Origin of the sequence: Asticcacaulis sp. YBE204, from assembly GCF_000495855.1 — a bacterium.
GTDB lineage: Bacteria > Pseudomonadota > Alphaproteobacteria > Caulobacterales > Caulobacteraceae > Asticcacaulis.
Genome location: NZ_AWGF01000014.1, coordinates 1 through 109,900, shown reverse-complemented (window position 1 = coordinate 109,900; position 109,900 = coordinate 1). Strand labels below are relative to the sequence as shown.

The 109,900-nt window shown below is 61.2% G+C and carries 112 protein-coding genes and 2 tRNA genes (1 of these 114 cut by a window edge); 61 read left to right on the top strand and 53 right to left on the bottom strand.

What is annotated here, in order from left to right; genetic code table 11:
• The 11 genes from AEYBE204_RS36105 to AEYBE204_RS36055 form a co-directional block, all read left to right on the top strand.
• Positions 1 to 54, top strand: the 3' portion of a protein-coding gene (locus tag AEYBE204_RS36105) for a biopolymer transporter ExbD (protein WP_023463517.1). The gene continues 384 nt to the left of window position 1, outside the view; only the last 54 of its 438 coding nucleotides appear in the window; the start codon falls outside the window, past its left edge; the stop codon is at positions 52 to 54.
• 12 nt (positions 55 to 66) lie between these two features.
• Positions 67 to 783 carry a TonB family protein gene (locus tag AEYBE204_RS41045; RefSeq protein WP_023463516.1) on the top strand — a complete coding sequence of 239 codons (717 nt, stop codon included), beginning with the start codon at positions 67 to 69 and terminating at the stop codon, positions 781 to 783.
• Between the two features lie 317 nt (positions 784 to 1,100).
• Entirely contained in the window at positions 1,101 to 1,817 is a 717-nt protein-coding gene (locus tag AEYBE204_RS36095) for a hypothetical protein (RefSeq protein ID WP_023463515.1), read from the top strand.
• A gap of 156 nt (positions 1,818 to 1,973) precedes the next feature.
• Entirely contained in the window at positions 1,974 to 2,741 is a 768-nt protein-coding gene (locus AEYBE204_RS36090; RefSeq protein WP_023463514.1) for a M48 family metallopeptidase, read from the top strand.
• 51 nt (positions 2,742 to 2,792) lie between these two features.
• Positions 2,793 to 3,119: a hypothetical protein gene (locus tag AEYBE204_RS36085; protein WP_023463513.1), complete on the top strand. Its 327-nt coding sequence runs from the start codon at positions 2,793 to 2,795 to the stop codon at positions 3,117 to 3,119.
• An 82-nt stretch (positions 3,120 to 3,201) separates the two neighbouring features.
• Positions 3,202 to 3,570: a TonB family protein gene (locus AEYBE204_RS39685; RefSeq protein ID WP_023463512.1), complete on the top strand. Its 369-nt coding sequence runs from the start codon at positions 3,202 to 3,204 to the stop codon at positions 3,568 to 3,570.
• Positions 3,570 to 3,938 carry a hypothetical protein gene (locus AEYBE204_RS36075; protein WP_023463511.1) on the top strand — a complete coding sequence of 123 codons (369 nt, stop codon included), beginning with the start codon at positions 3,570 to 3,572 and terminating at the stop codon, positions 3,936 to 3,938. The genes AEYBE204_RS39685 and AEYBE204_RS36075 overlap by 1 nt, the downstream gene beginning before the upstream one ends.
• A gap of 92 nt (positions 3,939 to 4,030) precedes the next feature.
• Positions 4,031 to 4,106: transfer RNA gene (locus AEYBE204_RS36070), tRNA-His, on the top strand.
• A gap of 114 nt (positions 4,107 to 4,220) precedes the next feature.
• Positions 4,221 to 5,312, top strand: coding sequence for an FAD-binding oxidoreductase (locus tag AEYBE204_RS36065; RefSeq protein WP_023463510.1), 1,092 nt, complete (start codon positions 4,221 to 4,223; stop codon positions 5,310 to 5,312).
• Positions 5,313 to 5,399: 87 nt separating this feature from the next.
• Positions 5,400 to 6,203, top strand: coding sequence for a transglycosylase SLT domain-containing protein (locus AEYBE204_RS36060; protein WP_023463509.1), 804 nt, complete (start codon positions 5,400 to 5,402; stop codon positions 6,201 to 6,203).
• On the top strand, positions 6,191 to 6,820 hold the full coding sequence (locus tag AEYBE204_RS36055) for a hypothetical protein (protein ID WP_235068249.1): 630 nt from the start codon (positions 6,191 to 6,193) through the stop codon (positions 6,818 to 6,820). The genes AEYBE204_RS36060 and AEYBE204_RS36055 overlap by 13 nt, the downstream gene beginning before the upstream one ends.
• Here AEYBE204_RS36055 and AEYBE204_RS36050 read toward each other — a convergent pair.
• The gene (locus AEYBE204_RS36050) at positions 6,807 to 8,603 is read right to left on the bottom strand and encodes a hybrid sensor histidine kinase/response regulator (protein WP_023463507.1); all 1,797 of its coding nucleotides are present in this window, start codon (positions 8,601 to 8,603) and stop codon (positions 6,807 to 6,809) included. The genes AEYBE204_RS36055 and AEYBE204_RS36050 overlap by 14 nt on opposite strands.
• A gap of 183 nt (positions 8,604 to 8,786) precedes the next feature.
• Between AEYBE204_RS36050 and AEYBE204_RS36045 the strand changes: the two genes are divergently transcribed.
• On the top strand, positions 8,787 to 9,956 hold the full coding sequence (locus AEYBE204_RS36045; protein ID WP_023463506.1) for a DUF2336 domain-containing protein: 1,170 nt from the start codon (positions 8,787 to 8,789) through the stop codon (positions 9,954 to 9,956).
• A gap of 62 nt (positions 9,957 to 10,018) precedes the next feature.
• On the opposite strand, the gene AEYBE204_RS36040 is transcribed toward AEYBE204_RS36045, so the two are convergent.
• The 3 genes from AEYBE204_RS36040 to AEYBE204_RS36030 all read right to left on the bottom strand — a co-directional run bounded on the left by AEYBE204_RS36040 (position 10,019) and on the right by AEYBE204_RS36030 (position 12,467).
• On the bottom strand, positions 10,019 to 10,507 hold the full coding sequence (locus AEYBE204_RS36040; RefSeq protein WP_023463505.1) for a hypothetical protein: 489 nt from the start codon (positions 10,505 to 10,507) through the stop codon (positions 10,019 to 10,021).
• A 105-nt stretch (positions 10,508 to 10,612) separates the two neighbouring features.
• On the bottom strand, positions 10,613 to 11,371 hold the full coding sequence (locus AEYBE204_RS36035; RefSeq protein WP_023463504.1) for an NAD kinase: 759 nt from the start codon (positions 11,369 to 11,371) through the stop codon (positions 10,613 to 10,615).
• A 46-nt stretch (positions 11,372 to 11,417) separates the two neighbouring features.
• Positions 11,418 to 12,467, bottom strand: coding sequence for a DUF2336 domain-containing protein (locus AEYBE204_RS36030; RefSeq protein WP_023463503.1), 1,050 nt, complete (start codon positions 12,465 to 12,467; stop codon positions 11,418 to 11,420).
• 243 nt (positions 12,468 to 12,710) lie between these two features.
• On the opposite strand from AEYBE204_RS36030, the gene AEYBE204_RS36025 reads away from it, so the two are divergent.
• Complete coding sequence (locus AEYBE204_RS36025; RefSeq protein ID WP_023463502.1) at positions 12,711 to 14,090, top strand: hypothetical protein; 1,380 nt, start codon at positions 12,711 to 12,713, stop codon at positions 14,088 to 14,090.
• Between the two features lie 35 nt (positions 14,091 to 14,125).
• Here AEYBE204_RS36025 and AEYBE204_RS36020 read toward each other — a convergent pair whose 3' ends face one another.
• Complete coding sequence (locus tag AEYBE204_RS36020) at positions 14,126 to 14,965, bottom strand: neutral zinc metallopeptidase (RefSeq protein ID WP_031231331.1); 840 nt, start codon at positions 14,963 to 14,965, stop codon at positions 14,126 to 14,128.
• Positions 14,966 to 15,161: 196 nt separating this feature from the next.
• Here AEYBE204_RS36020 and AEYBE204_RS36015 point away from each other — a divergent pair, with 196 nt between their 5' ends.
• Both AEYBE204_RS36015 and AEYBE204_RS36010 read left to right on the top strand, forming a co-directional pair.
• Positions 15,162 to 16,328 (top strand): efflux RND transporter periplasmic adaptor subunit, encoded by a 1,167-nt coding sequence (locus AEYBE204_RS36015; RefSeq protein WP_023463500.1) that lies wholly within the window; start codon positions 15,162 to 15,164, stop codon positions 16,326 to 16,328.
• Positions 16,329 to 16,330: 2 nt separating this feature from the next.
• The gene (locus AEYBE204_RS36010) at positions 16,331 to 19,468 is read left to right on the top strand and encodes an efflux RND transporter permease subunit (RefSeq protein ID WP_023463499.1); all 3,138 of its coding nucleotides are present in this window, start codon (positions 16,331 to 16,333) and stop codon (positions 19,466 to 19,468) included.
• Between the two features lie 35 nt (positions 19,469 to 19,503).
• Here AEYBE204_RS36010 and AEYBE204_RS36005 read toward each other — a convergent pair whose 3' ends face one another.
• The 3 genes from AEYBE204_RS36005 to tadA form a co-directional block, all read right to left on the bottom strand.
• Positions 19,504 to 20,388, bottom strand: a complete 885-nt coding sequence (locus AEYBE204_RS36005; protein WP_162148415.1) for a mechanosensitive ion channel family protein — start codon at positions 20,386 to 20,388, stop codon at positions 19,504 to 19,506.
• Positions 20,389 to 20,469: 81 nt separating this feature from the next.
• Positions 20,470 to 21,657: a hypothetical protein gene (locus AEYBE204_RS36000; protein ID WP_023463497.1), complete on the bottom strand. Its 1,188-nt coding sequence runs from the start codon at positions 21,655 to 21,657 to the stop codon at positions 20,470 to 20,472.
• Positions 21,658 to 21,660: 3 nt separating this feature from the next.
• Positions 21,661 to 22,131 (bottom strand): tRNA adenosine(34) deaminase TadA, encoded by a 471-nt coding sequence (tadA, locus tag AEYBE204_RS35995; protein WP_023463496.1) that lies wholly within the window; start codon positions 22,129 to 22,131, stop codon positions 21,661 to 21,663.
• An 81-nt stretch (positions 22,132 to 22,212) separates the two neighbouring features.
• Between tadA and AEYBE204_RS35990 the strand changes: the two genes are divergently transcribed.
• The 3 genes from AEYBE204_RS35990 (at position 22,213) to AEYBE204_RS40740 (ending at position 25,107) form a co-directional block, all read left to right on the top strand.
• Positions 22,213 to 24,198, top strand: coding sequence for a pseudouridine synthase (locus AEYBE204_RS35990; RefSeq protein WP_023463495.1), 1,986 nt, complete (start codon positions 22,213 to 22,215; stop codon positions 24,196 to 24,198).
• 3 nt (positions 24,199 to 24,201) lie between these two features.
• A complete protein-coding gene (rsmD, locus tag AEYBE204_RS35985; protein WP_023463494.1) occupies positions 24,202 to 24,780 on the top strand; it encodes a 16S rRNA (guanine(966)-N(2))-methyltransferase RsmD in 579 nt (192 codons plus the stop codon).
• Positions 24,781 to 24,969: 189 nt separating this feature from the next.
• The gene (locus AEYBE204_RS40740) at positions 24,970 to 25,107 is read left to right on the top strand and encodes a hypothetical protein (RefSeq protein ID WP_200862199.1); all 138 of its coding nucleotides are present in this window, start codon (positions 24,970 to 24,972) and stop codon (positions 25,105 to 25,107) included.
• A gap of 324 nt (positions 25,108 to 25,431) precedes the next feature.
• Here AEYBE204_RS40740 and mutL read toward each other — a convergent pair whose 3' ends face one another.
• The 5 genes from mutL to ileS all read right to left on the bottom strand — a co-directional run bounded on the left by mutL (position 25,432) and on the right by ileS (position 32,482).
• Positions 25,432 to 27,339, bottom strand: coding sequence for a DNA mismatch repair endonuclease MutL (gene mutL / locus AEYBE204_RS35980; protein ID WP_023463492.1), 1,908 nt, complete (start codon positions 27,337 to 27,339; stop codon positions 25,432 to 25,434).
• A 150-nt stretch (positions 27,340 to 27,489) separates the two neighbouring features.
• Complete coding sequence (locus tag AEYBE204_RS35975) at positions 27,490 to 28,239, bottom strand: class I SAM-dependent methyltransferase (RefSeq protein ID WP_023463491.1); 750 nt, start codon at positions 28,237 to 28,239, stop codon at positions 27,490 to 27,492.
• A gap of 209 nt (positions 28,240 to 28,448) precedes the next feature.
• Complete coding sequence (locus tag AEYBE204_RS35970) at positions 28,449 to 29,012, bottom strand: DUF3035 domain-containing protein (RefSeq protein WP_031231319.1); 564 nt, start codon at positions 29,010 to 29,012, stop codon at positions 28,449 to 28,451.
• A gap of 79 nt (positions 29,013 to 29,091) precedes the next feature.
• Positions 29,092 to 29,622: a signal peptidase II gene (gene lspA / locus AEYBE204_RS35965; RefSeq protein WP_023463489.1), complete on the bottom strand. Its 531-nt coding sequence runs from the start codon at positions 29,620 to 29,622 to the stop codon at positions 29,092 to 29,094.
• A complete protein-coding gene (ileS, locus tag AEYBE204_RS35960; protein ID WP_023463488.1) occupies positions 29,615 to 32,482 on the bottom strand; it encodes an isoleucine--tRNA ligase in 2,868 nt (955 codons plus the stop codon). Before ileS ends, lspA begins: the two co-directional genes overlap by 8 nt.
• Before the next feature lie 216 nt (positions 32,483 to 32,698).
• Here ileS and AEYBE204_RS35955 point away from each other — a divergent pair, with 216 nt between their 5' ends.
• Genes AEYBE204_RS35955 through AEYBE204_RS0120680 form a run of 3 tightly spaced genes read left to right on the top strand, consistent with a single transcriptional unit; the run spans position 32,699 to position 34,273 of the window.
• Positions 32,699 to 33,118: a hypothetical protein gene (locus tag AEYBE204_RS35955; protein ID WP_023463487.1), complete on the top strand. Its 420-nt coding sequence runs from the start codon at positions 32,699 to 32,701 to the stop codon at positions 33,116 to 33,118.
• A gap of 10 nt (positions 33,119 to 33,128) precedes the next feature.
• Positions 33,129 to 33,677, top strand: coding sequence for a hypothetical protein (locus AEYBE204_RS39680; RefSeq protein WP_023463486.1), 549 nt, complete (start codon positions 33,129 to 33,131; stop codon positions 33,675 to 33,677).
• The gene (locus AEYBE204_RS0120680; RefSeq protein ID WP_023463485.1) at positions 33,674 to 34,273 is read left to right on the top strand and encodes a hypothetical protein; all 600 of its coding nucleotides are present in this window, start codon (positions 33,674 to 33,676) and stop codon (positions 34,271 to 34,273) included. Before AEYBE204_RS39680 ends, AEYBE204_RS0120680 begins: the two co-directional genes overlap by 4 nt.
• A gap of 128 nt (positions 34,274 to 34,401) precedes the next feature.
• On the opposite strand, the gene ribF is transcribed toward AEYBE204_RS0120680, so the two are convergent.
• Together ribF and AEYBE204_RS35940 are read right to left on the bottom strand one after the other, a co-directional pair.
• Positions 34,402 to 35,388: a riboflavin biosynthesis protein RibF gene (gene ribF, locus AEYBE204_RS35945; RefSeq protein ID WP_023463484.1), complete on the bottom strand. Its 987-nt coding sequence runs from the start codon at positions 35,386 to 35,388 to the stop codon at positions 34,402 to 34,404.
• Positions 35,381 to 35,818, bottom strand: coding sequence for a MaoC family dehydratase (locus AEYBE204_RS35940; protein ID WP_023463483.1), 438 nt, complete (start codon positions 35,816 to 35,818; stop codon positions 35,381 to 35,383). The genes ribF and AEYBE204_RS35940 overlap by 8 nt, the downstream gene beginning before the upstream one ends.
• Before the next feature lie 431 nt (positions 35,819 to 36,249).
• On the opposite strand from AEYBE204_RS35940, the gene AEYBE204_RS35935 reads away from it, so the two are divergent.
• The 3 genes from AEYBE204_RS35935 to AEYBE204_RS35925 all read left to right on the top strand — a co-directional run bounded on the left by AEYBE204_RS35935 (position 36,250) and on the right by AEYBE204_RS35925 (position 38,956).
• On the top strand, positions 36,250 to 36,618 hold the full coding sequence (locus tag AEYBE204_RS35935; protein ID WP_368407107.1) for a response regulator: 369 nt from the start codon (positions 36,250 to 36,252) through the stop codon (positions 36,616 to 36,618).
• Positions 36,619 to 36,646: 28 nt separating this feature from the next.
• Positions 36,647 to 37,573, top strand: a complete 927-nt coding sequence (locus AEYBE204_RS35930; protein ID WP_031231311.1) for a protein phosphatase CheZ — start codon at positions 36,647 to 36,649, stop codon at positions 37,571 to 37,573.
• Positions 37,574 to 37,741: 168 nt separating this feature from the next.
• Positions 37,742 to 38,956: a glycosyl hydrolase 53 family protein gene (locus tag AEYBE204_RS35925; protein WP_031231310.1), complete on the top strand. Its 1,215-nt coding sequence runs from the start codon at positions 37,742 to 37,744 to the stop codon at positions 38,954 to 38,956.
• A 59-nt stretch (positions 38,957 to 39,015) separates the two neighbouring features.
• On the opposite strand, the gene AEYBE204_RS35920 is transcribed toward AEYBE204_RS35925, so the two are convergent.
• The 5 genes from AEYBE204_RS35920 to AEYBE204_RS0120675 all read right to left on the bottom strand — a co-directional run bounded on the left by AEYBE204_RS35920 (position 39,016) and on the right by AEYBE204_RS0120675 (position 43,176).
• Complete coding sequence (locus AEYBE204_RS35920) at positions 39,016 to 39,885, bottom strand: TIGR01459 family HAD-type hydrolase (RefSeq protein ID WP_023463479.1); 870 nt, start codon at positions 39,883 to 39,885, stop codon at positions 39,016 to 39,018.
• Positions 39,886 to 39,958: 73 nt separating this feature from the next.
• Positions 39,959 to 41,239: an EAL domain-containing protein gene (locus tag AEYBE204_RS35915; RefSeq protein WP_023463478.1), complete on the bottom strand. Its 1,281-nt coding sequence runs from the start codon at positions 41,237 to 41,239 to the stop codon at positions 39,959 to 39,961.
• A gap of 97 nt (positions 41,240 to 41,336) precedes the next feature.
• Complete coding sequence (locus AEYBE204_RS35910) at positions 41,337 to 41,831, bottom strand: PleD family two-component system response regulator (protein WP_031231309.1); 495 nt, start codon at positions 41,829 to 41,831, stop codon at positions 41,337 to 41,339.
• A gap of 293 nt (positions 41,832 to 42,124) precedes the next feature.
• Positions 42,125 to 42,928: a M23 family metallopeptidase gene (locus AEYBE204_RS35905; RefSeq protein WP_023463476.1), complete on the bottom strand. Its 804-nt coding sequence runs from the start codon at positions 42,926 to 42,928 to the stop codon at positions 42,125 to 42,127.
• Between the two features lie 32 nt (positions 42,929 to 42,960).
• Complete coding sequence (locus AEYBE204_RS0120675) at positions 42,961 to 43,176, bottom strand: DUF2093 domain-containing protein (RefSeq protein WP_155908469.1); 216 nt, start codon at positions 43,174 to 43,176, stop codon at positions 42,961 to 42,963.
• Between the two features lie 109 nt (positions 43,177 to 43,285).
• On the opposite strand from AEYBE204_RS0120675, the gene AEYBE204_RS35900 reads away from it, so the two are divergent.
• Positions 43,286 to 44,374 (top strand): esterase family protein, encoded by a 1,089-nt coding sequence (locus AEYBE204_RS35900; protein WP_023463474.1) that lies wholly within the window; start codon positions 43,286 to 43,288, stop codon positions 44,372 to 44,374.
• On the opposite strand, the gene xseA is transcribed toward AEYBE204_RS35900, so the two are convergent.
• The gene (xseA, locus tag AEYBE204_RS35895; protein ID WP_023463473.1) at positions 44,366 to 46,030 is read right to left on the bottom strand and encodes an exodeoxyribonuclease VII large subunit; all 1,665 of its coding nucleotides are present in this window, start codon (positions 46,028 to 46,030) and stop codon (positions 44,366 to 44,368) included. The genes AEYBE204_RS35900 and xseA overlap by 9 nt on opposite strands.
• A 109-nt stretch (positions 46,031 to 46,139) precedes the next feature.
• On the opposite strand from xseA, the gene AEYBE204_RS0120670 reads away from it, so the two are divergent.
• Together AEYBE204_RS0120670 and AEYBE204_RS35890 are read left to right on the top strand one after the other, a co-directional pair.
• On the top strand, positions 46,140 to 48,206 hold the full coding sequence (locus AEYBE204_RS0120670; RefSeq protein ID WP_023463472.1) for a GAF domain-containing hybrid sensor histidine kinase/response regulator: 2,067 nt from the start codon (positions 46,140 to 46,142) through the stop codon (positions 48,204 to 48,206).
• Positions 48,194 to 48,622, top strand: coding sequence for a response regulator (locus tag AEYBE204_RS35890; protein WP_023463471.1), 429 nt, complete (start codon positions 48,194 to 48,196; stop codon positions 48,620 to 48,622). The genes AEYBE204_RS0120670 and AEYBE204_RS35890 overlap by 13 nt, the downstream gene beginning before the upstream one ends.
• 317 nt (positions 48,623 to 48,939) lie before the next feature.
• On the opposite strand, the gene AEYBE204_RS35880 is transcribed toward AEYBE204_RS35890, so the two are convergent.
• Positions 48,940 to 50,265: a glycoside hydrolase family 27 protein gene (locus AEYBE204_RS35880; protein WP_023463469.1), complete on the bottom strand. Its 1,326-nt coding sequence runs from the start codon at positions 50,263 to 50,265 to the stop codon at positions 48,940 to 48,942.
• A gap of 289 nt (positions 50,266 to 50,554) precedes the next feature.
• Positions 50,555 to 50,908, bottom strand: coding sequence for a DUF2200 domain-containing protein (locus AEYBE204_RS35875; RefSeq protein WP_023463468.1), 354 nt, complete (start codon positions 50,906 to 50,908; stop codon positions 50,555 to 50,557).
• Between the two features lie 300 nt (positions 50,909 to 51,208).
• On the opposite strand from AEYBE204_RS35875, the gene purD reads away from it, so the two are divergent.
• Positions 51,209 to 52,474, top strand: coding sequence for a phosphoribosylamine--glycine ligase (gene purD, locus AEYBE204_RS35870; protein WP_023463467.1), 1,266 nt, complete (start codon positions 51,209 to 51,211; stop codon positions 52,472 to 52,474).
• Between the two features lie 110 nt (positions 52,475 to 52,584).
• Here purD and AEYBE204_RS35865 read toward each other — a convergent pair whose 3' ends face one another.
• From AEYBE204_RS35865 to AEYBE204_RS35845, 5 genes are all read right to left on the bottom strand, one after another.
• Positions 52,585 to 54,612 carry a TonB-dependent siderophore receptor gene (locus AEYBE204_RS35865; protein WP_023463466.1) on the bottom strand — a complete coding sequence of 676 codons (2,028 nt, stop codon included), beginning with the start codon at positions 54,610 to 54,612 and terminating at the stop codon, positions 52,585 to 52,587.
• A gap of 129 nt (positions 54,613 to 54,741) precedes the next feature.
• On the bottom strand, positions 54,742 to 55,752 hold the full coding sequence (gene lpxK / locus AEYBE204_RS35860) for a tetraacyldisaccharide 4'-kinase (RefSeq protein ID WP_023463465.1): 1,011 nt from the start codon (positions 55,750 to 55,752) through the stop codon (positions 54,742 to 54,744).
• The gene (locus AEYBE204_RS35855; protein ID WP_023463464.1) at positions 55,742 to 57,016 is read right to left on the bottom strand and encodes a 3-deoxy-D-manno-octulosonic acid transferase; all 1,275 of its coding nucleotides are present in this window, start codon (positions 57,014 to 57,016) and stop codon (positions 55,742 to 55,744) included. Before AEYBE204_RS35855 ends, lpxK begins: the two co-directional genes overlap by 11 nt.
• The gene (locus AEYBE204_RS35850) at positions 57,013 to 57,717 is read right to left on the bottom strand and encodes a lysophospholipid acyltransferase family protein (RefSeq protein ID WP_023463463.1); all 705 of its coding nucleotides are present in this window, start codon (positions 57,715 to 57,717) and stop codon (positions 57,013 to 57,015) included. Before AEYBE204_RS35850 ends, AEYBE204_RS35855 begins: the two co-directional genes overlap by 4 nt.
• Positions 57,714 to 59,477, bottom strand: a complete 1,764-nt coding sequence (locus AEYBE204_RS35845; RefSeq protein ID WP_023463462.1) for an ABC transporter ATP-binding protein — start codon at positions 59,475 to 59,477, stop codon at positions 57,714 to 57,716. The genes AEYBE204_RS35850 and AEYBE204_RS35845 overlap by 4 nt, the downstream gene beginning before the upstream one ends.
• A 386-nt stretch (positions 59,478 to 59,863) precedes the next feature.
• Here AEYBE204_RS35845 and AEYBE204_RS35840 point away from each other — a divergent pair, with 386 nt between their 5' ends.
• Together AEYBE204_RS35840 and AEYBE204_RS35835 are read left to right on the top strand one after the other, a co-directional pair.
• Positions 59,864 to 60,556, top strand: coding sequence for a protein-tyrosine-phosphatase (locus tag AEYBE204_RS35840; RefSeq protein WP_023463461.1), 693 nt, complete (start codon positions 59,864 to 59,866; stop codon positions 60,554 to 60,556).
• Between the two features lie 55 nt (positions 60,557 to 60,611).
• Complete coding sequence (locus AEYBE204_RS35835; protein WP_023463460.1) at positions 60,612 to 60,941, top strand: hypothetical protein; 330 nt, start codon at positions 60,612 to 60,614, stop codon at positions 60,939 to 60,941.
• Positions 60,942 to 61,061: 120 nt separating this feature from the next.
• Here AEYBE204_RS35835 and AEYBE204_RS35830 read toward each other — a convergent pair whose 3' ends face one another.
• Genes AEYBE204_RS35830 through AEYBE204_RS35820 form a run of 3 tightly spaced genes read right to left on the bottom strand, consistent with a single transcriptional unit; the run spans position 61,062 to position 63,472 of the window.
• The gene (locus AEYBE204_RS35830; protein WP_023463459.1) at positions 61,062 to 61,289 is read right to left on the bottom strand and encodes a DUF4170 domain-containing protein; all 228 of its coding nucleotides are present in this window, start codon (positions 61,287 to 61,289) and stop codon (positions 61,062 to 61,064) included.
• 9 nt (positions 61,290 to 61,298) lie between these two features.
• Positions 61,299 to 62,105 (bottom strand): 3'(2'),5'-bisphosphate nucleotidase CysQ, encoded by an 807-nt coding sequence (locus AEYBE204_RS35825; protein WP_023463458.1) that lies wholly within the window; start codon positions 62,103 to 62,105, stop codon positions 61,299 to 61,301.
• A complete protein-coding gene (locus AEYBE204_RS35820; protein ID WP_023463457.1) occupies positions 62,105 to 63,472 on the bottom strand; it encodes a TldD/PmbA family protein in 1,368 nt (455 codons plus the stop codon). Before AEYBE204_RS35820 ends, AEYBE204_RS35825 begins: the two co-directional genes overlap by 1 nt.
• 217 nt (positions 63,473 to 63,689) lie before the next feature.
• Here AEYBE204_RS35820 and AEYBE204_RS35815 point away from each other — a divergent pair, with 217 nt between their 5' ends.
• Together AEYBE204_RS35815 and AEYBE204_RS35810 are read left to right on the top strand one after the other, a co-directional pair.
• On the top strand, positions 63,690 to 65,666 hold the full coding sequence (locus tag AEYBE204_RS35815; protein ID WP_023463456.1) for a bifunctional diguanylate cyclase/phosphodiesterase: 1,977 nt from the start codon (positions 63,690 to 63,692) through the stop codon (positions 65,664 to 65,666).
• A 117-nt stretch (positions 65,667 to 65,783) separates the two neighbouring features.
• The gene (locus tag AEYBE204_RS35810; protein WP_023463455.1) at positions 65,784 to 66,200 is read left to right on the top strand and encodes a hypothetical protein; all 417 of its coding nucleotides are present in this window, start codon (positions 65,784 to 65,786) and stop codon (positions 66,198 to 66,200) included.
• Between the two features lie 16 nt (positions 66,201 to 66,216).
• Here AEYBE204_RS35810 and AEYBE204_RS35805 read toward each other — a convergent pair whose 3' ends face one another.
• Positions 66,217 to 66,636 carry a hypothetical protein gene (locus AEYBE204_RS35805; RefSeq protein WP_023463454.1) on the bottom strand — a complete coding sequence of 140 codons (420 nt, stop codon included), beginning with the start codon at positions 66,634 to 66,636 and terminating at the stop codon, positions 66,217 to 66,219.
• A gap of 66 nt (positions 66,637 to 66,702) precedes the next feature.
• Here AEYBE204_RS35805 and AEYBE204_RS40435 point away from each other — a divergent pair, with 66 nt between their 5' ends.
• A complete protein-coding gene (locus tag AEYBE204_RS40435) occupies positions 66,703 to 66,840 on the top strand; it encodes a hypothetical protein (RefSeq protein WP_023463453.1) in 138 nt (45 codons plus the stop codon).
• Position 66,841: 1 nt separating this feature from the next.
• Here the strand turns inward: AEYBE204_RS40435 and AEYBE204_RS35800 are convergent, their stop codons facing one another.
• Positions 66,842 to 68,377 (bottom strand): UbiD family decarboxylase, encoded by a 1,536-nt coding sequence (locus AEYBE204_RS35800; RefSeq protein ID WP_023463452.1) that lies wholly within the window; start codon positions 68,375 to 68,377, stop codon positions 66,842 to 66,844.
• A 260-nt stretch (positions 68,378 to 68,637) separates the two neighbouring features.
• Here AEYBE204_RS35800 and AEYBE204_RS35795 point away from each other — a divergent pair, with 260 nt between their 5' ends.
• A complete protein-coding gene (locus tag AEYBE204_RS35795) occupies positions 68,638 to 69,477 on the top strand; it encodes an SDR family oxidoreductase (protein ID WP_023463451.1) in 840 nt (279 codons plus the stop codon).
• Here AEYBE204_RS35795 and AEYBE204_RS35790 read toward each other — a convergent pair.
• Together AEYBE204_RS35790 and AEYBE204_RS35785 are read right to left on the bottom strand one after the other, a co-directional pair.
• The gene (locus tag AEYBE204_RS35790) at positions 69,474 to 69,797 is read right to left on the bottom strand and encodes a low molecular weight protein tyrosine phosphatase family protein (RefSeq protein ID WP_023463450.1); all 324 of its coding nucleotides are present in this window, start codon (positions 69,795 to 69,797) and stop codon (positions 69,474 to 69,476) included. The two genes, AEYBE204_RS35795 and AEYBE204_RS35790, sit on opposite strands and share 4 nt — an antisense overlap.
• Before the next feature lie 2 nt (positions 69,798 to 69,799).
• Entirely contained in the window at positions 69,800 to 70,984 is a 1,185-nt protein-coding gene (locus AEYBE204_RS35785; RefSeq protein ID WP_031231295.1) for a TIGR03862 family flavoprotein, read from the bottom strand.
• A gap of 133 nt (positions 70,985 to 71,117) precedes the next feature.
• Here AEYBE204_RS35785 and AEYBE204_RS35780 point away from each other — a divergent pair, with 133 nt between their 5' ends.
• The 9 genes from AEYBE204_RS35780 (at position 71,118) to AEYBE204_RS35740 (ending at position 76,191) form a co-directional block, all read left to right on the top strand.
• A complete protein-coding gene (locus tag AEYBE204_RS35780) occupies positions 71,118 to 71,324 on the top strand; it encodes a DUF2061 domain-containing protein (RefSeq protein WP_023463448.1) in 207 nt (68 codons plus the stop codon).
• A gap of 75 nt (positions 71,325 to 71,399) precedes the next feature.
• Positions 71,400 to 71,603 carry a DUF2061 domain-containing protein gene (locus AEYBE204_RS35775; RefSeq protein WP_023463447.1) on the top strand — a complete coding sequence of 68 codons (204 nt, stop codon included), beginning with the start codon at positions 71,400 to 71,402 and terminating at the stop codon, positions 71,601 to 71,603.
• A gap of 114 nt (positions 71,604 to 71,717) precedes the next feature.
• Positions 71,718 to 71,843 carry an entericidin A/B family lipoprotein gene (locus tag AEYBE204_RS35770; protein WP_023463446.1) on the top strand — a complete coding sequence of 42 codons (126 nt, stop codon included), beginning with the start codon at positions 71,718 to 71,720 and terminating at the stop codon, positions 71,841 to 71,843.
• A 19-nt stretch (positions 71,844 to 71,862) separates the two neighbouring features.
• Positions 71,863 to 72,453 (top strand): DUF1287 domain-containing protein, encoded by a 591-nt coding sequence (locus AEYBE204_RS35765; protein WP_023463445.1) that lies wholly within the window; start codon positions 71,863 to 71,865, stop codon positions 72,451 to 72,453.
• Positions 72,419 to 73,021, top strand: coding sequence for a hypothetical protein (locus tag AEYBE204_RS35760; RefSeq protein WP_023463444.1), 603 nt, complete (start codon positions 72,419 to 72,421; stop codon positions 73,019 to 73,021). Before AEYBE204_RS35765 ends, AEYBE204_RS35760 begins: the two co-directional genes overlap by 35 nt.
• A 10-nt stretch (positions 73,022 to 73,031) precedes the next feature.
• Positions 73,032 to 73,673, top strand: coding sequence for a glutathione S-transferase family protein (locus tag AEYBE204_RS35755; RefSeq protein ID WP_023463443.1), 642 nt, complete (start codon positions 73,032 to 73,034; stop codon positions 73,671 to 73,673).
• 30 nt (positions 73,674 to 73,703) lie between these two features.
• Positions 73,704 to 74,606 carry a transglutaminase family protein gene (locus AEYBE204_RS35750; protein ID WP_023463442.1) on the top strand — a complete coding sequence of 301 codons (903 nt, stop codon included), beginning with the start codon at positions 73,704 to 73,706 and terminating at the stop codon, positions 74,604 to 74,606.
• A gap of 2 nt (positions 74,607 to 74,608) precedes the next feature.
• Positions 74,609 to 75,430, top strand: coding sequence for a transglutaminase family protein (locus tag AEYBE204_RS35745; protein ID WP_023463441.1), 822 nt, complete (start codon positions 74,609 to 74,611; stop codon positions 75,428 to 75,430).
• On the top strand, positions 75,427 to 76,191 hold the full coding sequence (locus AEYBE204_RS35740) for an N-formylglutamate amidohydrolase (RefSeq protein ID WP_023463440.1): 765 nt from the start codon (positions 75,427 to 75,429) through the stop codon (positions 76,189 to 76,191). Before AEYBE204_RS35745 ends, AEYBE204_RS35740 begins: the two co-directional genes overlap by 4 nt.
• Here AEYBE204_RS35740 and AEYBE204_RS35735 read toward each other — a convergent pair.
• Complete coding sequence (locus AEYBE204_RS35735) at positions 76,139 to 76,684, bottom strand: NADPH-dependent FMN reductase (protein ID WP_023463439.1); 546 nt, start codon at positions 76,682 to 76,684, stop codon at positions 76,139 to 76,141. The two genes, AEYBE204_RS35740 and AEYBE204_RS35735, sit on opposite strands and share 53 nt — an antisense overlap.
• A gap of 142 nt (positions 76,685 to 76,826) precedes the next feature.
• On the opposite strand from AEYBE204_RS35735, the gene AEYBE204_RS35730 reads away from it, so the two are divergent.
• Positions 76,827 to 77,504 (top strand): cation transporter, encoded by a 678-nt coding sequence (locus tag AEYBE204_RS35730; RefSeq protein WP_023463438.1) that lies wholly within the window; start codon positions 76,827 to 76,829, stop codon positions 77,502 to 77,504.
• Here AEYBE204_RS35730 and AEYBE204_RS35725 read toward each other — a convergent pair.
• The 3 genes from AEYBE204_RS35725 to AEYBE204_RS35715 are packed head-to-tail and all read right to left on the bottom strand — an operon-like array spanning position 77,478 to position 79,612.
• Complete coding sequence (locus AEYBE204_RS35725) at positions 77,478 to 78,032, bottom strand: uracil-DNA glycosylase family protein (RefSeq protein ID WP_023463437.1); 555 nt, start codon at positions 78,030 to 78,032, stop codon at positions 77,478 to 77,480. The two genes, AEYBE204_RS35730 and AEYBE204_RS35725, sit on opposite strands and share 27 nt — an antisense overlap.
• Positions 78,029 to 78,616, bottom strand: a complete 588-nt coding sequence (locus tag AEYBE204_RS35720) for an SOS response-associated peptidase (RefSeq protein WP_023463436.1) — start codon at positions 78,614 to 78,616, stop codon at positions 78,029 to 78,031. The genes AEYBE204_RS35725 and AEYBE204_RS35720 overlap by 4 nt, the downstream gene beginning before the upstream one ends.
• Positions 78,617 to 79,612: an endonuclease/exonuclease/phosphatase family protein gene (locus AEYBE204_RS35715; RefSeq protein WP_023463435.1), complete on the bottom strand. Its 996-nt coding sequence runs from the start codon at positions 79,610 to 79,612 to the stop codon at positions 78,617 to 78,619.
• A 96-nt stretch (positions 79,613 to 79,708) separates the two neighbouring features.
• On the opposite strand from AEYBE204_RS35715, the gene AEYBE204_RS35710 reads away from it, so the two are divergent.
• The 3 genes from AEYBE204_RS35710 to AEYBE204_RS35700 are packed head-to-tail and all read left to right on the top strand — an operon-like array spanning position 79,709 to position 81,292.
• Positions 79,709 to 80,194: a hypothetical protein gene (locus AEYBE204_RS35710; protein ID WP_023463434.1), complete on the top strand. Its 486-nt coding sequence runs from the start codon at positions 79,709 to 79,711 to the stop codon at positions 80,192 to 80,194.
• 40 nt (positions 80,195 to 80,234) lie between these two features.
• The gene (locus tag AEYBE204_RS35705) at positions 80,235 to 80,999 is read left to right on the top strand and encodes a pseudouridine synthase (RefSeq protein WP_023463433.1); all 765 of its coding nucleotides are present in this window, start codon (positions 80,235 to 80,237) and stop codon (positions 80,997 to 80,999) included.
• Positions 80,999 to 81,292, top strand: coding sequence for a DUF3144 domain-containing protein (locus AEYBE204_RS35700; protein WP_023463432.1), 294 nt, complete (start codon positions 80,999 to 81,001; stop codon positions 81,290 to 81,292). Before AEYBE204_RS35705 ends, AEYBE204_RS35700 begins: the two co-directional genes overlap by 1 nt.
• A gap of 37 nt (positions 81,293 to 81,329) precedes the next feature.
• On the opposite strand, the gene AEYBE204_RS35695 is transcribed toward AEYBE204_RS35700, so the two are convergent.
• A complete protein-coding gene (locus tag AEYBE204_RS35695) occupies positions 81,330 to 81,899 on the bottom strand; it encodes a DNA-3-methyladenine glycosylase I (protein WP_023463431.1) in 570 nt (189 codons plus the stop codon).
• A gap of 546 nt (positions 81,900 to 82,445) precedes the next feature.
• Here AEYBE204_RS35695 and AEYBE204_RS35690 point away from each other — a divergent pair.
• Both AEYBE204_RS35690 and AEYBE204_RS35685 read left to right on the top strand, forming a co-directional pair.
• Positions 82,446 to 82,913: a hypothetical protein gene (locus AEYBE204_RS35690; protein WP_023463430.1), complete on the top strand. Its 468-nt coding sequence runs from the start codon at positions 82,446 to 82,448 to the stop codon at positions 82,911 to 82,913.
• A 186-nt stretch (positions 82,914 to 83,099) separates the two neighbouring features.
• Positions 83,100 to 83,429: a hypothetical protein gene (locus AEYBE204_RS35685; protein ID WP_023463429.1), complete on the top strand. Its 330-nt coding sequence runs from the start codon at positions 83,100 to 83,102 to the stop codon at positions 83,427 to 83,429.
• A gap of 46 nt (positions 83,430 to 83,475) precedes the next feature.
• On the opposite strand, the gene AEYBE204_RS39670 is transcribed toward AEYBE204_RS35685, so the two are convergent.
• The gene (locus AEYBE204_RS39670; protein WP_023463428.1) at positions 83,476 to 85,404 is read right to left on the bottom strand and encodes a PAS domain-containing hybrid sensor histidine kinase/response regulator; all 1,929 of its coding nucleotides are present in this window, start codon (positions 85,402 to 85,404) and stop codon (positions 83,476 to 83,478) included.
• Positions 85,405 to 85,522: 118 nt separating this feature from the next.
• Between AEYBE204_RS39670 and AEYBE204_RS35680 the strand changes: the two genes are divergently transcribed.
• Positions 85,523 to 87,112, top strand: a complete 1,590-nt coding sequence (locus AEYBE204_RS35680) for an alpha-N-arabinofuranosidase (protein ID WP_023463427.1) — start codon at positions 85,523 to 85,525, stop codon at positions 87,110 to 87,112.
• Positions 87,113 to 87,153: 41 nt separating this feature from the next.
• Positions 87,154 to 87,432 (top strand): YrhB domain-containing protein, encoded by a 279-nt coding sequence (locus AEYBE204_RS0120660; RefSeq protein ID WP_023463426.1) that lies wholly within the window; start codon positions 87,154 to 87,156, stop codon positions 87,430 to 87,432.
• Here AEYBE204_RS0120660 and AEYBE204_RS35675 read toward each other — a convergent pair.
• Together AEYBE204_RS35675 and AEYBE204_RS35670 are read right to left on the bottom strand one after the other, a co-directional pair.
• A complete protein-coding gene (locus AEYBE204_RS35675) occupies positions 87,429 to 88,778 on the bottom strand; it encodes an anti-phage deoxyguanosine triphosphatase (protein ID WP_023463425.1) in 1,350 nt (449 codons plus the stop codon). The two genes, AEYBE204_RS0120660 and AEYBE204_RS35675, sit on opposite strands and share 4 nt — an antisense overlap.
• A 56-nt stretch (positions 88,779 to 88,834) precedes the next feature.
• The gene (locus AEYBE204_RS35670) at positions 88,835 to 89,410 is read right to left on the bottom strand and encodes a TetR/AcrR family transcriptional regulator (protein ID WP_023463424.1); all 576 of its coding nucleotides are present in this window, start codon (positions 89,408 to 89,410) and stop codon (positions 88,835 to 88,837) included.
• Positions 89,411 to 89,495: 85 nt separating this feature from the next.
• Here AEYBE204_RS35670 and AEYBE204_RS35665 point away from each other — a divergent pair, with 85 nt between their 5' ends.
• Entirely contained in the window at positions 89,496 to 90,755 is a 1,260-nt protein-coding gene (locus tag AEYBE204_RS35665; RefSeq protein WP_023463423.1) for an MFS transporter, read from the top strand.
• Positions 90,756 to 90,815: 60 nt separating this feature from the next.
• Here the strand turns inward: AEYBE204_RS35665 and AEYBE204_RS35660 are convergent.
• Positions 90,816 to 90,905: transfer RNA gene (locus tag AEYBE204_RS35660), tRNA-Ser, on the bottom strand.
• A gap of 167 nt (positions 90,906 to 91,072) precedes the next feature.
• Here AEYBE204_RS35660 and msrA point away from each other — a divergent pair.
• A complete protein-coding gene (gene msrA, locus AEYBE204_RS35655; RefSeq protein ID WP_023463422.1) occupies positions 91,073 to 91,711 on the top strand; it encodes a peptide-methionine (S)-S-oxide reductase MsrA in 639 nt (212 codons plus the stop codon).
• Here msrA and AEYBE204_RS35650 read toward each other — a convergent pair.
• A complete protein-coding gene (locus AEYBE204_RS35650; protein ID WP_023463421.1) occupies positions 91,695 to 92,552 on the bottom strand; it encodes an NAD(P)H-hydrate dehydratase in 858 nt (285 codons plus the stop codon). The genes msrA and AEYBE204_RS35650 overlap by 17 nt on opposite strands.
• 161 nt (positions 92,553 to 92,713) lie before the next feature.
• Between AEYBE204_RS35650 and AEYBE204_RS35645 the strand changes: the two genes are divergently transcribed.
• From AEYBE204_RS35645 to AEYBE204_RS35635, 3 genes are all read left to right on the top strand, one after another.
• Positions 92,714 to 93,466 (top strand): LuxR family transcriptional regulator, encoded by a 753-nt coding sequence (locus AEYBE204_RS35645; RefSeq protein ID WP_023463420.1) that lies wholly within the window; start codon positions 92,714 to 92,716, stop codon positions 93,464 to 93,466.
• A 96-nt stretch (positions 93,467 to 93,562) separates the two neighbouring features.
• A complete protein-coding gene (locus AEYBE204_RS35640) occupies positions 93,563 to 93,802 on the top strand; it encodes a hypothetical protein (protein ID WP_023463419.1) in 240 nt (79 codons plus the stop codon).
• A gap of 285 nt (positions 93,803 to 94,087) precedes the next feature.
• The gene (locus AEYBE204_RS35635; RefSeq protein ID WP_023463418.1) at positions 94,088 to 95,938 is read left to right on the top strand and encodes a DUF885 family protein; all 1,851 of its coding nucleotides are present in this window, start codon (positions 94,088 to 94,090) and stop codon (positions 95,936 to 95,938) included.
• Between the two features lie 31 nt (positions 95,939 to 95,969).
• Here the strand turns inward: AEYBE204_RS35635 and AEYBE204_RS35630 are convergent, their stop codons facing one another.
• On the bottom strand, positions 95,970 to 96,572 hold the full coding sequence (locus AEYBE204_RS35630) for a hypothetical protein (RefSeq protein WP_023463417.1): 603 nt from the start codon (positions 96,570 to 96,572) through the stop codon (positions 95,970 to 95,972).
• Positions 96,562 to 97,056 carry an RNA polymerase sigma factor gene (locus AEYBE204_RS35625; protein ID WP_023463416.1) on the bottom strand — a complete coding sequence of 165 codons (495 nt, stop codon included), beginning with the start codon at positions 97,054 to 97,056 and terminating at the stop codon, positions 96,562 to 96,564. The genes AEYBE204_RS35630 and AEYBE204_RS35625 overlap by 11 nt, the downstream gene beginning before the upstream one ends.
• Before the next feature lie 258 nt (positions 97,057 to 97,314).
• Between AEYBE204_RS35625 and AEYBE204_RS35620 the strand changes: the two genes are divergently transcribed.
• The 3 genes from AEYBE204_RS35620 (at position 97,315) to alaS (ending at position 101,668) form a co-directional block, all read left to right on the top strand.
• Positions 97,315 to 97,632, top strand: coding sequence for a transcriptional regulator (locus tag AEYBE204_RS35620; protein ID WP_023463415.1), 318 nt, complete (start codon positions 97,315 to 97,317; stop codon positions 97,630 to 97,632).
• 141 nt (positions 97,633 to 97,773) lie between these two features.
• The gene (gene recA / locus AEYBE204_RS35615; RefSeq protein ID WP_023463414.1) at positions 97,774 to 98,847 is read left to right on the top strand and encodes a recombinase RecA; all 1,074 of its coding nucleotides are present in this window, start codon (positions 97,774 to 97,776) and stop codon (positions 98,845 to 98,847) included.
• A 184-nt stretch (positions 98,848 to 99,031) separates the two neighbouring features.
• Positions 99,032 to 101,668, top strand: a complete 2,637-nt coding sequence (gene alaS, locus AEYBE204_RS35610) for an alanine--tRNA ligase (RefSeq protein ID WP_023463413.1) — start codon at positions 99,032 to 99,034, stop codon at positions 101,666 to 101,668.
• A gap of 52 nt (positions 101,669 to 101,720) precedes the next feature.
• Here the strand turns inward: alaS and AEYBE204_RS35605 are convergent, their stop codons facing one another.
• The 3 genes from AEYBE204_RS35605 to AEYBE204_RS35595 all read right to left on the bottom strand — a co-directional run bounded on the left by AEYBE204_RS35605 (position 101,721) and on the right by AEYBE204_RS35595 (position 104,087).
• Entirely contained in the window at positions 101,721 to 102,290 is a 570-nt protein-coding gene (locus tag AEYBE204_RS35605) for a TMEM165/GDT1 family protein (protein ID WP_023463412.1), read from the bottom strand.
• 221 nt (positions 102,291 to 102,511) lie between these two features.
• Positions 102,512 to 103,435: an AEC family transporter gene (locus AEYBE204_RS35600; RefSeq protein ID WP_023463411.1), complete on the bottom strand. Its 924-nt coding sequence runs from the start codon at positions 103,433 to 103,435 to the stop codon at positions 102,512 to 102,514.
• Between the two features lie 37 nt (positions 103,436 to 103,472).
• Positions 103,473 to 104,087, bottom strand: coding sequence for a DUF2939 domain-containing protein (locus tag AEYBE204_RS35595; RefSeq protein WP_023463410.1), 615 nt, complete (start codon positions 104,085 to 104,087; stop codon positions 103,473 to 103,475).
• Between the two features lie 151 nt (positions 104,088 to 104,238).
• On the opposite strand from AEYBE204_RS35595, the gene AEYBE204_RS35590 reads away from it, so the two are divergent.
• Positions 104,239 to 104,778, top strand: a complete 540-nt coding sequence (locus AEYBE204_RS35590) for a tetratricopeptide repeat protein (protein ID WP_023463409.1) — start codon at positions 104,239 to 104,241, stop codon at positions 104,776 to 104,778.
• A gap of 2 nt (positions 104,779 to 104,780) precedes the next feature.
• Here AEYBE204_RS35590 and AEYBE204_RS35585 read toward each other — a convergent pair whose 3' ends face one another.
• From AEYBE204_RS35585 to AEYBE204_RS35575, 3 genes are all read right to left on the bottom strand, one after another.
• The gene (locus AEYBE204_RS35585) at positions 104,781 to 105,842 is read right to left on the bottom strand and encodes a putative zinc-binding metallopeptidase (RefSeq protein WP_023463408.1); all 1,062 of its coding nucleotides are present in this window, start codon (positions 105,840 to 105,842) and stop codon (positions 104,781 to 104,783) included.
• Positions 105,843 to 105,936: 94 nt separating this feature from the next.
• The gene (locus AEYBE204_RS35580) at positions 105,937 to 107,007 is read right to left on the bottom strand and encodes an SGNH/GDSL hydrolase family protein (RefSeq protein ID WP_023463407.1); all 1,071 of its coding nucleotides are present in this window, start codon (positions 107,005 to 107,007) and stop codon (positions 105,937 to 105,939) included.
• 112 nt (positions 107,008 to 107,119) lie between these two features.
• The gene (locus AEYBE204_RS35575; RefSeq protein WP_023463406.1) at positions 107,120 to 108,334 is read right to left on the bottom strand and encodes an NADP-dependent isocitrate dehydrogenase; all 1,215 of its coding nucleotides are present in this window, start codon (positions 108,332 to 108,334) and stop codon (positions 107,120 to 107,122) included.
• 220 nt (positions 108,335 to 108,554) lie between these two features.
• On the opposite strand from AEYBE204_RS35575, the gene AEYBE204_RS35570 reads away from it, so the two are divergent.
• Entirely contained in the window at positions 108,555 to 109,382 is an 828-nt protein-coding gene (locus AEYBE204_RS35570) for an RNA methyltransferase (protein WP_023463405.1), read from the top strand.
• Positions 109,383 to 109,900: the final 518 nt, after the last annotated feature.

Sequence of the window (109,900 nt, the reverse complement as noted above, 5' to 3'; positions counted from 1 at the left end):
CAGGACAACGGGTTCTACAGTGTGGCTCTGGTCGGTGAAGACGGTAACAGTTAAGAGGATTAAGAGATGGAAGAGACCCCCCACAGGCGTCGAGATCCTATTCTTGATCCGCCGTTAAACAAAGACAAGACGCCGATCTTCATCGGCATAGGCGTAGCGGCCGTCGCGCACATTGCGCTCGGCTACTACATCTACAAGGAAAAGTTTGAGATCAAGGAAGTCGTCTACGAGGACACCAAGATCGATACTGAACTTGTCGATTTGCCGCCCCCGCCACCGCCGCCACCCCCACCTCCGCCGCCGCCGGACATGCCGCCGCCGCCGCCGAAGTTGCAGGTACGCGAACCGGTGATCAATACCGAAGCGCCGCCTCCGCCGACTCCGATCCAGATCGAGCCGACGAAGAAGGAAGAACGCGTCGAGTATAAGGGGCCGCCGCAAATCGTCCCGGGACCGCCCCCGCCGCCGGCACCGCCGGCACCTGCGGGTCCGCGTTACGTAGATGCGCAATGGACCTACCCGTCCAACGACCGCATGTACGACCTGTACCCCCCGCGGGCACAGGACGCGGAAATGGAAGGCGAAGTCGTTATCGACTGCGCCCTCAACTCGCAAGGCCGCGTGACGGGCTGCGACATCATAAGCGAAAAGCCTGCGGGCTATGGCTTCGGTGCCGCGACTGTCAAGGGTTTCATGCGTTTCGCCAAGGCCAGCCCTGGTGGTGACGGTGCAATCCGCGACGGCGACCGTAAGAAGTTCCGCTATAAGTGGACCCTCGAATAGGTCACTGCACTTTGCAAAATACAGGAACCCTCCGGCTTCGCGGCCGGAGGGTTTTTGATTGTCCTGAGCGTACCCGATGTCTTTGTACGAGGGCGACGGACCCGATCCGCACATTGGTGTGATCACGAAAAATAACGCTGTACACTTAGCGTTGCTAAGTTTACATTATAACAAGATCATGGACGGGCGAACCGGTGAGGGGCTTTTGAACACGGGGGTTCAGAGGGGCCGGAAATTAAGGTTTCATGCATTCAAAAGGCGAACCCGCAATCCATTCGCCAAATGCCCTCACAGGGCTCCCAGGAAAGGACACGCTTATGGCGTCTGCCGTCAATCATCCGTCGCGTAATCCGCTTTTCGACCGCCTTCCGCAGAAGCGCCTGTCACCGACCGTGGCCAGCGGGGTGGCGATCGCCATCCTGATCCATGCCGGGTTGGCGGCCTACATCATCCACGAACGGTTCCAAATCGCCGTGCCGGAGGAGGTCGATGTCCCGCCACCGTTCACGGGCGCTATCCTCAATATGGAAAAGCCAAAGCCCAAACCGGAGCCGACAGAACAAAAAGAGGTGCGTCAGACGACGACCGTCATTCACACCCCCGCCGATCCGGTCATCAGCGACGTGACGCCTTTAGAGGTTGCGCCGACGCCGCCGGTCGATGTCCAGCCCGGTTCAGGCCCGGTGGTCACCCTTACCGGTACGCCGGGGCCGACGACGGTGAGTGACGCGCCCGTGGGGCCGTTTTACGTCAAGGCCGTGTGGAGCAAATTCCCGGACGCCAATGCGATGATGCAGTATTACCCCGCCCGCGCTACGGACGCCGAGGTCGAGGGTTCGGCGACGCTTGCCTGCACCGTCACCGACACCAAGGGCCGCGTCCGCTGTGACATCCTCGGCGAAACGCCCAAGGGCTACGGCTTTGGCGACGCAGCGGTGCGCGCGGTCGAAGCCAAGGGCCGCGCCGACACCAGCGCCGGTGCGGTACAGGTCGGTTCGGTGATGAAGGTGCGTATGGGCTTTGCGCTCGAATAAGCGGATCGTTGTGGCGTAGCAACGATGGCCTCCGGTGACCTCCCGGAGGTCTTTTTTATGCCGGCCTTATCGGAATACTGCCTTCAACGATTGACCCTGACCGGTGAACTGAGCAGTATCGCCGAAATTTCACCGCTGACATATTAGGGATGCGCCATGACCCTTCGCTCGATCAAGCCGAAACATTTGCTGCTGGGGGCGGCCGCCCTGATTGCCGTCACGCTGGTGGCCTGTGAGACCAACGAGACCCTCGGACGCAGTCAGTTCCTGCTGGTCGACAACAAGGATCTGGAGCCGACCGCCTTGCAGGGCTGGGCCGAGATGATGAAGACGGCCAAGCTGTCGAACGATGCCGCCCTGATCCGTCGGGTGCGCACCGTGGGCGCCAAGATCGTCACGGCAGCGGGATATAATGCGGCGGAATGGGAATATGTCGTCTTCCAGAACGATCAGCCGAACGCTTTTGTTATCCCCGGTAACAAGGTCGGCGTGAACAGCGGCCTGTTCAAGGTCGTAAAGAACGATGACCAGTTGGCGGCGGTACTGGGGCATGAAACGGCTCACGTGATCGGCAAGCACGCCGCCGAACGCGCGTCGCAGCAGCAGGCCGCGGCGATCGGCTTGACGGTAGCACAGGGCGCGACGTCGGGTCGGGCGCAGCAGGTCATCGCCAATTACGGCGGCATGGGCGCGCAACTGGGGCTGCTGCTGCCCTATTCGCGCAAGCACGAGCTTGAGGCCGACCGGATCGGCGTCGATATCATGGCCAAGGCTGGCTACAAGCCGTCGGAAGCGGTGGCTCTGTGGCGCAACATGCAGGCTCAGGGCGGAGCAGGGACGCCTGAATTCATGTCCACCCACCCATCGGATACGACGCGCATCAATCAGCTCGACGCCTATATCAAATCGAAGGGGTATCTGTAGCGCCGGGGAAGGGGGATGACATACAGGGGGTGGGGATTAGGTGTAATAGCGATGTTGCTGTTGCCGGTTACGGTTGCGGCGTCTGCGGGTACGGTCAAGCCGGAACTGATGATCTCGCCGCGCGCCTCGCAGGTGCTGAATCTCGTCCCTAAAGAGGTGCTGAACGAACATAGTCGCGGCGAGGTCTGGCTTCGGTGCGGATGGACGCTCAAACGGCGGCTGGTCAATTGCCGCGTCACGAAAGAAGTCCCCGCAGGCTTTGGGTTCGGGGCGGCGGCGATCCAGGGCTTTGAAACCTATGCCTATCTGAAAAAAGTCGACGCCGCGTCTCGCGAGGGTGAAGACATGGAATTTCGTTTCGTTTGGGAGGTCAAGTAGACGGAGACAAACGCCTTAGGCGGAGCGCGCTTGACGCCCTGCTCAACCCAAGCGATAACGGTTCTAAAGAGGGGGATTTGAAATGCTTGTATTCAGGATAACGACATCGGTGATGGCCTGTTTGGCCCTGGTCAGTGTTGCGCAGGCGCAGGACGCCGCATTGCCGCCCGTTCCCAGTTTCAAAACTTTGCCGGTCGGACAAGCTATGGCGTCACTTTACCCTAAGGCTGCCGCAAAGGCTCGTATTGAGGGCGATGTGGTTATCGCTTGTGGCTGGACGGCTAAAGGTCATCTCAGAAATTGCCGTGTTATCAAGGAAACGCCGGAAGGTTATGGCTTTGCCGAAGCAACGGTGAAGGGCTTTGAAACCTATGCCGAACTCAAGGACGTCGCGGGAGAGTCGGCACTGGGTGAGGAAAAGAAAGTCCGTTACAAATGGACCATCAGGTAATGCGTAAATTCTCGTATCGATTTGCCATCGGTCTGGTCGGGCTGCTGCTGAGTGTGTCTGTGACCGCCTCTGCCGCGCAAGAGGCTACGGGCCGCTACCACTATAAAAGCTTGCCGTCGCCTCAGGAACTGCCCACGCCGACAGGGCCGAATATGAAGAAAAGCGGTGGCGAAGTTAGCTTTACCTGCGACGTTACCGCTGAGGGGCGGCTGCAAAATTGTGTGGTTCTTACAGAAGATCCGGCGGGTGCCGGGGAGCAGATCGTCAAGGTCTATGTCCGTAGAACGCTTGTCGACATGAAAAAGTCGCAAGCCGCTTTTGAGGCCGGTGAAAAGGTCAAGCTGAGACACCAGTGGACGGTCGATTAGCCGGGTTTTACACGGCTTATATGTCTTTGTCTGAAATTACCCCTTGATCGGCGGGCCGCTGCACGTTAGAGACACGGCCTTCGCGATGACGTGCTGCCTTAGCTCAATTGGTAGAGCGCCAGATTGTGGCTCTGGAGGTAGCTGGTTCGAAACCAGCAGGCAGTACCATCGCGGTGAATTTCCCTACATAGTGATTTTACACGGACCGATTGACGCAATTGTCATGCGGGGTCTGGCTATGCGCGTAAATGACGCTATATACCCGCCATAAAGGATGGTTTTATGGTCTCAGCCTACAGTCTCATCGTTATCGGCGGCGGAATCGTCGGTCTGAGCGTCGGTCTGCGGGCGCTGGATCATGGCCTGTCGGTCAGGATCGTAGCGAAGGACGCGGTGGAGGCTTCGACCTCGGCCCTGTCGGCGGGGATGATCGCGCCGGCGATGGAGGCCCTGACCGAGGCCGATCCCAGGCTGTCCTATGCCCGCTATATCGAGGCGCAGAAGCACTGGCCGTCGTTTGCCGAAGACCTCGGCCTGTCGGAAATCCTCGAACTGGCCCAGCCCGCCGTCTGGCTGTGGTCGGGCGACAACGGCCCGTCGCCCGACGAGATGATGCAACGCTTCACCGACATGGGTGCCAAAGGTCAGGTGATGCGCGAGGAAGATCTGGCGAAGCTGGGCTATCACGCCCCGTTTCAGGCGATCGAAATCGTCGGCGAGTGGCTGATGGCTGCGGAACCGGTGCTGAGTTATATGAAATCGGTCTTTGTCGAGCGCGGCGGGCAGTGGATCGAGAGCGAAGCCGCGCAGGTCACGCCTCAATCGGTGACGCTGAGCGACGGTCAGCGTCTTGAAGCCGGCCATGTCGTGGTGTGCGCCGGGTTCGATTCGGCGGCGTTTGCCGAGGCCGTGCCATCTCTGGCCGCGCTGAAACCGATCAAGGGGCATCTGCTTGATCAGGCACAAAAGGCCGATCCGGCGCTCGCCGGGCGGATGATCCGCTCGCCGTGGGGGTACTGGGTGTTCCTCGACGGTCTGGCCAAATTCGGTGCGACCATGCAGACGGGCAAGGCCGATTACGAGGTCGAACCGGGTGTCGTGACGTCGCTCAGTGAAAAAGCCGCCAAATTCATGCCCGACTCGGTTGGCGGGCTTGCGGATGCCGTGCCGCGCGTCGGTGTGCGGGCGGCGACGCCGGATAGCTGGCCGATGATCGGACGCGACGTCAGTGGCGTCTATGTGGCGACCGGGATGCGGCGCAACGGCTGGATCTACGGTCCCTTTGCGGCGGACGTGCTGATGGCGCAGATCGGCGGGCAGGGGGCACCGGAAGGCTCGGAAGCCTACGATCCGCAGCGATTCACACCCCATTAACCATAATGCGGCAAAATTTGCCGCATGACCTCGTATGCGTCCCCTTATCCCACGTCTGATGGCGTCTCCTCTCGCAAGGGCGGGGTGGTGGCCTCGATCACGCGCGCCGCGCAGCGGACGGGGGTCGACTTCACCTATCTGCTGAAGACGGCGCAGCGCGAAAGCTCGCTCAATCCGACGGCCAAGGCCCCGACCTCTTCGGCGGCGGGCCTGTTTCAGTTCATCGAGCAGACCTGGCTGGCGACCGTCAAGCAGCACGGCGCCAAGCACGGCTACGGTACCTATGCCGACGCGATCCAACAGGGCAGCAACGGGCAATATTACGTCTCCAACCCTCAGGCGCGCCGTCAGGTGCTGGGCCTGCGCTACGATCAGGACGCGGCGGCGACCATGGCGGCGGAAATGACGGCGGGCAATGCCGCCTATCTGAAAGGTCGGACGGGGCGTACACCGACGGCGGGGCAACTCTATGCCGCGCATTTTCTCGGACCGGCGGGGGCGGCGAACCTGATCAAAACGGCGGAGCAGCGGCCCAATGCCTCGGCGGCCTCGCTGTTCCCGGCGGCGGCGGGGGCCAACAAATCGATCTTTTATCGCAACGGTGCACCGGTGACGGTGACGCAACTGATGGCCAATCTCGATTCCAGGGCGGGCGGCACGGGCGAGATGCAGATGCCGGACGCCGAGGACGCGACCTCGGACCTGTTCAACAGCCGCGACGGCTTTATCGTCGCGCGCGCTCAGCGCCTGCAATCGGACGCGCAACTGCTGAATATGGTGTTCGGCGGCGGGGCAGGCGATCAGAGCCTGCTGGTCGCCACACAACTTCTGTCGGCTTTCGGTCCCGGCAAGGACGACAGCGCCGACAAAGACAAATCGTGGTTCGGGTGACCTTCGACCGGCACTGGCAGGCATTATCCCAGCGGCTGGGATTGGCGGATGATACCCGCGAAACGGTACGATACTGGTTGATTGAATGCTACTCGGAGCCCCATCGCTATTATCATCGTCTCAGTCACATCGAAGCCATGCTGGAGGGATTCGTCCGACTGCCGGATTGGACCGATCACGATGCGGTCGAGTTGGCCATTATATTTCATGATGCCATTTACGATCCGTCGCGCAGCGATAACGAAGCGTGCAGCGCCGACGCCATGCGGGCGCGGCTTTCCGAAATCGATGCGATGACGCTCAATCGCGCTTCGGCCATGATCGAAGCGACCAAATCGCACAAGGCGACGGGCGACGCGGATGCCGATAGATTGCTCGATCTCGACATGGCCATCCTCGGTGCGCCGTGGGCGGCCTATACGGCCTATGCCGAAGGCGTCCGGCGGGAATATGAACCCGTCTACGGGGCGGACGCGTATCGGGCAGGGCGCCTGAGCCTGTTCATCGAACCTGCATTGCAGGCGGATCGTATTTTCCTGACGCCTGAGTTCGCAAGTCGGGAGGCGCAGGCTCGTCTCAATCTGAAGCGTGAAGCCGAAACGCTCAGACCGGCATAAGGGCGCGGCGCAGGGCGTCCTCGGACTGCGGCATCAGCAGCGGTTTGATGCCCAGTTCATTCAGGGTTTCGGCCTGATGACCGTCCGGCAGCAGAGCAAGAACGTTCAGCGCCTCATGCGATTGCGTCGAGCGCAGACGCTCCAGCCACGCCGACAAGGCCGTGCGGTTGCCGTCGTCGCTCAGGTCTTCGAATACGCCGGTCGCCACCAGCAAGGCATCGACCTCGCCCTTGGCGGCCAGCGACAGGGCGCGATGGCGCGTCGTGGCGGTCAGACATTTGTGGCCCATCGTTTCCAGCGTGTCGCGCAGTTGCGCCGAGCGCAGGGAATCGTTGGACAGCAATAGGACGCGCAGTCCCGTCGTATCGGCGACGACCGCTGCCGGTGCTTCGACGGCCGGACGCGGGACGGCGATGTTCGCATCGAACGGCAGATCGAGCCAGAACTTCGAGCCGACATCGGGGGTGCTTTGGGCATCGATATCGCCGCCCATCAGTTCAGCGAGGGTCTTCGACAGGTTGAGCCCCAGACCGGCGCCGGAATGACCGGCCGAGGTGCGGGCGATGCGTTCGTGCGGCGCGAAGGCCCGGATCAGTTCGTCGGCGTCGAGGCCGGGGCCGGAATCGACGATTTCCAGCCGGACATGGTTGCCTGACGGCGGCAGAAGCTTCACCTCGACCTTGCCCTTGGGCGTGTACTGGATGGCATTCGACAGCAGGTGCGACAGGATTTGCTCGACGCGCGCGGCGTCGCCGATGGCGGCACCTTGCGTGGGCAAGGCACCCGAAACCGTCAGTTCGAGGCCTTTTAATTGCGCCATCTGACGGAAGCCGTCGGCGATCTCGCGGACGAGGCCGTCGAGATCGAGGGGGCCGGTGACGACCGTCATCTGGCCCGATCGCGCCGTATCGTCGTCGAGCGTGGTGGTGATCAGGCCGAGCAGGTGTTCGACGCCCACCCGGGCGTTTTCGACATAGTGGCGCGGGGCCGGGGCGCGGCTGAGGAGCGTCAGGCCCTGCGACAAATTCTGTTCCAGTCCGCGCAGACCGGTGGTCACTTCGCGCGACAGGGTCTGCATCAGGGCCATCTGGCTGTGGGTCAGGGCATCGCGCGCCGACAGGGCCGCTTCGCGGTCCTGCACCAGTCGCAACTGATTGAATTCAAGGCGGTAATGTTCCTGAAGGTGACGATTGAGGATCAGACCGAACGCCAGGGCCAAGGCCAGGGCCGCGCTGACCAGATTGGCCAGTTCGGTCTGTTCCGGCATCAGGTGCAGGGCGATGATGGGCCCGATCATGGCCAGGGGCGCCAGAGTCAGCAGGTAGAGCAGGACCGGCGCGCTGAAGAAGATGATGCCGACCGCGGCACCGGCGCAGATCAGGACGAAAATATGGGCCTGATCGCCGCCGGTCAGGGCGGTCAGCGACAGGCTGAGCAGGCTGATGGCCCACAGGCCGCCGCACAGCCACTGCCGACGGGTGCGCACCCGAAGGTCGCGCCGCGTCGGGCGGTCGGTGCCTTTCAGCGCAGGCTTGATGAGGAAAAACGCCGCCCAGACGCAGACGAACAGCAGGAGGTTGAGCCCGATCTGCCAGCCGCTGAGGAAGAACTGCGCCGCCCAGACATAGACCGGCAGGCCGATGCCGAAAAAGCCCAGCGCATAGGGCAGCAGGCGCACCTGCGCCCTGAGGCCGTAATCCAGGACGATCTGCGGATCGGTCAGGTCGGGGGGGGCCGGTTCTGAAAAGGTCGGGGCGGGGATGCGGGAAGGATGCGGGAACATGGGGTAATCCTATCAGCAAGACCTTGCGCGAGCGTTACCGATTGCAAATTTAGCGCGAAAATTAACAAATTTGCACACAGCCGCGTGAAGCGGCGCAGCGCGGTAAGGTTTCGTTAGGAATTGAGGCGGAAAATCTGGTCCAGCCGTAGTCCCACAAGGGATTCGGAACGAAGGAATTTCCGCATGTTCGCCTCACGTACCTTTCTGTCCGAGCAGGATATCGAACGCCTCGTCAAAAGCGACAATGCCGACGATCGCGCCGTCGCCACGCACAAGGTTTGCCGCCTGATGGAACGCAGCGATCTGAGCGAGGTCGAACGCGCCGCAGCGCAGGAAATCATCCGCCTTCTGTCCGAAGATGCCGCCGAGCTGGTGCGTCGCGCCCTGTCGGTGACGCTGCGCACCTCCGGCCTTTTGCCGCACGACGTAGCGATGAAGCTGGCACAGGACGTTCATACGGTCGCCGTGCCGGTCCTGTCGCATTCGCCGGCCTTTTCCGACGACGACCTGAGCGAGATCGTCCGGTCGGGCGGGCCTGTCCGTCAGGTGGCCATCGCCAAGCGCGACACTCTGGCCGAAATGGTGACGACGGCTCTGGCCGACTGCGCCGTCGAAGAGGCCATCGTGATTGCCTGCGCCAACGACAATGCGCGATTTTCCGAGACCGGGATGACGCAGGTGCTCGACCGCTTCGGTGCGTCCGAAGTCGTCCACAACACGCTGGTCAACCGCAAGGCCCTGCCGGTGGTGGTGACCGAGCGCCTGATCCACATGGTCAGTCAGAATTTACGCGATCAACTGATGACGCGGCACGCCATCCTGCCCGAAACCGCGATCAAGGTCGCCGACGCCACGCTGGAGCGCGCCACGCTCGACATGGCCGATCAGACGGGTGCCAGCCGCGATCCGGCGGGCCTTGCCAAGCATCTGGTGACCTCAGGCCGCATGACGCCGTCCCTGATGCTGCGGGCGCTGGCGCGCGGGCATATGGGCTTCTTCGAGCACGCTCTGGCCGAGTTGTCGGGCGTACCGCACGACCGCACCTGGCTGATGGTCCACGACGCCGGACAACTGGGTCTGCGCGCCATCTACGACCGGGCCGGGCTTCCGGCGCGCATGTTCCAGACCTTCCGTATTGCGGTGGACACCTATCATTCGCTGGCCAGCGAGCAGTCGGACCTCGATCCCGTGCATTTTCAGGAACGCCTGATCGAGCGCTTCCTGACGCAGGTGCCGTTCGCGCCGCGCGAGGATCTCGTCTATCTCTATGAACGTCTGGACCGCGACTCCAAGGGCCAGCGCTGGGAAAAGGCGACGGCGGAAAAAGGCCTGACGCAAAAGGCAGCAGCTTAACAGCCAAATAGATAAAGGCCCGGAGATCGCTCTCCGGGCCTTTTGTTTTCAATGACTTGCGATCAGACCTTGATCTTGTCCAGATGCTCCAGCACCCGCGCTTCCAGCGTTTCGGCGAGCGTCTTGCCGACCGGATGGGTGTCTTCCTTAATGCGGCCGCGGACGACGGCGCGGATGGCGTCGATATGGGCGTCGATCAGCATCTTGGGCGACTGCATACGGATGTCTTCGTCGTCCAGCATCTTGCAGATCGACCCGGCGATACGCGTGATCAGCGGGTAGCCGTAGGTCGTGCCGAGCCCCTTGAGGTCGTGGCAGCGGAAATAGAGCGCCTCGGCGGTCTGGGTCGTGAAGCCGTCCTTGCGAATGTTTTCCTGCGCGGCCTCAAGCTTGGTGACTTCTTCTTCCAGCCAGCTTTCGAACTGATCGGACAGAGACGTCAGGGCTTCCTCGGCCTTGGCGATGGCGGCCTGATCCAGCGCCCCCAGCTTGCCGCCCACCTTGGCGCGCAAGGTGTTGGGGATTTGGATGATCTGGGCTTTTTCGGACATGCGCTCAAAATTCCTGCGGTTTTGGTCAGGGTGTTAACCGCAGACATTAACCGCAACGGATTTAAGAAGCCCTAATAAGCGCGTAAAAATCAGGTCCGCGCCAATTTAAGACGTGAACTGCTCGGCCATGACGCGTTCGTCGTAGCCGTTGCCGGCGTCGAACAGGATGGTCGCCGACAAATCCGGGGCTTCCGAGACTTCTACTGAGCGGATATGGCGCACTTCGAAGGTGTCGGCGGAAGCCGCGACCGGGCGTTTGTCGAACTCCAGCACCTCGAAGCGCACTTCGGCGGTGTGCGGCAGGATGGCACCACGCCAGCGCCGGGGCCGGAAGGCGCTGATCGGCGTCAAGGCGAGGGCCTGAGCGGTCAGGGGGATGATCGGGCCGTGCGCCGACAGGTTATAGGCGGTCGAGCCGGCGGGCGTCGCCAGCATGGCGCCGTCGCAGATCAGTTCCTCCAGTCGCTCGGTGCCGTCGATCAGAATGCGCAGCTTGGCGCTTTGATGCGTCTGACGCAACAGCGATACCTCATTGAAGGCCAGGGCTTCGTGAACTTCGCCGTCGCCGGTGGTGGCGCGCATGTGCAGGGGGCTGATCAGGGTGCGCTCGGCGTTCTCGATACGCTCGATCAGGCCGTCTTCCTCATAATGGTTGAGCAGGAAGCCGACCGAGCCGCGATTCATGCCGAAGATCGGCAGGCCGTCGCGGAAATAGGCGTGTACGGTTTCCAGCAGCCAGCCGTCGCCGCCCAGCGCCACCACGACGTCCGGGCTGTCCGCCTGACCGTAGCGGGCGCGCAGCGAGGCGCAGGCCGCGAGGGCTTCGGGGCGTTCGGAGGCGACAAAGGCGAGTTTCAGCGACATGAGGTGCCCGCGTAATAAAGGGACATCGCTCTTACCCTAAAACGGTTCAGGCCGGAACGGCTAAAATGGCCGTTAGTCGGGCGCGGGCTTCGTTGCGGCTCAGGTCGAAGATGCTGCGGACGAAAGGCGCGTGAGCGGTCATGCTGTGCGGCTTGCCCTCATTGACGGCCTGAAGTCGCGTCAGCACGGCCGGATAGGCCGCGCGGTCGATGCCCGCCAGCACCAGCATCAGGGTCAGCGGCACGGCGGAGGCGTCATCGAGTGCCCGGCGGATAACGGCGATGTCGAAGCCTGTCGCTCGTGCCAGCCCGGCGCAGAAGCCGCCGAAATCGCCCTGTTGCAGACGATGCAGGGTCTGGCCCTTATCCATCGGGGGAGGGGCGTGGAAATCGATCGCATAGAGTTCGGCGAACCGCGCGTTCAGTTCGTCGCGCAGGCGCGGGCCAGTGAAACCGAGCAGGACGGCCGCCAGCCGACGGGGCAGGGCGGGATGCCGCACCAGCGCGGCCCTCAGTGCGATCCGGTCGCGCGCCGCGTGGCACAGGCGATCCAGATGATGCTCGGACAGGTCGGCGTCGCGATTGTTGAGCAGAGCGAGGCCGACCGCTGCGGCATTCAGGCCGATCAGGGTGTCGATAACTTCAGGCATCAGCATACGGCGGCGGGCAACCAGAATGACCTTGTCTTCAATGCCTTCGGTAATCAGGGCGTTCAGGGCCTCGGCACCCAGCACCGGCGTGTGCAGGATCAAACCGGCGCTGACATCGACCGGCAGGCGACACAGGGCGGCGATCAGCACGGGATCGGCCCAGTCGGCACGCGACAGTTCGGTCAGGATCGGAACCTGATCCGCCGGGGGCAGGGCGACGATCAATTCGCCCAACCGCACCGCCAGATGCCTCGCCTCCGGCGCAGCCGCCTGACCTTCGTCCCGGACCATCTGTCGGGCGGCGACGTTCAGCTGCATCAGGCGCAGAAGCGTGCGCACCTGGGTCAGGGGCTGAAGCGTGCTGGGGCGTACCACCTCCGGCGCGCGCACCTCCACCTTCGCCGAAACGGCGGCTGACAGGGCGGGGGTGGGGCGGCGTGACAGCAAGGCAGACGATCCGGTGACGTGATTCGCAACAGAGTTTACAAAGTCTTGCGGCTTAGGGTGAACACTTGCTTAAGATTAACAGGGTCTGGCGTGATCACAAATGCGACAGAGACCCGATGGCAAGGTTTTGAATATTTTATAATATAGATGGCCCTTGCCGCGTCTTTTTGACGCGTCTGTTAATCTTGTTTCAACAGTGCGTGCCTAGGTTGATACACACCTGTATCAAGCTTAGGGCCAACCATGTCCGCAGTGTCCCCGGAAAGCCGACCGAATGCCCCGGCCGAAGAACGGCTGGTGATCGAACGCGAAGACGCGGTGACGATCGTCGAGCGCCTGCGCGAAACCCATGCCGACGCCAATGGCAACGCCTTTCTGCTCAAGCTCGATGCCCTGATCGTGCGGCTGGGGGCGAAGTGGGACGTCAAGAGCGAACTGGTCTTCGAGCACCTGAAAACCGGCTTCGAGCGTCGCTTTCAGGAACCCAACTGGTGTCTGAGGATCAATGACGACGCCTGGCTGGCCATCATCCCGGATGTGGGATCGCGGCGCGGGGCGCTGGCGGTTACCGAGATGTGGCGCGAACTGGGGAATTTCTTCGTCGGCGACGTCTCGCATCTGGAGACGCCTCTGTTCGAGGTGCGGGTCGAGGACGTCGACCGTTTCATGCTGCGACCCATCGACCTGAAAACCTGGTTCGATCGCCCCGAAGCCGAGGCGGCGAAACTGAAGCCCATTACCGGCGAGACGACCGGCGAGGCCGTGCGCGGCCCCGGCATGGCGCCTCAGATGACCAATATTCAGCGCCCGGTCATCGTGGCGGCGACGGTGACCCACGCCAACCGCACCCTGCGCGTGGCTTCGTCCAACGAACCTTTGTTCGAGATGAAGAAGATGGTGATGATCGGCCACCGCCTGGAACCGATGGTCATGGAAGCCATCGACAACGCGCTTCTGGACCGTAAGGCGCTGGCGGCGATGGACTGGGGTCTGCGCGAGCAGATCGACCTGACCAATATCGAGCAGGGCCTGAAAATCCTCAGGATGCGCGAACCCGAACAGCGCAAGATGCTGATGGTCGTGCCGGCGGCGTTCTCGACCTTCGCCTCGCAGCGCGCGCGTCAGAAGATCACCCACGACGTGGCGAAAGCTGCCGCCGAAATGGGGTTGAAAGTATTGTTCGAGATCCGCGGGCTCGACGGTGTGCCGCCGCATCGGGTGCTGGAAATCGTCTCGATGATCAAGCCGTTCTGCATGACGGTGGTGGGCCATGTTTCGGCAGATCGCAAGGTTATCGCGGCGCTGAACAAGTGCGGCCTGTCGGGTATCTGCATCGAGCACGACGGCGTCCGGCGCGACGACGACGCCTTGCAGGAGTATCTGACACAATTGTCCGTCGCGGCAAAGGCCTCGGCAGGAGCGTGCATGGTGCAGGGCTTCGACAGCTATCGTCAGATGGCCGTGGCGCGTCTGGCCGGGGTGACCCATGCTTCGATCAAGACGGCGGCGATGATGAGCCCGCGCGGAGCGGGCGCGGCGGCCAAGACGGTCGCAGAGGGTCTTACTCTGACCTCGTCGCCTCAGGCGCAGGCGGCGCTGAGTGCCCTGGAACGACCGGAGTAATCTCTCTCCTCCCCCACTGCGTAGGGAGGAGGGCGTTAATTGAACGTGTTGCACGCATTCGGATCGCCGGATGAATACCCCGCATTGAACCAGAACATGCGTTCCTTCGACGTGCCGTGGGTGAAGCTGTCGGGCATGACCTGACCACCGGAGCGCTTTTGCAGCGTGTCGTCGCCGACCGCCGAAGCCGCCGTGATGGCTTCCTCCAGATCGCCCGATTGCAGCCAGTGATTCTGCGCGTCCGAGCGTTTGGCCCACACGCCGGCATAACAATCGGCCTGAAGCTCCAGCTTCACCGACAAGGCGTTGGACTCGCTCTCGCCCAGAGCCCGGCGGGCGTTCTGCACCTTGTCCGACACGCCGGTGACGTTCTGGACGTGGTGGCCGACCTCGTGGCCGATGACATAGGCCAGGGCGAAGTCGCCCGACGCCCCCAGATCGCGCTCCAGCGTATGGGCGAAGTCGAGGTCGAGATAGACGCGCTGATCAGCCGGACAATAGAACGGCCCCATCGCCGATTGTCCCATGCCGCAACCGGTCTGGGTGCCCTGCGTATAGAGGACGATGGTCGAAGGCTGATATCCCTGAATCAGGCCGCCCCACACGTCGTTGGCCGAGGTGTGAATCACGTCGGCAAAATCGCAGGCCTTGTCGCCTTCGGGGCAACCACCGACGGCCACGGAACTTTGCGTCCCGGTCTGGCCTGTCTGGCTCAACAGAACCTGAGGGTCGATGCCGAAGACGAAATAGCCGATCAGGGCGATGACCACCGCGCCGATACCGCCGCCGCCCAAAGCCACACCCGCCCCCATTCCACTACCTTGGCCGCGACGATCTTCGACCCCGCCGCGCCGTCCGCCCTGCCAGTCAACCATGTGCCTGTGTTCCCTCTGATTGTTTCTCTGTCAGTTTAACCGGCTTTCGTAAGGAGACAATAGGGTACCCTTTGACGCCGCCCATCGCGCCTGTGTGGATTTAGTTGCATTGCATATTTTTAATGCACGCTTCGTTGACTGTTCGTTCAGTAAAACGATAGATGAGAATTGATATCAAGCCGTTCAGGAACCCGCTATGCGCGCCGTCTTTCCCGCGATTACTAATGTTATATCGTACCGTTCAGCGTTGAAGGTCTCAGCGGTCGCCGCCGTGATGCTTCTGGGAGGGACCCTGCTGACGGGCTGCTCCGGCGGTAAGAAGGACAAAGAGGCGGAGAAGGGTGCGGCGCACCACAATGCGCTGGTCGAGGTCGCGGTGGCGGGCGAAGCCGTGGCGCCGGGTCTGATCACGGGATCGGGCACCATCGGGGCGTGGCAGGAAGCCCCCATCGGCGCGGAAGTCGGCGGCCTGACGGCCACGGCGGTTCTGGTCGATGAAGGTCAATACGTTACCCAGGGCCAGCCGCTGCTGAAAATGAACGATGCCGGTCTGCGCGCGCAGTACCAACAGGCCGAGGCCGGGGTGTCGAGCGCCAGGGCGCAGGCCGTCGAGGCCGAGCGCGCCTATCAGCGCTACAAGGAACTGTTCGACAAGGGCTATGCCTCGCAGGCGGCCATCGATGAAAAAGAGTCCGCGCACAAGACGGCACTGGCTCAGGTCTCTACCGCCGAAGCCTCGCGCACCGAGGTCGGCACGCGTCTGGCTCAGACGGTGGTCCGCGCGCCTGTATCGGGCCTGATCACCTCGCGCACCGCCGTGGCGGGTCAGATCGTCAGCCCCGGCGTCGAGCTGTTCCGCATCGTTCGCGACAACCGCATCGAACTGAACATGGAAGTGGTCGAGACCGAACTCAACCTGATCAAGCCGGGCATGAGCGCCACGGTCACCAACGATCTGGGCAACAGCGTGTCCGGCACGGTCCGCGTCGTCACCCCGGCGGTCAATCCGGAAACGCGCCTCGGCTATGCCCGCATCGCCATCCCGGCCACGGCGGGTTTCAAACCGGGTCAGTTCGGTCGCGGCAGCGTCAATGTCGGCGACCGCAACGTCGTCAGCGTGCCGCAAAAAGCCATTGTTTATAAAGACAACCGTTCGGGCGTCTTCGTGGTCGACGCCAAGAACAAGGCCGTTTTCCGGGCGGTGACACTGGGGCAGGTGACCGGCAATACGGTCGTCCTGCGCGACGGCGTGACGCCGGGTGAAAAGGTCGTCACGACGGGGGCAGGTTTCCTCAATGACGGCGATACGGTCACGATCGGTAAGGCCCCTGCGGCCAAGCCCGCCGGCAGCGAGGCGAAGTAATCATGTCGACTCCTCCTACAGCCGACAAACGTCCCGGCGGCTTCCAGATTTCATCGTGGTCGATCCGCAACCCGATCCCGACTCTGGTCTTCTTCATCCTGATGACCTTTCTGGGGATCGCCGGTTTCCAGAGCATGCGGGTTAATAACTGGCCCGACGTCGATTTCCCGTTCGTCGTCGTGACGGTGGTGCGCTCCGGCGCTGCGCCGTCCGAACTGCAAAATCAGGTCACCCGTATCGTCGAGGACTCGGTGTCGGGCCTCGGCGACGTGCGCCACATCCGCTCGGTCGTGTCGGAAGGCGCCTCGACCACACTCGTGCAGTTCCAGTTGGGGACGGACCTCGAAAAGGCGACCAACGACGTGCGCAACGCGGTGGCGGGGGTGCGCGGCAACCTGCCCGGCGACGTGCAGGACCCGATCATTTCGCGCGTCGACAATGCGTCGGGGCAGCCGCTTCTGACCTACACGATCCGGGCGTCGAACATGTCGCCGGAACAGCTGTCGTGGTATGTCGACAACGATATTTCCAAGCGCGTTCTGGGTGTCAAGGGCGTCGCCAAGGTCAACCGCAACGGCGGCGTCGATCGTGAAATCCGCGTCGAGCTGGATGCCGGGAAGCTGGCCGGGCTGGGCGTCACCGCCGCCGACATCAGCCAGCAACTGACTGCCTTCAACGTCAACATGCCCGGCGGCCGCTTCAATTCCGGCGGCACGGAACAGACGATCCGCACGCTCGGCAATGCCGATACGGTTGCCGCCCTGTCGGACAAGCGCATCACCCTGTCGAATGGCAGCAGCGTCCGTCTCGGCGATCTGGGTCAGGTCATCGACACCTGGTCGGAGCCGCGCTCGCGCGCCCGCTTCAATGGCAACGAAGTCGTCGGCTTCAATGTCGAGCGCACGCGCAACACCTCCGAAGTCCATGTCGCCGAAGGCGTTCGCGCGGCGCTCGACAAACTTCAGGCCGAAAACCCGAACGTTCAGATCGTGCAGGTCGCCTCGTCGGTCGATGAAGTGCATCGCTCCTACGAGGTGTCGTTCGAGGCGCTGATCATCGGCGCGCTGCTGGCGGTCTTCGTGGTGTGGCTGTTCCTGCGCGACCTGCGCGCGACCTTTATCGCCGCTGTCGCCATGCCGATGTCATTGCTGCCTACCTTCTACGTGATGCACGCCATCAACGAGTCGTTCAACATCGTCTCGCTGCTGGCCCTGTCGCTGACCGTCGGCATTCTCGTCGACGACGCCATCGTGGAAATCGAGAACATCGTCCGTCACATCCGCGAAGGCAAGAAGCCCTATCAGGCCGCCATCGAGGCCGCAGACGAAATCGGTCTGGCCGTCGTGGCGACGACCGCGACCCTGGTGGCCGTCTTCGCGCCGACCGGTTTCATGCCGGGCATTGTGGGACAGTTCTTCAAGACCTTCGCCATCGCTGCCTGCGTCTCGGTCATCTTCTCGCTGGTGGTCGCGCGAACCCTGACGCCGCTAATGGGGGCCTATCTCCTGCGCGTCAAGCCGGGCGAGGAGCACAAGCACGACGAACCCTTCTGGATGAAGGACTACCTCAAACTGCTCGGCTTCTGCCTGCGCCATAAATGGCTGACGGTCGCCGCGGCGATCCTGTTCTTCGTCAGTTCGACGGCGCTGGTCATCGTCATCCCTTCGGACAACATTCCGGCGGGCGATCAGTCGATGTCGGTGATGAACGTCACCTATCCGCCGGGGACGCCGCTGGCTGAAACCGACGCGACGGTGCAGGCCTTCATGGCCGAGCTGAAAAAGCGTCCTGAGGTCAAGAGCACCTACGCCGTCATCGGCACCAATACGGCCACCCTGACGGTCAATCTGGTGCCGATCAAGGACCGCAAGATGTCGCAGACGGAATTCGAGCGGTCCTTCACCGAGGTTCTGCACAACTATCCCGGTGTCCATGCCTCCTTCGGTCAGGAAGGCGGCGGCGGGACCGGCGTGTCCTACCTGCTGGTGTCCGACAATCACGAAACCCTGCGCGACACCTCGATCCAGCTGATCCGCGAAATGCAGGGGCTCAAGGAACTGACCAACGTCCATTCGGACGACAACGTCACGCGGCCGGAAATCATCATCACGCCCAAGGCCGATCAGGCCGCATTGATGGGGGTTTCGACCCAGGCGATTTCTCAGGCGGCCCGCGTGGCGACCATGGGCGACATCGATCAGGTGCTGGCCAAATATAACGACGGCGACCGTCAGGTCCCGATCCGCGTCCTGCTCAAGGAGTCTACACGCCTCGACGTCAATAATCTCGATACCCTGATGGTGCCGACCCGGTTCGGCACCTCGGTGCCGCTGACGGCGGTGGCCGACGTCACCTTCGGGGCCGGGCCGATCGAGATCAACCGCCTAGACCGGACGCGCTCGTCCACCATCAAGGCCGACCTCAACGGCGTGCCCAACGGCACGGCGGACAAGGCGATCAAGGCCCTGCCGACGATGAAGAAGGTCATGGCCGGCGAAGTTCCCGGCGTGCGCAGCGTCGTCTCGCCGGACAGCGAAGACTTCGCCGATATGGGCAAGAACTTCGGCATCGCGATCGGAACCGGGATCATCCTGATGCTGATCGTGCTTATCCTGCTGTTCGGCAGCTTCAGCCACCCGTTCACCATCCTGATGGCCCTGCCGGTGTCGTTCGGCGGCGCCTTCATCGCGCTGGTCCTGTGCGGGATGTCGATGTCTATGCCGTCGATGATCGGCCTGATCATGCTCACCGGCATCGCGGCCAAGAATTCGATCCTGCTGGTCGAATACGCCATGGTCGAGATGAAGGCCGGGGTGCCGCGTCAGGACGCCCTGATGGATGCCGCCCGCAAACGCGCCCGTCCGATTATCATGACGACGATTGCGATGGGGGCAGGGATGATCCCGGTCGCCGTCGGCAGCGACGCCTTCCGTCAGCCGATGGCCGTGGCGGTGATCGGCGGCCTGATCACCTCGACGCTTTTGTCGCTGCTGTTCATTCCGGTCATGTATATCCTGATCGACAAGCTGTCGAACGCCATCGGCAAGCGCATCTCGCCGTTCTTCCATGCCGACGGCAAGGCGGAGGACGAGAAGCGCGTTTTGTCGGCGGATGAGTATAACCACCTTAAAGACGAGTAAGAAAAAGCCCGGTCAACCGACCGGGCTTTTTCTTATCAGGCTGCCGGTGGGGTTGGCGTTTCCGGCTTAGGATACTTCTCGATCCCGACCTGATGCGGGTAGGGGATCATGATGCCGTGGGCGTGGAAGGTTTCCTTGATCGATTTGAGGATATCGGCGCGGATCTGACCGTGCTTGGCGACCTCGACCTGCGCGGTGACCTTGAGTTGCACGCCATTGTCCATGAAGTTTTCGACGCCTGCCCACACGGCGGGCGTTCCCATCGTCCCCGGATGCTCGGCGGTGATGGTCTTGAGAATGCCGAGCGCCTCATCGAGATCGGTGGCGAAATCGACGTTTACCAACAGGGCCAGAGTCCGGTGGCCGTAATGGGTCTGGTTGATGATGCGGTCGGAAAAGATCTTGGCGTTAGGGATATAGACCTTGTGATTGTCGCCATTGGTGATCTCGGTCAGGAACAGGCCCAGCCGCACGACCGTGCCCGAACTGTCCCCGATGGTGACGGTATCGCCGATACGGTAGGGCTTCTGCGCGAGCAGCATGATCCCCGACGCCACATTGGCCAGCGTCCCTTGCAGCGACAGGCCGATGGCCAGCGACGCGGCACCCAGCACGGTCAGGATCGAGGTCGTCTGCACGCCCAGCCGATTGAGGATAACGACCAGCCCGACGATCATCACCATCCACCAGACGAGTTGCGACAGGAACTCCGGCAGGGTGCGGTCGGCGTCGGAATGGGCATAGCGCTTGGCGGTTTTTTTCACCGTGTTCGACAGCCACTGCGAGAGGAACAGGGTGACCATCAGGATCAGGGCGGCGATCAGCAGGTTCGACAGGAAAACCGAATGCTGAGTAATGTCGCCCCAGGCATTTTTCACATTGGCAACGAAATAGCCGAAGCGCGTGGTTAGTTCAGTCATATCGAAGGTCATAGGCTGTTATCACTCGGAACACTGGAACCGTTAAGGTGTAAAAATGCAGGGGTTTAAAGGTCTGTGCGCCTAAAGATTTGGAAAGTAGGCCTTGGCCTCGGGCCGCCACAAGGATTTCAGTTCGGCGTAGGGCACGACATAATAGACGCCCATACAGGCCCCCAGAGCGTGCGGCAGATCGGTACGCGAGACGACAAGGCCCTTGGCGCCGAACGAGAAACTGTAGCCACCGCCGTAGCTTTCGACATCTTCACCGAGACACTCCCGATCGACATCGGCGGCGAACCACGGTGATTTAGGGTTCAGCTTCGCCTGCAAGGCTTTATATTCGGCGGTTTCCGATCGTTCGTCGCCGTCTTTCCAGCCTGCGGGCGTGTTGAAGAGCTTCAGCACCCGGTCGAAATCGAGTTCGCCGCCTTGCCGCAGGTCGTAGGTGTGGATGACCCAGTAATTATTGGGGTGCGCGCCACCGCAATAGGTCGAGCCGGCGTCTTCGACGGCCATCAGGGTTGGCGTCAGGTAGACAACTTTCTCGGTGGTTTCGTCGTAGCCGCCCGTCGTCCCCTGGCCGTTACCCCCCTTCATCGACAAGCAATCGAGCGCGCCTTCGAGGCGGAAATAACGCTCGATATCCAGCGTCGCATTGACCTTTTTCATGGCTGCCGCGTCGGGGTGACGCGTCAGGCTGAGGTAGTGCACGCCGGTCGCCTTGTCGGTCACGGTGCGGTAGGCGATCGGCCCTACCACAGTCTCAGGTCCGTAAACATTATCCTGATTGAGGCGGCGCGAACGGAACGGATCGTCGCCCACCGGCACGTCGGGCGATTCCAGAACCGTATCGACGACCGACAGGTCCTCGACCGTGCGGATCGCTATGGTCGAAGCCACGTTGCGTGCGGCCACCTTTTTCAGGGTGACGGGGACGGCAGCGCTCTTGCCCTTGGCGGTCCATGTGCCGGTCAGTCCCGTCGCGCTGGCCTTGAGCGAAAAGGTGCCTGTGACCGGGCATTGCGGGTCTTCGCAATAGGGGCGCTCATCCATCAGGCCATTGCCGCGGCCTTCCAGCGGGATCAGGCCGCGATATTTGGTGTAATAATAACGTCCGCCGGTGAGCGTCTTTCCACCGACCGTGGCGCTGCGCACCTCCAGCACGATGGGGCTCTTGCCGAGCGTGCCTTCATAGACCGTCTGCGTGACGGTGTCGGCGGCGGCGGGGAACGCGTACACAGTCAACAACACGGCAATCAGGCGGCGCATGGCTTATCCCTTTATTTTGCGTCTCTGGCGGAAGAAGTCTTTTAGCATCGTCCCGCTCTCGGCCTCAAGCACGCCGGAGGTCACCTCCGGTCGCCAGTGACAGGTTGACTGGGCAAAGAATTTCGGGCCGTGGTCGACTGCGCCGCCCTTGGGGTCCGGCGCGCCGTATATCACCCGTCCGATGCGGGCGTGTGACAGGGCTCCGGCGCACATGGCACACGGCTCCAGCGTCGCATAGAGCCACAGGTCGGTGAGGCGGTAATTGCGAAGTACCTGCCCCGCGTCACGCATGGCCAGTATCTCGGCGTGGGCGGAGGGGTCGTTAAGGGTAATCGGCGCATTTTTTGCGCGCGAAACGATGGTTTTACTTGACGGATCGTAGATTAAAGCGCCTATCGGCACCTCGCCGGCGTCAGCCGCCTCCTGGGCGAGCGAAAGCGCCAGACGCATCAGGGTTTCATCTTCGTCAGCCATAGGGCTTTAGACCGGTGAAACGCTGCGGGCGTCAAGTCAAAACGGCCCTGCGTGAGCAGGCCCAGCCAGAAAGTCACCCCGATGACACAAGACAACGAGAACCCGACTCCCGAAGCGACGCACACGCCGCCGGTCGAGACGCCCCCCGAAGACTTCACCCCCCGCGCCGATCCCGGTGCCGAAAAAACCTTTGCCGACAAAAAGCCATTCGAGAAGAAGGCTTTCGGCGACAAGAAATTCGGCGACAAAAAAGGCCCGAAAAAACCGGCTCTGCCCGCCGAGCGCATCGCCAAGGTACTGGCCCGCGCCGGTCTGGCCTCACGCCGCGAAGTCGAGCGCCTGATCGGTTTGGGTAAAATCGCCGTCAATGGCCGCATCCTTGAGACCCCCGCCGTCACCGTGACCGCCGAAGACGTGATCACCGTCGAAGGCAAGCCGATCCGCAAGGCCGAGCCGACCCGCGTCTGGCGCTACCATAAGCCCGTCGGCCTGATGACGACCCATCAGGACCCGCAGGGCCGCCCGACCGTCTTTTCGTCGCTGCCCGAAGACCTGCCGCGCGTGATTTCCGTTGGCCGCCTCGATCTCAATTCCGAAGGTCTGCTGCTGCTGACCAATGACGGCGAACTGGCCCGCGCGCTGGAACTGCCGACGACTGGCTGGAACCGCGTTTACCGCGTCCGCGCTCTGGGCCGCACGACGCAGGAAGCGCTCGACAAGCTGGCCAACGGCACGACCGTCGAAGGCGTCACCTATGGTCCGATCGAAGCCAAGCTCGACAAGGCGCAGGAAAAGGCCGATGGCCGCGCCAATCTGTGGATCACGGTGTCGCTGACCGAAGGCAAGAACCGCGAAGTCCGCAAGGTGCTGGATTCGCTGGGCCTCAAGGTCAACCGCCTGATCCGTATGGCCTACGGGCCGTTCCAGCTCGGTAATCTGGAGCACGGCGAGGTCGAGGAAATCGGCCCGCGCGTGATCCGCGAACTGCTGGCCGACAAGATCGATCCGCGCAACCTGCCGTCGGAAACCGCCAGCCAGACGCAGTCGGGCTTTAAGTCGCGCGATGGCGGTGAAGGTCGTCGCGGCGGTGGTGACCGTTTCGCTGCCGGTGGCCGTCCGACCAGCCCGACGCCGGGTGCCGACTTCAAGCGGGGCGCGCGCAGTGATTTCAAACCGCGCGGCGACCGTCCAGCAGGCGCGAAGCCCTTTGGTGATCGTCCCGCGCGTCCTTTCAGCGACCGTCCGTCCTTCCGTAAACCGGCCCCGGAACGCGACTTCAAGGATCAGGATTTCGATGAACGGCCGCGCTTCGCCAGCGATGGCGAGGCCCGCGACCGTCGTCCGGAACCGCGCGGTCAGCGCGAATGGGCCCCGCGTCCGGATCGCCCGCGCGAAGAGCGTCCGAGAAACGAGTCTCGCGGCGAATTCAAGCCGCGCGGTGATTTCAAACCGCGTGGCGATCGTCCGGCAGGCGACCGTCCGGCGCGTTCGTTCGGCGACAAACCGCGCTTTGATAAACCGCGCGGCGACTTCAAGCCCCGTGAAGGCGGCGACCGTGACTTCAAACCGCGTGGTGATCGCCCGGCGGGGGATCGTCCCGCCCGCTCGTTCGGTGACAAGCCGCGCTTCGATAAGCCGCGTGGCGACTTCAAGCCCCGCGAGGGTGGTCCCCGTTCTAACGGCGATCGTGATTTCAAGCCGCGCGGTGATCGTCCGTCTGGTGACCGTCCCGCCCGTTCGTTCGGTGATAAGCCGCGCTTCGATAAGCCGCGTGGCGACGTCAAGCCCCGTGAGGGTGGTCCCCGTTCTAACGGCGAACGTGACTTCAAACCGCGTGGTGATCGTCCGGCAGGAGACCGTCCGGCGCGTTCGTTCGGCGACAAACCACGCTTCGACAAGCCCCGCGAAGGTGGTGACCGCGATTTTAAGCCGCGCGGTGATCGCCCGGCGGGCAAATCCTTCGGTGGCAAGCCGTCCTTCGCTGGTAAACCCGGCGGTCGTCCCGCCGGCGGTCCCCGTCCCGGTGGGGCGCGTCCGACCGGCCCGCGTAAACCGCGTCCGGAATAGGCCGTGCGCGTCGTCGGTGGAGCGTTTCGTGGCCGCGCGCTGACCACACCGGACGGGCAAAACACCCGTCCGACGTCTGACCGTGCGCGTCAGGCCGTGTTCAATATCCTAGAACACGCCGAGTTCGCCCCGAACCTTAGCGGCGCGCGCGTCATGGACGTCTTCGCCGGGTCCGGAGCTTTGGGTATCGAAGCCATGTCGCGCGGTGCCGCCTTCTGCCTGTTCGTTGATACGGACGACGCGGCGCGCGGCGCGATCCGCGAAAACGTCGAAGCCTTCGGGCTATTCGGCAATACCCGCATCCACCGCCGCGATGCCACGCAACTGGGCATCCGCCCCGGAAATGCGACTGAGGCCTTCGATCTGGTATTCATGGACCCGCCGTATCGCAAGGGATTGGGGCCACAGGCACTTGAGGCCCTACATACAGGGAAGTGGCTGGCGGAAAACGCCCTGATCATGCTGGAAATCGCCGCCGACGAGGACTTTTTTGTCACTGACCTGTGGCAAATAATAGACACTCGAATCTATGGTCAAGCGCAGGTCATCTTTCTGAAACAAAAAATTTTTACGGAATTTTAATTATACAAATCATTGAAATAGTTTGTATAATTTTTTAGATCACCGTTATCTGTGGCTAAATTAACCCTATTTGAAAAATACCGTATTGACGGTTTTTTTATTATGACCCCACTATGTCCTTAACAAGGCGTAAATATAGCGCCGACGGCCCGCATAGCGGGATAACTGGGTTAAGATTGGGGTGATGTCATGACTACGGAAACCGTAGAGGTGTCGGTGAACAAGCGTCGCGGTGGCCTTCGGGTGTTGCTGATGGCGGGTCTCGGGGTTCAGGCCTGGGCACTCGTGATGGGTGTCGGTCTTATCGTTCTCAACGTCGCGCGTTGATTTGGGCCTGTGGCATTTGCCGCGGGTTTTTTTATGCCTTTTTCTGTGCCTGATCTAGCAACCGGGCACAGCCGGGCCGACGGGGGAGTGGGACAAGGGGCGGCGGCGCATGGGTTGCGCGCCGTCCCTGTTGTCGGCATCACGTCATAAGATTTTACACGGAAAGCACGGATGATCGCGCATAGCGCGATAGGCACGGAAAACACAGAATAGGTTCTGTGTTTTCCGTGTCAGCTGCGATAGCAGCCGTCCGTGCTTTCCGTGTTATTCTAAAATTGCTTGAATAGGAAACCGTGTCTAAATCTCTTAGACACGCGTTAAATCTTACCGACGCCCGAACAGTTTCTCGATGTCCTTGAGTTTAAGTTCGACATAGGTCGGGCGGCCGTGGTTGCATTGCCCCGAATGCGGCGTGGCTTCCATCTGGCGCAGCAGGGCGTTCATCTCATTGGCCGTCAGTCGGCGACCGGCGCGCACGCTGTTGCGGCAGGCCATATTGCCGCAGATTTCGGCCATTTTCTCTTTTAAAACCAGCGCTTGGCCGTTTTCGGCGATGTCGTCGGCCAGATCACGGATTAGCCCGGCCACGTCGTCATCCCCGATCAAAGCAGGGACTTCGCGGACCAGAATCGTGTTGGGACCGAAGCTTTCGATCATCAAACCGAAGCCTTCCAGATCCTCGCGGCGGCTCATCAGGCGCGTCACGTCCGACGGTTCCAGATCGACGATTTCGGGAATCAGCAGGGTCTGACGCGCGACATTGCCCTCGGCCATCATCGTCTTCATGCGCTCATAGACGAGGCGTTCATGGGCAGCGTGTTGATCTACAATGACGAGGCCGTCTGTGGTTTGAGCCAGAATATAGGTCTCGTGCAACTGAGCGCGCGCTGCACCTAGCGGATAGGCTTCAAACTCCGGCGGTAGCGGTGCGGTGAAGGCGGCGGACAGTTCCGATACGCCGATATCGTCCAATACCGCAATGTCCGAACCAGTATCGACGCGCGCCGACGGAAGAAACGTATCGGGTTCGCGGTTATAGACTGGGTGGAAATTGGGGTGCGGCTGTTCCGGCGTATAGGCGCGGGGTGCGTAGCCGCCGTTCAATTGCAGCGACGACAGCGACAGGGTCGGTTGCACCGGCGCGCGATACCCCGACGACAGCGGATTGAACGTGTTGAGCGCCTGATCGGCGACGGTCGTGGCGGCACGGTGACCGGCAGAGGCCAGTGCGTGTTTCAAGGCACCGATGATCAGGCCGCGCACCAGATTGGGGTCGCGGAAGCGCACCTCGGTCTTGGCCGGGTGGACGTTGACGTCGAGTTCCTGCGGATCGATCTCGACATAGAGCACCGCCATTGGGTGGCGGTCGCGGGCGAGAAAGTCGGCATAGGCCCCACGCAAAGCACCGGTCAGCAGCTTGTCGCGCACCGGTCGACCATTGACGAACAGGTATTGATGCTGGGCATTGCCGCGCGAAAAGGTCGGCAGTCCCGCATAACCGGTGAGCCGCACGCCTTCGCGCTGCTGATCGATAAGCAGGGCGTTGTGGCCGAAATCGTCACCCAACAGTGCGGCGAGGCGCTTCAACCGCCCCTCGAATCCTTTTGGTTCCGGATAGAGTCGTAGCGAGCGTTTGCCGTCCATAGTCAGCGAAAAGCCGACGTCTTCGTGGGCCATGGCCTGCCGTTTGACTTCTTCAGATATCGCCATGTTTTCCGAACGATCGGACTTCATGAACTTCAGCCGCGCCGGGGTGGCGTAGAACAGGTCTTTCAGTTCGACACGTGTGCCGTTCGGGCGCGAAAACGCCGCCGGGCGCAAGGCCGATACGGCGCCTGCATCGACGGTCAGGGCCAGCGCGCCATCCTGCGCCGCCGTGCGCGAGGTGATGTCGAGCCGCGCCACTGAGCCCATCGACGGCAGGGCTTCACCGCGAAACCCCAAAGTCTGGATGTGCAGCAAATCCCATGTGCCGTCGGGCTGCGGTTTCAGTTTCGAGGTGGCGTGGCGCTCGACGCTGAGCGGCAGGTCGTCTGCGTCCATGCCGCGTCCGTTGTCCTCGATCAAGATGCGCGACAGCCCGCCCATGTCGGCGCTGATGTCGATCTGGGTCGCGCCGGCGTCGATGGCGTTTTCGACCAGTTCCTTGATCGCCGAGGCCGGACGCTCGACCACCTCACCGGCGGCGATGCGGTTGACGGTATCCTGAGGGAGGCGGGCAATGACGGACATCACCCTAATTTAGGTGAGTCCGGGGGTCGGGGCAATATGAGAAGGGGCTAACCACAGATTACACAGATTTCACAGATTAGCTGCGTCACCACCATCACTCCGGCGCGAAGCGCCAATCTGTGAAATCTGTGTAATCTGTGGTTTCTTCTTTTACGGCTTCTTGAACACCAGCACGAAGCGGTCGGTCTTACCACGGACGGCGGGGTCGAAGACGTTCAGGTCGCGCTTGTCTTCCGGATGCGAGAGGATGTCCTCGTCATCGACCAGCAAAAATCCGGCCTTGTTGAGATCGGCGATGACGACTTTTTTGTCGATGCGGTGCGTGGTGTTGGTTGCCGTCGTACCGCTGCCGTCGGGGGCGTGGTGATCGACGATGATGTACAGCCCGCCGGATTTCAACTGCCCAAACAAGGCTTTGTTCATGGCCAACGCGTCCTGGCCTTTTTCGTTATAGGTGTCGTGATAGATCATACTCGACACCACCACGTCATAGGATTTTAACGGGGCGGGGATGGCGGTGAACGGCGCGATGACGACCTTCACATTGGGGCGTTTGGCCTTCATCTCGTCCAGCGCGCCCGCCATCTTGTAATAGTCGACCCAGCCCTGCGGATTCTGGACATAGACCGTGCCGGTCGGCCCGACGGCGGACGACAGCAGGTAGGATAGGTAGCCCTGACCGGCGCCCATATCGAGGACGCGGTCACCGGATTTGACATGATGCAGGATGAAGGCGACTTCGGACTTGCGTACGGCGTCGCGTTCGATCTGCGCCGTCGGGCGGTCGCTGGCGGCATAGGCCGCGTCGGCGATCTTCGGATCGACCTCGTGGGCGGTGACGGTGAGGGCGGTGGTGGCGAGCAACAGGCTCAGGCCAAGGGCGCGGAAAGCGATTTTCATGTCGTATCTCCCTGAAATTTGCGCGGAGGGTGCCGCAAACCGCTGCGACTGGCAAATGACATCGGCGTAATGAACATGGTATGCAAAAGGCTGCCCGTGGGCAGCCTTTTTAAAGCGTAAAGCCAAATCAAATCGAAGGGCCGCCCCGAGATTTGATTTGTCGATGTTGAAACATCCCTCGATATGCGAAGCAGATCGAGGGATGAGGACTAAAGACCCGGCAGCTTGAAGGATTTTTCCTTCTTCTGCTGGATGGTCACGGGGTTGGAGCCGATCAGGGCCTTGATGCGGGCGGCTTCGGCATCCGGGTCGATGGCGTTGGCTTCGTTGCCCAGCACCGTATTGGTGTTCGGGGTCACCGAAGGCTTCTCGTCCTTTTTCCAGAACAGTATCTTGTTGGCGAAGCCTTCGTCCTTATAGGCCAGATCGCCGAATTCATCGTCGACGACGTAGCGCGCCAGCGGGTCGGCCTTGTCGCCTCCGGCCTTGGTGGCGAGGATCTTTTCGCCGTCCGAGCGGGTGAAGGCCTGACGCTGACCCAGCAGGGCTTCGCGCGCGGCGGATTCGGGCATCAGTTCCTGCGGGCGCGGCTCACCGGGGGCAGGCGGACGCAGGGCGAAATCCGGCGGTACGACCAGTGGCGCCTTGGTCACGACGCGGAATTCGTCGGGCACGACCTTGTTCAGGCCCAGCGCGCTTTTGGTCGATTCGCAGCCCGTCAAACCGACACCGGCGACCAGCACCAAACCCACCATTAAGGAAACCGACTTCATTCTTCGCTCCGATTATCGCACCGCTAAAAAACGGATGCGAGAGTGTTACTTGCTTTTGTCGCCCCTGCCAAGGGGCGGCTTAACCCTGTTTTTTATCTTCCTTATTGAGGAAGAAGACGTCGATGAACAAAAGCGCGACCCCGACATTGATCGCCGAGTCAGCGATATTGAACACCCACTTGAAACCCAGTCCCGAAAAATCGAGGAAATCGACTACGGCGCCATAGGCGATGCGGTCAATGGCGTTACCGATTGCGCCCCCGGCGATCAGCGCCAGACCGATCGCCAGAACCAGACGTTCGGTACGTCGAAGCCAATCGAGCAAACAGACGGCAACCCCCAATGAGAACAGGACCAGAAGCCAGCGCCGCCAGGCGAAATCGCCGATCAGGCCGAAACTGACGCTATCGTTCCATACCATGGTGAAGGAAAAGAACGGCCAAATCTTGACCTGTTGCAGACTGGGGAGTTGTAAACCGTACAAAATCCAGATTTTCGAGGCCTGATCGAGCAGGATGGTAATCAGAGCCAGCCACAGCACTTTGCGTCCCAGCGCGGTGGTGAGCGGCGCGGCGAAGTGAGCTTTGAGTTTGGCTTGGAAATCAGACATGCGTCGCGTCCCATTCGGCCACCGCTTCGGCGTCGCGCAACGAGAGGTCCGGATAGCGCGGATCACTGCCGACTTCCGGCAGGATGCGCCACGAGCGCTGGCACTTCTGGCCGTGGGCGATGTGGACCACGACCGAGACGTCCTTGACCTCCGCCACGCGGAAAGCGTCATCGGGCCCGACGGAATTACTCAGCAGCGCCTGAGAGGTGCGGAAGACTTCGGCGGCGTCGATGCCGTCAAAGGCCGCCATCAGCGGGTCGGAATCGATGAACACGGTCGGAGCGGCTTCCAGAGCCGAACCGATGACCTTCTCGCGGCGCTTTTCTTCGAGCGCCCCGGTGACGACGGCGAGCACGTGCTCGATCTTTTCCCAGCGCGCGGCCTCGGACGCATTGTGCCATTCGCCGGGCACGGCGGGCAGCGTCCGGTAGAGGTTTTCCGGTGCGTCCGGGTAACGCGACGCCCAGGCCTCTTCCATGGTGAAGGTCATGATCGGCCCCAGCCACGCGGTCAGGCGGTCGAACAGGATATCCATGACGGTACGACAGGCGCGGCGCTTGAGATCCGACGGCTTGTCGCAATAGAGGCTGTCCTTGCGGATGTCGAAATAGAGCGCCGACAGGGTTTGCGAGGCGAAATCGGCGACCGGACGGATGACGGCGGCGAAGTCATAGGCGTCGTAGGCCGCGCGAACCTGCGCATCCAGTTCATGGACCCGGTGCAGGATGTAGCGCTCCAGCGACGGCAGGTCCTTATAATCGACGGCTTCCGCAGCGTCGTAACCGTTCAGCCCGCCGAGCAGGTAGCGGATCGAGTTGCGTAGCTTGCGATAGGCATCGACGGTGGTCTGGATGATCTGCTTGCCGATGCGCAGGTCTTCGGAATAGTCCGACAGGGCGACCCACAGGCGCAGGATTTCGACGCCGGATTCCTTGGCGATATCCTGCGGGGCGACGACATTACCCTTGGATTTCGACATCTTCTCGCCCTGTTCGTCGAGGACGAAACCGTGGGTCAGGACGGCCTTGTACGGCGCACGCCCGCGCGTGCCGCACGATTCCAAGAGCGACGACTGGAACCAGCCGCGGTGCTGATCCGAGCCTTCGAGGTAGAGGTCGGCGGGGCTTTGGGTGTTTTCGCGGCCCTCAAGGGTAAAAGCGTGGGTCGAGCCGGAATCGAACCACACATCGAGGATGTCGGTGATCTTCTCGTAGTCGGCGGGATTATATGAATTGCCAAGGAAGTCTTCGTCGGGGCGCGTGAACCAGGCGTCGGCGCCTTCCGACGCGATCAGCTTGATGATGCGGTCGTTGACGGCTGCGTCTTTCAGCGGCTCGCCGGTCGTCTTGTCGACATACATGGCCAGCGGCGTGCCCCAGTTGCGCTGACGGCTGATCAGCCAGTCGGGGCGGGTTTCGACCATGTTACGAATTCTCGTTTTACCCGAGGCCGGGTAAAACGCCGTGTTATCGATGGCGTTCAGCGCGGTATCACGCAAGCCGCCGTCCATGCGGATGAACCACTGCGGCGTGTTGCGGAAGATGACCGGGGCCTTCGAGCGCCACGAATGCGGATAGGAGTGATCGACACGACCACGCGCCAGCAGGTTGCCGGCCTCGATCAGCTTTTCCATCACCGCGCCGTTGGCCGGGCCGAACTTGCCGGCCTTCTTGCCTTCGGTTTCGAGCACTTTCAGGCCTGCGAACAGCGGCACGTGCGGGTAGTAGGCACCGTCCGGATCGACCGTGTCGGGGATCGAGTCGAGCGAGCGGCCCGACTTCAGCCACACCAGATAGTCGTCCGCACCGTGGCCGGGCGCCGTGTGGACGAAGCCCGTACCGGCATCGTCGGTGACGTGATCGCCCGCCAGCATGGGGACGTCGAAGCCGTAACCGTCGTCGAACGCGGCGAGGGGGTGCGACAGCGTCAGGCCATCGCAGTTGAAATCGCCGACGCGTTCCCATTCGGCGATCAGCGCGTTTTTCTTGACGTCCTCGGCCAGCTTGTCGGCCACGACCAGTTCGTCGCCTGGCTTCGACCACGGCTCGAAGGCGAGGTCCGGCTGCATCGACACGACGCGATAACGGCCATAGGCGATTTTGGGGTTATAGCTCACGGCGCGGTTGGCCGGGATGGTCCACGGCGTCGTCGTCCAGATGACAATCTTGGCGGTGTCGCCCTTGACCGGGAACTTGACCCACACCGTCGGGCTGACATGCGGATGGTACTCGACCTCGGCGTCGGCCAGCGCCGTGCGCTCGACCGGCGACCACATGACGGGCTTGGAGCCGCGATAAAGCTGGCCGGACATCAGGAATTTGTGGAACTCCTGCGTCACCTTGGCCTCGGTCGTGAGGTCCATGGTCGCATAGCGTTCGGCCCAGTCGCCGAGCACGCCCAGACGCTTGAACTCCTCGCGCTGAACGCCGATCCATTCGGCAGCGTATTCACGGCAGGCCTTGCGGAATTCGGCGGCGGGCACCTCGTCCTTCTTGCGGCCCTTCTGACGGAACTGCTCCTCGATCTTCCACTCGATCGGCAGACCGTGGCAATCCCAGCCGGGGACGTAGTCGACGTCGTAGCCCATCAGGAACTTCGAACGCACGACGAAATCCTTGAGGATCTTGTTCAGCGCGTGGCCGATATGGATATTGCCGTTGGCGTAGGGCGGTCCGTCGTGCAGGACGAACAACGGCGCGTGTTTCGCCTGACGCGCCTGGCGGACGCTGTGGTACAGCGCGCCATCTTCCCATTTTTGCAGCATGACCGGCTCGGCCTTGGGCAGACCGGCGCGCATGGGGAAGTCGGTTTCGGGAAGGAAGACGGTTTCGCGGTAATCGCGGGGGGTATTCTCGGACATGAAGCCTGAAATCTCTTTAGGAGGGAATAGGGGACGCGTCAGTATCCCAGCGCAAGGCCTCTTGATCGGGCGGCTTACGCTGGGCTGAAAATTCGCATTTTCACCCGTATCGTCATCATGGCTGTGCGTTTATCAGACAGGGTTTGCCTTGCCTAGCGCTTTCAATCGGGGCATTCTGATTTTCGGGGACGCTCACCGGGTTATCGGGAGCTTCGAATGACAGGGTTTCAAACGATCAAAGCGTTGCGATTCATCGCGGCGCTAGCGCTCACACCTCTCCTGTGGTGGTGGGCCGGATGGCTGGCGGCGGCGGATGAACCGTTGCTGGGCGGGATACAGGAAGCGGCTTATTGGGCCGGTGTCTTGTGTCTGGGGCTCATGGCAGGCGTGGCCAAGCTGGTCGCCATAGGTCGCAAGCAGAACCTGACGGCGGGCCTGTTGGCGGTTGTGCTGGCGGTGCCGGGGATTGTGCTGGTGCTTTTGGCGATGATGCCGGTGAGCCGTGCAAGTGATGACTGGCGTTCTTACGCTATGGTGTTGGGCTTTTTTCCGGCCAATGCGCTGATATTCAGCCTGATCGCCGGATTGCCTGTACGGGGCAAAGGCTCACCACATAAAGATGAGAGAAGATGTTAGGGAGGTACGAATGTTCCGTCGCGCTTTACTGATCACCCTGCTGGCCGTCGCGCCCTTGGCGGCTGTGGCCCAGACCGCGCCGCCGGCGGTCGTTTCCGGGCCTCAGGCCTATGCGCCGTTCGAGGTCATGGTCGGCAAGACGTGGCGCGGGAAATCGGTCAAGACCGCAGGCGTCGAGGACATCCAGCGCTGGGAATGGGCCATCGGCGGTCACGCGATCCGCATTACCCATTCGGTCAATGGCGGGGCCTATGCGGGTGAGACGCTGATCTTTCGCGAAAAAGCGACGGGTGACTATATCTATCACTACTTCACGACCGGCGGCTTCCATACGACTGGCACGATCAAGATCGTCGGGCCGGGCAGCTTCGAATATACTGAGACCGTACACGGCACCGCCCAACCGATGACGCTGAAAACGAGTGGGATTATCGGCGCCGATGGCGTGTACCGCACGCGCACCCAGAGCGAAAAGGACGGCCAGTGGGTCGAATTCGGCGGCTTCGATTATCGCGAAGACCCTGCCGCCGTGGTTGTCATGCCGAAGGTGCCATCATGAGACTATATGCGTTAGTTGCCGCCGCCCTGCTGACCGGGTGTTCCGCGCCTGCCGTGGAGAAGGCCGAGCCCACAGCCGGGGCGAAAGAGGTATTTTCCGATTGCAAATGGGGCGAGGTCAGGGGCGCAACCTTGTCGATCTGGAGCTATGCCTGCCCTAACGCCCATCTGGTCGCTGACGAGACCCTGCCGGGGTTCGGCATCGTCGAAGGCACGGCGGCGGACGGTTTTGGCTATCGCCCGGTCATCCGTACGCTACCGAAAGCGAAGGACGCCGCCATCGACGCGGTCTTGCCGGAGATACGCCAGCTGTCCCCGGGGCCGGCGACCGCCAGTTGCGTTCTGGTCCCCGCACAGGACCCGACCGATCCGGCGTCGAAGCGCGCTCTGTTCGAACTGGTGCCGACGGGCGAGGCGAAAGCCGTGTGGGACAAGACCGTCGAAACCGGCGAGGGCGAGGAGGCGCCGTGCGGCGCTTTGGGTGTCGGTCTGGCGGGGAGCCGGGTGTTCGAGGTTCTGCCGAACGATCCGACGCGCGTGGTATATATCGACTATGGCTCGGAGATTCAGATCTTCGATACGAAGACACTTAAGTAAACACCCTCGCCCCTACGGGGAGAGGGTGGCGGAGCGTAGCGAGGCCGGGTGAGGGGGCCTTTCACACACCGAAGTCCCCCCTCACCCTGCGCTTCGCGCTTTCCCTCTCCCCGCAGGGGCGAGGGGATTTAGCTAAAATACGCCTTGGCGGTTTCAGCATCCTTCGCGATCTGTTCTTTCAACGCTTCGAAGGACGGGAATTTATGCTCCGGACGGATATAGTGCAGCAGTTCGACCTCGATCGTCTGGTCGTAGATTTCGTGATCCAGCCCGAAGATGTTCGTCTCGAACCGCTCGCTCAAACCGCCGACCGTCGGGCGTTTGCCGAAATTGGTGACGCTGCCCAAGACCCGCCCATCAGCGAGGTGCGTGCGCGTCACATAGACCCCGTATTTCGGCCGCAGATAGTCGCCCAGTTCGATATTGGCCGTCGGAAAGCCGATCTGGCGGCCGATCTGGTCGCCGCGCGTGACCACGCCCTCGAAGGCCTGCGCCCGACCCAGCACATGCCCGGCCAGTTGCGGATTGCCGCTGTCCAGCGCATCGCGCACCGCCGACGACGACAGCTTGTGCCCGGTCTCGTCGCTCTGGCACGGGGTAATGAAGGTCGTAAAATCCATCGTCTCGCCGAACGCGGCCAGGGCCTCCGCCGTACCGGTGCCTTTCGCGCCAAAGCGGAAATCGAAGCCGCAACTGACGTGGCTGAGGTTCAGGTGGTCTTTCAGGATGATCCGTGCGAACGCCTCCGCCGTCAGGGCCGACAGATGTTCGTCGAAACGCAGGACCAGCGCATATTCGACGCCCAGCGCCTCGAAGGCGTGCAATTGCTGAGCCAGCGACATCAGGCGGAACGGCGTCACGGCCTCGCCCGTGCGGCTGAGAAAATAGGTCTGCGGGTGCGGGTCGAAGCAGATCACCGCCGAGGCCTCACCCAGCCGATGCGCGGCGGCGATGGCGTTTTCGATCACCCGCTGATGGCCGCGATGGACGCCGTCGAAGCTCCCCAATGCGGCCGAAGCCCGGACGGGCAGGGGCAGGCCTTCGGCGGCGGCATTGAGCGCTGTGGTGCGCAGGCTGCCGTCGGCATCCACGGCCAGATTGAAAGCCTTAAGCATCGGCAGGTCTTCTGGGGGCGATGACTTCGGCGGCGCCGTCGGCATAGGTCTTGTTGCGGACCTTGGCCGTTGTCGAAATGACTACGTGAGCGGTTTTCAGGTCGATCTCTTTCACGGTGGCGACGATGGTCACTTCGTCGTCCAGCTTGACCGCGCGTTTGAAGTTCAGCACCTGCGACACATAGATGGTGCCGGTCCCCGGCAGGCCACCGGCGATGGTCGCCGATATCCATGCCCCCAGCAGTGCGCCGTGGGCGATGCGGCCCTTGAAGGCGGTGGTGGCTGCATAGGCCTCATCCATATGGACCGGATTGTGGTCACCTGACACCTCGGCAAAGGCGCGGATCACGGCGTCCGACGCGGTAAAGGTGCGCTCAAGAGTCTGCCCGACGGTGAGGTCTTCGAGATAGACGGTGGGGAAATCGGTCATGGGGGCGTCCGTAAATACAGTTCACTGACCGATCTAGAGCGCATTCCGAAAAGTGTGCAACGGTTTTCGGAATCAAATGCGCGACAAAACAAAAGTTTAGAGCACGTCCCGATCAATCAGATCGGGACGTGCTCTAAACCCGCCATCGCGCTTTGCCAAGGGCGATATGTGCGATTCTCAACCGCGAATCCCGTCGCAAAACTGTGCCGTTCTGACATTCTTTTTCGTATCAAGGTTCACAAATGAGACATTTTTCGTGGTTAACGAGGTTTATATTATTGAAAAAAATAAGAAAATTTAGGTAACCGCTTTAACCCTATTTTATCGGGTTGTCGTCATTATGGTGACTGTCTTGATGTGAAGGGCCTGCATAAGGCGGGCCCGGTAAATTTTAAAAGGTGGGGCTTACTCACATGGCCGTCGATATGTCCATGACGATCCTGGTGGTTGATGACTACAAAACCATGCTGCGGATCATTTCCAACCTGCTGAAACAGCTGGGTTTTGAAAACATCGAAGAAGCTTCGGATGGTGCCGAAGCGCTCGAAAAGATGAAGAAGACGAACTATGGTCTGGTCATTTCCGACTGGAACATGGAGCCGATGACCGGCTATGAACTTCTGCTGAAGGTCCGTTCGGACGATTCGCTGAAGCGCACGCCCTTCATCATGGTCACGGCCGAATCCAAAACGGAAAACGTGATCGCCGCCAAAAAGGCCGGTGTAAACAACTATATCGTCAAGCCGTTCAACGGCGCGACGCTGAAGCAAAAGATCACCGCCGTCCTCGGCGAATTCTAAGATTTTAAAGAATAAGCAGGTTCCCCATATGGGCCAGGTTGCACCAAAATTATCAGAGTTTCCGGAGCTTGAGACCGCTGACGCGGCCATGGTCAAGGAAATGGAGCCCAAGCTCATCAATCTGATGCAGCAGTCCGAGGCCCTTGTCAGCCTGATGCGCGACTTCTTCCAGCAGCTCGACAAGCGCCGCGCCGAAGAGTTCCGGATCATCGCCGGCTATATCGCCAAGGCCAAGGAAGAGATCCGCGAACTGCGTCCTCAGGACCTGTCGCAGGAACGCATCCCGACCGCCGGGGCCGAACTGGAAGCCATCACCCGCGACACCGAAAACGCCACCCACACCATCATGAACGCTGCCGAAGCGATCATGGGCATGGATGTGTCGGACCCCAAAGCCTATAAGGCCGCGGTCGACGATCAGGTGATGCAGATCTTCGAGGCTTGCTCGTTCCAGGACATCACGGGACAACGTGTTTCCAAGGTGATCAATGTCCTCAAGCAGATCGAGGAGCGTGTCGGCAAGCTGGCGACGACCCTCGGTGTCGAGGACAAGGAAGTGCCGCTAACGGACAAGGAAATCCGGGCGCGCGACCTGCTGCTCAACGGTCCCGCTATCGGCGGCCCGGAAACACGTCAGGATGCCATCGACGCCATGTTCGATGAAGCCCCGGCACCTGAGATGAAGGTTCAGGCGCCCAAGGTTGAAGCGCCGAAACCTGAAGTGAAACCGGCCCCCAAGCCTGAACCCACTCCGGTGGCCAAGGTGGAAGCGCCTAAGCCTGCGCCGGAACCCGTAAAGGCCCCCACGCCCGAACCGGCCAAATCGCAGGACGATATCGACGCCCTGTTTGACACGCCCAATTCTCAGGAAGATATCGACTCGATGTTCGATATGTCGCCCGAAGACCTCAACAAGACAAACTCTCAGGACGATATCGACGCCCTGTTTGACTAAAAGCGCATCCCGAGAAGTGTGAAGCGGTTCTCGGATCAGATGCGCGACAAAGAAACCCGCGAAAACGCGGACCATAAAAAAGTTTGGTGATGTGGAAACCGGTGCGATGGAAATCGCGCCGGTTTTCGTATGTGCTATATGTAATATAAAATAAGCACGGGAAACGCCATGACTTTGATCAACCGCCGTACGTTCAACGCCGCCCTGATGGGATTACCGCTAGGGAGCACTATGGCCGGATCGGCCCTTGCCAAGGGCACCGGAGCGTTTCCGTTCCTGATCGGGGCCGACGTGTCGTGGGTGCCGCAGGACGAGGCGGCGGGCGCGGTCTATTACGACAAGGGCGTGAAGGGCGATATCCTCGATATCCTGAAAGCCAATGGCTTTAACGCTATCAAGCTGCGTCTGTTCGTCAATCCTGAGAAGGGCTATGCGCTGAAAGCTGCCGCCAATCCGGAACCGGACGCGCCGTGGTGCGGCCTGACCCAGACGATCCGTATGGCCAAACGCGTCAAGGCAGCGGGGATGCACCTGTCGCTGACCTTCCATTACAGCGACACCTGGGCCGATCCGCAAAAGCAATCGAAACCCGAAGCGTGGGCCGGTCTGGCGTTTCCGGAACTGGTCAAGGCGGTCGGCGACCATACGCGGACCTCGCTCGAAGCCATGAAGGCCGCCGATGCGCTGCCCGACCTGATCCTGATCGGCAATGAGATTACGTTTGGCATGCTGTGGCCCGACGGACGCGTGCCGCTCAGCGTACCGACGGGCAATCCGCAGACCGACGCGGTGCATATGAATGTTCCCGATGCGGGCGGGTTCGACAAGCTGGCGCAATTGTTGAATGCGGGATTAGAGGCTTCGCGCGCGGTGGCCCCCAAGTCGAAGACCGCCGTGCATAACCATCTGGGGCGTCACTGGCCGATCGTCAAAAACTGGACCGATAATCTGCTGTCGCGCGGGGTGCGCTTCGATTCGGTCGGCTTTTCCTGTTACCAGCAGGCCGAGCAGGGCGACTGGGCGCGGACCTTTTCGGCGTTCGTGAAGACCTATCCGAAACACGATTTCTTCGTGTCGGAATATTCGAGCCGCAAGCGCTATCTCAATGATCTGGTTCACAATAATCCGGGGCGTCCGGGGCTGGGCACCTATATCTGGGAGCCGACACGGCATCAGGAAGCACTGTTCGACCGCGACGGCGTGACGATGGGCGAGGGGCCGAAGCCCGACCTGCTGCGCGATGGCGTCAATAGTGCCGAAGCGCCGGGTGCCGTACCAGCGCCTGCGGGGGAGCCGCGCAAACGCCGTCCGGCGGGCGGGCGTTACGATGCCAATGGCTTGATGAACGTGTACCGAAAGATGGCCAAAGACTACCGTGGCTAGACTTTTGCTTGGTCGCGCATTTGATTCCGAAAACCGTTACACACTTTTCGGAATGTGCTTTAGGTCAATGCCCCCGCGATATATTTCGCCTGAGCGTTCTGCGCCACCAGCACGGCGGTCAGCAGATTCGGATCGAGCACGCCGTCTTCGCCAGTCGCCTCGGCGGCGTGGATGCCTGCGGCGATGAACAAGAGGTCGAGCCCCTGACCATTGGCGCCCAGCACGTCGGTCGGCAGGCCGTCGCCGATGGCCAGGATACGCGACTTGTCGACGGCCTTGCCCGTCAGGCTTTCCAGCGCGCGGTAACAGAGGTCGTAGATCGGCGGGTAGGGCTTGCCGGCCATGATCACTTCGCCGCCGAAGGTCATGTAGATGTCGGCCAGCGTTCCGGCGCAATAGATGATCTGATCGCCGCGCTGGACGATGCGGTCGGGATTGGCGCAGATCATCGGGATACTCCGCGCGGCGGCGGCTTTGAGGTCGGGGTGATATTGCTCCAGCGTGTCGTTCTCGTCGTCGAACAGACCGGTGCAGGAAATAAATGCCGCCGTCTCCGGTGTACCGCTGCGGTTGACGTTCAGGCCCTCGTAAAGCGGCAGGTCGCGGTCGGGCCCGATGACCCAGGCCGACCCTTGCGGTGCATATTCGGTCAGGAAGGTCCGCGTCGCGTCGCCGGACGAGACGATGGCGCTGAAGGCATCGTCATGAACCCCCAGATCGGCGAGCTGCTTTTGCAGGCCGTCCCACGGACGCGGCGAATTTGAGATCAGGACGACCGGTTTGTCGGAGGCCTTGAAGGCTTTCAGCGCCGCATAGGCTTCGGGGAAGTGCCATTTACCGTTATGGATGACGCCCCAGATGTCGCAAAAGATGGCGTCGTACTGATCGGCGACGTCGGACAGGTGGCTGAGAAGCTGGGGCGTGGTCATGGCAATTCCGGACAAACAAAAGGGAGGACGTAATGTCCTCCCTTTAGCGATATTGGTATGTCGATGCCAGTGTTTAAGCCCGGCGGCGCTGCGGCAGGGTCGATTTGACGAAGCCCGCAGGCGGCGCGGTCTCTTGCAGAACCTGCTCCTTGATGGCGCGCGGTTCGCCGAACAGATGGCCCTGGGCATAGCCGATCTCGATTTCGAGGATATCGACGACCTGACGCTCGTTCTCGACCTTTTCGGCGATGATCTCGATGCCATAGCGCGACAGCAGGTTGGCGTAGTCGCCCGCATGGATATCGCGCAGGAATTTCAGTGCCGGCTTGCCTTCGACGGTCATCAGCTGATCCATCAGGACATTGGCGCCGATCTTGACGTAACGCACGTCGGAGCGTTGCAGATCCTGAAGGTCGAAGTCGATCGAGGTCACCTTGTCGATCGAGAACTTGAAGCCCATATCGGCCAGCTTGGCCATGTGGCGAGCCTCGACCGCGCCGCGCGTGGCGAAGGCGTCCTGACCCAGCTCGAAGATCAGCGAGTCGGCCAGATCGCGGTTTTCATTGAGGAATTCGAGGAACTGCGGAAAGAACACGTCGTCGCGCAAGCTTGTCAGGGACACGTTGCAGAAGATGCCGATGCGGCGGTCCTGCTTGGCGAGGCGGCGCACGATCTGCACGCAGCGGAACAGCAGCAGGTTGTCGATCGACGGCACGAGGCCTTCGGGCTCGGCGACCGACAGATATTCGGCCGGCATCAGAACCCGGCCCGTCACGTCGCGCAGGCGCGAGAAGCTTTCGTAGAAGATCGTCTTGCGCTGGGGCAGGGAGACGACCGGTTGCAAATAAAGATCGACGCGGTTTTCGATCAGAGCCTCGCGCACAGTCTCGATCAGGGCGAGCGCCTGCTGTTCGCGGCGTGACAGCGGGGCACCTTGCGGCGCGGCGATCTGGGCGGGACCGGCCCGCCAGTCGGCGAGGCGTTCTTCGATGCTTTCGCCAAGTTTCAGCACCAGATTTTCCAGCATCTTCACTTCGGAAGTCAGTTCGTCGGTGCGGCCGACGCGCTGATGCTGAACGCGGTCGGCGAGTTCGACCATGTCTTTTTGCGTGTTGTCGATCGCCTCGACCATCAGGCGGTGGGCGTCGCGCACGAGGTCGATCTCTTTCGACAGGCGGCGCTCCGAAAGGTACTGATTGACGAAATTATGCAGGGCGAAGGTGACGCCGAGCGTCCCCAAAGACGCCGCGATGCACGCGCCGACGTCCGAGCCATTGACATAGAGCCACATGGCCGCGCTGAGCGACAGAAGCAGATAAGCGCCCATAAGCAGGGCGGAGGTCAGTTTTCCCATCGGGACGGCTTTCCATCACAACAGCGAATCACTCGCCGGATACACACGGATGCCACTATGGGATGATTTGGCTGCCTTGTTAAGGTTTATTAACGACTTACAGCAGGCCGTCAGTGGCGCGGCGGAAAGGACCGGCATAGCTGCCGTCGCCTTTGCGGCGGCGGTCGGGACCGAAATAGGTCTGGCAACGGATGAAAGGCCGCGGACGCATGACGACGGCGTCGAGGCGGCTTAAGAGCGCGCGGGCGGTCAGCGGCTTGACGACGAATTCGTTGACACCGGCGTCGCGTGCCTCGACGACGCGGGAACGTTCGGAATGGCCGGTGATCATGACGACGGGCAGGTAGGGGTTCGACGAATCGCTCGATTTGCGCAGCATCCGCGTGAATTCGACGCCGTCGATCGGGAACATGTTGAAATCGACCAGGGCGATGTCGGCAGGGTATTGTTTAAGGACATCGAAGGCTTCGGCGCCGTCCTTCGCCTCACGCACGTCGCGGATACCGGACCCCTTGAGAATAGCGGTGACGATCGAGCGCATATGCTGGTTGTCCTCAACCAGAAGTATTTTTAATGTGCCGTAGTCCGCCATTTATGATTATTTCCGGTCTTCGCCGTCGATACGCGCCCGAAATAGAGCAACGGCGTTGTTTTTATAAACCTGTTTTATCTCCATAGCGCTGTTACGATGAAGCGAAAGTAATATCAAGCGAAAATTGAAACCGTTTTGTGCGGTGCGAAGTCGAAAATACAGGTAAAATAGCTTTTAGAATATAGGTTTATATATTGTATCATTGTTATTTATTGCAGGTGTGTAAAAATTTTAAGCGGTATTATTTGCATGGGAAAGCTGTACGTATGCGTACGGTTATCATCGATGCAGATCTACACCCACAGACTGGGGTCCATTGCACGGTCGCGCCATTTCAACCGCCAGCACAGGTGCGGTCCGGTGGCGCGACCCTTGGCGCCGACCTGTCCGATCATCTGGCCCTGATAAACGATGTCGCCCTTTTTAACCGTCAGGGTTGAAAGGTGCAGGTACATCGAAATCAGGCCTTGCCCGTGATCGAGCAGAATCAGGCCGCCCTCGAAATGCAGGTCGGGCTCGGCCAGGGCCACGCGGGCGGTCTGCGGCGCATAGACCGGCAGCCCCGCAGGGGCGGCCATGTCGAAGCCGTAGTGCGGGCTTTTGGGTACGCCGTTGAGGATGCGTTGATTGCCGAAGGTACCCGACACACGGAAGTCGCGCAGCGGCCAGGTGAAGCCCTTGCGGAACCAGTCGGCGTCCTCGCGGTGGGCGAAACCGGCGGTCTTGAGGTCTTTTTCACGCGCGATGCGTTCCAGAAGCGTCGGATCGCTGGGGGTGACCTGATCGGGCGGCAGGTTGTCGATGCGCTGAATATCATAGGCGGTACGGGCGACTTCGAAATCCATGCGCCCGTCACCGGCGATATCGACGCGGGTCATCTGAGGGGCATCGCGGTCGAAGCCGATGACGAAGCTGCCGTCCGCCGAAGTGAGGCCGCGCGGCGTGCCGTCGACGCTGATTTCCCGGCGGGGCGAGGCCTTGCCTATGGCGTAGCCGCCCTGAACGAGTTTGCCGGTCAGCGTGAATGGGCCGGTCAGGGTGCGTGTCCACGTGGCGCCGTAGGGTCGGGGTTGCGCGACAGCAAGGCCCGGTAGCAAGCCTAAACCCGCGATAAAAACACGTCTGTCTATTAGCCGTTCAGCTTTTTCCATTGCGCGGTGGCTTCCTGCGGGCCGGCATAGGCCTCTTGCGTGCGGGGATTCCAGTAGCGCAGGGCCTCCAGCGGGATCTGACGGCCGGACACGGCGCAGATCACGAACTTGCCCGGACGCATGACAGCGTATTCGCCGTCGCCATAATGCAGGACGGCCTGATCGGGCAGGGAGGGTTTGGCGTGCATATTCATAAAGCGAAGATAGGCGGCTTGCGCGCCGGGATCAAGCCGGGGATTGGGCCGCGCTGTCATAAAATGACCATCTTAGGTTCGCAGTTTATACCTGAGGGGAACCAAAGACATGAAAGCGATCCTGCTGGCGACTGTCCTTGTGCTAGATGCGATGCCGGCGATGGCCCAGCCCGCGTCGCCGTCTGAGAGCGGCTATGCCCCTCGGAAGCCCGATTTCGACCGCGCCGAAGCCGTGCGGCGTTTGGGGGATACGAGTCTCGTCTATTGGGTGGACGGCCCGACTCTGCGCATCGCCGCGCGCTCGTCGGCGCGTGAGCCGCGTCTGTGCTGCACCTTTCAGCCGCCGATGTACGATCTGAGCGATGGTATCTGGGGCCTGATGGTCGAGGTGCCGGAGCTCGATCGTTCGGTTATTCAGATGATCCTTGCCGGTGACGCCACGGTGCCGCAAACCTATCGCGGACCTCAGGCGTTGCCCGATCCGGTGCGCGTCGAGGCCCTGAAAGGGCGGGTCGAGACGGTCGAGATCGACAGTTTCAGCCTCAAAGAAAAGCGCAAGGTGACGATCTATCGGCCCGCCGTGCCGCCGCCCGCGACCGGCTATCCGGTGATCTATATGGCGGACGGGCAATCGACGGCGGTCTTTGCCCTGATCGTTGAATCGCTGATCGATCAGGGCCTGATCCAGCCCGTAATGATGGTTGGTTTGTGGCATGGGACGGGGCCGCGCGACGGCGGCTGGGATCAGCGAAACCGCGAATATCTGCCGTCGGCTAAGGTCGATCCGGCGGCCTATCAGCGTCACAGCAACTTCGTGCTGACTGAGGTCATGCCACTGGCCGAAAAAACCTACGGCGCAAGTCGGCGACGTGACGACCGTCTGACCTACGGCTTTTCGTCAGGCGGGTCGTGGGCGATGTCGTTCGCCCTGCGTCATCCGGACGTTTTTGCCAAGGCCTCTGCGGCGGGGATGAGCGCCGGGCCGGACAATTTCGCCTTCACGGGCGAGGAAAAAGTGGCGCTCTACCTGACCACCGGACGCTACGATCAGTTCTATCAGCGGAACCTGAAAACCTGCCAGAACGCGCAGGCCGCAGGGGTGGCGTGTCGGTTTACGGGGCTCTATGCCGGACACGATTCCTATGTCTGGAACCACGCCTTGGTCGAGAGCCTGAAAGCGTCGTTTTCGCTAAAATAGGCTGCCCTGTTCGGGCGGTTTGGTCGCCGCGCGCGGCTTCGAGGCTGGTGCGGCAACCGGTTTTGGCGGCGCAATACCGTCCGCAGCCACGACGTCCAGAGTCCGGTTGCCCTTGAACGTCAGTTCCAGCGCGTCGCCGGTCTGAACGCCGTCGGGCGAGGTGATCAGGGCGCCGTCCTTGCGGTTGACGCGGGCAAAGCCGAGGTTCAGCGGCCGGTCGGGATCGAGGCTGACGCGCAGCTGATCGAGGCGTTTGACGCGCTCGGCTTTCAGCGCCAGCAAGCGGTCGAAGGCGGCGGTCATGCGGATTTCAAGCTGCGGCAGACGCGCCTGACGGAGGCTCGTTTCGACGCGACGGCTCATGGCGGCGTCAAGGCGCGCGGTGACCTGAGTGAGCGCTTCGCGTTTCAGGTCGAGCGGACGCAAGGTCAGGGTCGGGGTCAGGCGCGCGGCCACACGGCTGAAGTCGCGGTTATGGCGCTCGACGCCGCGCATCAGGGCCGCGGTGGCGCGATCCGACAGTTGCGCCACGCGGTCGGCCTTTTGCACGCGGGGACGTTCCAGCAGGTGCGGTTGAAAGCGCGCCGAGGTGCGACCGAAGGCATTGTCGTGGGCGTTGAGGTTCTTCAGCAGCCCGCCGCCGAGGCGATGGCTGACATAATCGAGCCGTTGCTGGGCATTATCGATCAGATCCTGCGGTTTGGGCAAGGCGCGCGACAGAAGCGCCAGCTTTTCCTGACGCGACCGCATGGCCTGCGCGAAGGTGCCGATACGGCGGCGCTCCAGATCGAGCAGGAAGCCGCGCAGTTCGCTCAATACCGGCGTGGCCATTTCGGCGGCTCCGGTTGGCGTCGGCGCTCGGCGATCCGACACATAGTCGATCAAGGTGGTGTCGGTTTCGTGCCCGACCGCCGAAATGACAGGGATGGTGCAGGCGGCCACCGCGCGGGCCAGATTTTCGTCGTTGAAGGCCCAGAGGTCTTCGACCGAGCCACCGCCGCGCGCCACGATGATGACGTCGGGCCTGATTCCTGGATTCTGGGGCGCTTCGCCGGACTGAAACCCGCGCAGGGCATGGATGACCTGACCGGCGGCGGTGTCGCCCTGTACCACGACGGGCCAGACGACGACTCGGCATGGCCAGCGGTCGCGGATGCGGTGCAGGATATCGCGGATGACGGCGCCGGTCGGCGAGGTGATGACGCCGATGGTCTTCGGCGCGAAGGGCAGGGGTTTCTTGCGCTCGCGCTCGAACAGGCCTTCGGAATGCAGTTTGGCCTTGATGCGCTCAAGCTGCGCCAGCAGCGCGCCGACGCCCGCGGCCTCCATGCTCTCGATGACGATCTGGTATTTGGACGAGGCGGGGAAGGTGGTCAGCTTGCCCGTGACGATAACCTCCAGACCGGCCTGGGGCTGGGCCTTGAGTCGGCTGACATTGCCCTTCCATACGACGCCATCGATGGCGGCGCGGTCGTCCTTCAGCGTCAGATAGACGTGGCCGGAGGCGTGGCGGGTGACCTTGGACACCTCAGCGCGGACGCGGACGTGGTCGTAGGCGGTCTCGATGGTGCGCTTGAGCGCGCCGGCCAGTTCGGACACCGACCACGGCGGGTTGTTGGACGGCGAATCGACGGGGCTGAGAAGGTCATCGGACATGACTGGATTTTAGGCTCTGCTGAGAGTGGTGTCCATTCTGAAGCGGCTTTAACCGGGTATTCAGCCTGGTGTGGCATAGAGGACGGCAGAGTACCGGAGTATACCGTCCATGCTGTCCACCTCTTTGACCGATCCCGAAAGCCGCCGCCTCAGGGCCTTGCGCGACCTCGATATCCTCGACAGCGAGCCCGATCCGCGCTTCGACGAGGTGACGCGGCTGGCGGCGGAGCTGTTCGAGGTGCCGATCACCGCCGTGTCGCTGGTCGACTCCGAGCGTCAGTGGTTCAAGTCGAGCGTCGGGCTTGAGGTGTGCGAAACCTCGCGCGACGTGGCCTTTTGCGAATACGCCATCCGCAACGACGCGGTGATGGTCGTGCCGGACGCGACGCAGGATCCGCGATTCAAGGACAACGAACTGGTCGTGGGTGAACCCGGCATCCGTTTTTACGCCGGAGCCCCCGTGCGTTTCGACGGCGTGCTGGTCGGCACCCTGTGCCTCGTCGATACCGAACCACGCCACGATTTCGGTCTGACCGAGGCGCGGCGGCTGACGGCTTTGGCCTCGACCATTTCCGCCATGATGGCCATGCGCAAGGACGGGCTGGTCAAGCGCCAGGTCATCCAGAAACACGACGAGACGCAAAAGAAACTGGAGATGATGGAGGCGATCGCCGGTGTCGGCTACTGGAGCGTCGACATCGCCTATCAGACGGTGCAGTGGTCGCGCGGGGTCTATGCCATTCAGGGGCTCGATCCAAAGGCCTATACGCCGAACATGGCCGACAGCGAGTTGCGCTACCATCCCGACGACTGGCCGATGATCAAGCGGATGCTGCGCGCCGCCATGATCGAGGGCAAGCCGTTCAAGTTCGAGGCGCGGATGTACCGCACCGACGGCAAGCTGCGCAACGTCATCGCCGAGGGCTCGGTCGAGCGCGACGCCTCGGGCAAGCCGGTGTCTTTGTTCGGCGTGTTTCAGGACATCACCGAGCAGCGGCTGATCGAGGAAACCCTGACCGAAGCCAAGATCGCCGCCGAGAATTTCGCGCAGGCGCAGTCGGATTTTCTCTCGAACATGAGCCACGAGATCCGCACGCCGCTGACGACCATCATCGGCTATTCCAACCTGCTGGCCGAGACGGAGGGCCTGCCCGAAGAGGCGCAGGGCTATGTCGGGCGTCTGCAAAAGGGCTCGAAGGCGCTTCTGGGCCTGGTCAACGACGTGCTTGATTTCGCCAAGCTGGAGGCCGGGCTGGTGACGCTCGATCCACAACCGACCGACCTGCGCGATCTGGTCGAAGAGGCCTGCGGGCAGTTCGCCGTCCAGACCCGCGCCAAGGGGCTGGGCCTGCATCTGGACTATGACCCGGCCTGTCCGGAACACGTGCTGATCGATGACGTGCGGCTCAATCAGGTGCTCTACAACCTCATCGGCAATGCCTGTAAATTCACGGCGCGCGGCGATATACGCATCAAGGTCATGGCGGTGTCGCGCCTGCCGTTGAACCTGCGTATCGAGGTGCGCGACACCGGGCCGGGCATCGCCGAAGACCAGCAGGACCGCCTGTTCCGCCGCTTTTCTCAGGCCGATCACAGCATCAACCGTCAGCACGGCGGCTCCGGTCTGGGGCTGGCCATCTGTCAGGAAATCAGCCGCCTGATGGACGGGCAAATGGGCGTCGAGTCGGTCGAAGGCGAGGGGAGCTGCTTCTGGCTGGAGTTCCCGGCGGAGGCCATCAACGCGCCTGCCGAACTGATCGAAGCCGCGCCGGAGATCGGACACCTCAATATCCTGATCGCCGACGACCATCCGCATATGCGCCAGATGCTGCGCGCGATTCTGTCCGGTCGTGCCGGGGCGGTGTGCGAAGCCTCGAACGGCGCCGAAGCCGTCGCCGCCTGCATGACGCAGGGCTTCGACCTGATCCTGATGGACATCCACATGCCGGTGCTGGACGGCGTGACGGCGGCGCGCACCATCCGCGAACATTGCAGTTTCAACGCCTCGACGCCGATCGTGGCCCTGAGCGCTTTCGCGGCGGAAACCGTCTGGCAGGGTGTCGAGCCCCTGTTTGCCGAGACCCTTGTCAAACCGGTCGATCCCGCAGCGCTTCTGAACGCGCTCGACCTCGTCCTCCCCCCTGAGCCGGAGTTCGTGCGCTCATGTCGAAAATAATCACCGGGTACGATACCCGCCGCCGCCGCGTTCTGGTCGTCGAGGACGACAGCGAAGTGCGCCTGTTTATCCAGACGGTTCTTAGCCGTGCCGGGATCGACGTGGTGGTCGCCTGTAACGGCATGGAGGCGCTGGATATCCCCGATCCGGCAGGGCTGGACGCGATCCTGCTCGACCTGTCCATGCCCGAAATGGACGGCTTCACCTTCCTCGCCATGCGTCGCGGGGCGTTGAAAGAGGTGCCGACGATCGTCCTGACCGCGCGGCACGAAAGCCAGGACGTGCGCCGCGCGGTGGAGTTGGGGGCCAAGGATTACCTCGCCAAGCCTTTCGACAATCTGGTCCTGCTCAAGCGGCTGGCTCGATCGATGAAGCCGCTCGACCGGATGCCGAAATCGTCGGCAGTGTCGTGGTAAGCCTGTAATGACAGGCTTACTACTCCGTCAGGTTTCGAGGACGACGAGGTTTCGTCCTTGATTTGAAAATATAGGTTGCCGCCACAATTAAATATAGAACGAGCCAGACCCCGCAAACAAAGATCAGGTCTATAGCGTATATACGAAGAAATTCTGGCTGCCATAGCCGTTCAAGGCCAAACCGCCACACATTCAGGCCTGCAATAAAGGCCATATATAACAGTAGTATAAGGCTGATCAGCCCCATACCTTTCAGCGTTTTATACCAGACCTGCAAGATGGCCCCCTGTCATCAGTCATCTGCTATTATGTGCATATCAGCTTAATTTGAACACCGCCGAGGCGTGCGGGCGCAATTCCAGCGACAGGGTCGTGTCGGCGTCGCTGACCGCCCCGGTCCACAGATTGGTCACGCGGGCCTTTTGCGAGGCGTCGATGGCTTTCAGCTTCTGTTCGACGACCAGCGGATGATCGGAAATATTGAATAGCGCCAGATACTTGCCCTTGCCGTCGGCGGTGTCCGCCGTCCACACGACCTTTTCGCCGTCGTTGGAGACCGGGCGATTGTTCTGGCTGTTCTGATTGAGCGCCAGAATCTCCTTGTTGGTCAGCAGCTTGAGCGTCGGTTCGTCCAGCGCGCGCAGATCACCGCCCATGATCAGCGGCGACCGCGTGATGGACCACAGGCTCATCAGGGTCTGCTGTTCATCGCGGTTGAACTTAGTCTTGCGCTTGCCCAAAGCCAGCAGGCCCAGCGGCAGCATGTCGGCGTCCGGCCACGCGCCCGGTTTGCGGAAAGAATTCCAGTTTTCCAGTCGCTTGAACTGATCTTTTAACAGACGCCACTCGTCCCAGAAATCGTCGGAGATGCGCCACATCTGCGCGTATTTCTGCGCATGGACGCCCCAGGCGAGGTCGGTTTCCCCCGGCGACAGGCTGAGGATCATCGGACGGCCTGAATTGGCGATGGCCTTCTGCGCGCCCTCGATCTCAGCCCAGTTATTGGCGTAGGGGCGGCTCATATCGTCCATCTTGATGAAATCGACACCCCAGTCGGCAAATAGTCTGAACACCGAGTCGTAATAGGCCTGCGCGCCGGGCTTCGACATATCGACGCCGTACATGTCGGTGTTCCAGGTGCAGACGGAGTTCGGATTGGCGATGTCGCGGGCCGTGTATTTCGTGCCCAGAACCGGCAGGTTTTTCTCATAGGCCAGACGCGGGATGCCACGCATCAGGTGAACGCCGAACTTCATGCCCGACTTGTGGACGGTGTCGGCCAGCCCCTTGAAGCCACCATTGGCCGCCGACGGAAAGCGATTCGGTGCGGGCAGCAGGCGTCCGTAACCGTCCATGGCCAGATCGGCCTTGTCGCGGTAGTCGTAGCCGGTGGCGTTGGGTTCGTACCACTGGATATCGACCGTGAAGACGTCGTAGCCGAAGGGGAGGAGCTTGTCGGCCATGATCTGCGCGGTTTCCAGCGCCTGCGCCTCGGTGAGCGTGGTGGCAAACGAGTTCCAGCTATTCCAGCCCATCGGGGGTTTGGCGGCGCGGATGCCCGACTTTTCGGCCGCCTGAGCGGGCAGGGTCGCGGCGGCGAGCAGGGCAGGCGCACCGAACAGGGCGCGGCGATGGATGGTCATGAAAAGCTCCCTTTTATTTTGTCTGACTATTGCAGTTTAAGTTTTGAATGGCCAGATCAATTATACCTCCCCGGTGCATCGGGGAGCCGGGCGGCCGGTGCCGGGGACCGCACGACGCTTGCGGAGCAAGCTAGATGCGGTGGTGGTGGCCTTCGCTGTAGACTCATTCACACGCGTCGGGTCAGTTGGGTATCTGTGGCATCTACGCGAGCCCCCCTCCGTCTGCTGTGCTTCGCTTGCAGCCACCTCCCCCAGTAAACTGGGGGAGTATGAATAGGGGGAAACATGATTAACCCTCGCGCAAAATCTTCGCCATCACCTTGCCCTTGGCCAGTTCGTCGATCAGCTTGTCCAGATAGCGGATTTCGCGCATCAGCGGGTCTTCGATGTCCTCGATCCGTACGCCGCAGATGACGCCCTTGATCAGGGCGCGCGACGGGTGCAACTGCGGGGCCTGCGCAAAGAAATCCTCGAATGTCGTTTTGGCTTCCAGATGGGTTGCAAGCTGCGCCTGACTGTAGCCGGTCAGCCAGCGAATGATCTCATCGACCTCAGCAGCGGTGCGTCCTTTCTTCTCCGCCTTGGTCACATAGTGAGGATATACGCTGGCGAAGCTGATGGTATAGATTCGGTGTGGGGTCATGGTCGCAGTCCTCCGGTTGGTGCATTAGCATCTTATACTGCGATTAAACTACCTTATACCTCCCCGGCGTGCCGGGGAGGGGGACCGCACGACGCCGCGATAGCGGCTAGGTGCGGTGGTGGGGGCCTTCGCTTTCGTAGTTAAAGCGCTCGTCGGGCCGCAGATTTAGTCGCGGTGTCTACGCGAGCCCCCCTCCGTCTCGTCGCTTCGCGCCGATCCACCTCCCCCAGTAAACTGGGGGAAATCGCAAACCGCGATATTTTGCTTGACCAAATACGCGGCGTAAGGGAAGTCACGGCCATGAATATTCTGCTGATCGGTTCGGGCGGCCGCGAACACGCCCTCGCGTGGAAAATCCGCCGCTCGCCGCTGGTCAAGCGTCTGGCCATCGCGCCGGGCAATCCCGGCATGTCGGACCTCGGCGATATCCACGACATCAAGGTCACCGACGTGAAGAATCTCGTCGGGCTGGCGCTGTCGATTCAGGCCGATCTGGTCGTGGTCGGGCCGGAATCGACCCTGGCCGAAGGCATCGCCGACGCTTTGGCGCGGGTCAATATTCCGTGCTTCGGCCCGTCGCAAAAGGCCGCACAGCTTGAATCCTCGAAGGCCTTCACCAAGGACTTCTGCAAGCGCCACAATATCCCCACCGCCGATTACGAGACCTTCACCGACGAGTGGGAGGCCAAGGCCTTCCTCAAGTCGTATCAGCCGCCCTATATCATCAAGGCCGACGGTCTGGCCGCCGGCAAGGGCGTGGCGATCTCGCCCGACCTTCAGGACGCCTATGCCGAGGTCGAGGCCATGTTCGGCGGACGCTACGGTGCGGCCTCGAAAACCGTGGTCATCGAAGAGTTCATGACGGGGGAAGAAGCCTCGATCTTCGCTATCGCCGACGGCGAAACGGCCATGCTGTTCGGCTATGCGCAGGATCACAAGCGCGCCTTCGACGGCGACACGGGCCCCAATACCGGCGGTATGGGCACCTACAGCCCGGCGCCGATCGTGACGCCGGAGCTGCTGGAGATCACCAAAAGCGACATCCTTGGGCCCACCATGCGCGGCATGAAGGCCGAGGGCGTGCCCTACAAGGGCGTGCTCTATGCGGGTCTGATGGTCGAGGACGGCAATCCGCGTCTGGTCGAATATAATGCCCGCTTCGGCGATCCGGAATGTCAGGTCCTGATGCTGCGCCTCAAGAGCGACATCGTGCCGTACCTGCTGGCAGCGGCGACGGGCCGTCTGCGCGATCTGCCGGAGCCGGAATGGCATTCGGACGCCGCCGTTTGTGTGGTCTTCGCGGCGCAGGGCTATCCCGACAGCCCGCTCGGCGGCTCGATCATCCGTGGTGCCGAGCAGGATTTCGGCCCTGAGGTCAGCGTATTCCATGCGGGGACCAAGCGCCTCGATGACGGGCGTCTGGCCGCCAATGGCGGGCGCGTGCTGAACGTCTGTGCGCGGGGCAAGACCTTGCAGGAAGCCCGCGACGCGGCCTATGCGGCGATCAACAAGATCGACTGGCCGATGGGGTTTTTCAGAACGGATATTGGTTGGAGAGCCTTGTAGTTCCCTTCTCCCTGCAAGCGGGGAGAAGGTGGCTGAGTGCAACGAAGCCAATTCACACAAAGAAAGTTGCCCCTCACCCCAACCCTCTCCCCGCAGGCGGGGAGAGGGGGCTACAGTTCCTTCCTATAGCGCACGAACATCCACGGTTCCGAGCGGTCGCGGCGCAGTTCGCGCGAGGTGATCGGGCTGGTTGTACGCGGGCCGCTATAGCGGTCGCGGTCGGCGTCATAGACGCGGCTGGTGATATTCTCCAGTTCGATGCGCCAGCTCGTTTTCGGCGTCGGCTTGTATTCGGCAAAGACGTTGGCCCAGATTCCGGCGCGGTAGTAAGAAACCTCCTTCACGCGGTAGACCTTCTCGTCGTAGCCGGAATTGACCCGGAAGCCCCATTGGGTTTTGCGCCGCGTCAGGTCCTGCGTGTAGTTGATTTCCCATTGCAGGCGCGACTCACCGGACATGCGGCGCCGGGCCTTGGTCACCGGATCGGTAACCTCGGAATCGGCTAGTGATATCTTGGTTTTCAGCACGCCGCCCGGTATCTTCAGTTTATCGGTCGGCAGGGTCGTGTCGATGACGAACTGATCCGCCGTGCCGTCGCCGATATTGCCCGTGGCATCGAAGACGCTGCCGTCGGTGGCGTAGATCGGCAAACGGTCGATGACGTCGCTGATGTCCGAATGGACGTATTTCAGTACCACCGCACCCTTTTCCCAGAAGCGGTAATTGGCGGTCAGTTCCGACACCCAGGTCTTCGACGGCTCAAGGCTGAGGTTACCGGCCTTGACGGTGGAATCCATCAGATCGATCGAAGACACGAAGTCGTCGAAATCGAGTTGCCCCACCTCGCGTTCAAAGCGGGCGGTAAACTGCCACGGGCCTTTGGGCGACCAGGTCACCTGAAATTTAGGCTTCGGATAGGTGAAGCTCTGCGAATCGGAATGCTCGCTCTGCTGAGAAATCGTCGACCATTCGTATTTCAGCCCCGCCTCGACCGACACTGTCTTGCGCGCCTGCCACGTCGCCAGAACCGAGGCTTCGGTGCGGTCCTCTTCCACGAAAACCTTCGAGGCGGGCAGGGGCTCGTTGACACCATTGATGGTCAGTTTGTTGTCGGAATCGAGCGAATTATAAGCCTTTTCCAGCCCGGTCTCGATCGTCAGGCTATCGCTGTGCTTCCAGATCAGCTGCCCGGAAACGATATTTTCCTTCGACAGACTGGCTTCGTCGAAGACGGTTTCTTCGGTCGGGTTCTTGTAGAAATCCTCGATATCCTCGTCCGACCAGCGCGTCAGGGCATTCAGTTTCAGCGTCAGTTTCTTGCCGAGCGGACGCACATATTTGCCGCCGAATTCACCGGCGTCTTCCTTGTAATCGAGGTTCTCGACGGCGGTGGTATTGGTGATATAGCGATACTGCGCCCGGTAGGTATTGGGAACGTATTTGCCGTTCAGGCTCAGCTTGCCGCCCCACAGGGGGTGCGTGCCGTTGCCCATCAGTTCGATGCCTTCGCCCCCGGCCTCGGCCAGGATTTCGGTGCGTTCAGGCGTCGTCCCGCCGGTGCGGAAGATCAGCTTTTCGCCGTTATTATTGCCCTCGTCGAAATTGTTGAAGATCGTCGCCGACAACTCGATGCTCTTGTCACCGGCATTGCGGCTATAGGTGCCGCGCACCACGGGGCGTACCCAGCCGTTGGTGAGAAAGCGCGAATTGGCGATAAAGGTGATGGTCGGCTTGTCCGACTTCTTGCGGATGATGTTGACGATCTTCGACTGGCCCTGCATGTCGATGCCGTCGGCCCCACCGATGATCAGGTCGATGCGTTCGACATCGGAGGCCGAGATGCGGTTGAGCTGGTCGCTGACCGCGTCGGTCTTGGTCGTCGGACGTTCGCCGTCGATCAAGACGTTACCCGCCGCACCGGCGAAACCGCGCACGCTGTCGCCGTTTTGCAGGGTAAAGCCGGGGATGCGGCTGACCATGTCGAGCGCCGACTGAACCTGAAAATCCTTGAAGAAGGCGGTGTCGTAGGCAATCACCTGACGCGACGACTCGGCCGGAGCCTGTTGCGCCATCACCGGCAATCCGGTGGCGACCGTCAGGGCGGCAGTCACTAAGAGGACGGTTTTAAAATGACGCATAAGGCAAACCCCCGACAAACTAGACACCGCTGTTACGGTAACAACGGCAACCGTCTGTCTCACGAAGGCAAGGCCATGCCAAATGAACAATATTTTATATAATTACAGCCAGTTAATCATTACGGGAAGTTAATCCGGCAGGTGCTCCGTCAGGGTGCGCATGAAGCCGCCCTGATCGTCGAAGCGCGCCGTGATCGGCAGGTAGTCGATCCGCGCCCGCCATTCGGGTGTAAGGCGCACCCAGTCCTTTTCAGTGGTGATAACCCGCGCACCGCGTTGTTCGGCCTTTTCACACAGGATCGTCAGAACGGCTTCGCTGACCGGTTCATGATCGGCAAAGGGTTGGAAATCCAGCAAATTATAGCCCAGCTCCGTCAGGGTGGTTTTGAATTTCCACGGCTTGGCGATCGCGGCGAAGGCGAAGACCGGTCCCGGCGGCGACTTCGGCATCGGGATCAGACGCGCCGCATAGACGGGCAGGTCGCCGAAACATTTGAGCAGCTTCTGATCGATCGGCGCCTGTTCGTTGGGCAGCCACAGGACGACGATATCGGTGCGTTTCAGGGCGTCCTTCATGGGCTCGCGCATCGGCCCCATCGGGAAGACCGCGCCGTCGCCGAATGGCCAGGCGTCATCTGAGGTATCGCCGTCAACCACCAGAATATGCAGGTTTTTATGAATCTTGACGTTCTGGTGCGTGTCGTCGGTTATAACGATCTGCCGGTCGCTGTTTTCGATCAGGCGCAGGCCGTCGGGGCGGTGGCGCGCGATATAGATGTCGTAATCGGCGGCCAGCATCAGGGGCTCGTCACCGACGTCCGACGCGGTATGCGTGGCCGGATCGACTTTGACCGGACCCGTCAGGCTGCCACCATAGCCGCGCGACAGACCGGCGGCGTTGAGGTCCAGCTTACGCAACCGGCGCAGGATTTCGCGCTCGACCGGGGTCTTGCCCGATCCGCCCAGGGTGGCATTGCCGACCGAGATCACAAACAGGGGAGAGGCGTAAGGCTTGGCCGTGACCTGCCGGAACAGGGTCACGCCCTGCCACAGCCACGACAGCGGGGCCAACGCATAACGCGTCAGGGGTGCGCCCTTGCCGCCGCGCTTGTACCACCAGTCGGGCGTCTTAAGCCGCATCGGTCGCTCCTGGCACGAACGGCGTGATGTGCGCCATGACGGCGCTCAGGGTTCCGGCTTCGCGTTGCGCCAGAGCCAGCGCCGACCGGTTGGCGTCGAGCATGGCCCCCGGCGTCGTCAGGAAAGCCTTCACGTAGAAGCCGAGCATTTCGCGGTCATCGGCCTTGAACGCCGCCCCGGCCTCGAACATCGGCGCATAGACGCTGTCCCAATTGTACAGATCGCGGCCGGTAATCACGGCCTTGCCCAGACGTGCGGCCTCCAGCGGATTGTGTCCGCCGATCTTTTCGGAAAAGCTGCCCGCCATGATCACCATGTCTGCCAGTCGGAAAAACACGCCCAGTTCGCCCAGAGTATCGGCCAGATAAATATGCGTGGCCTCGCTTAAAGAGTCCAGTTTCGATCTTTGCGCGACCTTGAAACCCAGTGCCTCGAAATCGAAACGGATCGATTCGGCGCGCACCGGATGGCGCGGCGCGACGATCAGCAAGGCGCCGGTTTCGCGCAACACGCCTTCCAGCGCGCTGGCGATATAGTTTTCCTCGGTTGGGTGCGTACTGGCGGCCAGGATCACGGTGCGACCCATGATCTGCTCCTCCAGCGTTTCGCGCGCCGCCGCGTCGTCGGGCAGGGCATCGCCGATGGTCTTGAGATTGCCGATGGGGCCGACTGTGACGCCCATGTTTTTCAGGCGCGTCTCGGAGTCGTGCTCCTGTGGCAGGACCAGTTTGAAACCTTTCAGCAGGCGCGACATGGGCCCTTTGATTGCCTGCCAGCCCTTATAGGTTTTCTCGGTGATCCGCGCCGAGATCAGCAGACGCGGGGTGCCGCGTTTATCGAGCGCTATCAACTGGTTCGGCCAGATATCGCTTTCGATATAGACGGCCAGATCGGGATTCCAGTGCGCCAAAAACGCCTCGACCGCTTGCGGCGTATCGACCGGAGCATATTGGTGGATCACCCCGTCGGGCAGGCGTTTGCTCAGGATTTCCGCCGAGGTCGTGGTCGCCGTGGTGATCAGGACGCGCAGGCCGGGATGATCGTTCAACAGTTGATTGATGACCGGCAAGGCCGAGACGCTTTCGCCGACACTGACCCCGTGGAACCAGATCAGCGGACCGTCGGGGCGTGCGATGGTGGTCACACCCAGGCGTTCATTGAGGCGCTGCGGGTCTTCCTTGCCACGCGCGGCGCGCTGCCACAGGAGCGTCGGCACGAAGATATGGAACAGGCGCATCAGGGCCGCATAAAGACTTAGGATCATGACACCCCCGCAATCGCATCGGCGCGGTCGGTCAATGCCGTGAGAGTCGCCTCCGCCTCAAGACGGATGACCGTCAGACGGTCTTCGTCGGCATCTCTGGGGACTGGCGGCAGAACCTCCCATACCATCACGCCCCGGGTAAAGGGCAAGGGGATACGCATATGGTCCCAACTGTTCAGGGTTACGAAGCGTCGCGTCGACTGCCCGAGCAGGACCATTGGCGCGTCTGTCATCTGTGAGAGCTTGAGCGAACCTTCGGTCATGACCTGAGCCGGGCCGCGCGGTCCGTCCGGTGTCATGGCAACCGCATTGCCGTCGCGTAACCATCGCAACAGTTCGCGAAAAGCCTGCGTGCCGCGCTTATCCTTGTTGGGATCGCTCTTCTTGGCCGAAGATCCCCGGATCGAGGTGTGGCCGAAACGCGTATTGATCCTGACGCTAACGGCGCCGGATTTGGACAGTGAGGCCAGTACGGCCAGAGCCTGCGCCCGACCCTTGGGCCAGGCGGCGTGACCCAGATGCAGACGCTGATGCCAGAACATCCATACGATGGGGCGTTGCGGGTGCGCATCCCATAGCGCTTCCACCGGTTCGCGATTGATCTGTGTCCAACGGGTCGTCGCATAACAAAAGCGCAGATAGGCAACGACAATGGCCGCCATCAGGTTTTGGACAAAGGGGGTATTCAGCGCGGCTTTCATGCCACCTCGGACGCGGCATGTGTGAACTGGGTTTGCGCCAGGTCGGCATAGAGGCCGTTTTGGATCAATAGTTGATCGTGCGTGCCGCGTTCGACGATCTCGCCGTCTTTCAGCACCAGAATCTGATCGGCGTGGCGCACGGTCGACAGGCGGTGGGCGATGATGAAGGTCGTGCGTCCGGCCATCAGGCGTTCCAGCGCCTGCTGGACCTTGATCTCGGACTGGGTGTCCAGCGCCGAGGTGGCTTCATCGAGGAGCAGCAGAGGCGCGTCTTTCAGGAAGGCGCGGGCGATGGCGATGCGCTGTTTCTGACCGCCCGACAGACGCGACCCGCCTTCGCCGACGCGGGTGTCGAGGCCCTGAGCAAGGTCGGCGATGAAGTCCTCGGCGGCGGCGTCGCGCACGGCCTGACTTATGGCGGCGTCGCTGGCACCGGGACGGCCATAAGCGATATTGGCGCGGATCGTGTCGTCGAACAGGAACGGGTCTTGCGAGACCAGCGCAATCCGTTCGCGCAGAGAGCTCAGGGTCACCGCGCGTTGCGGCGTGTCGCCGAAGCGGATATCGCCCGATACCGCGTCGTAGAAGCGCGGCAAGAGATTAAGCAATGTTGATTTTCCTGAGCCCGACGGTCCAACCAGCGCCACCGACTGACCGGCGCGCGCCTCAAAACTGATGTCGCGAAGAACCGGTGCGTCGCCATAGGCAAAACTCACGCGGTCGAAGGTCACGCGGTCGAAGGCCCCCAAGGGCTTGGCGTCCGGGGCATCGGTGATTTCGGGGGCGACATCGAGCGCCGCGAACAGACGGCGGGCCGCGGTAAAGCCTTCGGCCATTACGGTTTGCAGATTGGCCAGTTGCCGCAAGCTTTGTCCGGCGGCGCCCAGAAACGCGATATAAGCCGTAAAGCCCCCCAGCGTCATGGCCCCTGACTGCGCCCGCCAGCCGGCATAGGCGACGACGAGGGCCAGGACGATGGTGGTCAGGGCCTCTGTCATGGGGGCTGCCGAGGCGCGGGCATTGGCCCCCTTGATGATGTGCTTCTGACGACGCTCGATAACCGCATCGACGCGGGCCTGTTCATAGGCTTCGCGGTTGTTGATCTTGACGATTTTAACACCGTCGAGACTTTCCATGATAGCGGTCGACAGGGTTGAGGTCTCGTCCATCGCGCCTTGCGCGGCCTTTTTGGTGCGGCGGTTATATTGCCCCAGCACCGCGCCGATCACCGGGCCGATCAGGAGCACGCCGAGCGTCATGCGCCAGTCGATCTGCGCCATCGAAACCAGCGCGGCGACGACGATGCCGGTATGCTGGACGTAGTTGACGACGCCGTTGGTCGTCGCTTCGCGCATCAGGCCTGCGTCGAACAGAACCGAGGACAGGTAGCTGCCGGAATGGGCTTTGTTGAGGTGGCCGAGGTCGGCGTGGATCAGATTGCCGAACAGTTGCGACTGGATGCGCCCGACCAGGCGGTGGCCGACCTTATTGACCGAGGTCGCCAGCCCCAGCTGCGCGATCAGGCGGACGATGGTGGCGGCGATCATCACGACCGGCACCCAGATCAGCGGATGGGCGGCGACGAAGGGCGGGACTTCGGAGGCCGCCGCCGAATCGCTTTCGCCGAACAGAAGCTCGATGCCGGGTTTCAGGCACCAGATGACGAACTGAGTCGAAATCGCCACCATGACCGCGCAACCGATGGCTAAAGCTAAGAACCCTTTGAAAGCTTGCAGGTAATCGCGCCACACCCGCTGCATAAGCGCGTTTGTGCTTAAAGATGGCAGAGCAGGAACAGCGGGATTGGGCAGCATAAATGAGGCGTAAGTGACGGAAGTTGAAACTATATAGGGTCAGGGTCAGTTGCGGCAAAGCCAATAGTTTGTGTTTGGCCGGGGAAATCGCTATATGCGGGATCGAGGAACCTCTCCTTATACCTCCCCGGCGTGCCGGGGAGGGGGACCGCACGACGCGCGAAGCGCGAAGCGCTAGATGCGGTGGTGGGGGCAAACACATTTCACGCCTCACAGCAGGTTGAAATTGGGTATGCCCCCCACCGTCTGCGAAACCGCTGGTTTCGCATCCACCTCCCCCAGCGAACTGGGGGAGTATAAGGGGTGGTCGTGATCTTAAATAACGAGTCGTCGTGAAGCTTTTCAAGAAATCCAAAACGCCCAAGGTCTTCGATACAACGACCAAATGGGGTCTTTTCAAGACCTATCTGGCCTATCTGTGGGGGGATCACGCCTATCTGCGTCTGGGTTTCACCAACGCCCACTGGATCGACGACAAGATGGTCCGCACCAACCAGCCGTGGCCGTTTCAGCTCGCCTGGTTCAAAAAGCACGACGGCGTCAAAACCGTGATCAATCTGCGCGGGGGGCAGGGCGCCTTTTTTGCGCTGGAAAAGTACGCGTGCGAGAAGCTGGGCCTCGATATGGTCGATTTCATCGTCACCTCGCGCGACGTGCCCTCGGCCCCGGCGATCCTTGAGGCCAAAAAGCTGTTCGATGAAATCCAGTATCCGGCCCTCATGCACTGTAAATCGGGTGCGGATCGGGCAGGGATCATGAGCGTCCTCTATCGCCACCTGCATCTTGGCCATCCCATGCGCGAGGCGGTCAGGGAACTGGGCCTGCGCACCCTGCACATGAAGGCGGGCAAGACCGGTGTGCTCGACTATATCTTCGAGCGCTATTTTATCGAAGGCGAACCGCAGGGGATGAGTTTCGTCGAATGGACGCAGTCGCCGCTCTACGATCCGGTGAAGATCAAGGCCGATTTCAAATCCTCGTGGTGGGGCACGCTGCTGACCGAGAAGATTTTCAGGCGGGAATAGTCTGGAAAATGCCGCAGTCGCGGATTAGCCTCCGACTGAAATGGGGACCCACAGGATGAAACTGAAATTCGCAATAGTGACGCTGGGGATGCTGGCGGTACAGGGCTGTGCCACCGCGCCGCGCTCGGCGCAGGACGCTCAGAACAAGGCCGAGTATCAAGCCAGCTTGCCGTCGCCCAAGGCCTGCAAGGCCAAGAGTCTGGTCTTCGTCAAGGATGTGAACGGTAAGGGGTTCTGTGTCACCGAAGCGCAAGCGAAGTGCCAGCGGTCCAGTCTGTTCGTGCTGGGGGACAGCGATTGTCTGAATACGCTGATGTGGAAGGACGATAACGCCCGACCTGAGCCCTTACCCCAAGGTACAACGGGCAATCCCGGTAAGAAATAGCGCCAGACAAGATTTTGGGGCCATTGGCCCCAAACCCCCTAACTGCCCAGTATAAACACCGACAGTGCCGTTTGCTCCCGGTTACGGGTGAAGGGCCTGTGGCCCTTCGGCCCTTACCTATCAATCGTTCGCCGGGTTGAGCAGGCGGTGGGCGTGGATAACGAAATAGCGCATCAGGGCGTTGTCCACCGTCGATTGCGCCTTGGCGCGCCACGCACCCTTGGCCTCTTCGTAGGTCGCGTAGGCACCGACGAATTCGACCTTCGACAGGTCCTTGAATTCGGTGGCGCTCAGGTCTTTCAGTTCGCCGCCGATGACGACGTGCAGCAGTTGTTTGGAATCGCTCATAATATACTCTCAGAGATGTTCGAGGGTGAGAAGGTGGGCGCAGCGGCGCCGGATTTCCGGGTAAAGTCCGGCATTGGCGCAGATCAGCGAGGGTTTCAGCGTATCGGCATCGTTGAAGTCGAACGCGCGGCCCAGATGGTCCGACACGACCGCCCCGGCCTCATGGCAGATCAGGGTCGCGGCGGCGACGTCCCAGTCGCGCTTGGGTGTCAGGGCCAGGGTAAAGTCGGCCTTGGCAGCGGCCACGCAGACCATGCGATAGGCGACCGAGGGACGCGAGGTGATGTTCATCTTGGGCCAAGGTTCGGGCCAGATGTCGCGGCCGAACAGACGCGCGTCGCCGATGCCGTGGGCGGCGGACAGATTGTCCGTGGCCGAGGCCGTGATCGGCTGACCGTTAAGAAACGCCCCCAAACCCTTGGCCGCGCTATACATTTCGTTGGAGTCCGGCGCATAGACCACGGCGGCGACCGGCTGACGATCGCGCACCAGACATAGCGCGATGGTCCAGTAGGGGCTGCCCTTGGTGAAGCCCATCGTCCCGTCGATCGGATCGAGGACGAACAGTGATTCCTGCGTCAGGCGGGCGTCGGTGTCGGGCGATTCCTCGCTCTGCCAGCCATAGTCAGGACGGGCATTGAGCAGGGCTTCCCTGAGCCACAGATTGACCTCAAGATCGGCATTGGTGACGATGGAACCATCGGACTTGTACGAAATGACCAACCCCTGCGCCTTGAGATGCTGCGCCAAAGCTCCGGCGCGGCGTGCCCGGTCGATCAAAAGGTCGAGGTCGTCTTTTAACGGGCGGGGTGCCATCACTTGCCCCCGATATTGAGTGCATCGACAAGGATCGACGGCGCGTCGAGCGTGCCCTTGATCTCAAGGTCCGACGCAGGCTCCAGCCGCGCGAAAATGTCGATCAGATTGCCGGCGACGGTGATTTCATTGACCGGATAGGCAATCTCGCCATTCTCGAACCAGAAACCCGAGGCGCCGGCGGACCAGTCGCCGGTGTCGGAATTGACGCTGGGGCCGAACATCGAGGTAACGATGACGCCGCGGCCTGCCGAGCGCATCATGTCTTCGGGCGAGCGCACGCCGGGGCTGAGGATGACGTTATGCGCCGACACCCCTGCCGGATGGGCCAGAGAGCGCGAGGCGTGGCCGGTCGAGGCCATGCCCAGTTGCCGCCCGGCCGAGGTGTTGAGCAACCACGTCGTCAGGACGCCGTCTTCGATCAGATGACGCTCGGAGACGGCCACGCCTTCGTCGTCGTAATAGCACGAGCCGAGGCCGCGCTTGCGGAACGGGTTGTCGATGATGTGAACGCCGTCGGCGAAGATTTTCTGGCCCAGCCGGTCCTTGAGGTAGCTGGAGCCGCGCGCCACGGCGGTGCCGGATATGGCCCCCAGCAGCAGGCCGATCAGCGACTTGGCCGTGCGCTGTTCGAAGATCACCGGCGCGGTCTGGCTGTCGATCTTGCGCGCGCCCATCGCCTTGAGGGCGCGGTCGGCGGCAAGGCGGCCCGTCGTTTCGGGGGCAGGGAGGTCCGTGTAAAAGCGTGTCGAGCGGCCTTCGCCTTCGCGCTCCATATTGCCGTCGGCATCGGTGGCGATCAGCCGCGCCGACTGGAAAAACAGGCTGGTGCGGTGCTCGCCGCGAAAGCCGTCGGAGGTCAGCATAGTCCAGTGGGTGAGGGCGCGGCCCGCCGAGGCGCTGTCGGTCTGGAGCCGGGCATCGACCTCGACGCCCGCCGCTTCGCAACTCAGGGCGCGGCCTTTCAGCGTTTCGGCGTTCAGTTCCGTCGCGTCGAAGATATCGAGGTCGGCGGCCGGGCCTTTGAACAGGCGCTCACGGTCGGCCAGACCCGTATAGGGATCGTCGGGCGCGAGGCTGGCCATGGCGATGCAGCGATCGACCAGCCGCTCCAGCGTCTTGGGCGAAAATTCGGATACCGAAACAACCGCCTGTTTTTGCCCGACAAAGACGCGCAGCCCCAGATCGGCGGTTTCATCGCTTTCGACCACTTCGACGGCGCTCTTGCGCACCCCGACGCTCAAGGAGCGGCTGTCGGCAAACACCGCCTCGGCGGCATCGGCCCCCCGCGCGCGCGCCGTGCGGATGACGCGGTCAAGAAGGTCCGTCGTCTCAGGATTCGGCGAGTCTGTTTGCGGTTGCAGCATACGTCTATCTAGGCCTGAGGCCCGGGGTTGTGCAAGTCACAAATGGAACAAAGTCAGGTCCCGCGCTCTATTTCGGAAACCCTTGTTTTATTGAAGAGATATCTGAATTTTTTCCTGAAATTTAGCATAATCTTCAGGTCTTGCGTCCTAGGGTGCGTCTCAGGCGGGCCGTTTCCGGCGGTCCGCGCGTCGTGAACCCTCACCCCGCGAGTTGGCCATGCGCACAGACACCGCATCGATTTCCGTCCTTCGCGACCGGCTTCACCGCCTGTGGCGCGGCGCGACGGCAGGCATTTTACGTCGCCGACGCGCCGAGGCCGTCGATCCGACCGAATTGTTGCGTGAGAAGGTCATCGCCATCCGCCCGATCGTGCGCGGCCTCTGCGGCGTGGTGGGCAGCTATTATTGCCTGATCTTCGTTTCGCATTTTTTCTATGAAAAAGGCATCGCCCTGCCGGTACTGGCCTCTCTGGCAGGGGTAACGGCGCTGATCTGTTTCAGTCTTCTCTTTGTATATACGAAGAAAACCGAGTCCCTGACGCGGTTGGAAATCACCGGCCTGTGCATCAATCTTCTGATGTACAGCAATGTCGTCACCTATCAGAGCCTGCATTTCGAACCGGCCAAACTGATCTATTTCGTCCTGCTGACGCTGGTTTACGCCACCTCCGGCGCGTCGCTGCGCGTGGTGCTGCCGTCGTCGTTTCTGGCGATTTCGACCATGTATATTCTGGCGCACAGTGCCGGTTTTCCGGTGCTCAAACAGCATATCTGGGTCGGTATTGCAGGTATCTTTACCGCGTTCGGCATGGCGGGCATCATGCGCGCGACCATCTTCCGCTCCGTCCATGCCCGAGTCGTCGCCGAAAAGCACCGCCGTGAAGCGCAGATTCTGGCACATTTCGATGCCCTGACCGGTCTGCCCAACCGCCGCAGTTTCTTTGTCGAGTTAGAAAAGGTCATCGAGGGCCGCCGAAAGGGCGGCAGCTTCGATCTGGCCCTGATCGATCTTGACGGGTTTAAGCCGATCAACGACATCTACGGTCACAGCGTCGGCGATGCCCTGCTGATCGAGGTCGGCCACCGTCTGCGCGCTTGTGTCGGCAAAGACGGCACGGTGGCGCGTCTGGGAGGCGACGAATTCGCCTTGATTCTCAAGGGCGCACGATCCGACGAAGCCCTGCGGCAGTTCGGGGCGCTGGTCTGCGACAATCTGCGGGAAACCTATCTGCTCGGCGGCGGTGTGGCCGCCAATATTTCCGCCTCGGTCGGCTTCGTCCATTCGGATGCCGACGAGATGACCGGTTCGCAGTTGCTGGAGCGTGCCGACTACGCCCTTTACTACGCCAAGCAGAATCTGCGCGGCGCGCCCGTGGTCTTCAGTGCCAAACACGAAACCGAGATGCGCGATTTCGGCCTCATCGACCAGACCCTGCGCTCCAGCAATCTGGAACGCGAAATGTATATCGTCTATCAGCCGCAGGTCGACCTCGCCACCCAATCGACCGTCAGCTTCGAAGCTCTGGCGCGCTGGGAATCGGAAAAGCTGGGCGCCGTGCGCCCCGATATCTTCATCCGCGCCGCCGAACGGTCGGGCCTGATCAGTGACATCACGCTGATTTTGCTGCGTAAATCTCTGGTGGCGGTGAAGTCGTGGCCGTCGCATCTGCGCGTCTCGTTCAACCTGTCGGCGCGCGACCTGAGATCGACACGCGCCATCGGGCGGATCTGTGAAACCGTGCTGGCGTCCGGCATCGACCCGACGCGCATCGAATTCGAAGTGACCGAGACCGCCATGCTGACCGACTTCGATCAGGCGGTCGAGGCGCTGGCGCGGCTGAAAAGCATGGGCTGCCGCATCGCGCTCGACGATTTCGGTTCGGGCTATTCCAGCTTCAGCTATATCCACCGTCTGCCGGCAGATAAGATCAAGATCGACCGCAGCTTCGTGACGCAGTTGTTGAAACACGACTCGGCGCAGAAGATCATCAAGACGATCATCGACCTGTGCGGCAACCTGTCGCTCGATCACGTCATCGAGGGCGTGGAGACCGAGGCCGAACTGAAACGCCTGCGCGAGGTCGGTGCGCGTTATATTCAGGGCTATTATTTCGCCAAGCCGATGCGCGCCGAAGAGGTGGCGGGCTATCTGACCAAGGAATATGGCACGGCGACCTTGCGCGAAGCGGTCTGACCTACTCACCCTCTCCCCATTTGGGAGAGGGTGGCGCGTAGCGCCGGGTGAGGGGGACCAGTCAGCCCTTTTAGCGCATCTTATCCCCGCTATGTGTAACCACGTCATCATGGGGACATGACCGACACCTATGCCCCTCTGCACACCCGCCTCATGGCTCAGGCCGACCGTCTTCTGTCCTTCGTCGAAGGCCGCAAGCCCTCGGTGCCGCAGGAGGCCATTGCCCTGCTACGCGCCCTGATCGCCGCCGAGCGCCTGATCCGCCAATTGCACACGCCGTTGGTGAAGACGAAAGGGCGCTCCACGCCCTCAGAGCCGTTGAAGCCTGCCTCCCTCCTCCCTATCGAGCCTTGCGAAGATGGGGAGGAGGGAGCGAGCGAAGCGACGCTGACGGAGGGGGCGGCGCAGCCGCAAATCGCCTCGGATTCTCAATGGCGCAAGGGCTGGTCCGACAAACAGGCGCAGCTACGCGAACAGCGCGCCGCTCGGACCGGTAAATGGCCGGATGGCACGCCGTACAGTAAGACCGGGTAAGCGCTCTGCATTACGTCTATGTCGTAGTCGCAACGGGAGAGCGTTTACGCCAGCCCCGTATTGTCATGAAGACGTGAAACGGAAATCCGACGAGCGGATAATTGCCGAAGAAGAACGGCAATAAAGCGTTGTTTGTGCCGCTATGTGGAAAGGTGACCGGAAGGCTCAGAAGGAGCAGACTGGTGATTTTAAACCCGGCGGCCAACCACAATGCCTTTTGAGGGGATAGGGTTTTTTGCCGTTCCAACCGGAAAATCAGCACCGCGTCTATCAGCAAAAGAACCGCTGTTGGCAGGTGATAGACGGCAAATACGATCTCCGGATAGCCCTCAGACTCCCGACCGCTGAGTTCCCATGCCAAAGGTGTGAAGGCGCATAAAGCACATATCACGACGGCGGTGACGCTAAGGCCCAAAAGAAGCCAGCCGTATTTCATCACATCCCCCTTGAGCCCCCTTTAACTCTTCAACCATATCGGTTAAATCGAATTATGGGGGCGAATATGAAACAAAAAATCTGGCTCTATACAGGTCTCGCGGTTTTGCTGGCTCTGATGGCCGCCGCGCTTTTCATACCGTTCAAAAGTCCGGTGACCATTCGTATCGATTTGCCGCCGCCATCGACGGACAAAGCCCACTAAATTATTTCTTCCAGATCGGCTTGCCGGAGCCCGGTAGTCCCATCGCCGCCCATTTGGCGCTGACGCGGTCGATCACGTCCTGCTCCATATACAGTTCTTCGCCCCATTCGCGGTGGGTTTCCGGCTCCCACTTGTTGGTGGCGTCGAGGCCGACCTTCGAGCCCAGCCCGCTTTCCGGCGAGGCGAAGTCGAGATAGTCGATCGGCGTGTTCTCGATGATCGTCAGGTCGCGCGCCGGGTCCATCCGCGTCGAAACGGCCCACATGACGTCCTTCCAGTCGCGGCAGTTGATGTCGTCATCCACCACGATCAGCCACTTGGTGTACATGAACTGTCTGAGATACGACCACGCGCCCATCATGACGCGCTTGGCGTGGCCGGGATAGGCCTTCTTCATCGAGATGACGGCGATGCGGTACGAACACCCCTCCGGCGGCAGCCAGAAATCGACGATTTCGGGAAACTGCTGACGGATCAACGGGATAAAGACTTCATTTAACGCTTCTCCCAATACCGACGGCTCGTCGGGCGGCCGTCCCGTAAAGGTCGACAGATAGATCGGTTTTTTGCGCATGGTGATGGCCGAAACCTTGAACACCGGGAATTTTTCGACCGAATTGTAATAGCCGGTGTGGTCGCCATAGGGGCCTTCGTCGGCATATTCGTCGAGCAGGACGTGGCCTTCGAGGACGATTTCGGCTTCGGCCGGCACCAGCAGGGGCACGGTTTTGGCCGGAATCAGTTCGGCCTTGGCGCCGCGCAGAAGTCCCGCAAACTGATACTCTGACAAAGTGTCCGGCACTGGCGTCACGGCGGCGAGGATCGTGCCCGGATCGGCCCCCAGCACGACGCAGGCGGGCAGGGGCTCGGTCTTTTTGGCCTTCTTCCAGCGCGCGTGATGCTGCGCGCCGCCGCGGTGGGCCAACCAGCGCATGATGGCCTTGTCCTTGCCCAGCACCTGCATCCGGTAGATGCCGAGATTGAAGTCGTCCTCGCGCGATTCCGACGGCCCTTTGGTGACCACCAACCCCCAGGTGATCAGCGGCGCGGGCTCGCCGGGCCAGCAACCCTGCACCGGCAGCTTCGTCAGATCGATATCGTCGCCGGTCAGGACGACCTCCTGCACAGGGGCCTTCGAGACGGTCTTTGGGCGCATCCCCATGACGGTCTTGGCCAGCGGCAACATGCTGAGGGCGTCCTTGAAGCCGCGCGGGGGTTCCGGTTGACGCAGGAAGGCCAGCAACTCGCCGACTTCGCGCAGGTCCTGCGGATTGGTGCGCTCCTTGCCTTCGAGCGTCACGCCCATCGCCACGCGCTTGACGGTGCCGAACAGGTTGACCAGCACCGGCATGTCGGATTTCGACCCATCGGGCAGCAGGACATTCTCGAACAGCACCGCCGGGCCCTTGTCGGCCAGAAGCCGGGTCTGGATCTCGGTCATTTCAAGGTGCGTCGATACCGGTTCGTTGACCCTGATGAGTTCGCCTTCGCGTTCGAGTTTACTGATGAAATCACGCAGGGATTTGTAGGCGCTCATGACCGGCACTTTCGTAAGAATACGTGCCGAGACATAGGCCGACGGGCGGTGCGTGGCAAGTCTTCTCCGCCCTGTGCTTGCGTGGGGCGGTGGTAAATGCGACACATCCTATACCTCCCTGCACTTTAGTGCGGGGAGGGGGACCGCGCCTGAAAGGCGTGGTGGTGGGGTGTCTTCGGCATTGTCCACCCTACCCGTCGTGGCTTCGCAACGCCACCCTCCCCGCCAGCGGGGAGGTATGATGAGAGGCAGCATCGACTATGATAGATACAAAACTCTTGGTCATCGGGGCGACGAGTCTGGTCGGGCGGCGGTTGCGCGACATCGCCCCCGATGCGATTTTCACCACGCGCAAGCCGAAGCGTTCGGGCGAGGTGTTTCTCGACCTGATGCATCCGGAAGCGTTCGAGGGCAAGGGGTTCGACACGGTCATCGTCACCTCGCCGATCTGGTTGATTACTGAAAACGTACTGGAGGCTTTGTGGCGGCAGGGCATGAAACGGGTTGTCGCCTTTTCGTCGACCTCGCGCTTCAGCAAGACCTTTTCGCCGGAGCCGGAAGAGCGCCGGATCGCCGATCTGCTTAGCGAATCCGAAGCGCGGATCGAGGCCTTTGGCGCCACGCACGATGTTGGCTGGACGATCCTTCGTCCGACCCTGATTTATGATGAAGGCCTGGATCAGAATATCAGCCGTATCGCGCAGACGATTGATCTTTTAGGCTTTTTCCCGGTCTGCGATGGCGCCAAAGGTCTGCGTCAGCCGGTCCATGCCCGTGATCTGGCGAAGGCGGCAGTGCAGGTAATCAATATTGATGTGACGCGTAACAGGGCCTATGATCTCTCCGGCGGTGAGACCCTCAGTTACCGCGACATGGTAGCGCGGATTTTCGCCGCCAAGGATAAGCCCGCACGCATCCTGTCGTTTCCGGCGGCGTTGTGGAAGCTGGGTTTCGGTGTGCTGGGGATTATCAAACCGGGCGCGACGTTGAAAAATAATGTCAATATGGCATTGCGGATGAACACCGATCTGGTCTTCGATCACACCGCGGCCACGCGCGATTTCGGTTACGATCCGGCGATTTTCAAGCCGGATTTTTAACGTAGGTGAGGTGTTACCCGCGCCTTGAGCAAGGTGATCAGGATGGGGTCCATATAGTCGTAGTCGTCGGGGATGTTCAGGCAGATGACTTTCGCCTTGCCGATATAGGCCTTGAAGCGCTTGCTGAGTTTGTTGCGGTGCGCCTTTTCCATAACGAAGATGATGTCCACGCCCTCGAAATGCTCCGGTGTCAGAGGTTCTGCCGCATCGGCCCCCAGCCCGGCGGACGCGACCTCAAGATTCGGGTACTGCGAAAAGACCTGCTCAGCGGTTGGGCTGCGTAGTTTGTTGGCGGTGCAGAGAAAAAGAAGACGTTGCATATCTATCGCTTCAATATGGCGCGGGCTGTCCAGACCGCCTGACTGAAACAGGCTTGCAGCAGATAGCCGCCGGTGGGGGCTTCCCAGTCGAGCATTTCGCCGATGGCGTAAGTGCCGGGTAGGGCTTTCAGTTCATAATCCGGTGTCACGGCGTCGAAGCGGATGCCGCCCGCCGAGGAAATGGCGCGCTCCAGCGCTTGCGCGCCGGTCAGGGTCACGGGCGCGGCTTTTATGAGCGCGGGTGTAATCTCCTGACCCGTTTCGCGCAGCAGGGCGATGGCGGCGGGCGACAGATTAAGTGTTTTGCGTAACTTGTTGCTTAAACTATCATTTTTAGCCCCTCGCGACAGTTTGTTGACGATCTGGGCCTCGCTCAGTTCCGGTTTGAGGTCGATCAGCAGAGTTGCCGAGCCCTTACGCGCGATCGTGTCGCGCAAGGCGGCCGCATGGGCATAGACCGCGCCGCCCTCTATCCCTTGGCGCGTCAGCATCAGCTCGCCCTTGCGTACACGGCCTTCGTAGGTGAGCGCGATGGGTTTTAGCGGTTCTCCGGCGAAGCGGTCGCGGAAATGCTCGCTCCACGTGACGGTGAAACCCATATTGGCGGCCTTGAGCGGCGCGATTTCGACACCGCGCGCACCTAAAATGTCGGTCCAGCCACCGTCCGAACCCAGCTTCGGCCACGACGCCCCGCCCAAAGCCAGAACGATAATATCGGGCCGGACTTCGACCGTCTTGTCCCCATGCGCGAAGACGAGGGCATTATCGGCCCAGCCTGTCCACGCGTGGCGCAGATGAAACCGCACGCCCTGCGCCTCCAGCCGTTTGAGCCAGGCGCGCAGCAGCGGTGAGGCCTTGAGCGCCTTCGGGAACACACGGCCTGAACTGCCGACGAAGGTTTCGGCCCCGAGCGCATCGGCCCAGTCGCGCAGGTCCTTGGGCGTGAAGGCTTCAATGGTCGGTTTGACCTGCGTCGCGCGGTTGCCGTAGCGCCCGATAAAGGCGGCCAGCGGCTCGGAATGGGTCAGGTTCAGCCCGCCGCGTCCGGCCATCAGGAACTTGCGCGCCACCGAGGCCATCCGGTCGTAGATATCGACGCGGTAACCATGGGCGCTGAGGATTTCGGCGAGCATCAGACCGGCAGGACCGGCACCGATCACGGCAATGGTTTTGGGGGCAGGGGACATACCGGTGTTTAGGCGTAAGGCGTAGGGCATGGCAAGTCTATAGATTTCGGTTATGAAAAATCAAAAAATTATCGATTTTTCTTTGAATTGGGTCAGCGCTAATCTCAAATCATAGCCCTGAAGGAGACTTGCCATGCGTCTGTTCGCCAAAACCCTGTCCTACGGTACGATCCACGTCGCCGTGGCCTCGACCGTTGCCTATGTCCTGACCGGCAACTGGGCCATCGCACTCGGGATCGGTCTTTTGGAGCCGATGGTGCAGACGCTCGTTTTTCCGCTGCATGAATATATCTGGGAACGCAAAGTGCCGGAAAAGCTGTCGCTGGCTCATCACCACTAGGCATGGTTTTACAAATCCATCTTGTGCAAATGAGAATTATTATTATATTCTTGTGGAAATGTACAAGGGGCGCCCATGCGGCTGTTGTTCAAGACCCTGACCTATGGTGTTCTGCATGTCGGTGTGGCGACCGGTGTGGCCTATGTGCTGACGGGTAATCTGGCGATTTCTCTGGGGATCGGTCTGCTGGAACCCTGCGTGCAGACTCTGGTCTTCCCATTGCACGAATATCTGTGGGAGCGAAAATCGGGCCGGATTCAGTGGTTTCACAAGCACTGATTTTATTGATTTCTTACGCTCTCCTTATCTTTGGAGATGCGCTCAATAATTGCCATAATCGCCCCGCAGACTTACCCCGGTCGAACCTGCCCTTTTTCACGAAGGTTCGAAGCCATGAAACGTATCATTATCATTTCGCTGATCGCCATGCTGCCGGTGCTTTCGGCTTGTAACACCATCAAGGGCGTCGGCCGCGATATCGAATCGGTCGGCGATGCTCTGGATAAGGCGGCCAGCTAGACCGTTCTGAGGGGGATGCTTGGATCGCCGGACCGTTTTATGGGGTTTGCCCGCCATAGCCGTGACTGCGCAGGCGCAACCCCAGTCGAAAGCCGCCCGGCTGCTGGCGGCGGCGCACGCCCAGACGAAGACCCGAGTCACCTACGATCCGACCTATACGCGCATCCCTTATCCCAATGGCGATGTGGCTCCGGACAAGGGCGTCTGCACCGACGTCGTCATCCGCGCCTATCGGAGCCTTGGGATAGATTTGCAGCGCCTTGTCCACGAAGATATGGCGAAAAATTTCAGGCTGTACCCCAAGGCCTGGGGGCTGAAAAAGCCCGACCCCAATATCGACCACCGCCGGGTGCCGAACCTTGAGGTCTTTTTCCGGCGCTTTGCCGCGGTGCGCCCCTTAAGTCGGAAGCCGGAAGACTATCAACCCGGCGATCTGGTGACGTGCCGTATCATCGGCTCCCACCTGCCGCATATCATGATCGTGTCGGACCAACTGGCTTTTATGAGCCGGAACCGCTATCAGGTGATCCATAATATCGGGGCGGGCCCGAAGCAGGAAGACCAGTTATTTCTCCATGACCTCACAGGACACTACCGTTTCGAACTCTGATCAGGCCCCTGAAGCGGAATGGGACACCCAGCACGGCCTGAGGCCTCTGGTCAACTTCCTGAAGCAGGCGCGCAACCATTATCTCGATCAGTTCCGCTCCTTTGTCGAAAACCAGCGCAAGGCGGGCTATGCCGGCGAGCCGGAAGCCCTGTTGCAAACCGACGACGACACGCTGTTCGACCGGTTTCTGGTCGCCGACTACCTGATCACTTCGGCCAATCCGCACGTGGTGCGCTTCGAGCCGTCGCGGATGTTGTCGTTTTCGCCGATGGTGGTGATATTAAACGGCATGACGGTGACGATCGAGCGCCTGCGCTGGGACGATGTGGTGGTGATCAGCGACGTGGCCCTGCCGAGCAAAGAGGCCTTGCAGGTGTGGTTCGAGGACTGGACCGAGCCGCGCGGCAATCCCGAAGATCACCATGCGCCTCTGGCCAATGTCCTGCATAGCGTGCGGTTCGAACACGGTCAGTTTAGGATCGATTTCGGCTCGGCCCTGCCCAAGGCGCTGGTCGATCTGTTCATCCTGCTGCACGAGTCCGGGGCCCGGGATGTAAAGCTGATTTAGGAGGTTTGCCATGACCATAACCATCAGCGTTTTCGATCGGTCGCCTGACGGTGGTAAGGGGCTGGCGCGCGATACGCGCGTCCGCTGGGCTATGGAGGAGGTCGGCCAGCCGTATGAGGTGCGCGGGGTTTCGTTCGCCGCCATGAAAGAGCCGGCGCATCTGAGCCGTCATCCGTTCGGGCAGATTCCGACCTATGAAGAGGGTGATCTGGTGCTCTTCGAGACCGGCGCTATCGTGCTTCATATCGCGCAAAATCACGCCGGTCTATTACCGAAAGAGGCCGATGCCCGGGCGCGGGCGGTCATGTGGATGTTCGCCGCGACCAACACGGTCGAGCCGCCGATCCTCGAACTGGCCAATGCTGTACTGCTGGAGCGCGATAAGCCTTGGAATGCCGAGCGTTTGCCGCTGGTCAAGGACCGCGTTCGTGATCGTCTGCGTCAGTTGTCGGCCCGTCTCGGCGACGTGGAGTGGCTTGATGGGGCATTCAGCGCGGGTGATTTGATGATGGTCTCGGTGCTGCTCCGGTTGCGGGCGTCGGGCCTGCTTGACGAATTTGAAAACCTGGCCGCCTATGTCGCGCGCGGCGAGGCGCGTCCGGCCTATCAGCGGGCCTTCGCGGCGCAGTTGGCGCTCAATACCCGCATGTAATTTTAACATTCGTTCTGGGATAAGGGCGCCATGACCCGGCTGCGCGTCCATCACGTCACCACCTATACCTATCGCCGACCTGTGGGCTTCGGCCAGCACCGCCTGTTGTTTCGACCCCGCGACAGTCAGGACCAGCGGCTGATTTCGGCCAGCCTGCGCATCCATCCGGAACCGAGCGACCTCTTCTGGATCCACGACGTCTTCAACAACTGTATTGCCGTGGCCGAGTTTGAAACCGAGTCGGATGTCCTGCGCTTCGATACGACCATTGTGCTGGATCACACGCATCAGCAGGCCCTGCATTTTCGTACCGACGAGGAGGCGCGTATCTGGCCGTTTACCTACGAGGACGAGCATCTGCCCGACCTCGCACCCTCGATGCAGCGGCAATATCCCGACGACGTGACCGAGGCCTGGGCGCGACGCTTCGTCAATCCGGCAGGGCCGACCGTGACGGCGCAGTTGCTGGAGGACCTGACCCACGCCATCAGGCAGGATTTCAAATATATCCGCCGCACCAATCCGGGGACGCAAACGCCGGAAATGACGCTCTATTCCCTGAGCGGCACCTGCCGCGACTATGCGCTGCTGATGATCGAGGCGGTGCGCTCGTTGGGCTTCGCCGCGCGCTTCGTGACGGGCTATATCTATTCCCCGGCGCGCGATGGCGCGGGTAATTTGGGGGGCGGCGCGACCCACGCCTGGGTGCAGGTCTTCCTGCCCGGTGCCGGCTGGGTCGAGTTCGATCCGACCAACGGCATTATCGGCAATCGCGACCTGATCCGCGTCGGCGTCACTCGCACCCCCTATCAGGCTATACCTTTATGGGGAACGCACACCGGAAGCCGCATCGATTCTTTAGGCATGGATGTTCAGGTTAACGTTACCACGCTGGAGAGCGCGGACCCGACGACCTCCCCATCCGAAGAGTGACCATGAAAATCAAAGCGGGTTATACCCTGACCTATGACTGCCCGCAGCCGACGCCGATGCTGCTGTGCCTCAACGTTCATCCGTCGCGCCGCGCCGACCTTTTGACGCCGCAGGTGGTGCAGTTTTCGCCAGAGATCGAATCCTGGACCTATGCCGATCCGTTCGGCAATGCCTGTACGCGCATCACGGCCCCCGCAGGGCCGCTGACCATCTCTTCCGAATTTACCATCTACGACACGGGTCTGCCCGACTACGTGCCGTATGATGCGGTTCAGCACGAGGTGCGCGACCTGCCCGACGAGGTGCTGGTCTATCTGCTCGGCTCGCGCTATTGCGAGACCGACCGCCTCACCGATATCGCCTGGGCGTTGTTCGGACAGACGCAAGCGGGATGGCCGCGGGTGCAGGCGATCCTCGATTTCGTCCACCACCATATCCGCTTCGATTATCAACTGGCCGACCGCCGCCGCAGCGCCTACGGGGCCTATGAGGAGCGGGTAGGGGTGTGCCGCGACTTCGCGCATCTGGCCCTGACGCTGTGCCGTTGCATGAATATCCCCGCGCGTTACTGCACCGGTTATCTAGGCGACATCAAGGTCGCGCCGGTCCCGGCACCGATGGACTTTTCCGGCTGGTTCGAGGTCTATCTCGGCGGCCACTGGTACACGGCGGACGCCCGCCACAACACGCCGCGCGTCGGGCGCATCCTGATGGCCGTGGGGCGCGACGCCACCGATGTGGCTATCTCGACGCAGTTCGGTCCGGCGACCCTGACGCGGTTCGAGGTCGTTACCGATGAAGTGCTGATGGACGAGGTAGCGTGAGCGATTGGCCTGCACCGGTCGAGATTCTGAACCCGGACGGAGCTTCGGACATCGTGCTTCTGTGCGAACATGCGTCGAATTTCATCCCTGTTGAATATGCGGGATTGGGCCTCGGTGCGGATGATCTTCAGCGCCACATCGCCTGGGACCCCGGTGCGGCGGAGGTGACCCGGCGGTTGTCGGCGGTATTGGATGCTCCGGCGTTTTTGGGGACGTTTTCGCGGCTGCTGATCGACCTGAACCGGCCTTTGGGGACGCCCGGCAGCATCGTTACGCGCTCCGAGGCTACGGATATCCCAGGTAATCTTGTGCTCGATCCCGGCGCAATCCAGCGCCAGACCGAGCGGATATTCACGCCGTTCCATGCAGCGGTGACGGCCTGTCTCGATGCCCGACAGGGCCGCCCGACACGGCTGGTCAGTATCCACAGCTTTACGCCGGTCTATCTCGGCGTGACGCGTCCGTGGCAGGGCGGTGTCCTGTTCGGCGAGGCGAAGGCGTTCGGCGAGGCATTGGTCGCGCGGTTGATGGCGCAGGGGCTGAATGTCGGGGCCAATGTGCCCTATCAGACCGATCGCGCGGAGGACTATGCCGTGCCGATACATGGCGACGATCGCGGCCTCCCGGCGGTGCTGATCGAAATCCGCAACGACCTGATTGCGGACGATCAGGGCGTGGCCGCGTGGACCGCCGCCCTGCGTGCGGCTCTTATTTCCGCAGCGTTATCTCGGCCAGAAGGCGATCCAGAGACGACAGGATGAACTTCAGGTTGGTCTCGTCGGCGAAATCGCCGTCGACGAACTTCTTGTCGATCCCGGCGATGACGACTTCGGCTCCGCCGAGCGGATGCGCGCCGATGGCCGCCAGCGTGCCGCGGATCTGCGACTGGGCGCGGACACCGCCGGTCGAACCGGGCGAGGTGGTGATGATCAGCACCGGCTTGCCGACCAGAGCCGCCTTGCCGTAGGGACGCGACAGCCAGTCGATGATGTTCTTGGTCGAACCCGGCATGGCGTAGTTATATTCCGGGCTGGCGATGATGATGCCGTCGGCGGCATTGACCTGCGCGCGCAGGGTTTCGACCGCGGCCGGGTTCGGCTCGACATCGAGGTCCTGATTATAGACGGGCACGTCCACGACATCGGCGACTTCGATTTCGACGCCGTCGGGCGCGGTCTTCGCCAGGGTCCGCAGCAGGGCGGTGGTGTGCGAAGCCTTGCGCAGGGCACCGGAAATGGCAATCAGCTTGGTCATATCAAGAACTCCGAAATCTAATCTGTAATTGTGCAAGATACAGCCCTTGCATCGGCGAAGGGAACCCCGAAATGCAGAGAACCGCATAATTTGTTTGCCAAGTCAGTTCGGCAATCCTCTTATGCGTATCAAGGAGCTTCGCATGAGCCACGACCACGCCCCCGGCGCGCACTGCCATCACGACCACGACCATGACCACGGGCACGGTCACGTCCACGATCATTCCGATCCTGTGGTCGATCCGCAGTACCGCAAGGTCTTGTGGTGGGTGATGCTCATCAATGCTGCGATGTTCTTCGTCGAGATCGGCGCGGGGTATCAGAGCCTGTCGAAATCGTTGCTCGCCGATTCGCTCGACTTCGCCGGCGACGCCATCAATATCGCGCTCAGCCTGTTCGTCCTGACAGCCTCGGTGCCGACGCGGGCGAAGATGTCGCTGTTCAAGGCGGCGTCGATGTTTCTGTTCGCGCTGTGGATCATGGGGGCGACCCTGTGGCAGGTCTATACGGGCGATGTCCCCAAAGCCGAGATCATGGGCCTCATCAGCGTGCTGGCCGTCGCGGCGAATCTGTTGTCGGCGTGGTGGCTGTATAAATTCCGCGAGGGCGATTCCAATATGATGTCGGTATGGCTGTGCGCGCGTAATGACGCCGTCGGCAATGTGTTGGTCATGGGCGCGGCGGTGGGGGTCTTTTTCACGCACAATACCCTGCCGGACGCCATCGTGGCGCTGGTCATGGTCGCGATGGGGCTACAAGCGGCGACGCAGATCGCCCGACGGGCGTGGGGCGAACTACAGGCCAGCAAGGCGGGCGCGTAGGGCCGGAACGGTTTCGGCCTCGAACCACGGGTGCTTTTTCAGCCAGATGCCGTTGCGCGGCGAGGGATGAACCAGCGGAAAGAATGCGTCGTAGGTGTCGGCTTGCCGCACGCGCTCGGTCAGGCTGAGGCGATCGTCGAGATAGGCGTTTTGCGCATATTGCCCGATCAGCAGCGTTAGTTCGATATTCGGCAAGGTCTCAAGAACGCGCTTATGCCACAAAGGTGCGCATTCCGGACGCGGCGGATTATCGCCGGATTTACCCCTGCCGGGATAACAGAACCCCATCGGCATGATGGCGATTTTAGACGTGTCGTAAAAGGATTCTGACGACATCTGCATCCAGTCGCGCAGTCGCTCGCCCGACTTATCGTCCCATGGAATGCCGGATGCGTGGACCTTCGTGCCGGGGGCCTGACCGATGATCAGGACGCGCGCAGAAGGATTATCGGCGCGCACCACCGGCCTCGGCCCCAGCGGCAGGTCTGTGCAAGCACGGCAGGTGGCGATTTCGTCGAGCAGGCTCAAAACAGGCTCGTTTGCACGTCGCCGACGGGCTCGAAGCGGTAAAAATCCTCCGGCGGCAAGGCCGGGTCGAACAGGTCGTTGTGGAGCCACGCCTGCCATTGCCGCCGCCCCACGACGACCGGTTCGCGGTCGTGGATGGTCGCCATCTGCGTCCCGGCAGCGCGGGTCAGGACCGTGAAGGTGTCGCCTTCCCATAGACCGGCCAGAACCAGCGGTTCATTGTCTTTGCGGGTGATCGTCCATTTCTGGCGAGATGCGGCGGGCCCCGACCATTCGTGAAACCCGGCGACCGGCACCAGCGCATGGCGTCGGGCAAAGGCGTCCTTGAACGTCGGCCTTTCGGCAGCGGTCTCGATGCGGGCATTGAAGGTCGCGGCCTTTTGCGGCGCGGTCGCCCATGCTGGCACAAGGCTCCAGCTCTTGGTGCTCAGCACCGGGCCTTGCGTGATGATCGGGTAGGCGTCGGTCGGTTTGACTACGCCCTCGTTATACGCCTCGATGATCACCGCGATGACTTCATCCGAGAAGCCCAGACTTTTCAGGAAGTCGATCCATATTTTAAGCGCCAGCAACTGTCCGCACATTTACTTTGCTCTGCTCACCACGATATCGGCGCGAACGGGGAAATGGTCTGAGCCTATATCCTTCAACACCTCAAGCTCACCATAGACGATATCCTTAGCGAAGATATGGTCGATCTGGATCGCCAGAGGCGGCATATGTACTGGCCAGCTATAGGCCCAGCCAAGCGGAGTGCTGACCCGGTTCAGGCCCTTGCCGGTCAGCGGCTTAAGCGAGGCCGACCACAGGGTGGCGTTGAGGTCGCCCGCTATGATGATGGGCTTTGGGCTGTTCTGCGCCAGATCGGCAAGGGTTTGCAGATAAAGCCGGTTTTCGAGATTATATCGTCCACTGATCGGTGGAATCGGATGCGCCGCCAGCAGCACATAGTCGTCGAACTCCACCCGCATCAACGGCAGTTGAAGATCGCCGACAAGGACGGTCTGCGCGGTGAACGGCGCGGTGGCGTAGATGGCCATGCCGAAATTATCGCGACGCGGCGCTTCATGCCTGTACGGATATTGAAGCGCCTCCGGATCGGCATCGCCCCGTTCTTGTTCCGAAAGGTTCGTATCAACGTGTTTAAGGGTGTCGAGCGACAGGCCGTCGAGCCAGCCCTGATCCACTTCGGTCAGAACGAGCACATCGGGTGGCGACGAGGTGATCACGCGACGCAGGGTCTGAAAGTTACGGTTGGACGTCAGGACGTTGGCGGACAACAGGTCAACACGGGTATAGGGCTGAAAAACCACAGACACCATTTCGCCGCGCGTCACCGCTGGGAAGGCCGCCAGCCGGACGCCAATCGGCAAGGCATTCAATAGGATGATGGCCGTGGCCAATCCTATGGGCAGCTTGCGTCGGGCCAAAAGCGCCAGAGGCAATAATAGGACACCGGCCAGCAATGCCTGAGGCCGGAAGGGCGTCAGCAGGTCGAAAGCCCAGTATTGCCCGCCGAGAAAGGCGAGGATGGTATAAACGAGCCCCAGCCCCAAAATTCCGGTTAAAATCTGACGCATTGTTTCCCCCGCCCTTACAGCCGTTGTAACTGGTTATGGACTACCGTTACGGCTATGAGGTCATGATACAGCTTATTGTCAGCCGGGGAATTGGTAATGCGCGCGGGATTCATATCGTTGGTAAGCATCGCCCTTATCGGGGTATCGGGTCAGGCGCTTGCCGACGACGCGACGCTGAACGTCATGACCAACCGGGGCTGGACCTGCCAGGGGGCGTGGTACAACAGGGCGGCCAGCGATAACCGCGTCTATTTCACCTTCGGCATTTGGGCGGAGCCCAGACCCGACAACCGTCTGAGCGGCGACGCCAAGATGGTCTATAAGCTCGACGGGCGGAACTATTCGGCGATGTATCGCAGCGGCGGCTTCGTTTTCGACAATGCCGAGGACGGCACGGGCTTCTATTTCGAGGACTTCGCCATCACGCAAAAGGACGATATCACGTCGTTCGATATGCAGTGGATCGACCATCTCAAGGTCAGCGTGAAAGCTGTCGGCAAGGGCGCGAACATGTACCTCGAAGGCTATGTCCTGACGCGGGCCGAGACCTACGAGCCGCTACGCTGCGTGGCGGGTTCATAAAACCGTAGCCGTCAGGCCGCTTTTTCGCTATCAGCGGCGCATGTCCCTATCCCGCACCTATACCGGCTCTGAGCCGATCCGTCTCAACAAATGGCTGGCGCAGTCGGGCGTCTGTTCACGGCGTGAGGCCGACGCCTTCATCGCCGACGGGCTGGTGTCGGTCGATGGCGAGGTGGTGCGCGACGCGGGCCGCAAGGTTGAGAGCGGTCAGACGGTCACCTTCAATCCGGCGGCGCAGAGTGAGATCGATAACAAGCTCACCGTCATCTACCACAAGCCGGTCGGTATCGTTTCGGGTCAGCCGGAAGCGGGGGAAACGCCGGCCGTGCGCATGATCCGCCGTCCCAATCACTACGGACAACTCACCGTCTGGCCGGATCAGAACTCGAAACTGGCCCCCATCGGGCGGCTGGATAAAGATTCGCGCGGGCTGTTGATCCTGTCCGAGGACGGGGTGATCGCCAAGGCCATCATCGGTCCGGACAGCGAGCTTGAGAAGGATTACACCGTCCGCGTCAAGGGCCCGATCTTCGAGGCCAAGCTGAAATGGCTGCGCCACGGGCTGGAGCTGGACGGGCGCAAGCTGAAACCGGCGGTGGTCGAACAGGTCGGCGAACAGGTCCTGCGCTTTGTGCTTCAGGAAGGCCGCAATCGTCAGATTCGCCGCATGTGCGACATGTGCGAGTTGCGCGTCATCGATCTTTACCGTTCGCGCATCGGCCCGGTCCAGATCGGCGACCTGCCCGAAGGCCAGTGGCGGCTGCTGACGACGGAAGAACGCGCGGCCTTAATGGGAGGGAAATAATGAGCGATAACAATTCGCCCGACGAACAATTCTGGGACATTGCCGATAGCTTCATCGCGCTGGCCAATCAGCATCAGGCGCAGGTAGGTCCACACAGAACGAGTGCCTGCCTTTTATATGCGGCTTCGCGCTATAATGCTTTTGTTGTGGCAGATGCGGCTGAAACCCAAGTCGATATGATGCGTGACCGGGACGCGGCGCGCGCCTATTTCATCGATCAATACACCAAGATGCTGGATGAAAACCTGAACGACTGGGTTGAAAACTTTAGTGGGTACACAGGGCGCAGGTGATGGGTGCAGGGGCTGTGCCCCTGCCCGCCGGAGGCCCTTACTTTGCCGCCTTGAAACAGGTCGCTACATGGTCGTCGACTAGCCCGACCGCCTGCATATAGGCGTAGAGGATGGTCGAGCCGACAAAGCTCATGCCGCGCTTTTTCAGGTCTTTCGATAAAGCGTCCGATTCGGGCGTCGAGGCCGGGACGTCTTTTAGCGTCTGCGGACGGTTCAGTTTCGGCGCGCCGTCGACGAAGCGCCACAGATACGCGTCGAAGCTGCCGAACTCTGTCTGGATGGCGATGAAGGCGAGGGCGTTCTTGCGCACCGACCAGATTTTCAGCCGGTTGCGGATAATGCCTTCGTCGGACATGCGCGCCTCAAGCTCTTCGTCGGTAAAGGCCGCGCAGGCCGCGATATCGAAATCTTTGAAGGCGGCGCGGTAGTTGTCGCGGCGTTTGAGGATCGTTTCCCAGCTCAGGCCGGCCTGTGCCCCTTCGAGAATTAGCATCTCGAACAGCTTTTGGTCACCGTGCAGCGGCACGCCCCATTCGTGGTCGTGATAATGGACGTAGTGCGGCTTGCTTTCATTGACCCAGCCGCAGCGTATCTTGCCGTCGCTCATAAGTTCTCTCCGGTATTGGTGCCTGTCTAGTACGCGCCGGGCCCGGTTCTGTCAGCAGGATGATTGTGGCCGCAAGGCGAAATTTTTCAGCCGCCTGTGACGTTTCAAACACATAAGAACTTCCGTGACTTACGAAATTTTTATGAAAACAGAGCCCGACCATATGATTTTTTTGCGCAGGGTGTCGATTTTTAAAATCGGTTGTCAGAAATGTGGCCGTTCCTAACGGCGCGGATTCCGGCATTTGAATCTGCAACTTAGTTGCAAATTCACTCTTCGCATCCGCGATATCGGCGTCAGAACGCGGCGACTTTATGGCTGCGCACCGGCATTATGACCAAAGTCTGTTTTACCGCATTGCGACGTTCGGACGGGGGGCATCCCGATGGTTTACTTACCCCGCCGCCCCTAATTTGAACTCAGCCGAGGCGGTGACGCCAAGCTGGCCTACACCGCCCCCTCAGACGCCTGGTTCGGATCGGACCGCGCCAATGGGATGGCTCTAATGCAATTCTGATTTGAAACCCCCCAAAGGAACGATCTCCAATGAAAAGCTTCAAACTGTCGACCCGTATCGCTGCCTTCGCCATCGCCGGTGCCGCCCTGTCGATGACCCCGGCCCTGGCCCAGACGACCACTCCGGCACCGGACGCTCCGGTCGCTGCCCCGGCTACCGAAGCCCCGGCCGAAGGCGCCGTCAGCCTGACCGGCAAGATTGCCGCCGCCGGTGAAAAGGCCGGTACCTTTACGCTCAAGGTCGGTGAAGCCGACGCCGTCAAGGACATCGCCGTCGACGCTTCGGCCGCGACCTCGGACGGCCAGCCCTTCGCCATCGGCGATGAAGTGACCGTGACCGGTACGCTCAGCGCCGACGAAACCTCGTTGAAGGCTTCGTCGCTGGCCAAGACCGCGGCTCCGACGGACACCGCCGCCCCGGCGACGGATGCGCCGGCTCCGGCCACCGATGACGCCGCCAAGCCGGCTGAAAAGCCTGCCAAGGAACCCGCTCAGTAATCTGGCGGAATGTAATCCGGTCTGATCACCGGTAGCCCCTTCACGAGGGCCGTGTCGAAGCCCCGCCTGTGCCCTCACAGGCGGGGTTTTCGTCTTTGCGGTTCCCCTATGCCGGGATCGGGTCTTCGGATCGGATACTTATCCCATTCCGTTTAGATTCAAGGCATTAATATCAAGGAGAACGCCATGAATACCTTTGTCACCAATGGTCCGCTCACCGACTGGAAAGATCACGATGCCTTCTGGCGTCAGGATTTTACCAACCGGCCTTACGGCGTCGGCCAGAGCTATGAGCAACTGGAACCGGCCTATCGCTTCGGTTATGACCTGTTCGGGCGTCGCGACGGCACCGCCTTCAACGACATCGATGATGCAGAGCTGCGCGCCGAGTGGGACGCCTATCCGCGCCGGGGTGAACTGGATTGGGACCGTGCGCGCGACGCCGTGCGTGATGCCTATCTGCGCAGCGATATCGACCATCCGTCGGAATTCGACCGCGTAATCCACGATAAGTAGCCTTAAATCCTTCCCCGGCCTCGTCGGCAGGCAAAACGGGGAAGGATTATTTTACATAACGCTTCAACACATCCCTAAGGTCTTCGGGTTTGAACGGCTTGGCGATATAGTCGTTCATCCCCGCGGCCAGACAGCGTTCGCGATCCCCCGTCAAGGCATGGGCCGTCATGCCGATAATCGGCAGGGGTGCGGCGCTGTTTTGCGTTTCGAGGTCGCGGATCACCTGCGTCGTGTCCAGTCCGTTCAGACCCGGCATCTGCACATCCATCAGTATGGCAGCATAGGTGTGCGGGTCTTTGAGCCGGTCGATCGCCGCCTGTCCGCTGCTGACGGCATCGCAGGCATAGCCGAACGCCTCAAGAAAAGTCGTGGCGACCAGGACGTTCGGCGCATAGTCCTCGACGAGCAGGACCAGAGGGCGCGCGGGTTCGAGTTGTTCGACCTGCGTCGGCACGGTTGTCAAAATCGCGCCGTCGTCCACGGGCAGTGGCAGGCTCAAATGGACCGAGAACACCGAGCCCTTGCCGGGTTCGCTTTCCAGTTCGAGCCGCCCGCCCATCGCGTCGGTGAGGGTCTTGCTGATCGCAAGCCCCAGCCCCGTCCCGCCGAATTTGCGTGTGATCGACGCATCCGCCTGCACGAACTTGTGGAAGATGGCGTCGCGCTGATCCGGTGCAATGCCTATGCCCGTATCGGCAATGGAGAGGGTAAGCGTGACCAGACCGTCGCGCGTCGTGGCATTAAGGCCTAGGCTGACCTGACCCGTCTCGGTGAACTTGATGGCATTGGAGCAGAGATTGAGGATCACCTGCCGCAAACGCGTCGGGTCGCCGACGACCTGAGGACACGGCGTATTCGTGTGGATGAACGCCAGCCCCTTTTCGCGCGCCTTGACCGCCATGATGCGCGCCACGTCTTCCATCAGCTGAGCGGGCGAAAAGGCGATCTGTTCCAGCTCGACGGAGCGTGCCTCGATTTTCGCAATATCGAGCAGGTCGTTGAGGAGCGCCAGCAGCGAGTCGGCGGACAGTTGCAGGGTGCGGATGAACTCGGCCTGCCGCGCCGTCAGCGGCGTAGACAAAGCCAGAATGTGCGACAGGCCGATCACCGCGTTCATAGGGGTGCGGATTTCGTGGCTCATATTGGCCAGGAATTCCGACTTGGCGATATTGGCGGCCTCGGCCTTTTCGCGCGCTTCGACCAGATCCTGAATGTCGGTAGAGGAGCCGTACCATTTCAGGATATTGCCGTCGGCGTCCTTGGCCGGGCGCAGGCGGCTGAGGAACCAGCGGTACTGCCCGTCGGCCCCCTTGATGCGGTATTCGTATTCGCACGGCGCGCCCGCCGCAACGCCCGCTCGCCACGAGGTCAGGACGCGTTCGGCATCGTCTGGGTGCAGCAGCCGCCGTCCGGCCACATAGTCGGAGCCTTCGGGCAGGCCGGTATATTCGTACCAGCGACGGTTCATGAATTCCGGATTGCCTTCGGCGGAGGATATCCAGATGATCTGATTGACGGCATTGGCCAGATCGCTCAGGCGTTTTTCCGAGGCCTGTAGCGCCAGTTCCGACCGCTTATGGTCGTCGATGTCGGTGAGCGAGCCGACATAGCCGAGATAATCGCCATCGTCGCTGTAGTGCGGATTGCCGCGCACCATCGCCCAGCGATAGTCGCCGTGCTGATTGAGGACGCGGAACTCCAGATCGAAGGCGGCCTGACGGCTGGCGGCCCCCAGATAGACCTCATAGGCACGCGGCCCGTCATCGGGGTGGACGGCCTGAAGCCAGCCGAGACCGAGGCTCTCCTCGAAGGTCTGCCCGGTGAATTCCAGCCAGGCGCGGCTGGTATAGGTACACAGATTGTCGGTGTCGGTGACCCAGATCATCGCCGGGGACGTGTCGGCGAGGCGGCGGAAGACAGCCTCGCCATCGGGCGACGGTGTGGAGCGTTCAGGAGGGGCGGTCGGTGACAGCATGAACGGCTTCGGTAACGGAGAAACGCACGGGAATCGCACTGTTACATGCTTGTCCGTGACTTGACAAATGGTCGTCGGGACGCGCTAATTGTCGGACAATAAATAGGGAGCGACGCTAATGACGAAATCCTTGATCGCGGCTTCGGTTGCGCTGGCGCTGGCGTGTGCGCCCCTGGCTCAGGCGGAAACGGTTACCGCTACGGCAAGCGTGGTGTCTGAGAAGGGACCGAAGATCAGCCGCAATCTCTATGGACAGTTCGTCGAGCATCTGGGGCGCGGGGTCTATGAAGGCATCTGGGTCGGTCCGGACAGTCCGATCCCCAATACGCGCGGCATCCGCAACGACGTCGTGGCGGCGCTGAAACAGATCAATGTGCCGGTGGTGCGCTGGCCCGGCGGGTGCTTTGCCGACGACTATCACTGGCGCAAGGGCGTGGGACCGGAGCGCAAGGGCAGCATCAACTCCAGCTGGAGCAACGCCATCGAGCCCAACACCTTCGGCACGCACGAATTCATGGATTTCGTCGAGCAGATCGGGGCGGCGCCCTATGTCTCGGTCAATATGGGCTCCGGCACGGTCGAGGAAGCGCAGGAATGGATGCAGTACATGACCGCGCCGGCCAATACCGCGCCGGGGGCCGAGCGGGCGAAGAACGGCCACCCCGAACCGTGGAAAGTGCCGTATGTCGGCGTCGGCAACGAGAGCTGGGGCTGCGGCGGCAACATGTATGCCGAGGAATATGCCAACCGCTTCCGCCAGTATCAGGGCTATATCAAGACCTATTCCGGCCCGCGCGCCTACAAGATCGCCACAGGTCCGGATACCGACGATTACGAATGGACTGAGACGGTGATGAAGCGCGCCATGAAGTGGCGGCCCAATGCGACTTCGCCTATCCTGTATAATACGACGCGTCCGCTGATGGACGGCCTGTCGCTGCATTTCTATACCCTGCCGACCGACAGATGGGAGAAGAAGGGTATCGCCACGGGCTTCGACGAGTCCGCGTGGATTTCGACCATGCGTCGTGCCTTGCTGATGGACGAGATGATCCGCCGTCACGGCGCGATCATGGACCAGTACGACCCGAAGAAGGAGGTCGCCCTGATCGTCGACGAGTGGGGCACTTGGTACGACAAGGATGAAAAAGGCCCCGGCGGGCTGTGGCAGCAGAACACGCTACGCGATGCGATTGTCGCAGCGGTGACGCTGAATGTTTTCCACGATCACGCCGACCGCGTGCGTATGGCCAATGTCGCCCAGATGGTCAATGTCCTTCAGGCCATGATCCTGACCGACAAGGAAAAAATGCTCCTGACCCCGACCTATTACGTCTTCGATATGTACAAGGTCCATCAGGAGGCCACCGCTTTGAAGCTAGGCTTCAAATCGCCGGTCTATCAGTACGGCGACGTCAAGGTGCCGATGCTGTCGCTCACTGCCTCGAAGGACGCGGCGGGCAAGGTGCATGTGTCGGTGGCCAATCTCGATCCGAACCGCGACGCGGCTTTGACGGTGGACCTTGGGGCATTGAAGGTGTCGAAAGTGTCGGGCCGCGTCCTGACCGCGCCGAAAATGGATAGCTTCAACAGCTTCGACGCACCGGACACGGTGTCGCCGAAGGCCTACACCGGCGCGAAGCTGAGCGGCTCCTCGCTGACCCTGAACATCCCGGCCAAGTCGGTGATTACGGTGGAGCTGGAGTAGGGTAAAAGGATCGTTCAGATGATCGGCAGGAAAAAAACAAAATGACCGAAGAGGAAGCACGTAAAATCGTTGAGGCGCGCCTTGAACAGATGTGTTCCGCCGATAGAGATCTCGATCTTATAATTTCCGGCATGGAACCGGTTAAATCGGGATGGGTCTTTTTCTATGCCGACAGGCGATTTATTGAGACCGGTGACTTTATGTACGCAATTGGTGGCAATGCGCCGTACTTCATTACCCATACCGGCGAAATCCACAATCTGCCGACCTGGACCAGTTGGGAAGACGGTCTCAAATTGATCGGGCATTCAAGGGTCTAAAGCTTATCGAACACCGAGCCCATGCGCGGGCTGAACAGGCGGTCGTAGGTCTTGAGCAGATAGCCGTCGGTCATGCCCGACACGTAGTCGCCGATGACGCGCATCCCGTCGGGTGAGGCCTCGTAACGGTTGAACTGGTCTCGAGGCAGCAGGCGTTTCGGGTCCGATTGCAGGGCTTCGAACACCGCCACGACCAGCTTCTGGCCCTTGAATTCCAGATGCTGGACGCTGGGGCTGCGGATTACGTCGTCGAAAACGAAACCTTTAAGCGCCTCAAGAAAGCGATACGGGCCGGGGGCCATCGCTGCGCGATAACGCAGCAGGGGTTCATCGAACGCAGCCTCGATAATCTCCACCGCCGTCAGGAAGTGATGCACCAGTCGGTTGACGTAATGTTTGCGCGAGTCAGAGCCCCCGAACAGCGCCCTCACCATCTTCTCATAGACGTCGTTCTCGCTTTCCTGCGGGTACTTGGCCTTGAGCGCATCGAGGAAAGACGCGCAATCGGCCTCCGGTACGGCCGTGCGGAACCCGGCCTCGGTCACCAGCCCCAATGCAATAGCGTCTTCGAAGTCGTGGACGCCGTAAGCGATGTCGTCGGCCACGTCCATCAGGCTGCAATCGAAGGATTTGTGCCGCGTCTTGCCGTGCTTGCCGGGAACTGCATCGACCGCCTGAAAGGCCTCGCGTGCATCGGAGGGGAGAGGCGCCAGCACCCATTCGACGATGTCGGCCTCGCTGTCGAGATAGCATTTCGGTGGCTTCGACGCCTTGTCGTTGATGATTTCCAGTGTGGTCGGGCCGCTGACCAGCGACGGCGTCAGGTCCGGATTGACGGTGGCGCCGAAACCGGCCGGGTATTTGAGCACCCCCAGAAGCGTCCGCCGCGTCAGATTGGCTCCGGCGCTTTTCGAAAACGTCTCCAGCCGCGACAGGATGCGCAGGGTCTGACCGTTGCCTTCGAAGCCGCCGTGCCCGCGCAGGCAGTAGTTCAGCGCCACCTCGCCGCCGTGACCGAAGGGGGGATGTCCGAGATCGTGGGTCAGGCCGATCGCCTGAATCAGGCTGCGGTCGGGCAGGAAAGGAACGGCGGGATGGTCGGGAAAGCGTTTGGCCAGCGACTTGGTCAGGCTACCGGCGATCTGCGCGACCTCCAGCGAGTGGGTCAGGCGCGTGCGGTAAAAATCGCTGTCGCCGAGGTTCAGGATCTGGGTCTTGCCTTGCAAGCGCCGGAACGAGGCCGAATGGATGACGCGAGCATAGTCGATGTCGCCGGCGTCGCGGGCGTCGTCGGTCTGCGCGCTCCAGCTTTCGCGGCGGGCATAATACCAGTCGGGGTGGGGCATTCAGGCTTCCCGGGGAATAGAATCGCCCTGAGTCTATAGGGTGTCGGAGGCAACGGCTATGCTTTCGCCGTGAGTTCGGTGCGGACCGTCTCCAGAATCGCATCCGACAGGGCCGGATCGTCAACGGCGCGCGCCAGGGTCATGGCCCCGATCAGGGTTGACAGGCGGACAATGGCGGTTCGCGGCATAGCCTCATCAGCGGCACCGCCGGCAAACAACCGCTCCAGCACCGTCAGATAACCCTTGAAGTCTTCGGTAAAGGCGTGGCGCACGGTGTCCGGCTGACGCGCGATGTCGGCGCACAGAGCCGGATAAAGGCAAGCCATGTCCGGGTGATCGCGGTACTTGTGCGACAGGTAACGCGCGACATAGGCCACGGCCTCGCCCTCAGGATCGGCGACGCGTTTGGCCTCCAGCGTCCCGGTGCGTTCGCGGACCCAGGCCGAGCAGGTTTCGGCGATCAGGGCCTCCTTGGACGCGAAATAGTTATAGAAGCCGCCGTGCGTCAGACCTGCCGCCTGCATGACCTCGGCGACCTTGACGCCGTCGAAGCCTTTGAGCCGGAACAGTTCGGCGGCGGCCTTGAGGATCAGCTGGCGGTTCTGTTCGACCTGTGCGCGCGAGGTTTTCATCGAGGCTCCATAAAATCTGCCTTGACTTTACATGATGATGATCATTAATGCAAACATGATAATGATCATGTAAAAGGATTCGATCATGTCCAGAGCCCTGGCCGAACAGTTGCGTCGCCACGATATCCACTATGGCTGGGTGGTCATGGCCGTGACCTTCCTGACCATGCTGACGACGGCCTGTGCGCTGGGGGCGCCGGGGGTGCTGATGCCGCCGCTGGCGAAGGAGTTCGGCTGGACGACCGCTGAGATTTCCAGCGCGCTGGCCGTGCGGCTGATCCTGTTCGGCCTGATCGCGCCGTTTGCCGCCGTGCTGATGCTGCGCTTCGGCCTCAAGCGGGTGGTGGCTTCGGCCCTGGCCCTGATCGTCGCCGGTCTGGGCCTGTCGCTGCTGATGGGCGAGCTGTGGCAGCTTCTGCTTTTGTGGGGGATCATGGTCGGCTGCGGGGCAGGGATGACGGCGATGGTGCTGGGGGCGACGGTGGCCAGCCGCTGGTTCGTCGCCCGGCGCGGCCTCGTCGTCGGCATTCTCGCGGCGTCGAGCGCCACGGGGCAACTGGCCTTCCTGCCGCTGATCGCGGCGGTGTCGGAGGCCTGGGGATGGCGTATGGCGCTGCTGCTGGTTTGCGGCCTGCTGATGATCGCGCTTATCCTCGTGCTGGTCCTTATGCGCGACCGGCCCGACGAGATGGGGCTCAAGGCCTTCGGTCAGACCGAGACCGTGCCGCCTGCGACCATCGCCAAAATCACCCCGTTCGGCGCCCTGCGCGAGGCGTCGAAAAGCGGCACCTTCTGGATATTGTTCGCGACTTTTTTCATTTGCGGGGCCTCGACCAACGGCCTGATCCAGACGCATTTCGTGTCGCTGTGCGGCGACTATGGTCTGACGGCGGTAACGGCGGCGTCGGTTCTGGCCCTGATGGGGGTGTTCGACCTGTTTGGCACGGTAGGCTCCGGCTGGCTGACCGACCGCTACGACCCGCGCCTGCTGCTTGCGGTCTATTACGGCCTGAGGGGCGTGGCGCTGCTGTTCCTGCCGGAATCGACCTTCACCGTCATGGGCCTGACGCCGTTCGCCATCTTCTACGGGCTCGACTGGATCGCCACCGTGCCGCCGACGCTCAAGCTGACGGCGCAGCGCTTTGGCCCTGAAAAGGCGGGCGTCATGTTCGGCTGGATCTTCGCCGGGCATCAGTTGGGGGCGGCCTCGATCGCCTTTTTCGCGGGCTGGGTGCGCACGGCCTATACTACCTACGTCTATGCGCTGCTGATCGCCGGGGGGCTGTGCCTGATCGCGGCGGTCCTGTCGTTACTGGCGCCGAAGGCCAGACCCGTGTCCGCCTGAGAGTCGTTGCCCAGAATGCAAAAAAGCCTCCGGCAACGGAGGCTTTTTTCATGCGGGTTATGGCGGACAGAGAGGGAGTCGAACCCTCGGTACGCTTTCACGTACACACGCTTTCCAAGCGTGCGCGATCGACCACTCCGCCACCTGTCCATCCATACAAACACGCCGGGTCGGCGGCGTGCGGAAGGCGGCGGTTATACCCAGCCATGACGAAAGCGCAAGAGCCCTTGCGCCTCTGGTGTTATCTTTTTTCATCCCTATATGGACGGAGTTGTTCTATGTTGGGGATAATGCACGCCCCGTGTCAGGAGTTTCAGATGTTCGGTCTCAAGTCCCGTATGATTTCCCGCGAAGAGGCCCTTCCGGGCCGCGCCGAGGCCATTCCGACCGATCAAAGCCATGCCGTGCTCGGTACACCGCTCAAGGGGCCGTTTCCGGCAGGGCTCGACAGCGTCGTCTTCGCGATGGGCTGTTTCTGGGGCGTCGAGCGTTTGTTCTGGCAGCAGGACGGCATCTATACCACCTCTGCGGGCTATATCGGCGGCTATACACCGAACCCAACCTATCGCGAGGTATGTTCGGGCCAGACCGGGCACACCGAAGGCGTGCAGATCGTCTATGACCCGACGAAGATTACGTTCGACCAGTTGCTGAAGCTGTTCTGGGAGCGTCACGACCCAACCCAGGGCTTCCGTCAGGGCGGTGATGTCGGCACACAGTACCGCTCGGCCATCTTTACCTCGACCTCGGCCCAGTACGAGGCGGCATTGAAGTCACGCGATGCGTTCGAGGCGGCGCTGTCGGCCAAAGGGCTGGGCCCGATCACCACCGAAATCTTCGGACCGGATGCGGATGCACCGTTTTATTATGCCGAAGACTATCATCAGGGCTATCTTGAAAAGAATCCCGACGGCTATTGCGGCTTGAAGGGGACGGGCGTTACCTGCGCGATTTAAAGTTCGCCAATACGCCGGGGATCTGTTCGCTCAGGTCCTCGGCGATCAGGCCGGGACCGAAGCGGCGGGCGGCTTCCGAATGCAGCCATACGCCGGCACAGGCGGCTTCGAAGGGCGTCATGCCCTGCGCCATCAGGCCGGTGATCAGGCCGCCCAACACATCGCCGGAACCGGCGGTCGCCAGCCACGGCGGGGCATGACGGTTGACGACCAGCCGTCCGTCGGGGTGCGCGATCAGGGTTTCCGGGCCTTTGAGCAGGACGATGGCCCCCGACGCTGCCGCCGCATCGCAGGCCGCGTGGGCGCGCAGGTCGGCCTCCCGGCTGTCCAGCTTGCCGAAGACGCGTTCGAATTCGCCGTCGTGCGGGGTGAGGACGCAAGGCCCTTCGATGGAAGAGAACAGGGTGTGCGGATCGTCCTTGAACACGCTTAGGGCGTCGGCATCCAGCACGCACGGCTTATGTGCGGTGAGTGCGACCAACACCGACTCGCGCGTCCGCTCGCTGATCCCGGCGGCGGGGCCGAGCAGGACGGCGGTGACGCGACGATCGCCGATCAGGCCCGCAAATTCGGCTACGTCACGCACAGGCTTGGTCATCACCGCTTCCAGTGCCGTCGCATAGACGATGAGGGCCGATGGATCGCAGGCGACGGACACTAAACCTGCCCCCGCCCGCAAGGCCGCCCGCGCTGCCAGCCGTGCCGCGCCGGTCGAGTGGATAGGTCCGCCCAGCACCACCGCATAGCCGCGATCGTACTTGTTGCCGTGCGCTTCGGGCGAGGGGAAGTGCTCGAACCAGTGTTCCGGGCGGTTGTCGGTGGCGGTAGGCAGGGTAGTCATAACAGGTATCCGGAAATTAAGACCTATAGGCTATCATGCCCCGACTAAAGAACCAGTGAGGTTGTCGCTATAGTTACGGTTGCGGCTTTTATTGCGGCGGGAAATATTGCATAGGGTCGCCGCAGGGTTGGGTGGTTGAATACCGCCCGCAGGAGCAGAGCATGATCGGGCTTACGCGCACCGATACCATTACGTTCGAAGAGTTTATCGTCCGCTCATCCGAAGCGCGCGACGCCGAATCGTTGTTTGGAGTGTTGTCGAAAACGGTAGCCGGATACGGATTCGACCGGGTGATCTTTACCGTACAGCGCGACCTGGATCTGCCTGCCGATAAGCAAACCCACGGGGTGTTCCACAACTATCCCGAAGACTGGCAGAAATATTACGGGGAAAAGAGCCTGTGGCGGCTCGACCCGGTCTATCGCGCGGCGGCGACCGAGGACTGGGCCTTTCGCTGGACCGATCTCGAAAAGCGCAGCCGCTATTCCGCCGGACAGGTCAAGCTGATGCGCCTCAGCGAAGAGGCAGGGCTGAACGGCGGTATCGGGGTGCCTATCAAGGGGCCGCGCGCCCAGATCGCCGGGGTGGCGGTGGCCAGTTCGGGTGCGCGCGATGCCTCGCATATCGATATCGACCTGATCAACGCCGTCTGCAATCAGTTCTACGCCGCCTATAAGCGGCTCTATGCCATCAAGGCCCCGGAAACGGATGCAGCACCGCTTTTGTCGCCCAAGGAGACCGAGGTCCTGACCTGGGTGGCGGCGGGCAAGACCGATGAAGATGTCGCCACGATTCTGGGGATCAGCCGCAATACGGTCGACGCCCATATGCGCCATGTCTTTCAAAAGTTGGGCGTCAATAATCGCGTGGCCGCCGTGGTCAAGGCGATCATGAACGGGATGATACAGCCGTAAAAGCGCAGGTTAAATTGCCACATCCCGAATTTACGTGATATCGCCGCAAACTTAGTGCAGCTAAGGTTTGGTCGTACCGTCGAGGAGAGCCGATACATGCCCCGCAGAGCCACCGGCGTCGTGCCTGATCTTGCCCTGAGCGTAGCGGGCGAGGGCGCAGACCGCGAGCAGACCCTGCTGCATATCGTCTCGACTCTGGAGCATCTCAAGGCTCGCGCCGAACAGGTGGGCGAACAGGAAGTGGCCGAGCTGATCGGCGCAACCTTCACCCTGTGCCTGAATACCTATGCCGCCAACAAACGTATGGCGGTCGGTCAGGCTGCGCAAAGGCACTGAGGTGTAGAATTGTCGGTATGTCGTGACCGGAAGCCGGGGGGCCGGGGGGAGCGACATATCGTACAGGCCGGAATGGACGCCGAGAGCCGTCCCCCTTGAGGCTCCGTTCCGGCCGTTTCTTTTTTGGCGCGCATGTGAATCCAAACGAAGTTCGGCGAAGCCAAAATCCGCTGCACACTTTTTGGCATGCGCTTAAAATTACAATTAATTTAGCTTTGGCCCGGTTGCCGCACCCGGCTTCTGCGCCTAGTCTTGTTGGCAATGTAACCAACATACGGGTGTCCCATGCTCAATCGTCGTTCGCTTCTGGCCGGGGCTTCGGCCCTGACCGCCACGGCTGGAGGTCTGTCGGCCTGTGCCGCGATAGGCAGCAAGCCGTCGATTGCGGTGGGTGAACCCGATCCGACAGCGGGGGGACGGTTGAAAGCCACCTTCGAGAGCATTTTCGATGCATATCTGGAGCTGAAACCCGTTTCGGCGACGGATACGGGCCTCGATGTCGACGCCCGTGCGCCGCTAAAGGCCAGGCTCAACATGGCCTCGCCTGCCGACCGTGAGAAGGACAAGGCCTTCTACGCGACGTCGTTGAAGGCGCTCAAAGCTATCGATCGGACGAAGCTGAGCGGCATGGACCGCATCAATTACGATACTATCGTCTGGGACTATACCGAGACGGTGCGCGGCTATAGCGCCGCCCCCTATGGCGAACCGCAGGACTATTGGGGCCCGTACAGCGTCACGCAACTGACCGGCAGCTATCAGACGACGCCGGACATGCTGGAAAACCGTCATACGATCGCGACCAAGACCGACGCCGAGGCCTATCTCAGCCGTCTGGAGGCCTATGCGACCGTCATCGCTCAGGAAACCGAGGCCGTGAAAGCCAAGGCGGCCAAGGGCGTCATCGCGCCGGATTTTGCGCTGAAAAAGGCCATCACGCAGTTGAAGGGCCTGCTGGCCGTCGCGCCCGCCGAGACCAATCTGGTTAAGTCGTTCGATAGCCGCCTGAAAGACAAGGGTATCGCCGACGCTTCGATGAGTGCACAGGCGTTGAAACTGGTCTCCGGCCCTGTGTATCAGGCCATGCAGACTCAGGTTATGGCGCTCGAAGCCGTCCTGCCGAAGGCGACCCACGATGCGGGCGTCTGGCACATTCCCGGTGGCGACGAGCACTATGCCTTCGCGGCGGGGTACAATACTTCGACGACCTTCACCCCGGCGGAAATTCATCAGATTGGCCTCGATAAGGTCAAGGAAATCAACGCCGAACTGGAAACGGTGATGGCGAAACTAGGCATGACCAAGGGTACGCCCGCCGAGCGCATGAAGGCCATGTCGAAAGACCCGAAGTTCATCTTCGAGAACACCGACGCCGGTAAGGACAAGCTGCTGGCGCACCTCAATGACCAGATCGGCGTCGTTCAGGCCAAGCTGCCGGCCTATTTCAAGACCTTGCCAAAATCGGCGGTGACGGTGCGCCGCGTCCCCAAGGCGACCGAGCTTGGCGCGCCAGGGGGCTATTACTGGCCGCCGTCGTTGGATGGCTCGCGTCCGGGCGCCTATTATATCAATCTGCGCGACACGGCGGAGGTGCCGACCTGGACCTTACCGACGCTCACCTACCATGAGGCCATCCCCGGCCACCACATGCAGATTTCCATCCAGCAGGAAAACAAGAACCTCCCCATGCTGCGTCAGATGGGTATTTTCAACGCCTATGTCGAAGGCTGGGCGCTCTATGCCGAAGAAGTCGCGGCCAAGGACATGGGTATGTACGACGACGACCCCTACGGCCGGATCGGCTATCTGCATGACGCCATGTTCCGCGCCTGCCGCCTCGTGGTCGATACGGGGATGCACTATAAGCGATGGACGCGCGAACAGGCGATGGCCTTCATGGACGAAAATACCGGCGAGGATAACGAGACCGAGATCGAGCGCTACGCCGTGTGGCCGGGTCAGGCGCTGGGCTATATGATCGGCAAGATCAAGTGGCTGGAACTACGTGCTAAGATGCAGGCCAAGCTGGGGGCGAAGTTCGATATCCGTGAGTTCCACGACACGGGCCTAGTGGCCGGGGCCGTGCCGCTGGCGGTGCTTGAGACCGTCTATAACGAATGGGCGGCCACGCTCTAATCCCCTCTCCCGCAGGCGGGGAGGGGGATTTTCAGGCTTCATACTCCCCCAGCAGTCGTTTCAACCGCTTACCCTCAGGCCTAAGAACCCGCAGATAGCGCACGATCTGGATCACCAGTGATATCCCCAGCACGCTGCCGAACAGCAGCGCGCCCTGCTGGACGTGCGCCACTTCCATCTTGCCGACGCTAAGCAACTGCCACAGCGCAATCCCTGTCGCGATGGGAAACAACCCCATCAGTCCAAACATGATCACGGCCTTTTGCTGCTTCATGCGGTTTTCATCCAGTTGCGCGCTAAGTTGTTCGGGCAGTGACGCCGCCGGATCGGGGAAGCGCCGCACATGACGCTCAAAGGCCCGCTTCATCAGGATCAGCGCGATCCACGGCGTGAGCAGCATGGCGATCGCCCCCCATTCGTGCGCGGGATCGAAATTATTGTGCTTGATGACGCCGTAACCGAAGATGAAGGTGATCGCCCCCAGTACGGCGGTCAGGAACAGGAAAAAGGCGCTTTGGCTGGCGCGGCGGCGGTTCAGGGTCTGCATCATATCCTCCATCAGATAGGCCTGTGCCGTATGGCTCAGGTCACGGGCATTGGCCCGCCACAGGCGTTCAAAGGTTTCAAGATTCATCGGGATCGTCCTTGATCAGGGTGGCAAGGCGGGCCCGGGCACGCGTCAACCGCACGCCGATATGGCTCTCCGTCAGACCGTGCATCGCCGCCATGTCCGCATAGGGCACCTGCTCCAGCCACAGCAGCATCAACGAGCGGTCGATCGGCGACAGGTCGCGCAGGGCTTCATAGATTCGTTCCAGCGGCGCGCTATCGTCCGCCTTATCGAGCAGGGTCAAATCGCGCTGCGTTTCGAACAGCCGCAACAGGCGCAGCCCTTCACGCTTCTTCCATGTCAGGGCGCGGTTGTGCGCCACGCGGTAGATAAAGGTCGTCGCCGCGCTGTCGCCGCGAAACGCGCCGTGCGCCTTCCAGCAGGCAATCATCACTTCCTGCAACAGATCCGGCTGATCGGCGGGCGCGGCAAAGGCGCGGCTGATACGCCGGAGCGCGCTCAGATGCGGTCCGATCCAGTCGGCAAAGGCGGTGGGGTGAGGGGGCATGTCGTCCGATGTTTGCGGTGTGTCGAAAGATTAGACAACCGCACCCCGTTCAAACTTACGCGACGGGGAAAACTTTTTATTGGACCATGTGTCCAGGCCTGATAACTTAACGTGGCTAAGTGCTTAATCTGTTTCGACGGATCGACCCGCAGGGATCGTATAAGAACGGTCTGACGCGGGAAATAATCGCAAGGGGGAGGACATGACCGGATCACGGAATGAAATGCCTTTGTCGCGCAAACCTCTGAGAGGGTTTGCATGAAGCCCTTTGCCGCCGATGCCCTTGAGGATCTGGTCCATGCGCGGGCGCGTCTGGCCATACTGGCGTTCCTGTCGACGGCGGGACAGGCCGATTTCACCGATTTGCGCGACGAGATTGGCATCACCGACGGCAATCTGTCGCTGCATTTGAAAAAACTGGGCGAGGCGGGATACGTTTCGATGCGCAAGAAGATCATCGCCAAGCGCCCCAATACCCGCATCAGCCTGACCCAGACCGGCCGCGACGCCTTTTATAACTATCTGGATCAATTGAAGCTTATGCTGGACAGCGTTCCGGCCAAGCCCGCCACGTAATTATTTTCTGGAACGGGGATAATTATTTATGAGAACATATTGCGAACGTGGAACGAATGGGGTACAAACGATTCAACAGATTTAACCGTTGAGGGGGATGGACCTCGGGGACGGGAATCGTGCCATAGGAGGGTTTGGTTTATGTCGCAGGCGGTATTGAAACTCGTGGGTAAAGACGAAGCAGAAAAACAACGCGCTCTTGAATCGGCGCTGGCGCAGATCGATCGCGCCTTCGGCAAGGGCTCGGTGATGAAACTGGGCGCCAATGGCAAGACGACCGATATCGAATCGATTTCGACCGGATCGCTGGGCCTCGATATGGCGCTCGGCATCGGCGGTCTGCCCAAAGGGCGGGTCATCGAAATCTATGGTCCGGAATCGTCGGGCAAGACGACGCTGGCCCTGCATACGGTGGCCGAAATCCAGAAGGCGGGCGGTACGGCGGCTTTCGTCGATGCCGAACACGCGCTCGACCCGACCTATGCGCATAAGCTGGGCGTCAATCTCGACGACCTGCTGGTGTCGCAGCCCGACAACGGCGAACAGGCGCTGGAAATCACCGATACGCTGGTCCGTTCCGGTGCCGTCGATATCGTGGTCGTCGACTCGGTCGCGGCCCTGACGCCCAAGGCTGAAATCGAAGGCGATATGGGCGACAGCCTGCCGGGTCTGCAAGCCCGGCTGATGTCGCAGGCCCTGCGCAAGCTGACCGGTTCGATCTCGAAGTCGAAGTGCATCGTCATCTTCATCAACCAGATTCGCATGAAGATCGGCGTCATGTACGGTTCGCCGGAAACGACGACCGGCGGCAACGCGCTGAAATTCTACGCTTCGGTGCGTCTCGATATCCGCAGCATCGGCAAGATCAAGGTCCGTGACGAAATCGTCGGCAACAATGTCCGCGTCAAGGTTGTCAAGAACAAGGTCGCCCCGCCGTTCCGCGAGGTCGAATTCGATATCCTTTACGGCGAAGGCATCTCGAAGCTGGGGGAAATCATCGACCTCGGCGTCAAGGGCGGCATCGTCGAAAAGTCGGGCTCGTGGTACTCGTTCAACTCGACCCGCATCGGTCAGGGCCGCGAAAACGCCCGCGACTTCCTGAAAGCCAATCCGGAGATGGCGCTGGAAATCGAAAAGGGCGTCCGCAAGAAGGCCACGGCCATTGCCGAAGACCTGCTGGGGACCCCGGAACCCGATGACGACGGCGAAGACTAAAGCCTTCTGAATTGAATGCCCTGTCCGTGATCGGACAGGGCATTGTGCTATTTGACGCATAGTTTTTTGCAAATAGCGCAAAAAATACCCACGGTGCCGCAAAGGTCTTTGCGCAGACTGGCAACCTCTCTATATACGGCTGAATCTGTGCTTTCTTTAGACCGGCCCTGCCGTTCGGAGTCCCATGCCTTCCTTAAACGAAATCCGTCAGACCTTCCTCGACTACTTCGCCAAGAACGACCACGAAGTGGTGTCGTCTTCGTCGCTGGTGCCGCAAAACGACCCGACGCTGATGTTCACCAATGCCGGCATGGTGCAGTTCAAGAACGTCTTTACGGGCGCGGAAACGCGGCCCTACAAGCGCGCGACGACGTCTCAGAAGGTCGTGCGGGCGGGCGGCAAGCATAACGATCTCGACAATGTCGGCTATACGGCGCGCCACCACACCTTTTTCGAAATGCTGGGGAATTTCTCCTTCGGCGACTATTTCAAGGAACAGGCAATCGAACACGCCTGGAACCTGATTACCAAGGAATACGGCCTCAACAAGGACCGCCTGCTGGCGACCGTCTATATCGATGACGACGAAGCCTTCAATCTGTGGAAGAAGATCGCCGGGTTCTCCGACGATCGCATCATCCGCATCGCCGGGTCTGACAATTTCTGGTCGATGGGCGATACCGGTCCCTGCGGCCCGTGTACGGAAATCTTCTACGACCACGGCGACCACGTCTGGGGCGGCCCTCCGGGTTCGCCGGAAGAAGACGGCGACCGCTTCGTTGAAATCTGGAATCTGGTCTTCATGCAGTTCGACCAGCAGCCGGACGGCACGCGCCTGAACCTGCCGAAACCCTCGATCGATACCGGCATGGGGCTTGAGCGTGTCGCGGCGGTGCTGCAAGGTGTGGACAACAACTACGATATCGATCTGTTCAAGGCTCTGATCTCGGCCAGTGTGGCGGAAACCGGCGTTGCCGCCGAAGGCGAAGCCCTGCCGTCGCATCGCGTCATCGCCGACCATCTGCGCTCGACCTCGTTCCTGATCGCCGATGGTGTCACGCCATCGAACGAAGGTCGCGGTTATGTGCTGCGCCGAATCATGCGCCGCGCCATGCGCCACGCCTATCTGCTGGGGGCCAATGAGCCTCTGATGCCGCGTCTGGCCCCTGTGCTGGTGCGCGAAATGGGCGACCATTACGGCGAACTGAAGCGCGCCGAGGCGACTATCGTCGAAACCCTGCGTCAGGAAGAAGAGCGCTTCCGCCGCACGCTGGGCCGGGGCATGAACCTGCTCGACGATGCGACGCGCGACCTCAGCGAAGGCGGCGTTCTGTCGGGCGACACGGCATTCAAGCTTTACGACACCTACGGCTTCCCGCTCGACCTGACGCAGGACGCCGTGCGCGCCAAGGGCCTCACGGTCGACACCGATGGTTTCGATGCGGCCATGAAGCTGCAAAAGGAAAAGGGCCGCGCCAACTGGAAGGGTTCCGGCGAAAAGTCGGTGCAGGCCGAATGGTTCTCGATCCGCGACAAGGCGGGCGCGTCGGAATTTGTCGGTTACGACGATCTCGATACCCAAAGCCCGGCGGTGGTCATCGTCAAGGACGGCGAAAACGTCACCGAAGGCCTGGTCGGCGACAATCTTCAGGTCGTCTTCGGCCGCACGCCCTTCTATCCGGAAGGCGGCGGGCAGGCGGGTGACACCGGCACGATCCGTTGGGCCGGCGGCGAAGGTCGTGTCCTCGATACGCATAAGCAGGCCGGTGATCTGATCGTCCATGACATCGAAATCAGCGAAGGTGTGCTGGCCGTCGGCGACGACGTGCATCTGAGCGTCGATGCGCACAAACGCACCACGACCCGCTCGAACCACTCCGCCGCGCACCTGCTGCACGCCGCGCTCAAGCACGTTTTGGGTGCGCACGTGGCGCAAAAGGGCCAACTGGTCGATGCCGAGCGTATGCGTTTCGACTTCAGCCACGGCGCCCCGCTGACGCCGGAAGAGATCGAGCGCATCGAGGCCGAGGTGAATGCGGTCATCCTGCAAAACGAAGCCGCAACGACCAAGATGATGGCGCCGGAAGCCGCCATTGCAGCCGGTGCCGTGGCGTTGTTCGGTGAGAAATACGGCGATGAAGTCCGGGTCCTGTCGCTCGGCCACGCGCTGCAAGGCGAAGGTGGTTTCAGCGTCGAACTGTGTGGCGGGACGCACGTCTATCGCACGGGTGACATAGCGCTGTTCAAGATCGTGTCGGAAGGCGGCATTGCTGCCGGGGTTCGCCGTATCGAGGCGGTGACCGGTGAAGCGGCGCGTCAGTACCTGCTGGAGCAGGCGGGCGTCGCCAAAGCGCTGGCCGATCAGTTCAAGGTGCCGGTGGCGCAGGTGTCCGCCCGCGTCGAAGCCCTGATCAGCGACCGCAAGCGGCTGGAAAAAGAACTGGCCGATGCCAAGCGCGCGCTGGCGGTCGGCGGCGGCGGGGCAGCCTCGGGCCCTGAAGAGATCAACGGTGTTAAGGTTCTGGCCCGCGTGCTCGACGGTGTCGGCGGCAAGGATCTGCGGCCTTTGGCCGAGGATTTCAAGAAGCAGGTCGGCTCCGGCGTCGTGGCGCTGGTGGGTGTACTCGATGGCAAGGCGGCGGTGACCGTCGCGGTAACGCCGGACCTGACCGGGCGTTTCAATGCCGCCGAGCTGGCCAAGGCGGCGGTCATTGCGATGGGCGGTCAGGGTGCGGGCGGCAAGGCCGACTTTGCTCAGGGCGGTGCGCCGGACGCCACGAAGGCCGATGCCGGTCTTGAGGCGATACGCGCGGCGATCTAACCTGCGACATATCAAAGGAAAGCCGTCCGGTGTGAACCGGACGGCTTTTTTGTTATGCGGAAACGATCTGCCAGACGCTGAACAGGCCGATGGCGATAAACAGGGCCGAAGCGACGTAGCGGACGACCTTCATCGGCACGATCTTCAACACCTTGTCGCCGAACAGAACGGCGGGGACATTGGCCAGCATCATACCCAGTGTCGTGCCGACGACGACCCAGACAAACGCGTCCTCGTACCTGGCCCCCAGAAACACAGTGGCGACCTGAGTCTTGTCGCCCATTTCGGCGAGGAAAAACGCGATCAGGGTGGTGATGAACGGGCCGTAGTCTTTCTTAGGGGCTTCGTCGTCATCCATCTTGTCGGGGATCAAAATCCACAAACCCAGCGCGATGAACGCCACAGCGACGATCCACGGCATATAGGTAGTCAGCGCCAGTCCCGATACGAAATGCCCGACCCAGGCGGCCAAGGCGTGATTGGCGATGGTGGCGAAAAAAATGCCCCAGATGATCGGGATCGATTTGTGGTAGCGCGCGGCCAGGATCAGCGCGAGCAATTGCGTCTTGTCGCCGATTTCGGAAAAGGCGACGAGGGCGGTGGAATTGAGAAAAGCGTCCATAATCAACAGATTCGGTCGGGCGGCAGAGACTTACGGCACGCCTGACTCCGCCCAACCCTAGGCTATGACAGCCATAATGGCTGCGTCAGAAGCGCCGCAGGTCTCACCAAATCCGTATAGGACCGAATAACGCCATGCCGATGCCCGGCAAGTGTGTTGACGTTACCGCGCATATCGCGCCGGTTACTCCCCCGAAGGACGGCTCAGGCTTTAGCCGGGACTCACAGGTGAGTCAAGACCAGCGCCAGCCCGGAAAGGGTGAACAGCGAAATGACGGTCGACTGGGCAATGGATACCGCAGCGCCTTCGTACCACAGGCCGTACATGCGCGCCTGAATGAAGACGCTGACTGCCGTGGGGCAAGCAGCGAGGAAGACGGCGACCTTGAACAGCAGCGGCGGCACGCCCGCGATGTGCATGACCACGGCCATGATCGCCGGAGCCAGCAGCAGCTTGCCCGTGACCGCGACGACCGTGACCGGGGTCAGGCCGCGCAAACGCTCGAATGGCATAAGGCCGAGCATCCCGCCCAACGCCACCAGCGCCACCGGCACCGACGAACGGCCCATGATATCGAGCGCCTGATCGACCATCGGCGGGAGCTTGACACCGGCCAGCATCAGGCCGACGCCGAGCAGCGACCCCAGTACGGTCGGGTTTTGCATCGTCCGCTTGAGCGCCAGTCCGACGCCATTTCCGCTGGCCATCGACAGGCCCGCGCAGCCGATGAAAAACAGTATGAGGAAGTCGGCAACGAACAGCAGCGGTGCGGCCTTGAGCACATCCGGCCCGAACAGACCGGCGGCGATCGGCATGCCCAGAAAGGCGCTGTTGGAAATAAAGGCGGCCATGCCGGCGCCGGTCGCTTCGCCGCGCGTGGCTTTGAAGGCTTTGGCGGCGACAATGCACAGGCCGGACGACAGAACGAACGCGCTGGCGTACAGCGCCAGCCAGCTGGACATAGCGGCATCGGGGCGTGGTAACTGGGCAAAGGCGTGGATCAGATAGGCAGGGAAGCCGAGCCAGTAGAAATAGGCACTCAGGCCGTCGAGGCCTTCGGCTTTCAGCCGTCCCGTCCGCACGAGCAAAGCGCCCAGCGCAACGAAGCTGAAGAAGAGAAGAACACGGCTGATAGTATCGAACATGCAGGCGGTTTAAGGCTTTGCCGCCGTCATGAAAAGCCTATTTCGCATCCGGGCCGAAATCGGCGGCGGGCGAGCTTGCGTCGCCCGTTGCTTCGACGGCGTCGGGATCGGGCAGGCCGATATGGGTAATCTGCCAGGCGAACAGGCCCTTGCGTTTCATGGTGAAGACCGTGACACCGATATCGGGCTGTTTGATCCCCAAACGCGCGCGGTCGATGCTCCAGTAAAGGATGCGCGGCATCGGCGGCTTGGGCGAAAATTCGCGCGGTTCGACGGTGTTGGCGTCCTTGCCCGCGCCGTAGGACAGGGCCAGCAGCCCCTTGGCGGTGAGGTACGAGTCGACGTCGACGATCGGCGTTTTCGGCGGGGGCGCGGCGATGTCGGTGATGGCGCGGCCGATGGCGCCGATGGGATCGCGCAAAACCGATGGCGGCGGCGGGGCGGCGGTGACGTCGCCCTTGGCCTCGGCCAGAAGCTGCGCCCTCAGGCTGGCGCGCACGTCGTCGAAGGCGACCAGTTCCGAAAGGCTCTTGATGTCCTCGGACTCTGCCGCCGAACGCAGATCGTAGAACGCCCACACCGGGCCGATGGCAAAGCCGAACAGCGCCACGAGCACGGCGACGATGATGGCGATCGACAAGGTCTTGAACACGCGTATTTCCCCAGACTATACGGACTGAAATGGTTAACACGGAAAAATGGGCCTGTCGCCCTGTCAGAACGCGTGAACAAAAGCCCACGGCATTTTAATATGCGGGTGTGGTATGATCTCCACCGGGTCGGGGCCTTTTCAGGAGCCCCAAATGAATACGACCGTTGACGATCTGCTGGATCGCGTCGATCAGTTGCAAACCAAAAAGGACGGTCATGCCACGACGCGCGCGGTCGAGGACCTGCTGGAACAGGCCCTCATCGCGGCGCGTGAGGCGCAGGACGTCGATGCCATGATCGAGGTGGCCTTGCGCGTCGCCCTGCTCAAACGCGATCAGGGCGATTTTGAAAGCGCGCTCGACGACCTCGGCGATCTGGCCGTCGTGGCGCGTGAGCAGGGGGATGCCTTTACCCTGGCGGTCGTTCTGCGCCACATGGGCGATATATTTCTGTTCGGTGAGGATTTCGAAATGGCCGAGTCCTATCTCGGCGAGGCGGTGACCCTGCTTGAGAAGGTGCCGGATGTCGATCCTCTGACCCGCGCCGAGCATTTCCGCAGTCTGGCGCTGTGTTTCAATGCCCAGGGGGAGCGGGAAAACGCGCAGACCTGGTGGCGGCAAGCCCGCGACCTGTTCCTGATTGCCGGGAAAGAGGCGGGCGCCGTCGAAGCCGAATCCTATCTGTTTCCGTAAGTTTACACGGGCTGCCGCATGATCAGTCGATGGACGAAGCCCATCTTTTGCCGCACACGCGGTGAGAGGATGAACGGGTAGAGCGGGCGCTCACCCATGGCCGAGTGGATCGAATTGATCGCCAGACTGAGCGGCACCCAGACATCGGCCAACTTCTTGAAGTCGGTAATACCGTAGGGGTCGAAATCGACGTCGGCGGTAAGCTGTTCGGGATTGGGCGTCTTGAGCGCCATGCCGTAGCAGTGCGCGGTTTCCAGCGCATCGGTGATGTGCAGGACGTGAGCGAAGGTCTCGGCGAAATCCTCCCACGGGTGCATCGAAGCATAGGTGCTGATAAAGGTATCGCCCCAGAAACGCGGCGGCCCTTCGCTGTAATGGCGGGCGATGGCCTGATCGTAATCGAGGCTCTCGTCGCCGAAGACGGCGCGGCACTGCTCGATCAGGCCGGCGTCGCGGACCAGCTTATTCCAGATAAAATGCCCGCTCTCGTGGCGGAAATGCCCCAGCAGCGTGCGATAGGGCTCGCCCATCTGAGCACGCACGGTTTCGCGCACGGCGTCGTCGGCTTCGGCGGCGCGGATCGAGATGACGCCCTCATCGTGGCCGGTCATGGCCTGCTGGCATGAACCGTCGGGCAGGTGCGAGTCTTCGAGGTAATCGAAGACCATGCCGCCCTTGGGGTCGGTCTTACGGTCAGGGGCGGGAAGGTTCCATTTCAGAAACGCATAAAACAGGTGCCGCTGGGCCTCGGAAATGCGCCGGAAGGTGTCGAGGTCGTTGGGAATCAATCGATTGTGCCGGCAGGCACGGCAAAAGACGCTGTCGTCGCCGTCGGCCACCAGCCAGTTGCACACATCGGTCTTGGCGTTCTCGCAGAAACGGTAGGTCCGCTCGCGACCGGCGGGACGCCACAGTTGCTTGCCATTGGCGTCGGTGCCGATGGGATCGACGGCGCGCAGTTCGAGGCTGAGCGGCGAAAAGCCCAGACGGTAGCCGCAGTTGACGCAGTTGCGATTGTGGAAAAAGGTCGTATTGCCGCAATTGCCGCAGTGAAAGATCTTCATGCCGTAGAGGTCCCTAGTTTTTCGGCGAACCTAGGCGGAAACGCATAAGGCGAGTATGGGCGAATGCGGCGGCAATGCAAAGCGGTGGTTAAGGTCAGCGCCACACGTCCGGGTGCGCGTCGATCCAGCCCTTGACCACAGCCGACAGCTTCTGATGGTCGGCGAGGGACGGATGACCATGACAGCCAGCATAGTCGAGGCCACTGAAAATGACGGCATCGACGCGGGTTTCGCCTTCGCCTTTCAGGGTTTGAGTGACGGCGATAACCTGATCGCGGATTTCGCCGTCCATCTGATCCGAGGCCATCAGCAGAAACTGCGCTTTGGGGTGATCGGCACGCAGGCGTGTGACGAAATCGACATAGGTGGTGCGATAATCGGCACGTAATGCTGCGCGGGTCGTCCATTTTTCACCGGCGGTGAGCGCGGTGGAAAAATCGTTGGTGCCGAGCCCTATGACGATTAGCTCAGGTTGCCAGTTCGGGTCGCTATATTCCGTCTTGCCGTCGAACAGGACGTATTTGTAAAGCAAGGGCAGGGTATCGGCTCGTAAGCCATTGTAGTTGCGGACCATCCCGCGACCGGAAAAGGCATTGATCTGGTAATCGGCATCGTACGCTTTTGCCGTTATCGGTCCGAAGGCCTGAGACGTGTCGGTCGTCGCCCACACGTCGTCCTTGGTGCATTCGCGTTTCGTCGAGGTGTTGCCGTAGCCTACCGTGAACGAGTCGCCGATAAATTCAATCTGACGGATGCGGGGAGGCAAAGGCAGTGCGCGGCCTTTGGCAACGAGAATTTGATTGAAAGCACCGGAATAGGTTTGTGTTTCGCTGATTTTTTCGATGCGGATTGTGTGGGTACCGTCGCCCAGCTTGCCAATTCGTATAACCTCATGGCCCTGATCGGCAAGCCTCATATACAGTTTCCCATCAATCAGAACCTTATACTGGACGCCGGAACCATCGGTTTCCAGCGAAATTTCAGGCCCTTTGAAGGCCCCTTCAAAATAGACGCCGGGCCATTGGTGCTTATGGCCGATTTGATTGGGAACCGTTTCAACCCGGCCGCCGACATGTAAAGAAACGCGTTCATTTTCTGGATCTGCCGACACACCGGAGGCCAGAAGTATTCCGGGCACAAGCCACAAATATACTGCCGGTTTCATTATATCTCCCTTTTTTAAGCCGACAATGTCGGGAAAACCCTGACCGGTCAACAAACGAAAAGGCCGCCCGCGAACGGACGGCCTTTCAGTATTGCCTCGAAAGAGGGTTAGCTTAAGCCGCCAAGGCCTTCGACAGGTTTTCGGAGATCTTGTCGAGGAAGCCCTCGGTCGTCAGCCAGCCCTGCTGATCGCCGACCAGAAGCGCCAGATCCTTGGTCATGAAGCCGGCTTCGACGGTGTCGATGCAGACCTTTTCCAGCGTTTCGGCAAAGCGCGTCAGTTCGGCATTGTCGTCCAGCTTGGCGCGGTGCTTGAGGCCCTGCGTCCAGGCAAAGATCGAGGCCATCGAGTTGGTCGAGGTGGCCTGACCCTGCTGGTGCTGACGGTAGTGACGGGTCACCGTGCCGTGAGCGGCTTCGGCTTCCATGATCTTGCCGTCCGGGGTAACCAGAGCCGAGGTCATCAGGCCCAGCGAGCCGTAGCCCTGAGCGACCGTATCCGACTGCACGTCGCCGTCATAGTTCTTACAGGCCCAGACGAAACCGCCGCTCCACTTCAGCGCCGAGGCGACCATGTCGTCGATCAGGCGGTGTTCGTAGGTCAGGCCCAGTTCCTTGTACTTCGCCGCGTATTCGGCGTCGAAGATGTCCTGGAAGATGTCCTTGAAGCGGCCGTCATAAGCCTTCAGGATGGTGTTCTTGGTCGACAGATAAACCGGGTAGTTGCGCGCGATGCCGTATTCGAACGAGGCGCGGGCGAAGTCACGGATCGATTCGTCGAGGTTGTACATGCCCATGGCGACGCCGGCGCCGGGGAACTTGAACACTTCGTGCTCGATGACCTGACCGTCTTCGCCGACGAACTTCATCGTCAGGGTGCCCTTGCCGGGGACCAGGAAGTCGGTAGCCTTGTACTGGTCGCCGAAAGCGTGACGACCGACGACGATCGGCTGTGTCCAGCCGGGGACGAGGCGCGGCACGTTCTGGCAGATGATCGGCTCACGGAACACGACGCCGCCGAGGATGTTGCGGATGGTGCCGTTCGGCGACTTCCACATCTTCTTCAGGCTGAATTCCTTCACGCGGGCTTCGTCCGGCGTGATGGTGGCGCACTTGACGCCGACGCCGCAGGCCTTGATGGCTTCGGCGGCATCGATGGTCACCTGATCGTCGGTGGCGTCGCGGTTTTCCATGCCCAGATCGAAATATTGCAGATCGATATCAAGGTAGGGATGGATCAGCTTGTCCTTGATCCACTGCCAGATGATACGGGTCATTTCATCGCCGTCGATATCGACGACCGGATTGGCTACCTTGATCTTCGCCATGTGCGTTCCCTTTGAGAAGGTGGTTTCGGTTGGCCTCCTATAGCGCCAAGCCGAAGCCGGTGCAAAGGGCGAAATGCGAAAGGGGCGGAGCAGGGCGCGTTTTTACTGGCGAAATATCGATTTTGCCGGTGCGGATTTGTCACCTGTGAGGGGTGATGGCGCTGGTGAAAATGACGCGCGCCTTCTGGCGATTTAAACGCGCCTCATCTATAGAGCCGTCATGAAAGACAATCGACCTGCCCCGCCCGTTGAGCGCCCCGACCTGACCTTGCCCTGCGTGATCCTCGATCGCCCGCAGATGGCCGAGAACATCGGCTCGGTCGCTCGCGTCATGGCCAATTTCGGCCTGCGCGATCTGCGCATCGTCAATCCGCGTGACGGCTGGCCGCAAGAACGCGCCTGGGCCATGTCGTCTGGGGCGCACTGGCCGCTCGACAACGCCACTATATATGAGACGGTCGCCGAAGCGATCGCCGACCTCAATATGGTCTATGCGACGACGGCTCGCCCGCGCGAAACGCATCTGCCGATCCGTACGCCGCGCCAATGCGCCGACGACTCCTATGATAATGCGCAGAAGGGCCTGAAAACCGGCCTGCTGTTCGGTGCCGAACGCGCCGGGCTGGAAACCTTCGACATTGCGCTTTGCCAGTCGATCGTCACCATCCCCGTCGATCCGGCCTTTCAGTCGCTCAACCTGTCTCAGGCGGTGAACATCGTCCTCTATGAGTGGCGCCTGAAGATCATGGATGCGCCCAAGGCCGCCTTCACCCAGAACTTCGACAAGCCGGCGGAGCTGGACAAGCTACACGGGCTTTATGAGCATCTGGAAAGCGAGCTCGACACCGCCGGCTTCTTCTTCCCGCCGGAAAAGAAGGAATCCATGCAGCGCAATCTGCGCGTCGTCCTCAACCGGGCGCAGATGACCGAGCAGGAAGTCCGTACCTGGCGGGGCGTCGTGACGGCGCTGGTAAAGGGCAGGGGACGGGTTCTCGCCCGGATTGCCGCTGAAAAGGGCGAAAATCATCTGCCTCCTGAGGATAAGTAAGGTTTTCGGGCCTTGTGCTGTGGATAGGCGGCAAAAAATGCCGAAGCAGCGTTGACTCTCGGTCTGGCGGCCTTTAGACACCGCCCTCCCGGCGACGGACATAACGAAGCGACGAAGTTTGAATGAGGAAAACCTCAGTAAAACCAAGGCCTTGGATGTGTTTAAAGCCCGGGAATGTCGATTGAAAATCTTTTAAGATTGTCGGTTGACAGGGGTGGCAAGGATGACTATCTACGCCGCTCCGCTGCACACGAAACCTTCCGGTATCGGATGCGGCACGGTCAGGTTCCTGATTTTAAAACGGTCGAAAAACTTTTTTAAAATAAAGACTTGACTGAAAAAATCGAGCGGTTATACACGCCGCTCTCCGCTGAAAAGGCCTTACGGTTTTGGAAGCGGACGGGTCGAAAAAGTTTGAAAAAACTGATTGACTTAAAAATCTGAAGCGGTATAAGCGCCGCTCCTTCTGACAGCTAGGTTAAAGTTGTTCACCGGGCCGGTTCGGCTGGCTCGTGTGG

Coding starts and splice junctions, on each gene's coding strand:
- AEYBE204_RS35600 (WP_023463411.1), bottom strand. CDS start 103,435: ATGTTCGATACTATCAGCCGTGTTCTTCTCTTCTTCAGCTTCGTTGCG.
- purD (WP_023463467.1), top strand. CDS start 51,209: ATGAATATTCTGCTGATCGGTTCGGGCGGCCGCGAACACGCCCTCGCG.
- lpxK (WP_023463465.1), bottom strand. CDS start 55,752: ATGCGGCTTAAGACGCCCGACTGGTGGTACAAGCGCGGCGGCAAGGGC.
- AEYBE204_RS35790 (WP_023463450.1), bottom strand. CDS start 69,797: ATGCAACGTCTTCTTTTTCTCTGCACCGCCAACAAACTACGCAGCCCA.
- AEYBE204_RS35990 (WP_023463495.1), top strand. CDS start 22,213: ATGACACAAGACAACGAGAACCCGACTCCCGAAGCGACGCACACGCCG.
- AEYBE204_RS35645 (WP_023463420.1), top strand. CDS start 92,714: ATGATCGGGCTTACGCGCACCGATACCATTACGTTCGAAGAGTTTATC.
- xseA (WP_023463473.1), bottom strand. CDS start 46,030: ATGTCCGATGACCTTCTCAGCCCCGTCGATTCGCCGTCCAACAACCCG.
- AEYBE204_RS35590 (WP_023463409.1), top strand. CDS start 104,239: ATGAATACGACCGTTGACGATCTGCTGGATCGCGTCGATCAGTTGCAA.
- AEYBE204_RS35745 (WP_023463441.1), top strand. CDS start 74,609: ATGAAAATCAAAGCGGGTTATACCCTGACCTATGACTGCCCGCAGCCG.
- AEYBE204_RS36015 (WP_023463500.1), top strand. CDS start 15,162: ATGCGCGCCGTCTTTCCCGCGATTACTAATGTTATATCGTACCGTTCA.
- AEYBE204_RS36005 (WP_162148415.1), bottom strand. CDS start 20,388: ATGACTGAACTAACCACGCGCTTCGGCTATTTCGTTGCCAATGTGAAA.
- AEYBE204_RS35720 (WP_023463436.1), bottom strand. CDS start 78,616: ATGTGCGGACAGTTGCTGGCGCTTAAAATATGGATCGACTTCCTGAAA.
- AEYBE204_RS35850 (WP_023463463.1), bottom strand. CDS start 57,717: ATGAAAGCCGCGCTGAATACCCCCTTTGTCCAAAACCTGATGGCGGCC.
- AEYBE204_RS35580 (WP_023463407.1), bottom strand. CDS start 107,007: ATGAAACCGGCAGTATATTTGTGGCTTGTGCCCGGAATACTTCTGGCC.
- AEYBE204_RS35830 (WP_023463459.1), bottom strand. CDS start 61,289: ATGAGCGATTCCAAACAACTGCTGCACGTCGTCATCGGCGGCGAACTG.
- AEYBE204_RS36090 (WP_023463514.1), top strand. CDS start 1,974: ATGACCCTTCGCTCGATCAAGCCGAAACATTTGCTGCTGGGGGCGGCC.
- AEYBE204_RS39680 (WP_023463486.1), top strand. CDS start 33,129: ATGTTCCGTCGCGCTTTACTGATCACCCTGCTGGCCGTCGCGCCCTTG.
- AEYBE204_RS35845 (WP_023463462.1), bottom strand. CDS start 59,477: ATGCAGCGGGTGTGGCGCGATTACCTGCAAGCTTTCAAAGGGTTCTTA.
- recA (WP_023463414.1), top strand. CDS start 97,774: ATGTCGCAGGCGGTATTGAAACTCGTGGGTAAAGACGAAGCAGAAAAA.
- AEYBE204_RS35805 (WP_023463454.1), bottom strand. CDS start 66,636: ATGAAATACGGCTGGCTTCTTTTGGGCCTTAGCGTCACCGCCGTCGTG.
- AEYBE204_RS35865 (WP_023463466.1), bottom strand. CDS start 54,612: ATGCGTCATTTTAAAACCGTCCTCTTAGTGACTGCCGCCCTGACGGTC.
- AEYBE204_RS36065 (WP_023463510.1), top strand. CDS start 4,221: ATGGTCTCAGCCTACAGTCTCATCGTTATCGGCGGCGGAATCGTCGGT.
- AEYBE204_RS35730 (WP_023463438.1), top strand. CDS start 76,827: ATGAGCCACGACCACGCCCCCGGCGCGCACTGCCATCACGACCACGAC.
- AEYBE204_RS35570 (WP_023463405.1), top strand. CDS start 108,555: ATGAAAGACAATCGACCTGCCCCGCCCGTTGAGCGCCCCGACCTGACC.
- ribF (WP_023463484.1), bottom strand. CDS start 35,388: ATGCTTAAGGCTTTCAATCTGGCCGTGGATGCCGACGGCAGCCTGCGC.
- AEYBE204_RS35575 (WP_023463406.1), bottom strand. CDS start 108,334: ATGGCGAAGATCAAGGTAGCCAATCCGGTCGTCGATATCGACGGCGAT.
- AEYBE204_RS0120670 (WP_023463472.1), top strand. CDS start 46,140: ATGCTGTCCACCTCTTTGACCGATCCCGAAAGCCGCCGCCTCAGGGCC.
- AEYBE204_RS35855 (WP_023463464.1), bottom strand. CDS start 57,016: ATGATCCTAAGTCTTTATGCGGCCCTGATGCGCCTGTTCCATATCTTC.
- AEYBE204_RS35970 (WP_031231319.1), bottom strand. CDS start 29,012: ATGAAGTCGGTTTCCTTAATGGTGGGTTTGGTGCTGGTCGCCGGTGTC.
- AEYBE204_RS36075 (WP_023463511.1), top strand. CDS start 3,570: ATGCGTAAATTCTCGTATCGATTTGCCATCGGTCTGGTCGGGCTGCTG.
- AEYBE204_RS35890 (WP_023463471.1), top strand. CDS start 48,194: ATGTCGAAAATAATCACCGGGTACGATACCCGCCGCCGCCGCGTTCTG.
- AEYBE204_RS35925 (WP_031231310.1), top strand. CDS start 37,742: ATGACTTTGATCAACCGCCGTACGTTCAACGCCGCCCTGATGGGATTA.
- AEYBE204_RS40740 (WP_200862199.1), top strand. CDS start 24,970: ATGACTACGGAAACCGTAGAGGTGTCGGTGAACAAGCGTCGCGGTGGC.
- msrA (WP_023463422.1), top strand. CDS start 91,073: ATGTTCGGTCTCAAGTCCCGTATGATTTCCCGCGAAGAGGCCCTTCCG.
- AEYBE204_RS35675 (WP_023463425.1), bottom strand. CDS start 88,778: ATGCCCCACCCCGACTGGTATTATGCCCGCCGCGAAAGCTGGAGCGCG.
- mutL (WP_023463492.1), bottom strand. CDS start 27,339: ATGTCCGTCATTGCCCGCCTCCCTCAGGATACCGTCAACCGCATCGCC.
- AEYBE204_RS35625 (WP_023463416.1), bottom strand. CDS start 97,056: ATGCCCCCTCACCCCACCGCCTTTGCCGACTGGATCGGACCGCATCTG.
- AEYBE204_RS36045 (WP_023463506.1), top strand. CDS start 8,787: ATGTTCGCCTCACGTACCTTTCTGTCCGAGCAGGATATCGAACGCCTC.
- AEYBE204_RS0120680 (WP_023463485.1), top strand. CDS start 33,674: ATGAGACTATATGCGTTAGTTGCCGCCGCCCTGCTGACCGGGTGTTCC.
- ileS (WP_023463488.1), bottom strand. CDS start 32,482: ATGTCCGAGAATACCCCCCGCGATTACCGCGAAACCGTCTTCCTTCCC.
- AEYBE204_RS0120675 (WP_155908469.1), bottom strand. CDS start 43,176: ATGAATATGCACGCCAAACCCTCCCTGCCCGATCAGGCCGTCCTGCAT.
- AEYBE204_RS35775 (WP_023463447.1), top strand. CDS start 71,400: ATGCGGCTGTTGTTCAAGACCCTGACCTATGGTGTTCTGCATGTCGGT.
- AEYBE204_RS36035 (WP_023463504.1), bottom strand. CDS start 11,371: ATGTCGCTGAAACTCGCCTTTGTCGCCTCCGAACGCCCCGAAGCCCTC.
- AEYBE204_RS35900 (WP_023463474.1), top strand. CDS start 43,286: ATGAAAGCGATCCTGCTGGCGACTGTCCTTGTGCTAGATGCGATGCCG.
- AEYBE204_RS35910 (WP_031231309.1), bottom strand. CDS start 41,831: ATGGCGGACTACGGCACATTAAAAATACTTCTGGTTGAGGACAACCAG.
- AEYBE204_RS35920 (WP_023463479.1), bottom strand. CDS start 39,885: ATGACCACGCCCCAGCTTCTCAGCCACCTGTCCGACGTCGCCGATCAG.
- AEYBE204_RS35820 (WP_023463457.1), bottom strand. CDS start 63,472: ATGCTGCAACCGCAAACAGACTCGCCGAATCCTGAGACGACGGACCTT.
- AEYBE204_RS36000 (WP_023463497.1), bottom strand. CDS start 21,657: ATGCGCCGCCTGATTGCCGTGTTGTTGACTGTGTACGCGTTCCCCGCC.
- AEYBE204_RS35665 (WP_023463423.1), top strand. CDS start 89,496: ATGTCCAGAGCCCTGGCCGAACAGTTGCGTCGCCACGATATCCACTAT.
- AEYBE204_RS35835 (WP_023463460.1), top strand. CDS start 60,612: ATGAAACTGAAATTCGCAATAGTGACGCTGGGGATGCTGGCGGTACAG.
- alaS (WP_023463413.1), top strand. CDS start 99,032: ATGCCTTCCTTAAACGAAATCCGTCAGACCTTCCTCGACTACTTCGCC.
- AEYBE204_RS35875 (WP_023463468.1), bottom strand. CDS start 50,908: ATGACCCCACACCGAATCTATACCATCAGCTTCGCCAGCGTATATCCT.
- AEYBE204_RS35760 (WP_023463444.1), top strand. CDS start 72,419: ATGACCTCACAGGACACTACCGTTTCGAACTCTGATCAGGCCCCTGAA.
- AEYBE204_RS35810 (WP_023463455.1), top strand. CDS start 65,784: ATGACCGACACCTATGCCCCTCTGCACACCCGCCTCATGGCTCAGGCC.
- AEYBE204_RS39670 (WP_023463428.1), bottom strand. CDS start 85,404: ATGCTGTCACCGACCGCCCCTCCTGAACGCTCCACACCGTCGCCCGAT.
- AEYBE204_RS36010 (WP_023463499.1), top strand. CDS start 16,331: ATGTCGACTCCTCCTACAGCCGACAAACGTCCCGGCGGCTTCCAGATT.
- AEYBE204_RS35815 (WP_023463456.1), top strand. CDS start 63,690: ATGCGCACAGACACCGCATCGATTTCCGTCCTTCGCGACCGGCTTCAC.
- tadA (WP_023463496.1), bottom strand. CDS start 22,131: ATGGCTGACGAAGATGAAACCCTGATGCGTCTGGCGCTTTCGCTCGCC.
- AEYBE204_RS35640 (WP_023463419.1), top strand. CDS start 93,563: ATGCCCCGCAGAGCCACCGGCGTCGTGCCTGATCTTGCCCTGAGCGTA.
- AEYBE204_RS35915 (WP_023463478.1), bottom strand. CDS start 41,239: ATGGGAAAACTGACCTCCGCCCTGCTTATGGGCGCTTATCTGCTTCTG.
- AEYBE204_RS35975 (WP_023463491.1), bottom strand. CDS start 28,239: ATGAAAATCGCTTTCCGCGCCCTTGGCCTGAGCCTGTTGCTCGCCACC.
- AEYBE204_RS35700 (WP_023463432.1), top strand. CDS start 80,999: ATGAGCGATAACAATTCGCCCGACGAACAATTCTGGGACATTGCCGAT.
- AEYBE204_RS36040 (WP_023463505.1), bottom strand. CDS start 10,507: ATGTCCGAAAAAGCCCAGATCATCCAAATCCCCAACACCTTGCGCGCC.
- AEYBE204_RS36095 (WP_023463515.1), top strand. CDS start 1,101: ATGGCGTCTGCCGTCAATCATCCGTCGCGTAATCCGCTTTTCGACCGC.
- AEYBE204_RS35680 (WP_023463427.1), top strand. CDS start 85,523: ATGACGAAATCCTTGATCGCGGCTTCGGTTGCGCTGGCGCTGGCGTGT.
- AEYBE204_RS35650 (WP_023463421.1), bottom strand. CDS start 92,552: ATGACTACCCTGCCTACCGCCACCGACAACCGCCCGGAACACTGGTTC.
- AEYBE204_RS35940 (WP_023463483.1), bottom strand. CDS start 35,818: ATGACCGATTTCCCCACCGTCTATCTCGAAGACCTCACCGTCGGGCAG.
- AEYBE204_RS35635 (WP_023463418.1), top strand. CDS start 94,088: ATGCTCAATCGTCGTTCGCTTCTGGCCGGGGCTTCGGCCCTGACCGCC.
- AEYBE204_RS36020 (WP_031231331.1), bottom strand. CDS start 14,965: ATGGTTGACTGGCAGGGCGGACGGCGCGGCGGGGTCGAAGATCGTCGC.
- AEYBE204_RS35715 (WP_023463435.1), bottom strand. CDS start 79,612: ATGCGTCAGATTTTAACCGGAATTTTGGGGCTGGGGCTCGTTTATACC.
- AEYBE204_RS35880 (WP_023463469.1), bottom strand. CDS start 50,265: ATGACCATCCATCGCCGCGCCCTGTTCGGTGCGCCTGCCCTGCTCGCC.
- AEYBE204_RS35755 (WP_023463443.1), top strand. CDS start 73,032: ATGACCATAACCATCAGCGTTTTCGATCGGTCGCCTGACGGTGGTAAG.
- AEYBE204_RS35690 (WP_023463430.1), top strand. CDS start 82,446: ATGAAAAGCTTCAAACTGTCGACCCGTATCGCTGCCTTCGCCATCGCC.
- AEYBE204_RS40435 (WP_023463453.1), top strand. CDS start 66,703: ATGAAACAAAAAATCTGGCTCTATACAGGTCTCGCGGTTTTGCTGGCT.
- AEYBE204_RS35800 (WP_023463452.1), bottom strand. CDS start 68,377: ATGAGCGCCTACAAATCCCTGCGTGATTTCATCAGTAAACTCGAACGC.
- AEYBE204_RS36050 (WP_023463507.1), bottom strand. CDS start 8,603: ATGTTCCCGCATCCTTCCCGCATCCCCGCCCCGACCTTTTCAGAACCG.
- AEYBE204_RS35620 (WP_023463415.1), top strand. CDS start 97,315: ATGAAGCCCTTTGCCGCCGATGCCCTTGAGGATCTGGTCCATGCGCGG.
- AEYBE204_RS35670 (WP_023463424.1), bottom strand. CDS start 89,410: ATGAAAACCTCGCGCGCACAGGTCGAACAGAACCGCCAGCTGATCCTC.
- AEYBE204_RS35605 (WP_023463412.1), bottom strand. CDS start 102,290: ATGGACGCTTTTCTCAATTCCACCGCCCTCGTCGCCTTTTCCGAAATC.
- lspA (WP_023463489.1), bottom strand. CDS start 29,622: ATGTCTGATTTCCAAGCCAAACTCAAAGCTCACTTCGCCGCGCCGCTC.
- AEYBE204_RS35710 (WP_023463434.1), top strand. CDS start 79,709: ATGCGCGCGGGATTCATATCGTTGGTAAGCATCGCCCTTATCGGGGTA.
- AEYBE204_RS39685 (WP_023463512.1), top strand. CDS start 3,202: ATGCTTGTATTCAGGATAACGACATCGGTGATGGCCTGTTTGGCCCTG.
- AEYBE204_RS35795 (WP_023463451.1), top strand. CDS start 68,638: ATGATAGATACAAAACTCTTGGTCATCGGGGCGACGAGTCTGGTCGGG.
- AEYBE204_RS0120660 (WP_023463426.1), top strand. CDS start 87,154: ATGACCGAAGAGGAAGCACGTAAAATCGTTGAGGCGCGCCTTGAACAG.
- AEYBE204_RS35585 (WP_023463408.1), bottom strand. CDS start 105,842: ATGAAGATCTTTCACTGCGGCAATTGCGGCAATACGACCTTTTTCCAC.
- AEYBE204_RS35705 (WP_023463433.1), top strand. CDS start 80,235: ATGTCCCTATCCCGCACCTATACCGGCTCTGAGCCGATCCGTCTCAAC.
- AEYBE204_RS35825 (WP_023463458.1), bottom strand. CDS start 62,105: ATGGCACCCCGCCCGTTAAAAGACGACCTCGACCTTTTGATCGACCGG.
- AEYBE204_RS35935 (WP_368407107.1), top strand. CDS start 36,250: ATGACGATCCTGGTGGTTGATGACTACAAAACCATGCTGCGGATCATT.
- AEYBE204_RS35780 (WP_023463448.1), top strand. CDS start 71,118: ATGCGTCTGTTCGCCAAAACCCTGTCCTACGGTACGATCCACGTCGCC.
- AEYBE204_RS35735 (WP_023463439.1), bottom strand. CDS start 76,684: ATGACCAAGCTGATTGCCATTTCCGGTGCCCTGCGCAAGGCTTCGCAC.
- AEYBE204_RS35930 (WP_031231311.1), top strand. CDS start 36,647: ATGGGCCAGGTTGCACCAAAATTATCAGAGTTTCCGGAGCTTGAGACC.
- AEYBE204_RS35695 (WP_023463431.1), bottom strand. CDS start 81,899: ATGAGCGACGGCAAGATACGCTGCGGCTGGGTCAATGAAAGCAAGCCG.
- AEYBE204_RS35955 (WP_023463487.1), top strand. CDS start 32,699: ATGACAGGGTTTCAAACGATCAAAGCGTTGCGATTCATCGCGGCGCTA.
- AEYBE204_RS35785 (WP_031231295.1), bottom strand. CDS start 70,984: ATGTCCCCTGCCCCCAAAACCATTGCCGTGATCGGTGCCGGTCCTGCC.
- AEYBE204_RS36025 (WP_023463502.1), top strand. CDS start 12,711: ATGTCCGCAGTGTCCCCGGAAAGCCGACCGAATGCCCCGGCCGAAGAA.
- AEYBE204_RS35770 (WP_023463446.1), top strand. CDS start 71,718: ATGAAACGTATCATTATCATTTCGCTGATCGCCATGCTGCCGGTGCTT.
- AEYBE204_RS35630 (WP_023463417.1), bottom strand. CDS start 96,572: ATGAATCTTGAAACCTTTGAACGCCTGTGGCGGGCCAATGCCCGTGAC.
- AEYBE204_RS41045 (WP_023463516.1), top strand. CDS start 67: ATGGAAGAGACCCCCCACAGGCGTCGAGATCCTATTCTTGATCCGCCG.
- AEYBE204_RS35685 (WP_023463429.1), top strand. CDS start 83,100: ATGAATACCTTTGTCACCAATGGTCCGCTCACCGACTGGAAAGATCAC.
- AEYBE204_RS36085 (WP_023463513.1), top strand. CDS start 2,793: ATGTTGCTGTTGCCGGTTACGGTTGCGGCGTCTGCGGGTACGGTCAAG.
- AEYBE204_RS35750 (WP_023463442.1), top strand. CDS start 73,704: ATGACCCGGCTGCGCGTCCATCACGTCACCACCTATACCTATCGCCGA.